The sequence below is a fragment of the Streptomyces venezuelae genome, from assembly GCF_008642375.1.
GTDB lineage: Bacteria > Actinomycetota > Actinomycetes > Streptomycetales > Streptomycetaceae > Streptomyces > Streptomyces venezuelae_G.
This window is the reverse complement of the sequence record NZ_CP029194.1, coordinates 5,666,061-5,781,403: the sequence shown is the minus strand read 5'-3', so window position 1 is coordinate 5,781,403 and position 115,343 is coordinate 5,666,061. Positions and strand designations below refer to the sequence as shown.

The following is a 115,343-nucleotide window of genomic DNA, read 5'->3' as shown; positions in this document are numbered from 1 at the left end:
CCCCGGGTGAAGACGCTGGCCCTCAGCGACATGCGGAAGCACTCCCACACGTACGACGGCGACGACCCGTCGATCGAGGTCTTCCCGCACATCTATCCGAACGAGCCCACGGACAAGAAGCCCTGGATCAGCCGGCTGGCCGAGAAGCGGCTGATGGAGTACCTGGCCACGACCGACGCCGACGTCGTGGTCAGCAACAACCCCAAGATCACCATCATGCTGGCCTACTCGGACCGCGACTTCCTCAAGGTCGCGATGGAGCACTCGCGGCCCGCGCGGTACGGCCCGCACATCCGGGACGCCCTCTTCCGGGACGCGTACCCGAAGATGGACGCGATCACCGCGCCGACGCCGGACGAGTGCAAGACCATCGCCGGGGTCGTCCCCGCCGTGAGCCACCTGCTCTCCCCGATGCCCAACTGCATCCCGGCCCACGAGGGCCAGATGTCCACCGGGGACAACAAGATCGTCGTCACCGCGGGCCTGCTGAAGACCCACAAGGGCTTCGGCGACCTCATCGAGGCGTTCTCCACCGTGGCACCGCGCCACCCGGACTGGAGCCTGCGGATCTACGGCTCCGGCCCCGAGCGTGCCAACCTGCGCAAGAAGATCGACGAGACGGACAGCAACAACCAGATCTTCCTGATGGGCCCCGCCACCCCGGTCACCCCGGAGTTCGCCAAGGCGTCCGTGTTCGTCCTCCCCTCCCACCTGGAGGCCTTCGGCAACGTCACCGTCGAGGCGATGGCGGCCGGACTGCCGGCGATCTGCTACGACGCGCCGCACGGCCCGCGCAACATCATCAAGCAGGGCGAGGACGGCTACGTCGTGCCGCTCGGCGACAAGCAGGCGCTCGCCGAGCACATCGAGAAGCTGATCTCCGACGAGGACCTGCGCCGGAAGATGGCCGCCGCCGCGGTGGCCAACGTGGTCCGCTTCCAGGAGGCCGAGACCGCCGCCCGCTTCGAGCAGCTCGTCGAGACCATGCGGGCCCGCCGGGCCATCCCCCGCTCGGCCGCCGCCGTGGTCACCCCGCAGGGCGACGTCCGGGTGCGGATCGCCGGCCTGCCCGCCGACAGCGACGCCCAGCTGGTCTGCAAGGACATCCGCAAGAAGGCCGACGAGGTCGTCGTCCCCTTCGTCGGCGACGAGGCACTGGTCCCCGCGCTCGGCAAGCTCGTCGAGGGCGACTGGCAGCTGGAGATCCGCGCCGCCGGCTTCGACCTGCCGCTGCGGTCGGCCGGCTGCGACACCCTGCAGATCCTGTCGCTGAAGCTGCCCCGCACCGAGGGCCCCGCCCTGTCCCTGCTGCTGCCGCACGCCCACACGGACGGCACCCTGCGGGTGCAGAGCCGGGTGCGCGCCCAGCACGTCGAGGTCGCCGCCCTGCACGCCGGCGCCACCGCGATCGTCATCGACGCGGCGGCCTGGGGCGTCGAGCCCGGCAAGGACAGCGTCATCGAGGCCGTCCACCGCAAGGAGGCCGACAGGAACTTCACCTTCCCGGTGAAGCCCGGCGCCGACGGACGCTTCACGGCCTCCCTGGACAACGCCGCCGCGGCCCGCCTCCACGAGGCCGGCGCCGAGGACGTCTGGGACCTCTGGCTGCTGCCGGACCAGGAGTCCGCCCGGATCCGCGTCTGCAAGCTGGCCACCGACGTGCTCGTCCCGATGGACGTCTTCACCTTCCCGTACCCGGTGGTGAAGCAGTCCGGCGCCCCGGCTCCGGCCGCGGTGGACACCAAGCCGAAGAGCGGCTGGCGCAACCGGCTGGCCGCCGTTCCCACCGCCGTCACCGGCGTCCGGAACGAGCTGCGCCCGTACTTCTCCAGCAACGGCCAGCTCTCGCTGAAGATCATCGACAAGAAGTGACCCGGTAGCCGGGCCCGGTCCGCACGACCGAGCCCGGCCCGGCCCGCACGACGGAGCCCCGGCCCGCAGGGAGACCTGCGGACCGGGGCTCTTGTCGTACGCCCGGGGGCACCGCCTACAGCGGCGCGCCCTCCTTGGCGATCTTGAACATCAGGTCGGCGACCCGGCCGGCCGCGTAGCCGTCGTCGAGGTCGCAGAACTGGTGGTGGAACTCGTCGTACTTCTCCTGGTACGCGACCGCCACCTCGTCGATCTCCCGGATGGCCTGGATCAGGTCGTCCGAGGTCTCCACCAGCGGGCCCGGGGCGTCCTGCTCGAAGTCGAAGTAGAACCCGCGCAGCCGGTCACGGTAGTGCTCGAGGTCGTACGTGAAGAAGAGCATCGGCCGGCGCAGGTGCGCGTAGTCGAACATGACCGACGAGTAGTCCGTGATCATGATGTCGGCGGCCAGGTAGAGGTCCGCGATGTCCGGGTACTCGGAGACGTCGAAGACGAAGCCGTTCCCGGCGCCCGGGATGCTGTCCACGATGTTCGAGTGGCGCCGGACGAGGAAGACGTGGTCGTCCCCGAGACGGCGGCGGGCGTCCTCCAGGTCGACCCGGAGGTCGAACTTGAACTGGCCACGGGCGTGGGAGAGGTCGTCGCGCCAGGTCGGCGCGTACAGCACGACCTTCTTGCCCTCGGGCAGTCCGAGGCGCGCCTTGACCTCCTTGGCCCGCTCGTCGCGGTCCTCGGCGTACAGGTAGTCGTTGCGCGGGTAGCCCGTCTCGGCGATCAGGCCGTTGTAGCCCATCGCCCGCTTGAGGATGGGCGTGCTGAAACGGTTCGACGAGACGAGGATGTTCCAGTTCGCCGCTTCCTGGACCAGGCGCTCGTGGTAGTTCGGGTCGAACTTCGGCGCCTCGATGTCGAGGCCGATCTTCTTGAGCATCGTGCCGTGCCAGGCCTGCACGATCACCTGTCCCGGCCGCCGCTTGATCCAGTGCGGGAGGTGGGCGTTGGTGATGATGTAGCGCGAGCGAGCCAGGGCGTCGTACCAGTCGGCGCCCTGGAAGCGGACCGCTTCGAGCGTGTCCGGGAGCTCGACCTGGCCGTCACGGACCAGCCAGCGGTGCTTCACGTCGGCACCGCGGCGCAGCAGCTCCTCGTGGACGGCGCGCGGGCTGTCCGAGAACTGCTTGCCGTTGTAGCTGATGTACAGGACCTCGTCGCGCAGCGGCAGCTCACGGCCGCGCTCGTAGACCTCGGTGCGCAGCTGGTACTGGCGGTTGGCGCCGCGCTCCATGTCGTTGAGGTCGGGCAGGCAGTTGAGCTGCGGGTGGTCCTGCCAGTGGACCTCCATGCGGTAGTCGCGGCCGCTGTGCGAGCCCTCCAGCGGGAACTGGGACACGGCGAGGCGGTCCACGACGAGCGGCAGGGACTGCTCCTCGTCGGAGGACTCCAGGCGGAGCACCCAGCGGCCGGCCTTGAGCGGCAGCCTGTTGTTGGTGCCCGTCATGGTGGCGGGGCGGAAGGAGGCCTCGAAGGAGCCGTCGGGCAGGACGTTGAGCGGGACCTTCCGCTCGTCGAAGCGGCCCTTGGCGCTGATGACCAGGTGGTGGTCGGACAGCTCGACGGGGGCGGCGCCGCGGATGAGGAACGTTCCGTCGGCGAAGGCGATGCCGGTGATCCGGGCGCGCAGCGGGCGGCCGGAGAACTTCAGGTAGCCGTTGGCTCCGGAGAGGACGGCCACCTCGTTCTGCATGGCCTCCTCGCCGAACTCGGCGGGCAGGCGGACCTGGAGGTCGGCCAGGCCGTCCTTGACGACGACCTTGACGGAGCGCTGCTTCTGGCCCGGCTCCGTGACCCGGATCTGGCTGCTCCAGTTGCGGCGCATCGTCTTCGCGGCGTCGGAACCGCCGCCGGCCGCGGCGTCGGCGCTGTCCTGGTGCTCGGGGAGCAGGGCTATGTCGCGCAGCGGGACGCTGATCCGCAGCCGGGTGTGCCCGCCGCTGACGCCGAGGACCTCGGCCGGGTAGGTGAGCACCTCGCCGCTGTTCTGGTTGGCGACCCGGAGGATGATCTCGGTGCCCATCGCGAAGGTCTCGCGGAAGACGGCCTCGACGACGATCTCGTCGCCGGAGGCCTTGAAGTCGGTGACGACGACCGGCACCTTCTCGATGCGCAGCTTGAGCGCGGCGCGCCGGATCTCCGGGACCATCCGGTAGTCGTCGTCGAGCCACTGGTACGGCGGGTAGGTCAGGCGGTCCGTGCCGTACGAGTGCACGGAGCGGGAGCGCACGAGGCCGCCGGACATGACACGCATGCCCACGTGCCAGAGGCCCTCCTGCCACTTGCCGCCCTTGCGGAACCGGGCGGGGTCGATGACGGTCTCCCAGCCGGCCCAGTCGAAGCTGTGGCCGCGGCCCTTGTGGCCGGAGGCGGTGGTGGCCTCGGGGGCGAAGATGTTGCCCAGCGGGACGAGGACGCGGCGCTGGGTGCCGTCCTTCTTCAGCTGGAGCAGCTTGACGACGCTGCGCTTGCCCGTCTGGTCGACGCGGTCGATCCAGGCGTGGCCGGACAGCTTCAGCTTGCCGTCCTCCCAGGTCAGCTCGTCCAGCGGGGAGCGGAGCTGGAGGTCCTTGTCGACGCGCAGGAGCTTCTTGGGCACGAGGTCGCCGCGGTCTTCCAGCGCGGAGTACTTGGCGTACTTGCGGACGACGCCGTCGAGTCCGACGGGCTCGCCGAGGCGCTCGGCCTCGATGAAGTCGACCAGCTCGTTCGCGGCGTGCTTGCGGACCAGCAGCCACTTGACGCGGAGCGCCGTGGGCAGCGTGTTGATCAGCTTGAAGTCGATCTGGTCGAGGAACTTGTTCGCCACGCGCAGGAACTCGGCGCGGTACTCCTCGTCACCGTCGGGCATCACGTTGAGGAAGATGCGCAGGTCGCCGGTGAGGACGGTCTTGTCGTACGCGAGCTTCAGCGCTTCGGCGTCGGGGTTGTTCTGCTCGGCGAGGAAGCGGCTGACGTGCTCGCAGCCGGTGGCCCGGTCACGGGCGGCCTTGGGCTCGTTGCGGCGCTGGGTGATCGAGGGGTTGGCCTCGCCCTCGCGCAGGCGCCAGTAGTAGCAGGGCTCGCTGATGATGTCGACGGACTCGGCGAGGAACTGGGCCGGCACGATGACCGGGGTGTCCTCGTACAGCACGCCCTCGGGGAAGCGCAGTCCGTGCTGCTCCCAGAAGTCACGGCGGAAGACCTTGTTGCAGGCGAGGCGGTCCGTCAGGAGGTTCTTGTTCTTCCGGACGTGCGTCTTCTTCACCGCGCCCCGGGACAGGAACCGGTGCATCGGGGACTGCCAGATCCTGGTGGAGTTGATGTGCTCCACGTTGCCCGTGGCGAAGGAGGAGCCGGTCTCGTCCAGGCTGCTGATCATGAGCCGGAAGGCGTCCGGCGGGATCATGTCGTCGCTGTCGACGTAGGTGACGAACTCGCTCTCCGGCGCCAGGCTGTCGAGTCCCGTGTTGCGGGCCGCACCCAGGCCGGCGTTCTCCTTGCGTATCAGCCTGAACCGGGCGTCCTGCTCCGCGAACTCCGCCGCGATGGCGTTGGAGTCGTCGGTGGAGCCGTCGTCGATCATGAGAACTTCCAGGTCCTGGAAGGTCTGCACGGCCAAGGAGTTGAGGCAGGCTGGGAGGTACTCCGCCACGTTGTAGATCGGGACGATGACGCTGAGCCGGGGTGCCATGAAGTTCTGCGTTCCTTTCTGGTTCAGACCCGCTCGACGAGCTCGAGCGCCTGAGGGGTGACGGGGCGTGCTAGGGGTTTTCCGGCGGATCGTCGGGAGGCGTCTCCACCCTCCGAGAAAGAGCCGCCGGGCGACGTGCTGGGCCGCACGCCCGCCGTCGAACTGCAGTACTTGTCCCGGTACCCGGTCCGCAGCTTAGCTGCCGGTCTCCGGCCCGCCCTGGAGAGAAGCGGACCTGGCCCCGCCCCGTGACGGGGGGATTCGTGACCAGAGACACAGAAGAGCGCAGGACCGTTTCCGCGCGTCCCTGCATGCGGGAGCGCGCGTGACGTACGTGGACCACCAGGGCCACTCGGGACATTCTTCACCGGTCCATCTGCCTGCATGACTGTGCGGCGGCCCCCGACCGCCGCAGCACTCCAGGGTAGACGATGCGCAATTCGGCCGTTCGCTCCTCGTTGACCCCCTCCTCACCCCTGGGGAAGGGTGCGTTAACCGCGTACGCGGGCGCCCGCGGCCTCCGGGGTGCGGAAAGCCTCCTGTCATACTGCGTTTGAGCGGTTCGACTGAGGAGACACAAGCCATGCCGGCTGCAGCCAATCCCCGATTCAGCGTGATCATCCCGGTGTACGGGGTCGAGGGCTACATCCGCGAGTGCCTCGAGTCGGTGACTACGCAGAGTTACCGAGATTTCGAGGTCATCGCGGTCGACGACTGCTCCCTCGACGGCAGCGGCGCCATCATCGACGAGATCGCCGCACGCGACCCCCGCGTGCGCGCCGTCCACCGCGCCGAGAACGGCGGCATAGGCGCCGCGCGCAACACCGGCGTCGAACACGCCCGCGGCGACTACCTGCTCTTCATCGACGGCGACGACTCGATCCGCCCCGGCTCCCTGCAGGCCATGGCGGACCGGCTCGCCGAGGCCCAGGACCCCGAGGTCCTCCTCTTCGACCACGTCCGCACCCACTTCGACGGCGCCGTCGAGCCCAGCAACTCCGGCCCGTACCTGGCCGGCATCCGCGGCCAGGTCGTCCGCCCCGCCGACCGCCTCGAACTGCTGCGGATGTTCGCCGTGGTCTGGAACCGACTCTACCGCCGCGACTTCTTCACCGGCGAGGGCTACGCCTTCACCGACGGCCTCTACGAGGACGCGCTCATGGTCTACACGTCCATGGCCGCGGCCCGGCGCGTCGCGGGCCTGGAGTACGTGGTCGTCGAGTACCGCCAGCGCCGGGTCGGCAGCTCGATGCGCAGCAGCACCCCGCGCAAGCACTTCGTGATCTTCGAGCAGTACCGCAGGGTCTTCGCGTACCTCGACGGCCGCCCCGGCCTCGACGAGTACCGCAGCACCGTCTTCACGCGGATGATCTCCCACTTCCTCTTCACCTTCGCCCGGGACTTCCGCATACCGAAGGGCCACCGTCGCGCGTACCTGAAGCAGGCCTCCAAGGTCTACCGCGACCTCGAACCGGCCGGCTACACGCCGCCGCCCGGCATCCTCGGCCTCAAGTTCAAGGTGCTGCGAAGCGGTTCGTACACCGGATTCGAAGGCCTCAAGGTCGTCAACGGCACCCGCGAGGCGAGCATCCGCTCCCTCGGCCGGTCCAAGCGCTGGGGCGGCCGCAAGGCCCTGCGCGCCTACTACGCCGTGCAGCGCCGCCTCCCCCTGGACGACAACCTCGCCGTGTACTCGGCCTATTGGGGCCGCACCCCCAGCTGCAACCCGCTCGCCGTGCACGAGGCGGCCAAGCGGGTCGCGCCCGGCATCCGCGCCGTGTGGGTCGTGAACCAGGAGTACGCCGGCAGCCTGCAGCCCGGCCTCAAGCGGATCGCCCCGGCCACCTTCGGCTACTGGAAGGCGCTGGCCCGGGCCAAGTACCTGGTCAACAACGTCAACTTCCCGGACGCCGTGATCAAGCGGCCCGGCCAGATCCACCTGCAGACGCACCACGGCACCCCGCTCAAGCGGATGGGCCTGGACCAGCAGTTCTACCCGGCCGTCTCCCGCAGCATGGACTTCGAGAAGCTGCTTGAGCGCGTCGACCGCTGGGACTGGAGCGTCTCCTCGAACCAGCACTCCACCGAGAACTGGGAGCGGGTCTACCCGGCCGCCTTCCGCACCCTGAACACCGGCTACCCCCGCAACGACGTCTACTACCGCGCCACCGCCGCGGACGTCCGCCGGATCCGCGCCGAACTCGGCATCGCGCACGACAAGACGGCGATCCTGTACGCCCCCACCGTGCGCGACCACCAGAAGGACGCCTTCGTCTCCCGGCTGGACCTGGCCCGCGTCGCCCGCGAACTCGGCCCGGACTTCGTGCTGTTGGTCCGCGCACACTACTTCTACGGCGGCGACAAGGAGTTGAGCTCGCTCGCCGACCGGGGCGCGCTCGTCGACGTGTCGCGGCACCCGTCCGTCGAGGACCTCTGCCTGGCGGCGGACGCGCTGGTCACGGACTACTCGTCGATCATGTTCGACTACGCCAACCTCGACCGGCCGATCGTCACGTACGCCGACGACTGGGAGGCCTACCGGACCTGCCGCGGCGTCACCTTCGACCTGCTCTCCGGCGAGCCCGGCGAGTCCCCCGGCGTGCTGACCACCAGCGAGGACGAGCTGATCGAGGCCTTCCGCAGCGGCGCCTGGGAGGGCGAGCAGGCGGCCACGCTGCGCCAGGCCTTCCGGGAGCGGTTCTGCACCTGGGACGACGGCTTCGCGGCCGAGCGGGTCGCCCGGCAGGTCTTCCTCGGCGAGGAGTCGCTGCGGCCGCCCGTCGTCCCGGTGGCCGAGCGCCGCCCGGCCCCGTCGCCGCGGGCGGCCGAGGGCCTCGCGACGCCCCGCCCCCGGGCCGCGGACCAGGACGAGCTCACCTCGGCGGGGTCCGACCACTAGGACCTGACCGACGTCACGGCGAGGCGCCCGGAGCAGGATGCTCCGGGCGCCTCTTCGTGTCGGGGGAGACCGGTGGGGGGAACGGGCGAGGGCCCGGCCGCGGGAATCCGCGACCGGGCCCTCGCCCGTTCTCGCTGTGCCTGCCGCGTGCTACTTCACGACCGACAGCGGCAGCAGCTTCTTGCCCGTCGGGCCGACCTGGATCTCGGTCTGCATCGCGGGGCAGACACCGCAGTCGAAGCACGGCGTCCAGCGGCAGTCCTCGACCTCGGTCTCGTCGAGCGCGTCCTGCCAGTCCTCCCAGAGCCAGTCCTTGTCGAGACCGGAGTCCAGGTGGTCCCAGGGCAGGACCTCCTCGTAGGTGCGCTCGCGGGTCGTGTACCAGGCGACGTCCACGCCGAAGCCGGGCAGCGTCTTCTCGGCGCACGCCATCCAGCGGTCGTACGAGAAGTGCTCGCGCCAGCCGTCGAAGCGGCCGCCGTCCTCGTACACGGCGCGGATGACCGAGCCGACGCGGCGGTCGCCGCGCGAGAGGAGGCCCTCGACGATGCCGGGCTTGCCGTCGTGGTAGCGGAAGCCGATCGAGCGGCCGTACTTCTTGTCGCCGCGGATCTTGTCGCGGAGCTTCGCGAGCCGCGCGTCCGTCTCCTCGGCCGACAGCTGCGGCGCCCACTGGAACGGGGTGTGCGGCTTCGGGACGAAACCGCCGATGGAGACGGTGCAGCGGATGTCGTTCTGCCCGGAGACCTGGCGGCCCTCGGCGATGACCTTGACGGCCATGTCGCCGATCTGGAGGACGTCCTCGTCGGTCTCCGTCGGCAGGCCGCACATGAAGTACAGCTTCACCTGGCGCCAGCCGTTGCCGTACGCCGTGGAGACGGTCCGGATCAGGTCCTCCTCCGAGACCATCTTGTTGATGACCTTGCGCATGCGCTCGGAGCCGCCCTCGGGGGCGAAGGTGAGGCCGGACCGGCGGCCGTTCCTCGTGAGCTCGTTGGCCAGGTCGACGTTGAAGGCGTCCACCCGGGTCGACGGGAGGGACAGGCCGACCTTGTCCTCCGTGTACCGGTCGGCGAGGCCCTTCGCGATGTCACCGATCTCGCTGTGGTCGGCGGAGGACAGCGAGAGGAGGCCGACCTCCTCGAAGCCGGTCGCCTTGAGACCCTTCTCGACCATCTCGCCGATGCCGGTGATGCTTCGCTCCCGCACGGGGCGCGTGATCATGCCGGCCTGGCAGAAACGGCAGCCGCGGGTACAGCCGCGGAAGATCTCGACGGACATGCGCTCGTGGACGGTCTCCGCGAGCGGGACGAGGGGCTGCTTGGGGTACGGCCACTCGTCGAGGTCCATGACGGTGTGCTTGGAGACACGCCACGGCACGCCGGACCTGTTGGGCACGACACGCCCGATACGGCCGTCCGGCAGGTACTCGACGTCGTAGAAGCCCGGGATGTAGACCGAGCCCGTCTTCGCGAGACGGAGGAGGACCTCCTCGCGGCCGCCCGGCCTGCCCTCAGCCTTCCAGGCGCGGATGATCTCGGTCATGTCGAGGACGGCCTGCTCGCCGTCGCCGATGATCGCCGCGTCGATGAAGTCCGCGATCGGCTCGGGGTTGAAGGCGGCGTGGCCGCCGGCGAGCACGATCGGGTGGTCGACGGTCCGGTCCTTCGACTCCAGCGGGATGCCGGCGAGGTCGAGGGCGGTCAGCATGTTCGTGTAGCCGAGCTCCGTGGAGAAGCTCAGGCCGAAGACGTCGAAGGCGCCGACGGGACGGTGGGAGTCGACCGTGAACTGCGGGACCTTGTGCTCACGCATGAGCTCTTCGAGGTCCGGCCACACGCTGTACGTGCGCTCGGCGAGGACGCCCTCGCGCTCGTTGAGCACCTCGTACAGGATCATGACGCCCTGGTTGGGCAGACCGACCTCGTACGCGTCCGGGTACATCAGCGCCCAGCGGACGTCGGCGGACTCCCACGGCTTCACCGTGGAGTTCAGCTCTCCACCGACGTACTGAATCGGCTTCTGCACGTGCGGGAGCAGAGCTTCGAGCTGCGGGAAGACAGACTCGGCAGCAGACATCTCGAACCTTCGTGAGCTGGCAGGGGGGCGACTCTCAAGCGTACCCCGGTGCTCAGCGACTCAGCGCCGCGCGGATTCCCGGGGCCGACGCCCGGGCCCAGGCAGCGGGGAGCTCGCCCTCCACGCCAGCCGCCGTGGCTTCCTCGCGGCCGTGGAGAAGTCCCCAGGTGAAAGCGGACTCGCCGGCCGCGTGGGCCTGGTCCGCGAGCTCGCGCAGGGCCTCCCGGGCGACCACGCCGTCCTGGTGTTCGCCCAGGAGGGACTGGACGGACTTCACACGCTTCGCGAACTTCCGTGCGGGCTTCCCGAGGGTGGGGGCGGCGGCGTCGGCCGCGTACCTCGCGCGTTTGGCGGCCTTGCGGGCCTCGTGGAGGGCCAGGTCGAGCTCCCGGCCGGAGTCGAGGGCGAGAGCCCGGTCGACACGGACGGTGAGGCGGTCGTGGTCCTTCAGGACGGCGCGCGCGAGCACCGCGCGGGCGTCACGGTCGGCCGCCGCGCGCAGGGGCGGGTCGGCGAGCAGCTCGTCGAGGGTGTCGAGCAGGGCGAGGCAGCGGGCCGAATCCAGTGCGGCGAGGGCACGGCGCCGGCCGCTCCGGGCGCGGGCCGCTGACCAGGTGCGCAGCCGGCCGCGGACCGGGCCGAGGCGCAGGGGCCGGGGCAGCGCGTCGATCCGGCCGCGCAGCCGCTCGGTCAGCACCTCCTGGTCCCGGGCGACGCCGAGCTCGCCGGCCAGCCACTTCAGCTCCGCGCCGACCGGGTCGGTGACGTCCCTGTCGAGGACCTTCCGGTACGTCTTGAAGGCGCTGCGCAGCCTGCGGCACGCGACCCGCAGCTGGTGCACGGCGTCGGGCAGGTCCCGCCGGACGGCCGGGTCGAGCGCGACGATCGCCTCGGCCTGCTCGCGCACATAGGCGAGGACGGCGTGCCCGGCGGTGCCGGGGGCGGGGGCGTCGCCGGGGGCGGGTGCCTCGCCGGGGGCGGGTGCCTCGGATCGTGGGGCCGTCTCCGCCAGGGCCCTCGACAGTTTGGAGGGCGCCGCCGAGGGGCGGATGTCCGCCTTGCGCAGCCGCTTCTCGATCGCGTCGAGGAGCGCTTCGTCCGCGCCTTCGGCGGCGTCGGCTTTGTCGGCGAGTTCGACCTCGATCTCCGTCCAGGTGGCCTCCGCTCCCCCGGGCAGCCGTTCCGCGTGGACGGTGTCGACGGAGAGTTCGGCCAGGAGGGTGCCGTCGGCGGCCTGGAGGTGGCGGACGTCACGGGCGGAGCGGAGGCGTACGACGGGGACGACCTCGCCGCCCCGGACCCGGGAGCGCAGGAGCCCCGCCAGCTCACCCGGGAGGGTGTCGGCCAGCGGGGCCCTGATCTCGTCGCGGATGCCGGAGGCGACGGGGAACTTGAGGTGCCAGCCCTCGTCGCTCCCGCCCGTGCGGCGCCGCAGGGTGACACCGCCGGCGGCGAGCCGCAGGTCGGGGGTGTCGTAGTAGACCGCGTCGAGCTCCATGACGCCCTCGGCCACCATCGCCGCGACCGCGGGGACCCGGGTGAGGTCCGGGACCCGGGTCCTGCTCGTGGCTTCGTACTTCCGCTCGATCTCGCGCTTCGTCTCCGCCATGAGACGAATCTAATACGCCTGGCCCCGCCGGGCGGGCCCTATGCCGTCATCGGGCGCTGCACCCGGATCGACTGCAGCAGCCCGATCGCCACCCACACGGCGAACATCGACGAGCCGCCGTACGAGACGAACGGCAGCGGCAGACCCGCGACCGGCATGATGCCGAGCGTCATGCCGATGTTCTCGAAGGACTGGAAGGCGAACCAGGCGATGATGCCGCCCGCGACGACCGTGCCGTAGAGCTCGGTGGTCTCGCGGGCGATCCGGCAGGCCCGCCAGAGGACGACGCCGAGGAGCAGCAGGATCAGGCCCGCGCCGACAAAGCCGAGCTCCTCCCCCGCGACCGTGAAGACGAAGTCCGTCTGCTGCTCGGGCACGAACTGGCCGGTGGTCTGGGAGCCCTTGAAGAGTCCGGCGCCGAGGAGGCCGCCGGAGCCGATCGCGATGCGGGCCTGGTTGGTGTTGTAGCCGACGCCCGCGGGGTCGAGGTCGGGGTTGGCGAAGGCGGCGAAGCGGTTGATCTGGTACTCGTCCAGCATGCCGAGCGCCGTGACGAGGACCGCGCCCCCGATGCCCGCGCCGATCAGGCCGAGGACCCAGCGGTTGGAGGCGCCGGAGGCGAGCAGCACGCCGAGCACGATGACGGCCATGACCATGACCGAGCCGAGGTCGGGCATCAGCATCACGATGCCCATGGGGAGGGCGGCCAGCGTGAGGGCCTTGGCGACGGTCCGGTGGTCGGGATAGAGCTGGTCGCCCGCGTCGACCTTGGCGGCCAGCAGCATCGCCATGACCAGGATGATCGTGATCTTCACGAACTCGCTGGGCTGGAGGGAGAAGCCGCCGCCGACGACGATCCACGCGTGGGCGCCGTTGATGGTGGCGCCGAGCGGGGTGAGGACGGCGAGGATCAGCACGATCGACAGCGTGTAGAGGATCGGGACCGCGCCGCGCAGGGTGCGGTGGCCGAGCCAGATCGTGCCGATCATCAGGGCGACCCCGATGCCGGTGTTGAGCACGTGCCGGAAGAGGAAGTAGTACGGGTCGCCCTGGTTCAGCTCGGTGCGGTTCCGGGTCGCGGACCAGACGAGCAGCGACCCGATGAAGGAGAGCGCGAGCGCCGAGAGCAGCATGGGCCAGTCGAGGCGCCGGAGCAGCGAGTCGCGGGCGGTGAGTTTCGCCAGCGGCCCGCGCTCGGGTGCGTAACGGGAGACGGAGAAGCTCGTACGTGTCGTCATCGGGTCAGTCCCTCAGGTGGGCGGGCGGGCCTGCGAGCGGCGGCGGTGCGCCGTTCTCGGCGGGGTCGACCAGCTGGGACTTCGGGTCGTACGGCTTGATGTCGGGGGCGTCGATGGTGCCGTCGGCGTTGACCTTCGGCAGGGCCTTCTGCGGCTCGGGGAGCAGGGCCCGCTTGAGGTCCTGGTTGCCCGCGTCGTCGAGGCCGTAGAGGGCGTCGTAGATGTTGCGCACGGCGGGGCCGGAGGCTCCGGAGCCGGTGCCGCCCTGGGAGATCGTCATGACGATGGTGAAGTCGTCGGAGTAGGTCGCCAGCCAGGAGGTGGTCTGCTTGCCGTAGACCTGGGCGGTGCCGGTCTTGGCCCGCAGCGGGATCTTGTCCTGGGGCCAGCCACCGAACCGCCAGGCGGCGGTGCCGCCGGGCTCGACGACCGAGCGCAGGCCCTTGTCGAGGTCGCGGACGGTCTCGGCGCTGATCGGCAGCTTGCCGTGGGCCTTCGGCTTGATCTCCCGGACGCTCTTGCCGTCGGGGCTGATGACGGCCTTGCCGACGGTGGGGTTGAAGAGGGTGCCGCCGTTGCTGATGGCGGAGTAGGCCGTGGCCATCTGGATGGGGGTGACGAGGACGTCGCCCTGGCCGATGGCGAAGTTGATGCTGTCGTAGGCCTTGAGCTGATTGCCTTCGAGGCAGCTCTCGTAGGCGATCTGCTCGACGTAGGTGCCGCCCTTCTTGCCCTGCTTGCACCAGGCGTCCTTGTTGGCCGCCCAGAAGTTCTGCTTCCACTGGCGGTCGGGGATGCGGCCCGTGACCTCGTTGGGCAGGTCGATGCCGGTCTCGGAGCCGAGTCCGAAGTCCCGGGCGGTGCGGTAGAACCAGTCGTTGGCGCCCTGCTTGGGCTTGATCCCGCCGTCGCGCTGCCACTCCTGGTGCCCCAGGGCGTAGAAGACGGTGTTGCAGGAGTACTTGAGTGCCTCGCCCAGGGTGATGGGGCCGTGGCCCTTGGACTCGAAGTTGGCGAAGCTGCGGTTGCCGAGGCTGTAGGAGGCGCTGCAGTTGTACTTGTCGTTGAAGTCGTGGCCGGCCCGTACGACGGCGCTCGCCGACACGACCTTGAAGATGGAGCCCGCCGGGGCCTGGCCCTGGATGGCCCGGTTGAGCAGCGGGTAGTTGGAGTTCTTGCTGGTGAGCGCGGCGTAGTCCTTGGCGGAGATGCCGCCGACCCAGGCGTTCGGGTCGTAGTCGGGCTGGGAGGCCATCGCGACGATGCGACCGGTCTTCGTCTCCATGACGACGACGGCGCCCGCGTCGGCCTCGTACTTGCGGTTGGTGATCTTGTCGGTCTCGCCGCGGACGGCCTTCATGGCCTGGTTGAGCTCGTACTCGGCGACGGCCTGGACCCGGGCGTCGATGCTGGTGACGAGGGTGGAGCCGGCGACCCCGGGGTCGGACTCGGTCTGGCCCATGACCCGGCCGAGGTTGTCGACCTCGTAGCGGGTCACGCCCGCCTTGCCGCGCAGCTCCTTGTCGTACGTGCGCTCGATGCCGGAGCGGCCGGCCTGGTCGGAGCGGAGGAACGGCGAGTCGCTGTCCTTGGCCTTCTCGATCTCGGCGTCGGTGACGGGCGAGAGGTAGCCGAGGACCTGCGCGGTGCGGGCCTTGCCGGGCGCGGGGTAGCGGCGTACGGCGGCGGGTTCGGCGGTGATGCCGGGGAAGTCCTCGGAGGCCTCGCGGATCGTCAGCGCCTGCTGGGTGGTGGCCTCGTCGGTGACGGGGATCGGCTGGTAGGGCGAACCGTTCCAGCAGGGCTTGGGGGTCTGGGAGTCGCAGAGGCGGATCTTGTTGATGACGTCCTCGGGCTTCATCTCCAGGACGCCGGCGAGCCGGGTGAGGACGTCCTTGCCCTTGTCCTTTATCTTCATCAGCTCGGTACGGGACGCCGAGACGACCAGGCGGGTCTCGTTGTCGGCGAGCGGGACGCCGCGGGCGTCCAGGATGGAGCCGCGGACGGCGGGCTGGACGACCTGCTGGACGTGGTTGTTCTTCGCCTCGTCCGTGTACTCCTTGCCGTTCCGGATCTGGAGGTACCAGAGGCGGCCTCCCAGGGTCAGGAGCAGCGAGAAGACGAGGATCTGGATGACGACGAGCCGGATCTGGACCCGCGGGGTCCGCCCGGTCTCGGGGATGTTGCTCATACTGCCGGGACCCCCTCGGTCACAGTCGCTTGACTCCCTTGATGCGTCCGGCCTTTGAGGCGCGGCCGCGGGCGGCCTTCACGCGCAGGCCGCCTCGCTGGTTGCCGATCCGCAGGCCCGTGCCGGAGGACAGCCAGCCGGAGGCGACGTCGGCGCCGTTCGCCCCGGTGGCGTCGGCGAGTGGATCGTTCTCGGCGCGCCGGGCCAGCGCCATGATGAGCGGCACGGTGAAGGGCGCGAGGAGCAGGTCGTAGACCGCCGCGGTGAAGAGCAGGTAGCCGAGGCCCACATGGCGGGCGGCGGTGTCGCCGACGAGGGCGCCCACGCCCGCGTAGAGCAGCGTGGAGCCGACGGCCGCGGCGACGACGACGGCCATGGGGCCGGTCGCGGAGGTGAGCCGGCCGTTCTCGGGCTTGGCGAGGCCGACGAGGTAGCCGATGACGCAGAGCACGAGGGCGTAGCGGCCGGCGGCGTGGTCGGCGGGCGGGGCGAGGTCGGCGAGGAGGCCGGCGGTGAAGCCGATGAGGGAGCCGCTGACGGGGCCGTACACCAGGGCGAGGGCGACCACGGTGAGGAGGACCAGGTCGGGGACGGCGCCGGGGAGTTGCAGGCGGGCGAGGACGGAGACCTGGACGACGAGGGCGACCACGATCAGGGTCGCGGAGAGGAGGATGCGGTTGAACTTCACGGTGTCGCGTCCCCCTGGTCCTGGCCCTGCTGGTTCTCGTTCGGCTTCTGTCCGTCGGCTGCCTGCTGTCCGTCCGGTGGCGGCGGCGTGACCGTGACGGTGACGGTCGGGGCGGGCTTGGGCTTCGGCGGCAGGACCGTGTCGCGCGGGTTGGAGCGGGGGGCCTGGACGACGACGCCGACGATGTCGAGCTTGGTGAAGCCGACGTACGGGCGGACGTAGACGTTCCGGGTCAGGCCGCCGCCCGCGGGGTCGATGCGGACGATCTCGCCGACCGGGACGCCGGGCACGAAGGGCTTGTCGCCGCTGGAGCCGAAGGTGACGAGACGGTCGCCCGGCTTCACCTTGGCCTTGCCGTTGAGGAGCTGGACGAGCAGGGGGCCGTCGCCCTGGCCGGTGGCGAAGCCGAGCTCGTTGCTCTTCTCCATGCGCGTGCCGACGGTGAAGTCGGGGTCGTTGGCGAGGAGGACCGTGGAGGTGGACGGGCCGACGGTGGTGACCCGGCCGACGAGTCCGGAGCCGTTGAGGACGGTCATGTCCCGCTTGACGCCGTCGCGGGCGCCGATGTCGACGGTGACGGTCCAGGAGAAGCCTTGGGCCGCTCCTATGGCGATGACCTGCGCGCCCTTGATGCCGTACTGCCCGGCGCCGGCCGTCCTGAGGATGGAGTCGAGCTCGCGCAGCCTGTTGCGGTTGCGGTCGTCGCTGCCGAGCTCGGCCTTCAGCTCGGCGTTCTCCTTCTCCAGGGCGGCGATCCGGGTGTGCCGCTCACCGGAGTCGCGTACCGCGCCTATGGCGTTCCCGATGGGGTCGACGGCCGCCGCCACACCGTTCTCGACGGGCCCGAAGACCGCGGCGGCGGCCTGCCGGGCACCGTCGACGGGTGACTCCTGGCCTCCGCGGATGTCCACCGTGATCAGTGCGAACGCGATGGCGATCAGCAGCACCAGGAGCAGCCGGCTCTCTCGTGTGTCCCTCACGTGCGGCGGCCGTGCCTTTCCTCGTGGTTCGTTGTTCGGCTGTGCTTGTTCTCTTGTGGGTACTGCTCGTGTGGTGCGGGTGCGGTACGCGCCTAGCGGCGCGGCTGGGCGTCCAGGACCTGCTGGAGGGCCTCGAACTCCTCCACACACTTGCCGGCGCCGAGCGCCACCGAGTCCAGCGGGTCCTCGGCGATGTGGATCGGCATGCCGGTCTCGCGGCGGAGCCGCTCGTCGAGGCCGCGGAGCAGGGCGCCTCCACCGGTGAGAACGATCCCGCGGTCCATGACGTCACCGGAGAGCTCCGGCGGGCACTTGTCGAGGGTCGTCTTCACGGCGTCGACGATCGAGTTGACCGGCTCCTCGATGGCCTTGCGGACCTCTGCGGCGGAGATGACCACCGTCTTGGGCAGACCGGAGACGAGGTCGCGGCCGCGGATCTCGGTGTGCTCGTCGTTGTCGAGGTCGTAGGCCGAACCGATGGTGATCTTGATCTGCTCGGCGGTCCGCTCACCGAGGAGGAGCGAGTACTCCTTCTTGATGTGCTGGATGATCGCGTTGTCCAGCTCGTCGCCGGCGACCCGGATCGACTGTGCCGTGACGATTCCGCCGAGCGAGATGACGGCGACCTCGGTGGTGCCGCCGCCGATGTCGACGACCATGTTGCCGGTGGCCTCGTGGACGGGGAGGCCCGAGCCGATGGCCGCCGCCATGGGCTCCTCGATGATGTGCACCTGGCGGGCACCGGCCTGCGTCGAGGCCTCGATGACGGCGCGGCGCTCCACGCCGGTGATGCCGGAGGGCACGCAGACGACGACCCGGGGGCGCGCGAGGTAGCGACGCTTGTGGATCTTGAGGATGAAGTAGCGGAGCATCCGCTCCGTGATCTCGAAGTCGGCGATCACGCCGTCCTTGAGCGGGCGGACGGCGACGATGTTGCCGGGCGTCCGGCCGATCATCTTCTTCGCTTCGGCGCCGACCGCCAGGATGCCGCCGGTGTTGGTGTTGATGGCGACGACGGACGGCTCGTTCAGAACGATGCCTCGGCCCCTGACGTACACCAGCGTGTTGGCGGTCCCGAGGTCGACAGCCATGTCACGGCCGATGAACGACATTGAGTTCCCCTTGATTTCCCATGGCTGAGAGTGGTGCGGCGTGGAGTTTTCCATCGTAGTGCCGCCCGCGCGGATGCCGCGCGTTGGTCCACCTCAGTACTGGTGACGGCAGGACGCGGCGATCCGTTCCCGGGATTGGCGTTCATATGCCTGGGGGCGACCGAAATTCCTTCGGTCGCCCCACAGGGTTGTGCCGATCGGCTGACGCCGGGTCAGCGACGGATCGGCACACCGGATCAGACGAGACCCGGGAAGAAGATCTTCAGCTCGCGGAGCGCCGACTCCTCGGAGTCCGAGGCGTGGATCAGGTTCTCACGGACGATGGTGCCGAAGTCGCCCCGGATGGAGCCGGGCGCGGCGGCGATCGGGTCGGTCGGGCCGGCGAGCTGGCGGACGCCCTCGATGACCCGCTCGCCCTCGACGACGAGCGCGACAACGGGACCGGAGGACATGAAGCCCATCAGCGGCTCGTAGAAGGGCTTGCCCTTGTGCTCGCCGTAGTGCTGCTCCAGCGTGTCCTGGTCCAGCTCGCGCAGCTCCAGGGCCGCCAGGGTCCAGCCGGCCTTGCGCTCGATACGGCCGATGATCTCGCCGATCAGGCCGCGGCGGACGGCGTCGGGCTTGAGCAGGACGAGCGTGCGCTGGCTCACGGGGGGACTCCTTCGGAAAAGCGGTGTGCGGGACCTCCGAGGCTACAGGTCCCGCACGGCCCTCGATTACGCAGCGTCAGGCCCTGCCGTGGCCTGCGCGCCCTGGCCGGCCTGCGACTCGGCCCAACGGGCCTTGATGTCGTCGACCTTCCGGCCGTAGTGCACCGAGGCCCACCACAGGACGGCGAAGGCGGCGCCGAGGACGAACATGACCGGCACGAAGAAACCGCTGGCGATCAGGCCGATCTGGAGCGCCCAGCCGAGCTGTACGCCGCCGGGGCGGGTGACCATCCCGCACAGCAGTACCGACAGGAGCATCGCGACGCCGCAGACGGTCCAGACGGTCGACATCTCCAGGCTGTCGTCCTTCATGGCGACGAGACCGGCGAAGCCGATGACGAAGAACTCGCCGATGAGCGTCGAGGAGCAGAGCATGCGCATCGGTTTCAGCCCCTTCGCAGCAGCAGCCGGGCGTCGCCGACCGTGAAGATCGAACCGGTCACGAGGACTCCCGCACCGCCGTACTCGGCTTCTTCCTCCGCGAGGGTGATCGCGGCCTCGATGGCGTCGTCGAGCCGCGGCTCGACGACGACCCGGTCCTCGCCGAAGACCTCGACCGCGATCGCGGCGAGCGCGTCGACGTCCGTGGCCCGCGGGTTGGAGTTCGTGGTGATCACGACCTCCGCGAAGATCGGCTCGAAGGCCTCCAGGAGACCCCGGGCATCCTTCTCCGCGCTCGTGGAGACGACGCCGACGAGCCGCGAGAAGCCGAAGGCCTCACTGACGCCCTCCGCCGTGGCCCGCGCGCCGTGCGGGTTGTGCGCGGCGTCGAGGATCACCGTCGGGGAGGAGCGGACGATCTCCAGGCGGCCGGGCGAGGCGACCTGGGCGAAGGCCCGGCGGACCGTGTCCGCGTCCAGGGTCCGCGCGTGGTCCGCGCCGATCCCGAAGAAGGCCTCGACCGCGGCGAGCGCCACGGCCGCGTTGTGCGCCTGGTAGGCGCCGTGCAGCGGCAGGAACACGCCGTCGTACTCGCCGCCGAGACCGCGCAGGGTGAGGAGCTGCCCGCCGACCGCGACCTCGCGGGAGACGATGCCGAACTCCATGCCCTCGCGGGCGACGGTGGCGTCCGCCTCGACGGCCTTCTTCAGCAGGACCTGGGCGGCGTCCACCGGCTGCTGGGCCAGGATGACGGTCGCGCCCTGCTTGATGATCCCGGACTTCTCGCCGGCGATCTCGCCGGTGGTCCCGCCGAGCCGGTCGGTGTGGTCGAGGTCGATCGGGGTGACGACGGCGACCGAGGCGTCGATCACGTTCGTCGCGTCCCAGGTGCCGCCCATGCCGACCTCGACGACGGCCACGTCGACCGGGGCGTCGGCGAAGGCCGCGTACGCCATTCCGGTGAGGACCTCGAAGAAGGAGAGGCGGTACTCCTCGCGGGCGTCGACCAGCTCCACGTACGGCTTGACGTCCTGGTACGTCTCGACGAACCGCTCGGCGGAGATCGGGGCGCCGTCCAGGCTGATCCGCTCGGTGATCGTCTGCACGTGCGGCGAGGTGTACCGCCCGGTGCGCAGCTCGAAGGCGCCGAGCAGCGCCTCGATCATGCGGGCCGTCGACGTCTTGCCGTTGGTGCCGGTGACGTGGATCGAGGGGTACGCGCGCTGCGGCTCGCCGAGCACGTCCATCAGGGCCGCGATCCGGGTCACCGAGGGCTCCAGCTTGGTCTCGCCCCAGCGGGTGGACAGCTCGGTCTCGACCTCGCGCAGCGCCTTGTCGAGCTCCGGGTCCTCGGGACGGCTCGGCACGGGGTCGCCCTGCGGCGGACCGCCCTGCGTGCGCAGGGTACGGCTGCCGGCCTCGATCACCGCCAGGTCGGGGTCGCGGTTCGTCTCGGTGTCGACGATGTCGTCGAACTGGTCATTCGGGTCGCTCGGCTCGCTCACGGGGCCAGTCTACGGAGGGGCACCGACAGGACCATGGACCCACCCCTTTCGGGACTTTCGGTCCACCGCCCGCCGTATCGGCCGGGCAAACTTGGCGATCATGGACATAGGGATCGACCTCGGCACGGCCAACACGCTCCTCTACGCCCGCGGCCAGGGCATCGTGCTCAACGAGCCGTCCGTGGTGGCGGTCCAGGAGGGCTCGCGACAGGCGCTCGCGGTCGGCACCGAGGCGAAGGAGACGATCGGCCGCACACCGGGGTCGATCAGCGCGATCCGCCCCCTCAAGGACGGGGTGATCAGCGACTACGAGGCGGCCGAGGAGATGATCCGGCACTTCGTGCGCAAGGCCGTCCCGGGCCGCCGCAGGCCCCGCACCCGGATGGTGGTCTGCGTGCCGAGCGGGGTGACGCCGGTCGAGCGGCGGGCGATCGTGCACGCCTCGCTCTCGGCGGGGGCGCGGGCGGTGCACCTCGTCGAGGAGCCGATGGCGGCGGCGATCGGGGCGGGACTCCCGGTCTCCGACCCGCGCGGCTCGATGGTCGTCGACATCGGCGGCGGGACGACGGAGGTCGCGGTCATCTCGCTGGGCGGGATCGTCACGGCCCGGTCCCTGCGGGTCGGCGGCGACCGCCTCGACGCGGCCGTCACCGACTTCGTCCGCAAGGAGCACTCGCTCCTGATCGGCGAGCGGACGGCCGAGGACGTCAAGGTCGCGATCGGCTCGGCGTGGCCGGTGCCGGGCGAGGAGGAGCGGGAGCGGGCCACCTTCACCGTGCGGGGGCGGGAGAAGGTCAGCGGGCTGCCCCGGACGGTGGAGCTGACGGTGCCGGAGGTGCGGGCGGCGCTCGACGAGCCGGTGGAGGCGATCATCGCGGCGGTGCGGGCGACCCTGGAGGAGTGCCCGCCGGAGCTGTCCGGCGACGTGATGGAGCACGGCATCGTCCTGACCGGCGGCGGGGCGCTGCTGCCGGGGCTCGACCTGCGGCTCTCCTCGGCGACCCTGATCCCGGTCTTCGTCGCGGACCGGCCGCTGGACTGCGTGGCCCTGGGCTCGGGGCGGTGCGTGGAGGACTTCGACAGCCTCCAGCGGGTCATGGGAAAGGCGGAGCGGGCCCGCTGAAGGTTCGGGGCGGGCCCTCCGGCCGCTATCGGTCCAGGCCCGCCGGGAGCAGCGCCGTCACCACGTAGGCGCCGTCCTCCGTGCGGGCCTTCAGCGTGCCGCCCATGCTGGCGACCCGCTCCTCCATGGAGAACAGCCCGGTGCCCGTCGAGACGGGCGAAGGGTCCGGCGGGGTCTTCGGCAGCGGGTTGCGCACCTCCGTCCGCAGATCGGGCCCCTCCACCGTGATCACGACCGTCACCGGCAGGCCCGGGGCGTGCTTGGCGGCGTTCGTCAGGCACTCGCGGACGACCCGGTGGACGGCCGCCTGCCGCAGCGGCGACAGCGCCTTGGCCGCGTCCGCGACCGTCAGGTCCACGGGGCTGCCCATCCGTTCGCTCTCCTCGGCGAGCGCGGCGAGCCCTTCGAGCCCGGGGGTGGCCGCGTCCCGGTCGGCGCGGCGCACGATCGTCTCGTTGAGCATGAGGTGGGCGCGGCGGGCGGTGTCCGCGAGCTCCTCGAAGTCCTTCTGGCGGGCCTCGCCCCGCGCCCGTACGGCGAGGACCTCGGCCCGTACCGCGAGGACGGTGAGCTCCCGGCCGACCAGGTCGTGGACGTCCCGCCCGACCGAGATCCGCTCCTCCTGCACGGCCTGCCGGGCGGCGGCCTCGCGGCGCTGGACCTCCAGGGCGCGCACGAGGTCCTGCCGGTACGCGGCGATGCCGACGCCCGCCGCGAGGACCCCGATCGGGACGACGATGCTCAGGAAGTCCATCAGGGTGGCGCCGTGCCGGGCGGGCCAGCCGGACGTCTGGAAGAGGGCGCACGCCACGCCGATGTAGAGCACGGTCGCGGCGACGGCGGCGCGCCGCCCCCGGAACCGGCCGATCGAGTACAGCGCGAACTGGATCATGGTGAGCTCGTGGAGCCACCCCATCAGGCCGAGTGCCACGAGGTACGGGACCCAGGGCAGCCGGCGCCTGAGCACCAGCGTGGCCGCCCCGGCCGCCAGGACGAGCGTCGCGGTGACCCCGGTCAGCGAGTTGTCGGCACGGGCGAGGCCCGGCACGTCGAGGACCATCAGGCCGAAGGCGCTCAGCGCGGTGACGACGTCGAGGGCGCGGGGCGAGACGGCCCACCGGTCCACGCAACGGCGGAGCGCGGTGACGGTGGGGAGGCGGAGCATGCCGTCCATCATCCAAGGTCTTTCGTCCCGAAGCGGTGGACCCGAAGTCCCTTCTGGTGTGAGATCGGGCACTTCGCCCACATTGCCGCTTCACTCAGAAATGTGCACGAAGCATCCCAGGAGCAGCTGTCCTTCGCCGCCGCGAGTCCGCCCCCGGCCGCTCCCGGCTCAAGGGCCTGCTGTGGGGGTCGCCACGGAGTCCTGACGGATACGCGGAAGGGGCCCGGAACCGAGTCGGTTCCGGGCCCCTTCCGTACGGGCTAAGCCTGCGGCAGCGTCGCCAGCTGTGCCTGGATACGGGCGATGTCCTCGTCCGCCTTGGCGAGGCGGCCACGGATCTTGTCGACCACGTTGTCCGGGGCCTTGGCGAGGAAGGCCTCGTTGCCGAGCTTCCCGTTCGCCTGGGCCTTCTCCTTCTCCGCCGCCGCGAGGTCCTTCGCGAGGCGCTTGCGCTCGGCCTCGACGTCGATCGTGCCCGACAGGTCGAGCGCGACCGTCGCCCCGGCGACCGGCAGGGAGGCGGTGGCGGAGAAGTCCTCGCCCTCCGGCTGGAGGCGCAGGATCTGGCGGATGGCCGCCTCGTGCGCGGCGAGCGGGGTGCCGTCGAGCGTGAGGCGGGCGGGGACCTTCTGCGCGTCCTGGAGGCCCTGCTCCTTGCGGAACCGGCGGACCTCGGTGATGACCCGCTGGACCAGGGCGATCTCCTGCTCGGCGGCCGCGTCGCGGAAGCCGCTGTCCTTCGGCCAGTCGGCGATGACGACGGACTCGCCGCCGGTCAGCGTGGTCCACAGCGTCTCGGTGACGAACGGGACCACCGGGTGCAGCAGGCGCAGCATGACGTCGAGGACCTCGCCGAGGACCCGGCCGGAGACCCGGGCGCCCTCGCCGCCGGCGAAGAACGTCGTCTTCGACAGCTCGACGTACCAGTCGAAGACCTCGTCCCACGCGAAGTGGTAGAGGGCGTCCGACAGCTTCGAGAACTGGTAGTCGTCGTAGAAGGCGTCGACCTCGGCGACCGTCTTGTTGAGGCGCGACAGGATCCAGCGGTCGGTCGCCGACATCTCCGAGGCGTCCGGCAGCGGGCCCTCGACCGTCGCGCCGTTCATCAGGGCGAAGCGGGTGGCGTTCCAGATCTTGTTGGCGAACTTGCTGGAGGCCTGGACCCAGTCCTCGCCGATCGGGACGTCGACGCCCGGGTTGGCGCCACGGGCCAGGGTGAAGCGGACGGCGTCGGAGCCGTACGTGTCCATCCAGTCCAGCGGGTTGACCACGTTGCCGAAGGACTTCGACATCTTCTTGCCGTTCTGGTCACGGACCATGCCGTGCAGGGCGATGGTGTGGAACGGCGGCGTGCCGTCCATCGCGTACAGACCGAACATCATCATCCGGGCGACCCAGAAGAAGAGGATGTCGTAGCCGGTGACCAGGACGGAGTTCGGATAGAACTTCTCGAGGCTCTCGGTCCGCTCGGGCCAGCCGAGCGTGGAGAACGGCCACAGGCCGGAGGAGAACCAGGTGTCCAGGACGTCCGTGTCCTGGTGCCAGCCCTCGCCCGTCGGCGGCTGCTCGTCCGGTCCGACGCAGACGACCTCGCCGTTCGGGCCGTACCAGACGGGGATGCGGTGGCCCCACCACAGCTGGCGCGAGATGCACCAGTCGTGCAGGTTGTCGACCCAGTCGAAGTACCGCTTCTCCATCTCCTGCGGGTGGATCTTGACCTTGCCGTCGCGGACCGCGTCACCGGCGGCCTGCGCGAGCGGGCCGACCTTGACCCACCACTGCATCGACAGACGCGGCTCGATGGTGGTCTTGCAGCGCGAGCAGTGGCCGACGGAGTGGGTGTACGGACGCTTCTCGGCGACGATCCGGCCCTCGGCGCGCAGCGCGGCGACGATGGCGGAGCGGGCCTCCAGGCGGTCCAGGCCCTGGAAGGGGCCGTGGGCCGTGATGACGGCGCGCTCGTCCATGACGGCGAGGTTCGGCAGGTTGTGGCGCTGGCCGATCTCGAAGTCGTTCGGGTCGTGCGCCGGGGTCACCTTGACGGCGCCGGTGCCGAACTCGGGGTCGACGTGGGTGTCGGCGACGACCGGGATCGAGCGGTCGGTCAGCGGCAGCTTGATCAGCTTGCCGACCAGGTGCTTGTACCGCTCGTCGTCCGGGTGGACGGCGACGGCCGTGTCACCGAGCATCGTCTCGGCACGCGTGGTGGCGACGACCAGGGAGTCGTCACCCTCGCCGTACCGGATCGAGACGAGCTCGCCGTCGTCGTCCTGGTACTCGACCTCGATGTCCGAGATCGCCGTCAGACAGCGCGGGCACCAGTTGATGATGCGCTCGGCGCGGTAGATCAGCTCGTCGTCGTAGAGCTTCTTGAAGATGGTCTGGACGGCCTGGGACAGACCCTCGTCCATGGTAAAGCGCTCACGGGACCAGGCGACGCCGTCACCCAGACGCTTCATCTGGCCGGAGATCTGACCGCCGGACTCGGCCTTCCACTGCCAGACACGCTCGACGAAGGCCTCGCGGCCCAGGTCGTGGCGGGACTTGCCCTCCTTGGCGAGCTCGCGCTCGACGACGTTCTGGGTGGCGATGCCGGCGTGGTCCATGCCGGGCTGCCACAGCGTCTCGAAGCCCTGCATGCGCTTGCGGCGGGTGAGGGCGTCGATCAGCGTGTGCTCGAAGGCGTGGCCCAGGTGCAGGGAACCGGTGACGTTCGGCGGCGGGATGACGATCGTGTACGGCGGCTTCTCGCTCTTCGCGTCCGCCTCGAAGTACCCGCGCTCTACCCAGCGCTGGTACAGCGGCCCCTCTACCTCGGCCGGCGCGTACTGGGTCGGCAGTTCGGTGGTGGGCGCTGTCTGCTGCTGAGTGTTCTCGGTCACGGGGTCAGTTTAGGGGTGTCCTCGCCTTGTCCTGAAACGCTTTGGTTCGGTAACGGTGTGGCCCCCGCCGCACTTCATGGTCATCGCTTCCGTCAGGATGTTCGGCAGACATAAACATCCTGTGAGGGGAACCTGTCGATGAGCTACAACCAGCCCGGCCCGTACGGCGGCCAGCCGCCCCAGCAGCCCGGCCCTTACGGCCAGCCGGGCCCGTACGGCCAGCAGCCGCAGCAGCCGGGCCCCTACGGCCAGCCGCAGGCTCCCCAGCCGGGCTACGGCTACCCCCAGCAGGCCCCGCAGGGCGTCCCGCCGCAGCAACCTCCGTACGGCTACCCGCAGCAGCAGCCGAACCCGTACGGCCAGCAGCCGCAGTACGGCGCCCCCCAGGGCCCCGGCGGCTACGTCCCGCACCCGCCGGCCCCGAAGAAGTCCAAGGCCGGCTGGATCATCGGCGCGGTCGCGGTGGTCACGGCGATCGGCGTCGGCGCGTACTTCCTGATCGGCGGTGGCAGTTCCTCGGTCGCGGACGACGGCGCGCACAAGCTGACCACCCCGGACACGGTGCTCACCGAGTACAAGAAGAAGCCCGGCAGCGGTCCCGACAAGGACTCCCTCAAGGACCCCGAGCAGAAGGGCGTCAAGAACGCCACGAACGTCGGTGCCACCTACGAGGTGAAGGACGCCGCCAACCCGCTCGGCGGCAAGATGATCTCCTTCAGCGGCCTCTACGGCGAGATCGACGACCCCGAGAAGACCATCGACAACATCTTCGCGGGCATCAAGGCGGAGGCAGAGAAGGACAAGGCCAAGGCCGACGAGCCGAAACTGGTCGGCAGCCCGCAGGAGTTCACCCCGTCGGAGCTGGACGGCGCCCTCCTCAAGTGCCAGCAGGCGAAGACCGAGGCCAACCCGGCCGAATCCACGCCGGCGTTCTCCATGACGTTCTGCGTGTGGGCGGACCACAGCACGGTCGGCTTCGTCGTTCCGATGAACATGGCCGACATGCTCGCGGGCAAGGAAGGCTCGATGGAGGACGCCGCCTCCGTCACCGCGAAGCTCCGCAAGGAAGTCCGCGTCAAGCTCTGAGCAGTTGACCGGTCACCTGTCCGGACATGAGTGAGGGGGTCCCACCTTCGGGTGGGACCCCCTCACTTCGTCACGCTCGTGGCGTCAGGCCGACTTCTCGTGCCTGCCGTCGTTCTTCACGATCCGGGGGACCAGCGTCGGGTTGACGTTGTTCCGGACGACGTCCGCCGTGATGACGACCCGGGCCACGTCCTTGCGGGACGGGACCTCGTACATCACCGACTGGAGGACCTCCTCCATGATGGCGCGCAGGCCGCGCGCGCCGGTGCCGCGCAGGATCGCCTGGTCGGCGATGGCCTCCAGGGCCGGGCGGTCGAAGTCCAGCTCCACGCCGTCGAGTTCGAAGAGACGCTGGTACTGCTTCACCAGGGCGTTCCGCGGCTCGACGAGGATCTGGAGGAGCGCCTCGCGGTCCAGGTTGTGGACCGAGGTGAGGACGGGGAGGCGGCCGATGAACTCCGGGATCATCCCGAACTTCACCAGGTCCTCCGGCATGACCTCCTGGAACTGGTCGCTCGCCTCGATCTCGCGCTTGGAGCGGATGGTCGCCCCGAAGCCGATGCCCTTGGCGCCCGCCCGCGACTCGATGATCTTCTCGAGGCCGGCGAAGGCGCCGCCGACGATGAAGAGCACGTTCGTCGTGTCGATCTGGATGAACTCCTGGTGCGGGTGCTTCCGGCCGCCCTGCGGCGGTACGGAGGCCGTGGTGCCCTCCAGGATCTTGAGGAGGGCCTGCTGGACGCCCTCACCGCTCACGTCACGCGTGATCGACGGGTTTTCGCTCTTACGGGCGACCTTGTCGATCTCGTCGATGTAGATGATCCCGGTCTCGGCCTTCTTGACGTCGTAGTCGGCCGCCTGGATCAGCTTGAGCAGGATGTTCTCGACGTCCTCGCCGACATAGCCGGCCTCCGTCAGCGCCGTCGCGTCGGCGATGGCGAACGGGACGTTGAGCATGCGGGCCAGGGTCTGCGCGAGCAGCGTCTTCCCGGAGCCCGTGGGGCCGAGCAGCAGAATGTTGGACTTCGCCAGCTCGATGGCGTCGTCCCGGCCCTGCGCGCCGCCGTTCTCGCCGGCCTGGACGCGCTTGTAGTGGTTGTACACCGCGACCGAGAGGGCCTTCTTCGCGGGCTCCTGCCCGACGACGTACCCCTCGAGGAACTCGTAGATCTCGCGGGGCTTGGGGAGTTCCTCCCAGCGCACCTCGCTCGTCTCCGCGAGTTCTTCCTCGATGATCTCGTTGCAGAGGTCGATGCACTCGTCGCAGATGTACACACCGGGTCCCGCGATGAGCTTCTTCACCTGCTTCTGGCTCTTTCCGCAGAACGAGCACTTGAGCAGATCGCCGCCATCACCGATGCGTGCCACGAGGTGCTTCCCCTTCGCCTGGGAGTGCTTGGTTCAGCGACTCCTGGTGCCTCATATTCGACGGTACCTTGCCGAGCCCTCTGTTCGGGCCCCCCTTGGCACGGTTCACATGGACGGGAATGCGTCATGTGCCCCGTGCCGAGGGAAGGTCGGACGTCAGCGCTCGGCGGAGGCCGTGCTCTTGCGGGTCGAGACGATCTGGTCGACCAGGCCGTACGCGAGGGCGTCCTCGGCGGTCAGGATCTTGTCACGCTCGATGTCCTCGCGGATCTTCTCGATCGGCGTCGAGGAGTGCTTGGCCAGCATCTCTTCCAGCTGGCTGCGCATCCGCAGGATCTCGCGGGCCGCGATCTCCAGGTCGGAGAGCTGCTCACGGCCGGTGCCGCCGGAGGGCTGGTGGATCAGCACGCGGGCGTTCGGCAGGGCCATCCGCTTACCGGGCGTACCGGCGGCGAGCAGCACGGCCGCGGCGGAGGCCGCCTGGCCCATGCAGACCGTCTGGATGTCCGGCTTCACGAACTGCATCGTGTCGTAGATGGCCGTGAGGGCGGTGAAGGAGCCGCCCGGGCTGTTGATGTAGATGGAGATGTCGCGGTCCGGGTCCATCGACTCCAGGCACAGGAGCTGCGCCATGACGTCGTTGGCGGAGGCGTCGTCGATCTGCACGCCGAGGAAGATCACGCGCTCCTCGAAGAGCTTCGCGTACGGGTCGTACTCGCGGACGCCCTGCGAGGTGCGCTCGACGAAGCGCGGAACGACGTAGCGGTTGTCCATCGGCGCGCCGGTGTAGAGGCCGCTCGCGGAGAGGTTGTTCTGCATCTGGGTGTTCACCGTCCTGGTGGCGTTCGGTGGGCTGGGGCTCTTGAGCGGACTGCCGGGGCTCAGGCGCCCGTGCCGCCGCCGCCGGGAACACCCGCGGCGTGCGTGATGATGGCGTCGATGAGGCCGTAGTCCTTGGCCTCGTCCGCGGTGAACCAGCGGTCGCGGTCACCGTCACGGATGATCGTCTCGACGGTCTGGCCGGAGTGGTGCGCGGTGATCTCGGCCATGCGCCTCTTCGTACGAAGGAGGTACTCGGCCTGGATCTTGATGTCCGAGGCGGTGCCGCCGATGCCGGCGGAGCCCTGGTGCATCAGGATGTCGGTGTTCGGCAGCGCGAAGCGCTTGCCGGCGGTGCCGCCGGTGAGCAGGAACTGCCCCATGGAGGCCGCCATGCCCATACCGATGGTGACGACGTCGTTGGGGATGTACTGCATGGTGTCGTAGACGGCCATGCCGGCCGTCACGGAGCCACCGGGGCTGTTGATGTACAGGAAGATGTCCTTCTCCGGGTCGGCGGCCAGGAGAAGCATCTGAGCGGTGATCTTGTTGGCGATGTCGTCGTCGACCTGCTGGCCGAGGAAGATGATCCGCTCGCCGAGCAGCCGGTTGTAGACATGGTCGCCGAGGCCGCCACCGATGGACGGCTCACCCGCGGCGTAAGGCTTCAGATTCGTCACGTATCCACCTGCTCGTCTCCGACGGCCAAGGCCGTCTCAGCGTCTTGTTCTGAGGGCAGTGCCCTCGTATTCATGGACCCTAACGCGCAGGTAGGACAACGCCATCCCGGTTCCCGAACTGTTCGCTGGGAGCGCAAGGTACGCGCGGACGCATAAGGGCTTCGGGTACGCCCACGGGCCCGGACGCACAGCAGTGCGTACGGGCCCGTGGAGCGGGGTTCGGCGCCGGGGCGCGGAGCCGCCTACTTGTCCTCGGAGACCTCGGCCTCGCCGGTGACGGCCTCGACGGCCTCGGCGGCGGTCTCGACCTCGTCCTCGTCGTCGGAGAGGTCGACGACCTCACCGTTGCTGTCCTTGACCGTGGCGGCCTCGACGACGACCGCGAGGGCCTTGCCGCGGGCGACCTCGCCGACGAGCATCGGCACCTGGCCACCCTGGGCCACGGCCTGGGCGAACTGGTCCGGGCTCATGCCGGAGGAGGCGGCACGACGGAAGAGGTGCTCGGTGAGCTCCTCGCGGGAGACGTCGAGCTTCTCCTTGTTGACGAGCTCATCGAGGATGAACTGCGTCTTGATGCCCTTCTCGGCCTGCTCCTTGGTCTCCGCCAGGAACTCTTCCTCGGTCTTGCCCTGGAGCTCCAGGTACTTCGCGAGGTCGATGCCCATCTGGCCGAGCTGGTGGTGCTCCAGGTTGTGCTTGCGGGTGTTGATCTCGTCCTCGAGAAGCTTCTCGGGCATCGGGACCTCGACCAGCTTGAGGAGCTCGTCGAGGACGCGCTCCTGGGCCTGGGTGGCCTGGTCGAACTGCTTCATGTTCTCGAGGCGCTTGCGGCTGTCGGCCTTGAGCTCGTCGAGGGTGTCGAACTCCGACGCCATCTGCGCGAACTCGTCGTCCAGCTCGGGGAGCTCACGGGCGGCGACGGTGGTGACCTTGACGGTGACCTCCGCGTCCTTGCCCTCGGCGGAGCCGCCCTTCAGCTGCGAGGTGAAGGTGGCCTCGCCACCGGCCTCCAGGCCCTTGACGGCCTCGTCGATGCCGTCGAGCAGCTCGCCGGAACCGATGGTGTACGAGACGTCCGAGGCGACGCCGTCGGGCAGCACCTCGCCGTCGACCTTGGCCTCGAGGTCGATGGTGACGACGTCGCCGTCCTGGGCGGCGCGCTCGACGGTGGAGGTCGAGGCGAAGCGCTCGCGGAGCTGCTCCACCGACTTCTCGATGTCCTCGTCGGTGACCTCGACCGCGTCGACGGTGACCTCGATGCCGGAGTAGTCCGGGATCTCGAGCGTCGGGCGGATGTCGACCTCGGCGGTGAAGGCCAGCAGCTCGCCGTCCTTCAGCTCGGTGATGTCGACCTCGGGCTGACCCAGCGGGTTGACCTCGGCCTCGTTGACGGCCTCGGTGTAGAACTTCGGGAGCGCGTCGTTGACGGCCTCTTCCAGCACGGCGCCGCGGCCGAACCGCTGGTCGATCACGCGAGCCGGGATCTTGCCCTTACGGAAGCCCTTGACCGTGACCTGCTGGTTGATCTTCTTGTACGCCGCGTCGAGGCTGTCCTTGAGCTCCTCGAAGGGCACCTCGACAGTGAGCCGAACCCGAGTCGGGTTCAGGGTCTCCACGGCGCTCTTCACGGTTAGGTCTCCTTGTGGCTGATTCCTGGAATCCACCGTCTCCGCGGTCAGCGGTTCCGGCGGGTCGGCCCGGTCAGAAAGACACACGGGCACGCAGCTTGCATAGTAACCGCAAGCGGGGAGGCAGCCATAACGTGATCAAGAACGCGACCGTGGGGCGCGTGATCGACATGGTCGGGGTGGCGGGATTTGAACCCACGGCCTTCCGCTCCCAAAGCGGACGCGCTACCAAGCTGCGCCACACCCCGTCGGTGCGACACGTAGGGTACATGGACGCGGACAGTGCGGCGCCCCCCGTTTTACGGGTGTGCGGAAAGGCCCTCCGACCCGCTAACATGCTGTCCGTGCCGCGGTCCTCGTGACCTGCGGCGCGATGCTGTGCGGGTGTAGCTCAATGGTAGAGCACTAGTCTTCCAAACTAGCTACGCGGGTTCGATTCCCGTCACCCGCTCCACGGTCTCGGGGCCGGTCCGGAGAAGTCTCTCCGGGCCGGCTCCGAGGCGTTTTCCGGCGGATCGCGAGATGCCGGGTCCGGCGGGCGAGCGCAGACTGGGCTCAGCCCGTCTCCCGTCGCACCGGAGGTAGCGATGAAGGACCTGAAGTTCGAGCGGAAGCGCTCGGTGTCCCGTCTTGAGGCAGCCGATCAGCTGACCGCCCTCGCCGCCGCCCTGCGGGAGGGCGGGGAGGCCGAACTGGAGCTGGGGGCCGGAACGCTGAGCCTGCGCGTCCCCGAGGAGTTCCGCAGCGAGGTGGAGCTGGAGATCGAGGACGGGGAGATCGAGCTGGAGATCGAGCTCAAGTGGTCCCTGCGCGACACCGCGGCTCCGGCGAAGCCGAGCACCGCCGTCACGGGCGGCGACATGGGCGCGAAGCGGTCCGCGCCGAAGCCTCCGCCGCCGGCCAAGCAGGCGGCCAGGACGGCCGCGGAGCCCGCCAAGCCGGCTGCGGAGCCCGCGAAGCCGCCCGCCGCGACCGCCAAGAAGTCCCCCGCACCGACCGCCAGGAAGTCCAAGGCCGCCAAGACGGCCAGGACCGCCAAGTCCCGCTAGATGGACGGCGGCTCAGAACTTGATGGAGCCGACCGTCTGCGTTATCGAGTCCAGGAAGCGCTGGATGTCGTCGGCCATGCCGGTGGAGGCGAGGAAGAAGCCGAAGAGCACCGCGACCACGGCCGGTCCGCCCTTGAGGTTCCCCCCGCGGATCAGCACCACCAGGATGATTGCCAACAGCAACACCACAGACAGTGAAATGGCCACAACTGATCACACCCTCGGTCGGTCCCGCCTTGCCCACCGGGGAGCGCACGCCTGACACCCCCCGGCTCCATGGTGCCATCAACCCCCCTGCCCCCGTTGCCGGGTGGCGAATCATCCCTGCGGGAACGGCGGTTCCTGCTCGCACGGAAGATCATGAAGCCGGTGACCGGGCCGGAGACGGCCTGGGCGTTCAGGCGCGGCGGGAGATGAGGAGGAGGGCCCGGTCGTCGTTGACGTCCTTGGCGACGGCCTCGATCAGGTGCCAGGTGACGCCCTCGAAGCCCTCGGCGACGCAGCGGTCGGCCTCGCCGGTGAGGCGGTCGATGCCCTCGGCGATGTCCCGGTCGGCGGCCTCGACGAGGCCGTCGGTGAAGAGCATGAGGACGTCGCCGGGCAGCAGCGAGCCCTTGACCGGGTGGAATTCCGCCCCGTCGTAGACGCCGAGGAGGGGGCCTTCCGCGGCCTTCTCCTCCCAGCGACCGCTGCCCGCGTGGAGCTGGAGCGCGGGGAGGTGGCCGGCGGAGAAGAGCTCGTAGTCGCCGGATTCCAGGTCGAGGACGAGGTGGATGGAGGTGGCGAAGCCCTCGTCCCAGTTCTGCCGGAGCAGGTAGCCGTTGGCGGCGGGCAGGAAGCCGTGCGGCGGGAGCGAGCCGAGGAGTCCGCCGAAGGCACCGGAGAGCAGCAGGGAGCGGGAGGCCGCGTCCATGCCCTTGCCGGAGACGTCGGTGAGGACGACCTCCAGGGTGCGGCCGCCGTGGGTGCGGGCGGCGACGACGAAGTCGCCGGAGAAGGACTGGCCGCCGGCCGGGCGGAGCGCCATCTCGCGGTGCCAGCCCTGCGGGAGCCGGGGCAGGGCGCTCTGCACGCGGATGCGTTCGCGCAGGTCGAAGAGCATGGTGCCGCCGCGCCGCCAGGGCACGCCGACGCGGGCGCGGAACTGGGCGATGAGGAGACCGAAGAGTCCGCAGGCGGCGACGGTGAGGACGGTGCCGGGGGTGACCCGGGCGGGCCCCTGGGTGTACGGGCCGAGGACGACGGACTCGACGATGAGGGCTCCGGCGGCGGCCGCGTACAGGCCGAGCAGGCTGGCGGGGCGGAGCAGCAGCCCGCCGGCCACGATGGGCAGGACGAGCGCCGAGGGCGCGCACCAGACCGGGTCGAGGAGTGTGCCGCAGGCGATGGCCGGGATCATCAGCAGGAGTCCGGCGAAGGCGAGCCAGTCGGAGCCGTCCCCGCGGAAGTAGTCGACGCCGGACTTGCGCAGCGCGATGCGGGCCCGGCGAGCGCGCCTGCGCGTCCGGGCCGCGTACGTGTTCACTCCCGCGCGGTGTCCCATTGGCCTGGACCCTATCCACCTCGTCCGACATCGCGCAGGGGTACCCCGGTGACAATGTGCGCGAAATCGGGTCGCCCCGGACGCGCGGCGCTGATATCGATGGCATATGACGACTGAACTGCGGGTTCTCGACCCGACCGAGTGGGACCGTTGGTTCGAGGTCCTGGAGCTGGCGTTCGGAGGTGTGCCGGAGGCGCCGGAGGAGCGGACACTGTGGCGCGACCTGACCGAGTTCGACCGCTTCATGGGGGTGTGGGACGGCGATCTGTGCGTGGGGACGGCGGGCGCGTTCTCCTTCCGGCTCACGGTGCCGGGCGGGGCGTCGGTGCGCGCGGGCGGGGTGACGATGGTGAGCGTGGCGGGGACGCACCGCCGGCGCGGGATCCTGACCTCGATGATGCGGCGCCAGCTTGACGACCTGCGGGCGGCGGGCGAGCCGCTCGCGGTGCTGACGGCCTCGGAGCCGGAGATCTACGGGCGGTTCGGCTACGGCGTCGGCGCCTACGCGACGCGGGCGACGATCGACACGACCCGGGTACGGCTCTCGGTGCCGGAGGGCACGGACGGGGTGACCCTGCGCCTGGCGGACCTGACGGAGTCGTCCGCCGTGTGCGAGGCGGTGTACGCGAAGCTGGTGCCGCGGCGGCCGGGGATGATCGCCCGGCTGCCCGAGTGGGAGCGGCAGCCGCTGATCGACCCGCCGGGCCGGCGGGATGGCTCCTCGCCGCGGTTGTGCGTGCTCGCCGAGCGGGCCGGGGAGGTCGTGGGGTTCGCGCACTACGCGATCAAGCCGGACTGGTCGTTCTCGGGTTCCGAGGGGTCCGTCGCGATCCATCAGCTGATGGGGCTCGACGCGGTGGCGGAGGCGGCGCTGTGGCGGTTCCTCTGCTCGGTGGACCTGACCAAGGAGGTCCGGCTCAACGGCCGTCCGGTGGACGACGCCTGGCAGCACCTGGTGAGCGATGTGCGGCGCTGCGCCCCGACACTGCGGGACTCGCTGCACGTGCGTCTGGTGGAGGTGGGCGCGGCGCTGGAGGCGCGGACGTACCAGGCGCCGGTGGACGTGGTGTTCGAGGTCGAGGACGCGTTCTGCCCCTGGAACGAGGGGCGTTGGCGGCTGACGGGTGACAGTAAGGGCGCGGTCTGCGTCCGGACCTCGGATCCGGCGGACCTCGGACTGTCCGTACGGGAGCTGGGCGCGGCGTATCTGGGCGGGACGTCGCTGGTGTCGCTGGCGGCGGCGGGGCGGGTGCGGGAGCTGCGCGAAGGGGCACTGGTGGAGGCGTCCGTGGGCTTCGGGTCGCCTGTGGCTCCTTGGCTGCCGCACGGGTTCTAGGGGCGGACCGCCCCTGGTGCCTCTAGCGGGTCTGGCAGCCCGGGCACCAGAAGAGGTTGCGGGCGGCGAGGTCGGCGGTGCGGATCTCGTCGCCGCAGACCAGGCAGGGCTGGTGGGTCCTGCGGTAGACGTACACCTCGCCGCCGTGGTCGTCGACGCGCGGCGGGCGGCCCATCGCCTCGGGGGTGTGCTCGGGACGGACGGTGTCGATGCGGTTGAGGCGGACGCCCTCGCGCATCAGCGCGGCGAGGTCCGACCAGATCGCGTCCCATTCCCTGCGGGTGAGGTCCCTGCCGGTGCGGTAGGGGTCGATGCCGTGCCGGAAGAGGACCTCGGCGCGGTAGACGTTGCCGACGCCCGCGATGACCTTCTGGTCCATGAGCAGGGCGGCGATCGTCGTGCGGGACTTCGAGATCCGGTGCCAGGCCTTGTCGGGATCGTCACCGGCTCGGAGCGGGTCGGGGCCGAGGCGGTCGTGTATCGCCCGCTTCTCCGCGTCCGTGACGAGCGCGCAGGTCGTGGGGCCGCGGAGGTCGACGTACCCCTCGGGGTTCACGAGGCGCAGGCGCACGGTGTCGGTGGGCGGCGGCGCCGGGGCGTCACCGAAGGCCACCTTGCCGAAGAGGCCGAGGTGGATGTGGATCCACTCCTCGCCCGGGAAGCCGAGGAAGAGGTGCTTGCCGTGGGCCTCGGTGGTCTCCAGGACGCTCCCGTCGAGCAGGGCCGCCGAGTCGGCGAACTTGCCCTGGGGGCTGGAGACGCGCACGGGCCGGCCGCCGAACCGCTCGCGGTGGTCGGCGGCCAGCCGGTGGATGGTGTGCCCTTCGGGCATCAGGCCGTGGGCTCCTGCGGGTGGTGGGCCGGGATCGCGGGGAGCTCGCCGGTGGTCTCGTACGCGGTGAGCATGTCGATCCGGCGGGTGTGGCGCTCGTCACCCGAGTAGGGGGTGCTGAGGAAGATCTCGACGAACTTCGTCGCCTCTTCCTGGGTGTGCATCCGACCGCCGACGGAGATCACGTTGGCGTTGTTGTGCTCGCGGCCGAGGGCGGCGGTCTGCTCGCTCCAGGCGAGGGCGGCGCGCACCCCCTTCACCTTGTTCGCGGCGATCTGCTCACCGTTGCCGGAGCCGCCGATGACGATGCCCAGGCTGTCCGGGTCCGCGGCCGTCTTCTCGGCGGCGCGCAGGCAGAACGGCGGGTAGTCATCGAGGGCGTCGTAGATGTGGGGACCGCAGTCGACGGGCTCGTGGCCGTGTGCCGTGAGCCACTCGACGAGGTGGTTCTTGAGTTCGTAGCCGGCGTGGTCGGAACCGAGGTAGACGCGCATGGTGCCGAGTGTGGCATGTCCGGGGCCGGGTAGCGGTCAGCGGGGTCGGGACGTTCACCCGGTCCGGTATGGACCTTCGACTCTCGCGAAGTGGTCCACACAACTATCCGGAATCAGGTCTTCCGATCACCCCCGTTCACGGTGTTCAATGCTCGGGCTCGCGACCCGAGCGTCCCCCACACGTTAGGAAGCGTTCATGAACACGCAGCCGACCCTGGAGAAGGAAGGCGGAAAGGCCGGTACGGCCGATGTTCCGCAGTCCTCCGAAGGTCTCAAGGCCGGGCTCAAGAACCGCCATCTGTCGATGATCGCCATCGGCGGAGTGATCGGTGCCGGCCTCTTCGTCGGCTCGGGATCCGGCATCGCCGCCGCCGGCCCCGCGATCCTCCTGTCCTACTTCCTCGTCGGCGCCATGGTCGTCTTCGTGATGCGGATGCTCGGAGAGATGGCCGCCGCCCGGCCGTCCTCCGGCTCGTTCTCCGCCTACGCGGACCGCGCCCTCGGCCGCTGGGCCGGCTTCAGCATCGGCTGGCTGTACTGGTTCTTCTGGGTCGTCGTCCTCGCCGTCGAGGCGACCGCCGGCGCCAAGATCCTGGAGAGCTGGGTCCCGGCCGTTCCGCAGTGGGGCTGGGCGCTCATCGTGATGGTCGTCCTCACCGCCACCAACCTCGGCTCGGTCGCCTCGTACGGCGAGTTCGAGTTCTGGTTCGCGGGCATCAAGGTCGTGGCCATCGGCGCCTTCGTCGTCATCGGCATGCTCGCGGTCTTCGGCGTGCTGCCGGGCTCGGACAACCCGGGCGAGGGATTCGCGCACCTCACCGACAGCGGGGGCTTCTTCCCGATGGGTGCGGGAGCGGTCCTCACCGGTGTGCTGATGGTCGTCTTCTCCTTCATGGGCAGCGAGATCGTCACCCTGGCCGCCGGCGAGTCCGAGGACCCGCAGAAGGCCGTCACCAAGGCCACCAACAGCGTGATCTGGCGCATCGGCGTCTTCTACCTGGGCTCGATCTTCGTCGTCCTCACCCTGCTGCCGTGGAACGACAAGTCGATCGTGGAGAAGGGCTCGTACGTCGCGGCCCTCGACTCCATCGGCATCGCGAACGCCGGCCAGATCATGAACGTGATCGTCCTGACGGCCGTCCTGTCCTGCCTGAACTCGGGCCTCTACACCGCCTCCCGCATGGCCTTCTCGCTCGGCCGGCGCGGTGACGCGCCCAAGTCCTTCGCCAAGGTCAACAAGCGGGGCGTGCCGGTGGCGGCGATCCTCGGCTCGGTCGTCTTCGGCTTCGTCGCGGTCTTCTTCAACTACAAGTGGCCGGACACCGTCTTCGCCTTCCTGCTGAACTCCTCCGGCGCGGTGGCGCTCTTCGTCTGGCTGGTCATCTGCGTGACCCAGCTGAAGATGCGCGGCATCATCCAGCGCGAGACGCCGGAGAAGCTCGTCGTGAAGATGTGGCTCTTCCCGTACCTGACCTGGGCGACGATCGCGATGATCGTCTTCGTCCTCGGCTACATGATCTACGACGGCGGCAGCGCCCGTGAGCAGGTCGTGCTCTCGCTGCTCGTGGCCGCGCTCGTGATCGCGGTCTCGCTGGTCCGGCAGAAGTTCGGAAAGGGCTCCGTCGAGTCCGCGTCCGAGCCCGAGCCCGACCGCCTGTGACCCCGTAGGTCCGTACGCGAAGAGGGCCCGTCGTTCCCCCGGGAACGACGGGCCCTCTCGTGTGTCAGCGGGGCTCAGCCCTTGCGGCCGACGAGCTTCCAGGCGGCCGGCAGGGCGCCCATGGCGAGGGCGGCCTTGAGGGCGTCGCCGATGAGGAAGGGGGTCAGGCCGGCGGCGACGGCCTGACCGAAGGTCATGCCGGTGGCGAGCGCCAGGTAGGGCACGCCGACCGCGTAGATGATCGCGGAGCCGAGGGCCATCGCGCCGGCCGTGCGGAGCACCGAGCGGTCGGCGCCGCGGCGGGCGAGGGCGCCGACGACGGTCGCGGCGAGGAGCATGCCGAGGATGTAGCCGAAGGACGGCATGCCGTAGCCGGAGGTGGCCTGCGCGAACCACGGCACGCCCGCCATGCCCGCCACGGCGTACGCGGCGAGGGCCAGGAAGCCGCGGCGGGCGCCGAGCGCGGTGCCGACGAGGAGGGCGGCGAAGGTCTGGCCGGAGACCGGGACCGGGGAGCCGGGGACCGGGACGGAGATCTGCGCGGCGAGGCCGGTGAGGGCGGCGCCGCCGAGGACCAGGGCGATGTCGCGGGCCCGGCTCGCCGGGAGCAGGTCGGCGAGGACGGTGCCCGCACGGAGGGAACGGGCGGGGGCGGCGGCGGTGCTCATCGGTACTCCGCTGGGGGTGAGGGTGGGAGGGACAGGTTGACGGTATGCCAGGAGTGAGCGGCTGATCACCGTCAGCCGCCCACAAAGCAGCGGTCGAGCGCTTCGTGGAGATCGAACAAAGCCCGTCGATCGCGCGTTTCGCCACGTGACGCTTGTCACTGGGATCTCGTCCATGGAGGTCCCTTTTGCGCCAGGGGGCGTTCGCTGGAGAGACTGTGGAGTCTCCATAAACGCCAGAGAAACCGCCAGAGAGCACGAGCCCCCACATGCACGACTCCCTCGCTCCCGAACCGGAGCCCCTCTCCCACGGCCTGAAGCAGCGTCACCTGACGATGCTGGGGCTCGGCGGGGTGATCGGCGCCGGGCTCTTCGTGGGTTCGGGCGCGGGCATCGCGGTCGCCGGTCCCGGCATCGTGGTCTCGTACCTGATCGCGGGAGCGCTCGCGATGCTCGTCATGCGGATGCTGGGCGAGATGTCGGCGGCGATGCCCGCGTCCGGGGCGTTCTCGGTCCACGCCGAGCGGGCGCTGGGCCGCTGGGCGGGCTTCTCGGTGGGCTGGCTGTACTGGTTCCTGCTGGTCGTCGTCCTCGCCGTGGAGGCGACGGGCGCGGCGCGGATCGCGAACGGCTGGGTGCCGGGGGTCCCGCAGTGGACCTGGGTGCTGATCTTCATGGTCGTCTTCACCCTGGCCAACCTGGCGGCCGTGAAGAACTTCGGCGAGTTCGAGTTCTGGTTCGCCGCACTGAAGGTCGGCGCGATCGTGCTGTTCCTGATCCTGGGCACGCTGGCGATCTTCGGTTGGCTGCCCGACACGGACCCCGTGGGGACGGCCAATCTGACCGGGCAGGGCGGCTTCCTGCCGAACGGCTGGGAGGGCGTGGTCTCCGGGGTCCTCGCCGTGATCTTCGCCTTCGGCGGCCTGGAGGTCGTCACCATCGCGGCGGCCGAGTCGGCCGACCCCGCGCGGAACGTGGCGCGGGCGGTGCGCAGCGCGGTGTGGCGGATCCTCCTCTTCTACGTGGGCTCGATGCTGGTCATCGTGACGCTGCTGCCGTGGACGTCGATGGTTCCGGGCCAGTCGCCGTACGTGGCGGTGCTCGACTCGATCGGGGTGCCGGCGGCGGGGCAGATCATGAACGTGGTGGTGTTCGTGGCGCTGCTCTCGGCGCTCAACGCCAACCTGTACGGGTCGTCCCGGATGGTCTTCTCGCTGGCGGAGCGCGGCGAGGCGCCGAAGGGGCTGCTCCGGGTCTCGGGCGGCGGGGTGCCGCGCCGGGCGGTGCTCGCCTCGGTGGCCTTCGGCTTCGTCTCCGTACTCCTCAATCTGAAGTGGCCGGACTCCGTCTTCCTCTACATGCTCAACGCGGTCGGCGCGGTGCTGCTCTTCGTCTGGGCGCTGATCGCGGTGTCGCAGCTGAGGCTGCGGCGGCGGATCGAGCGCGAGGCACCGGAGACGCTGACGCTGCGGATGTGGGGCTTCCCGTGGCTGACCTGGGTGGCGCTCGCGGCGATGGCGGCGGTGCTCGTCCTCATGCTCTCCGACGACGCGGCGCGCCCGCAGGTGCTGTGGTCGGGGGCGGCGACCGGGGCGGTGCTGCTGGTGGCGTGGGTGCGGGAGCTGCGCACGAAGCGGGCATGATTCTTCACTTTGTGTGAAAGTCGTGACCGTATAGCGGACACCGGTTCCTTCTGAGCGGTGCGGCCGCCCAGACTGTGGGCTTCCCTCCCCGTCTCGGCTAATGAACAGGGCTCGCCCATGTCTCGGACCACCGCGCCCGCGCCGGCCGACCGCAAGGACGGCGCGACCGCACCCGCAGAGGGCCTCTCGCACGGCCTGAAGCAGCGCCACCTCTCGATGATCGCCCTCGGCGGCGTCATCGGCGCCGGACTCTTCGTCGGCTCCGGCGCCGGCATCGCCGCCGCCGGACCCTCGATCGTGATCGCCTACGCCATATCGGGCATCCTCGTCATGCTCGTGATGCGCATGCTCGGCGAGATGTCGGCGGCGAACCCGGCCTCCGGCTCCTTCTCCGTCCACGCCGAGCGGGCCTTCGGCTCCTGGGCCGGCTTCACCTCGGGCTGGGCCTTCTGGTTCCTGCTCTGTGTCGCCGTCGGCCTGGAGGGCATCGGTGCGGCGAAGATCATGACCGGCTGGTTCCCCGGCAGCCCCGAGTGGGCCTGGGTCGCGCTCTTCATGCTGGTCTTCACCGTCACCAACCTGGCGGCCGTGAAGAACTTCGGCGAGTTCGAGTTCTGGTTCGCCGCGCTCAAGGTCGGCGCGATCGTCCTCTTCCTCGGCATCGGCGTGCTCGCCATCACCGGCCTCCTGCCCGGCACGGACGCCCCCGGCGCGGCGAACCTCACCGGTGACGGCGGCTTCTTCCCGCACGGCTCCGAGGGCCTGATCGTCGGCCTGCTCGCCTCCGTCTTCGCCTATGGAGGCCTGGAGACCGTCACCATCGCGGCCGCCGAGTCCGAGCACCCGGTGCAGGGCGTCGCCAAGGCCGTCCGCACGGCGATGTGGCGGATCGCGCTCTTCTACATCGGCTCGATGGCGGTCATCGTCACCCTCGTCCCCTGGGACGACAAGGCGGTCGTCGAGAAGGGCCCGTACGTCGCCACCCTCGACCACCTGGGCATCCCGGCCGCCGGCCAGATCATGAACGTGGTCGTGCTCGTCGCCCTGCTCTCCGCGATGAACGCCAACATCTACGGCGCCTCCCGCATGGCCGGTTCGCTCGTCGCGCGCGGCCAGGGCCCGAAGGCGCTCGGCAAGCTCTCCGGCGGCGTCCCGCGCCCGGCGGTCCTCGTCTCCTCCGTCTTCGGCTTCGGCTGTGTGCTGCTGAGCTACTGGCGGCCGGACGACATCTTCATCTGGCTGCTCAACACCATCGGCGCGATCATCCTCGTCGTCTGGTTCTTCATCGCCGCCTCGCAGTTGGTGCTGCGCCGCCGCACCGAGCGCGAGGCGCCCGAGAAGCTGGTCGTGCGGATGTGGGCCTTCCCGGTGCTGACCTGGGTGGCGCTGGCCGGCATGGCGGCGATCTTCTTCCTGATGGCCCGTGAGGAGGGCACGCGCGTGCAGCTGTACTGGACGGGCGGGCTGACCCTGCTGCTGGCCGCCGTCGGCTTCGTACGCCAGAAGTCCGCCCGGACGGCGGCAGCGGACCGTACCTCCTGATCCCTGACGGCTCCCGCGCGAAACCCCCGAACCACCGCCCGGTTCGGGGGTTTCGCCATGTCCGGCCCCCGGGACCTAGGGCGAAGGGCTGATCAACATCTGACGCACCTACTGTTAGCCTGCACTTGCATATAGGTTGCAATAAGAGGTCAGTCGAAGGGGCCGGGCACATGGCGATCTACACACTTCCGGAGCTGCCGTACGACTACGCGGCGCTGGAGCCGGTGATCAATCCGCAGATCATCGAGCTGCACCACGACAAGCACCACGCCGCATACGTCAAGGGAGCGAACGACACCCTGGAGCAGCTGGAGGAGGCGCGCGACAAGGACCAGTGGGGCGCGATCAACGGCCTGGAGAAGAACCTGGCCTTCCACCTCTCCGGCCACATCCTCCACTCCATCTACTGGAACAACATGAACAGCCCGAAGGACGGTGGCGGCGGCGAGCCGCTGGCCGCCGACGGCGTCGGTGAGCTCGCGGACGCGATCACCGAGTCCTTCGGCTCCTTCGCCAAGTTCAAGGCCCAGCTGACGAAGGCCTCCGCGACGACTCAGGGCTCCGGCTGGGGCGTCCTCGCGTACGAGCCGGTCAGCGGCCGCCTCGTCGTCGAGCAGGTCTACGACCACCAGGGCAACGTCGGCGTGGGTTCGGTCCCGGTCCTCGTCTTCGACGCCTGGGAGCACGCCTTCTACCTGCAGTACAAGAACCAGAAGGTCGACTTCATCGAGGCCATGTGGCAGGTCGTCAACTGGCAGGACGTGCACAAGCGCTACCAGGCGGCCAAGGCCTCCGTCCCGCTGATCTCCTTCTGATCCGCGCCCGAAAGGGCCCCCCGTCGTCCTGCTCGTGATCGTCTTCTCAACCTTCACCTGCGGACGTAAAGAGGAAGAACCCCCGTGATGACGTGAATCACGGGGGTTCTTCTGTGCCGGCTCATCTGTGCCTGCGGCGCCGCCTACTCGAAGCTGGGCCCCGCCGTCCGGGTGCGCTTGATCTCGTAGAAGCCCGGCGTCGACGCCACGAGCAGCGTGCCGTCCCAGAGCCGGGCCGCCGCGTCACCGCGCGGGGTCGGGGTGACGACGGGGCCGAAGAAGGCGACCTCGTCGCCCGTCGGGCCCGGCACCGCGATGACGGGGGTGCCGACGTCCTGGCCGACCTTGTTTATGCCCTCGTGGTGGGAGGCGCGCAGCTCGGTGTCGTACGTGTCCTTGTCGGCGTACTCCACCAGGTCCTCGGGCAGGCCGACGTCCGTCAGCGCGCCGACGATCGCCTCGCGGGTCGGGCCCTCGCCGTTGTTGTGGAAGCGGGTGCCGAGCGCCGTGTAGAGCTTGCCGACGACCTCGTCGCCGTGCAGCTGCTGGGCGGCGATGACGACCCGGACCGGGCCCCAGGCCTTGGTCTCCAGCATCTCGCGGTACTCGGCCGGGACCTCGTCGAGCCGGTTCTCGTTGAGCACGGCCAGGCTCATGACCTTCCAGCGCACGTCGACCGGGCGGACCTGCTCCACCTCCAGCATCCAGCGGGAGGTCATCCAGGCCCACGGGCACAGCGGGTCGAAGTAGAAGTCGGCGGTGGTCCTGCTCTCGGACATGTCACTCCTCGGTACGGCCGTGTTGACGGTGGTGCGCCGAAAGGAGCAAACACCACCGCCACTCACGGGCATTCCCGTGTGCCGGGCGACAGTGGCACATGGGAGGATCGGTGCTGTTTCGACGTGCCACGAAGGAGTGACCGTGCCCGGTGAGAATCTGTCCCGCGACGAGGCCCACGAGCGGGCCGCGCTGCTGTCCGTCGACGGGTACGAGGTCGTCCTCGACCTGCGCTCGGCGGTCGGCGACTCCGCCGAGGCGGTGCGCACCTTCCGCTCGGAGACGACGATCCGCTTCCGCCGCACCGGCGAGGGCACGAGCACGTTCGTCGACCTGATCGCCCCGTCCGTGAACGCGGTCACCCTCAACGGCCGCTCGCTGGACCCGGCCGTCGTCTTCGACGGCTCGCGGATCGCCGTCGACGGCCTCGCCGACGAGAACGTGCTGGTCGTGGACGCGCAGTGCGCCTACAGCCGGACCGGCGAGGGCATGCACCGCTTCGTCGACCCGGAGGACGGCGAGGTCTACCTCTACACGCAGTACGAGCCGGCCGACGCCCGCCGCGTGTACGCCAACTTCGAGCAGCCCGACCTCAAGGCCCCGTACCGCTTCGCGGTGACCGCGCCCGAGGGCTGGACGGTCTGGTCGAACGGCGCCGGGGAGCGGGACGCCGAGGGTGTCTGGCAGTTCGCCGAGACGGCGCCGATCTCCACGTACATCACGTGCGTCGTGGCGGGCCCCTACCACTACGTGACGGACAACTACACGCGCGCGCTCGCCGACGGAACCGAGCTGGAGATCCCGCTCGGCGCGATGTGCCGCAAGAGCCTCGCGAAGCACTTCGACGCGGACGACGTCTTCCTGATCACCAAGCAGGGCTTCGACTTCTTCCACGACAACTTCGACTACCCGTACCCCTTCGGGAAGTACGACCAGGCCTTCGTCCCCGAGTACAACCTCGGCGCGATGGAGAACCCGGGCATGGTGACCTTCCGCGAGGAGTACATCTACCGGGGCAAGGTCACCCAGGCCGCGTACGAGAGCCGGGCCAACGTCATCCTCCACGAGATGGCGCACATGTGGTTCGGCGACCTCGTCACCATGGTGTGGTGGGACGACCTGTGGCTGAAGGAGTCCTTCGCGGACTTCATGGGCTCCTTCGTGAACGCCGAGGCGACCCGCTTCACCAACAGCTGGGTCACCTTCGCCAACAACCGCAAGGCCTGGGCCTACCGCGCCGACCAGCTGCCGTCCACGCACCCGATCACGGCCGACATCCGTGACCTGGAGGACGCCAAGCTCAACTTCGACGGCATCACGTACGCCAAGGGCGCGTCGGTGCTGAAGCAGCTCGTGGCGTACGCGGGCCGGGACGCGTTCCTGGAGGGCGCGCGCCGCTACTTCAAGCGCCACGCCTACGGGAACACGCGCCTCGCCGACCTCCTGGCGATCCTGGAGGAGACCTCGGGCCGCGACATGACGTCCTGGGCGAAGTCCTGGCTCCAGACGTCCGGTGTGAACACGCTGACCCCGGCCGTCACCTACGACGCGGAGGGCCGGATCACCGAGCTCGCCGTCGTCCAGGAGGGCGGCGAGCCGCGTCCGCACCGGGCGGCGGTCGGCCTCTACCGGCTGTCGGCCGACGGCGACCTCGTGCGCTTCGCCCGCGCCGAGGCCGACATCACCGGCGCCCGGACCGTCGTCGCGGAGCTGGCGGGCGAGGAGAAGCCCGACCTCGTGCTCGTCAACGACGACGACCTGACCTACTGCAAGGTCCGCTTCGACGAGGGCTCGCTCGCCACCCTGCGCGCGCACCTCGGCGACATCACCGACCCGCTGGCCCGCGCCCTGTGCTGGTCGGCGCTGTGGAACCTGACGCGTGACGGGCTGATGCCCGCCCGCGACTTCGTCTCCGTCGCGCTCGCCTTCGCGGGCCGCGAGACGGACATCGGCGTGGTCCAGATGGTGCAGGCGTGGACGAAGTCGGCGGTCACCCTCTACGCGGCGCCCGAGTGGCGCGAGGAGGGCGGGCTGCTGCTCGCCGAGGGCGGGCTGCGCGAGCTGCGGCTGGCCGAGCCGGGCAGCGAGCACCAGCTGACCTGGGCGCGGTTCTTCGCGGCCACGGCCGGTTCGGACGCCGACTTCCAGCTCCTCGAGGGGCTGCTCGACGGCACGGCGAAGATCGACGGGCTCGATGTCGACCAGGAGCTGCGCTGGGCGCTGCTCTCCCCGCTGGCCGTGCACGGCCGCGCGGGCGAGGACCGGATCGGCGAGGAGCTCTCCCGGGACGACACGGCGACGGGCAAGCGCCACCAGGTGCGGCTGCTCGCCTCGCGGCCCTCGGCCGCGGTCAAGGCGCAGGCCTGGGCGCAGGTCGTCGAGTCGGACACCCTGTCGAACGCGCTGGTGGAGGCGACGATCGCGGGCTTCGTCCAGCCCTCGCAGCGCGAGCTGATCGCGCCGTACGCGGAGAAGTACTTCGCGGCGATCGAGGGGCTGTGGGCCGACCGTTCGATCCAGATCGCCATGGACGTCGTCAAGGGCCTCTTCCCGGGGCTCCAGGACAGTGACGGGACGCTGGCCGCGGCGGACGCCTGGCTGACGGCGCACGAGTCGGCCGCGCCGGCGCTGCGCCGCCTCGTCCTGGAGGCGCGGGACGACCTGGCGCGGGCGCTGCGCGCGCAGGCCTGCGACCGCCTGGCGGCATAGGGCCGACGCTCCGGCGGGGGCCGTGCGCTTCGGCGCGCGGCCCCCGTCGGCATGTGTGCCGCGATGCCGGCCGCCCTCATCGGCACTCGAACGCGCGTACTTTAGGGCGAGCTTGTCCCTGAATGTCGACGAGCGTGTAACAGAGGTTAGGGGAGCCTTCGGAGGCGGAAGACCCCCGGCATGAACCACAACACCCCCATCACCCCCCGCCCCCTCCCCTCTCCTCCCGCACCGGCCGCACCCAACGGCTCGCGTCCGCCCCCCAGTTGAGGTCCCAGGGCATTCCGGCCGGCGAGGTCGCCGCGCGCTGCCGGCCCGGCGGCGGCTGGCAGCAGCTGCTCCCCGGTGTCTTCCTCCTCCAGGCCGGCCCTCCGACCAGCGAGGACCGGCTCAACGCCGCGCTCCTGTACGCCCGTCGGGGCGGTTCCGTGCCCCCGCAGGGCCCCGAGGCGATGATCACCGGCCTCGCGGCGCTGACCCTGCACCGCTTCTCCTCCGCTCCCCCGCTCACCGCCCTGGACCGGATCGACGTGCTCGTCCCGCGCACCCGGCGGCTGCGCTCCACCGGCTGGGTGCGGGTGGTGCGCGCCGCCGAGCACCCGGAGCCCGTGGAGCTCACCGGCCTCCCCGTCGCCCCGGCCGCCCGCGCCGTCGCCGACGCGGTCGCGGGCCTCGACGACGCCGAGACCGTGCGCCGGCTGCTCACCGAGGCGGTCCGCGGCGGCCACTGCGAACCGGCTTCGATCGTCCGGGAGTTGAGCCGGGCGCGGCTGCTGACCCGGCCGCACGTGGTGGACGCGGTGGACACGCTCCTCGTGGAGGGGCGCTCGCTCTCCGAGGAGCGGCTGTACGAGATGGTGCGGGAGTTCGGGCTGCCGGACCCGCTGTGGAACGTGGATCTGCGGCTGCCGGGCGGCCCGCACCTCGGCGGGGTGGACGCCTACTGGCCGGACCAGGCGGTCGCCGTCGAGCTGGACACCCGGGCGCCGCGGCAGGACGACGACGCGCTGTGGTCGGAGTACACCCGCAAGCGCGAGCACCTGGAGCGGCTCGGCATCACGGTCGTCCACCTGACCCCGCGCAAGCTGCGCGAGGCCCTCGACCAGCAGGCCACCGTGGTCCGTACGGCCCTGATGGCCGCGCCGGACCGGCAGCCCAGCGCGTATGTCGTCGTCCTGCCCCGGTGAGGGCTACTTCTTCGGGACGGTGCCGCAGAACTCGGCCTCCAGGACGGGCTGGCTGTCACCCGTCCAGTCGGCGTTGAAGTTCAGGGCGATCGAGTGGCTGCCGTCACGGGTGACCTGGGCGTCGGAGGAGGAGCCGTGGATGCCGCCGCCGTGGCCCCAGACCTCCTTGCCGCAGCTCAGCTTCTGCTTCATGAGCCCGAGTCCGTAGCCCGCCCCGGGGAGTTCGGGGGAGATCGGGATGGTGGTGGTCATCTCCCGCAGCTCGGCCTTCGGGAGAAGCTTGCCCTTGAGCAGGGCGCGGTAGAAGGTCTGCAGGTCGTTGGAGTCGGAGATCATCTCGCCGGCCGCGTAGGCGAGGGTGGGGCTCAGCTTGCTGACGTCGTGGATCTGCGCGTTCGGGTCGCGGTAGAGCTTGGAATAGGCGGGGGAGCTCGGCTTCGGCATCCGCACGTCGGTGCCGGGGACGCTGGTGGCACGGAGCTTGAGCGGCTTGATGATGCGGTTCTCGACCGCCTTGCCGTACGGGCGGCCGGTGACCTTCTCGATCACCATGCCCGCGAGGACGTAGTTGGTGTTGGAGTAGTTCCAGTCGGTGCCGGGGGCGAAGTCCGGGGCGTGGGTCATCGCGATGTCGACGAGCTGGCGCGGGGTCCAGCGGTCGTAGCGGTGCTCCAGGAAGGCCGGACCGAAGACCTTCTCCTGGAATCCGGGGTCGGAGGTGACGCTGTAGACCCCGCTGGTGTGGTTGAGCAGCTGGCGGACGGTGATCTTCCGGCCGTCGTGGCCGTTGCCCTGGACGACTCCGGGAAGCCACTTCTCGACCGGGTCGTCGAGGTCGATGCGGCCCTCGGCCTGGAGCTGGAGGAGGACGGTGGCGACGAAGGTCTTGGTGATGGAACCGACGCGGTAGCGGTCGTCGCCCTTGCGCGCGCCGGCGGTGCCGGTCCAGGCGCCCTTCGCGTCGCGGGCCTGGGCGACGGCGCCGGGGACGCCCGCGGCGACCGCGGCGTCGAGGGCCTGCTGGGTGGCGGCGTGGTCCTGCTTCGCCTTCGCAGGAGCGGGCGCGGCGGCGAGGGCGGGGGTGGCGAGCGCCGTGGCGGTGAGCCCCGCGACCAGGGCGGCGGCGAGGACGGTGCGGGTCGTGCGGACGGCTGACATGCGGGCTCCCCTGAAGTTCTGCTGTGCGTGTACTGCGGTCGGCGGGGAGGACCACGGGGGTTGCGGGACGGTTGAGAGGGTCGGTGACGGTTGAGCGCTTTTCAGCCCTTCGGCGGAGAGGTGCCGTGGGGCGCGAGGAGGGGGTCAGCCGTTCGACGGATCGGCGAGGCGGGAGCGGCCCACGGGGGGTCGCTCGCGCCACAGGTCGAGGCCGATGTCGACGAGCTCGACGCGCGGCAGGCCGGGGACGTCGGCCAGCGGATGCCAGGCGGCGAGGTCCGTGGAGCCGCCGGTCTCGTTGCGCAGGACACCCCCGGTGACCTGCGCTTCGTAGATGATCCGCAGGCCCTGGAAGTCGCCGGGACCGGCGAGGCGGCGGAGCCGACCACGGCGGATCGAGTCGATCCCCAGGAGGGCGGTGGGTTCGGTGAGGTACCCGGTCTCTTCCTCGACCTCGCGGACGACGGTGTCGACCGGCTCCTCGCCGTGGTCCATGCCGCCGCCCGGCAGGGTCCACCGCTTCCTGCCGTCGCTCGACACCCAGCGGGCGAGGAGGACCTCGCCGTCGCGGACGCACACGGCGTAGGCCGCCACCCTCAACTCCTGCTTCATGCACAGAGGTTAGAACCAGTACGTGGGATAGGTCCGCCCCGCGGCACGGGCGCCGGCGAGGCCGACGGAGACCAGGAGGAGGGAGGCGGCGGCGAGAAGGCCGAGAAACGACCAGAACGGCGGGGCCTGGAGCGCGACGATCACGGCGGTCGCCGCGGCGGGCGAGTGCGGGGTGCGGGCGCACATCATCACGCCGAGGGCGAGGCCGCCCGCGACGGCGGCGCCCCAGAGGCCGGGTCCCGCCACGGCGAGGACCGCGAAACCGGTGAGGGCGGAGAGCAGTTGGCCGCCGACGACCGAGCGCGGCTGGGAGAGCGGCAGGTCGGGGGCGCCCGCGACCAGCGCCATGCTCGCGGCGAGCGGCGGGATGAGCAGGGGCTGGCGGAGGAGGGTGCCGACGGCGACCAGGAGGAGGAGCGCGGTGACGGCGGTCGCGGTCCCGACGAGGAGGACCCGGGGACGGGGGCGGGCGGGGGCCGGGGGCGGGCGGGGGGCCGGGGGCGGGCCGGGATCGGCGCCGGAGCCGGGGGAACGGTGGTCGACGTGGTGGCCGGGGTGGTGGCGGGCACGGGCGGTCCTCGGTCGGGGGCTCGGCGGGTCAGGGTGTCGGCGGGTTGGCCGGGGAGTACTCCGGTGCCGACCAGCGCAGGGGGCTGCCGCCCGGGGTCTCCACCGTGCGGTCGACACGGAAGCGGACGACACGCCCCTCGGGGCCGTACTCGGTGCGGGCGAGGCCGCTGAGCTGGAGCGTCGTCCCCGTCTCCCAGTCGAGGAAGAGCAGCCCGGCGCGGCCGTCCTCCGCCAGATTGCCCAGCGTCAGGAACATCGCGTTGCCGGGGTAGTCCCGCCAGCTCAGGTCCCTGGGCGTGTCGGCCCGGACGAAGCCCGGGTTGCCCCCGCGGTGGCTCGCGTCGAGGCCGTCGGGCGCGGTGGTGGCGACGAAGAAGGTGTCGGCGGCACGGACGCGGCGCACCTGGTCGGGGGTGAGCGCCTCGCCGTGCCGCACGGCACCGGCGTCGGGGCGGGCGGCCTCGGAGCCGTACAACTCCCGCTTCTGTAGGTACTTCGGGCAGTTGGAGAAGACCTGATCGGCCTCGATCGTGAACCCTCGGGCGCTGGGCCGCGCGATGCCGTTGAGGCGCATGCGGCGTCGGGTGCGGGGGTCGAGGGCGATCGTGCCGACGGGGGCGCTGTCGGGCGTGCCCTCGGGGAGGGCGGCGGCGACCGAGACCGTGTGCGGGCCGGTGGCCCGGACGAAGCCGGGCGGGCCGGTGAGCAGGGTCGACCAGACGCGGCCCGCCTCGTCCGCCGCGCCGATCACCAGCATCGGCCGGGCCTCCAGGAAGGCGGCGGCGACGGGGCGGATGCCGGCGGTGATGGACCGGCCGACGTGTTCCGCGAGGTCGCGGACGCCAAGGCGTTCCTGTACGGCGCGAGAGCCGGGGCTGTACGGGTCCATGGCGGGCCTCCCTATGGTGCGGGTTCGTCGTGGTGCGGGCCTCGGGCCCTGGCGCGGGTGGCGCGTTCGGGGTTGTGCCCGCCCTCCCCCGGAGGGGGGACCCCCAGCCCTGCGGAACGACTGCCCACAACGCGCCGTCGGCGGCTGGCTGACGACCAGGTCCGGCTAGAAGAAGCCGCAGGTCGGGGCCGAGTCGGACGGGGACGGAGCTTCCTCCGCACCCTTCGGGACCGAGATCTCCAGGCGGGTGCCGTCCGGGTCGTGGAAGAAGATGCCGCCGGAGGCCGCGCCCTCGTGGTGGGCGACGACGCCCTCGTACGCGAAGGAGGCGCCGCGCGCGGTGAGCGCGGCCTCGGCGGCGCGGACGTGCTCGATGGACTCGGCCTCGAAGGCGAGGTGGTGCAGGCCGGGCCGGCCGGAGTCGTACACGCCCTCGGACTGCTGCCAGAGGGTGAGGACCAGGCGGCCGTCCTGACCGAGGAAGGCGTAGCGGCTGCCGCTCCCCTCCTCCTTGCCCTCGCCGAGGACGTCAAAGCCGAGGACGTCTCCGTAGAAGGCCAGCGAGCGTGCCAGGTCGGTGACGTTGAGGCCGACATGGTGGGTGGCGAGTGTGCCGATCGCGGACATGGGTGCCCTTCCGTCGCAGTGGCCGACCCTCCCTCGGGCTAACCCTTTAATTCGAGATTAGAGGTTAGGTACGGGTGACGTCAACCGCTCACGTACTCTTGAGGGGTTAGCTCATCGAGGAGGGTGCCCGCCATGACCGCCACCGACCCGCGGCCGCTCACCGGCGAGCCCGTCTCCCTCGACCTGCTCAACACCCGCTGGAACGTGGAGGGCGTCCGTCAGGACCTGCTCACCGGCGTCGAGGGACTCGCCGTCTGGCTCGCCGTCAACGGTCTGGAGGACCGGTTCGCCGCCGACGCCGGCACCCTGCGCCACACGCTCGCCGCCCGGGACGCCCTCGGCGCGCTCGTCGACGCCCCCGGCGACCCCGCCGCCACCGCCCGCGTCGACGCGGTCCTCGGTCACGGCCGCATCCGGGCCACGCTCACCGCCGAAGGCCCCGGCGAGCAGGCCGAGTTCGCGGACCCCTCGTGGGGGCCCGGCTGGACCGCCGCTCGCGACTACCTCGACCTGCTGCGCACCGCGCCCGACCGCATCCGGGCCTGCGCCCACGAGGCGTGCATCCTGCACTTCTTCGACACCTCGCGGAACGGCACCCGCCGCTGGTGCTCGATGGCGGTCTGCGGCAACCGGGCCAAGGCCTCGCGCCATTACGCCCGCACGAAGGAGAGCTGACCCGGCGAGGCCACGAACCCGCCCCGTTTCGAACCGCTTTCTCCCCTGTGGCGGATCGAGAGCGCTGGCGGGTTTACGCCGCGGCGGCAAACCGGCCCGGGGTAACTCTCCACAAACCCCTGTCGTTTACGAAAGGCTGAGCGGTCATCCGGCACCGAAATCCGGACTCTCTCCTTTCACAAACAGGGATGTAAATGACCACCCCCGAAACTCGGAGCTCCATACCCGGAAGCTCGACGCCCGGGCACAGACGAGCGGCCCGTATCGCCGCCGCTGCCGGCCTGGTCGCCGCGCTCGTCGCGACCGGCGCCGCGCCCGTGCTCGCCACCGAGGCACCGGTGACCACTCCCCCGGTGAAGTCCTCGAACCCGGCCGACAAGCTCGGCGCCATCGACGCCCAGCGCCTCACCGAGGCCCAGGCGAGCGGCGAGAAGAACGTCACCGTCCTCGTCGCCACCGCCCCCGGCGCCACCGAGCAGGTCGCGGGCCAGCTCGACGCCGTCCCCGGCGCCTCCGTCGGCAAGCAGCAGGACGCCCTCGGCTACGTCCGCGCGACGCTGCCGACCGCGAAGGCCGAGGCCGCCATCAAGGCCGCCACGAAGCTCTCCTCCGTCCAGTCGATCGACCTCCAGGCCGAGATCGTCCTGGACGACCCGACCCCGGACGCGGGCGCTGCCACGGGTGGCGTCGACGGCACCACCGTCACCACGACGTACCCGGCCCCGGGCAAGAACACCCCGGCGAAGAACCCGTACAACCCCTCGCACGAGACGGGCGCGGTCGACTTCGTCAAGGACCACCCGAAGGCCGACGGCCGCGGCGTGACCATCGGCATCCTGGACTCCGGCGTCGACCTCGGTCACCCGGCCCTCCAGAAGACCACCACCGGCGAGCGCAAGATCGTCGACTGGGTCACCGCCACCGACCCGATCACCGAGGGCGACGCCACCTGGCGTCTGCAGAACCTCCCGGTCGCGGGCCCGGTCTTCACCGCCTCCACGCAGAGCTGGAAGGCGCCCGAGGGCTCCTACCAGTTCAGCCGCTTCCTGGAGTCGGTCACCGCGGGCGGCGACCCGGCCGGTGACATCAACCGCGACGGCGACACCACCGACGTCTTCGGCCTGCTGTACGACCCGGCCGCCGGCACCGTCCGCGTGGACAGCGACCAGAACAACGACTTCACGGACAACGAGCCGATGAAGCCGTACAAGAACGGGTACCAGATCGGCTACTTCGGTACCGACAACCCGGCCACCGAGGTCGTCGAGAAGACGCCGTTCGTCGTCGAGATCCGCAAGGACGTCGCGATGGACCCGCTCGGCGGCAGCTGGGTCGGCCAGAAGCGCGACTTCGTCAACGTCGGCCTCGTCGAGTCCTCGCACGGCACGCACGTCGCCGGCATCACCGCGGCCAACAGCCTCTTCGGCGGCCGGATGAACGGCGCGGCCCCCGGCGCGAAGATCGTCTCCTCGCGCGCCTGCACCTGGACCGGCGGCTGCACCAACACCGCCCTCACCGAGGGCATGACGGACCTCGTCGTCAACCGCGGCGTCGACATCGTCAACATGTCGATCGGCGGCCTGCCGCAGCAGAACGACGGCGACAACGTCCGCTCGCGCCTCTACACCCGCCTGATCGACACGTACGGCGTCCAGCTGGTCATCTCGGCCGGCAACTCGGGCCCCGGCATCAACACGATCGGCGACCCCTCGCTGGCCGACAAGGTCATCTCGGTCGGCGCGGCCGTCTCCAAGGAGACCTGGGCCGCCAACTACGGCTCGGCCGTCGAGAAGAAGTACGCCATGTTCCCCTTCTCCTCGCGCGGCCCGCGTGAGGACGGCGGCTTCACCCCGACGATCACCGCCCCCGGCTCGTCCGTGAACACCATCCCGACCTGGCAGGCCGGCGCCGGTGTCCCCGAGTCCGGCTACGCGCTGCCCGCCGGTTACGGCATGCTCAACGGCACCTCGATGTCCGCGCCGCAGGCGGCGGGCGCGAGCGCGCTGCTGCTCTCGGCCGCGAAGCAGAAGGGCATCGCCCTCTCGCCGCTGACCCTGCGCACCGCCCTCACCTCGACCGCGCAGCGCATCTCCGGTGTCGCCGCACACGAGCAGGGCTCGGGCCTCATCGACATCGAGGAGGCCTGGGACTCGATCAAGGACGGCGCCACGGCGCACGACTACAAGGTCGAGGCCCCGGTCGACACCGCGATCTTCCCGGCCCCGCACACCGGCACCGGTGTGTACGACCGTGAGGGCGACCTCAAGGTCGGCCAGAAGCGCGTCTACGACGTCACGATCACGCGCACGAGCGGCCCGGACCGGTCGATCGAGCACGAGCTCGACCTCAAGTACAACGACGGCACCTTCCGCATCCTCGGCGACGACGAGATCGACCTGCCGCTGAACAAGCCGGTCACCGTCAAGCTCCAGGCCCGTGCCGCCACCGCCGGCGCGCACAGCGTCATCCTGGAGGCCGACGACGAGCGCACCGAGGGCGTCGACAAGCAGATCCTCGCCACCTCGATCGTCGCGAGCGACCTGGTCGCCCCGGGCTACGGCTTCTCCGCCTCCGGCTCGGTGCAGCGCAACAGCACGAAGCACTACTTCGTCACCGTGCCCGAGGGCGCCAAGACGCTGGAGATCTCGCTGGCCGGTCTGAAGGCGAAGAGCCAGACCCGCTTCATCGCGATCCACCCGTACGGCGTGCCGGTCGACCCGACCGCCACCACGGGTTGCTACCCGCACTACAACCCGGCCAACACCTGCCGCCCGGACCTCCGGTCCTACGCGAACCCGACGCCCGGCGTCTGGGAGATCGAGGTCGAGTCCCGCCGTACGTCGCCGGACCTGGACAACCCGTACACCCTGGGTGTCTCCGTCCTCGGCGCCGACTTCGACCCGGCCGTCCAGACGGTCGCCGAGGCGAAGATCGGCACCCCGGCCCCGGTCCAGTGGACGGTCACGAACCGCTTCGCGGGCATCCAGGGCGCCCTGAAGGGCGGCTCCCTCGGCTCGCAGAAGAGCGAGACGCCGACCATCCAGCACCACGAGAAGCAGACGAAGACCGTCACCATCGGTGAGGGCGTCGAGCGTCTCGACATCGCCATCGGCAACACCTCCGACAAGGCCGCCGACCTCGACCTCACGGTCAGCCTGAACGGCAAGCAGGTCGCCCAGTCGGCCGACGGCGACTCGGAGGAGTCCGTCTCCCTCGTGAAGCCGGCCGCGGGCACGTACACCGTCGTCATCGACGGCTACGCGGTGCACGCCGAGGGCGGCACCACGTACGACTACAAGGACGTGTACTTCTCGTCCGCGCTCGGCACCGTCCAGGTCGACGCCTCGAAGACGTACCCCCTGGCCAACGGCGCGTCCGCCCAGGTGGCGGCCGAGGTCGTGGTCGCCGGTGCGGCTCCCGAGGGCCGTCAGTTCTTCGGCGAGGTCCAGCTGGTCAACGCCCGCGGCACCGTCGCGGGCTCCGGCAGCGTCCTGATCGGCGCCGTCACCCCGTAGTACCCGTGGTACCCCGTACGTGAAGGGGGCGGGCGCCGGAACCGGTGCCCGCCCCTTTCGCGTCCCGTCACCCGTCCCCTGATCGTCCCCGAGGACGTCCGGCAGCCGTCCCGACCTGTGGACAATGGATTGGACAAGGCGCCCCGGGACATACGCATCATGGACCGGCAGCACCCTGCACATACGTACGGAGGAGTCCCCGTGAAGGTCGGAATCGTCGGAGCCACCGGTCAGGTCGGCACAGTCATGCGCAGCATCCTGGCCGAGCGGAACTTCCCCCTCGACGAGCTGCGGCTCTTCGCCTCCGCGCGCTCCGCCGGCACCGTCGTCGACGGTGTCACGGTCGAGGACGCCTCCACCGCCGACTACACCGGCCTGGACATCGTCCTCTTCTCCGCCGGCGGCGCCACCTCCAAGGCCCTCGCCGAGAAGGTCGCCTCGCAGGGCGCCGTCGTGATCGACAACTCCTCCGCCTGGCGCCGTGACCCCGAGGTCCCGCTGGTCGTCTCCGAGGTCAACCCGCACGCGATCAAGGACCGTCCCAAGGGCATCATCGCCAACCCGAACTGCACCACGATGGCCGCCATGCCGGTCCTCAAGCCCCTCCACCAGGAGGCCGGCCTCACCGCGCTGATCGCCACCACCTACCAGGCCGTCTCCGGCTCGGGCGTGGCCGGTGTCGCCGAGCTGCGCACGCAGGCGTGTGCCGTCGCCGAGAACGCCGACCAGCTGGCCTTCGACGGCGAGGCCGTGGAGTTCCCCGAGCCGGCCGTCTACAAGCGCCCGATCGCCTTCAACGTGGTCCCGCTCGCCGGTTCGATCGTCGACGACGGCTCCTTCGAGACCGACGAGGAGCAGAAGCTCCGCAACGAGTCCCGCAAGATCCTGGAGATCCCGGAGCTCAAGGTCTCCGGCACCTGCGTGCGCGTCCCGGTCTTCTCGGGCCACTCCCTCCAGGTCAACGTCCGCTTCGAGCGCCCGATCGGCGTCGAGCGCGCCTACGAGCTGCTGAAGGACGCCGAGGGCGTCGTACTCTCCGAGATCCCGACCCCGCTCCAGGCCGCCGGCAAGGACGCCTCGTACGTCGGCCGCATCCGCGTGGACGAGACGGTCGAGAACGGCCTCGCGCTGTTCCTCTCCAACGACAACCTCCGCAAGGGCGCCGCGCTGAACGCGGTGCAGATCGCGGAGCTCGTCGCGGCCGAGCTCAAGGGCTGACGCGCACCGACCGACCCGCAGCACCCTCCGGAGGGGCGGCTTCCTGTTACCGGGAGCCGCCCCTCCGGCGTGCCCCCCGTGCCACAGTTCCCCCATGAACCGGATTCCGACGGGAGCCGACGTCCCGGTGCCCCCGCAGGCCCTCCACGTCGCGGTCAGCTGGCGGACCGGGCACGGGGTGCCCGACGTGGACGTCTCGGCGCTGCTCCTCGGGACCGGCGAGCGGGTCCGGGGCGACGCCGATCTGGTCTTCTACAACCGGACCGACCACCCCTCGGGCGCCGCGCGGCACCTGGGCAGGTCGGCCCCGGGCGTGCCCGGCAGCCCGGCCGCGGACTGGCTGTGGCTGGACCTCGCGCGGGTGGAGCCGGACGTGGGACGCGTGGTGATCGCCGCCTCCACGGACGGGGGCGCCTTCGGGCAGGTGCCGGGGCTCGACCTGCGGGTCACGGACGGGGCCGGGAACCCGGTGGCGTACCGCGCGATCGGGGGCGCGACGGCGGAGACGGCCTTCGTCCTCGGGGAGTTCCACCGGCGGGACGGCGGCTGGTGCTTCTGCTCGGCCGGCCGGGGATACGCCTCGGGGCTCGCCGGGCTCGCGACGGACTTCGGCATCGTGGTGGAGTCCCCGCCGCCTCCGATCCCGGGCCCCGGCTACGTCCCGCCGCCCGCTCCCCCGCCGCCCGCCGCCCCGCCGGTCCCGGTGTCCGACCCGTACGGCGGGGAGTTCCGGCCCGCCGTCTACCAGGGGCGCGGCAAGGAGACCGTGCGCTGCGACCCCGGACTGCCGCCGGGCCACTGGGTGCTCCTGGAGATCGAGTCGTACCACTCGCTCTCCACCACCATCGAGACCTGCGACGCCCACGGCCGCGCCGGGGAGTACCTGCTCGCGGCGTACGAGGACGACGTCCGCGCCCGTACGGTCGCCCTCGTCCCGCGCGCCCGGCCGCTGACCCTGCGGGTGGAGGCCGATGCCCCCTGGACGCTGCGGGTCCTGCCGCTCTCGCACGCGCGCCGGTTCGACAGCCACGTCGAGGGGCGCGCCCACGATCTGGTGGTCTACGAGGGGCCGCCCGGGGTACTCGATTTCCTGCACCACGGCGAGTCCCGCTTCACCGTGCACCGGCACACCCCGCCACACGATCCGCTCTACGACGACGAGGAGCGGGACCTGCTGGTCAACGGGGTCGGCGAGGTCCGGGCGAGCGCGGTGGTGCCCGGGCCCGGGCTGCTGCGGATCAGTGGTGACGGGCCGTGGAAATGTGCCGTGCGCCGCTGAGGCACCCCGTGGAAGGATGGGCCAAACGTCACGAAACCGAGGAGTTGACCGGGTGCCTGGCACAAACCTGACCCGTGAAGAGGCCAAGCAGCGGGCGTCGCTGCTGACCGTGGACGCGTACGAGGTCGAACTCGACCTCACCGGTGCGCAGGAGGGCGGCACCTACCGGTCCGTCACCACCGTCCGCTTCGATTCCGCCGAGGCCGGTGCCGAGACCTTCATCGATCTCGTCGCCCCCGCCGTCCACGAGGTCGTGCTCAACGGCCACGCGCTGGAGATCGGCGCCGTCTTCCGGGACTCCCGGATCGCCCTGCGCCATCTGCAGCAGGGCCGCAACGAGCTCAGGGTCGTCGCCGACTGCGCGTACACCAACACCGGTGAGGGCCTGCACCGCTTCGTCGACCCGGTCGACGACCAGGCCTATCTGTACACCCAGTTCGAGGTGCCGGACGCGCGGCGGGTCTTCGCCTCGTTCGAGCAGCCCGACCTGAAGGCGACCTTCCAGTTCACCGTGAAGGCCCCGACGGGCTGGACGGTGATCTCCAACTCGCCGACGCCGGAGACGCCGAAGGACGACGTCTGGGTCTTTGAGCCGACGCCCCGGATCTCCACGTACATCACGGCGCTGATCGTCGGCCCGTACCACTCGGTGCACTCCTCGTACGAGAAGGACGGGCAGAGCGTCCCGCTCGGCATCTACTGCCGTCCGTCGCTCGCCGAGTTCCTCGACGCCGACCACATCTTCGACGTCACGCGGCAGGGCTTCGACTGGTTCCAGGAGAAGTTCGCCTACGACTACCCCTTCGCCAAGTACGACCAGCTCTTCGTACCGGAGTTCAACGCCGGCGCGATGGAGAACGCGGGCGCGGTCACCATCCGTGACCAGTACGTCTTCCGCTCGAAGGTGACGGACGCGGCCTACGAGCGGCGCGCCGAGACGATCCTGCACGAGCTCGCCCACATGTGGTTCGGCGACCTCGTCACCATGGAGTGGTGGAACGACCTCTGGCTGAACGAGTCGTTCGCCACGTACACCTCGGTCGCCTGCCAGGCCTCCGTGCCGGGCACCCGCTGGCCGAACGCCTGGACGACCTTCGCCAACGCGGAGAAGACCTGGGCCTACCGCCAGGACCAGCTGCCGTCGACGCACCCGATCATGGCGGAGATCAACGACCTGGAGGACGTGCTCGTCAACTTCGACGGGATCACGTACGCCAAGGGCGCCAGCGTCCTGAAGCAGCTCGTCGCCTACGTCGGCCAGGACGAGTTCTTCAAGGGCGTGCAGGCCTACTTCCAGGCGCACGCCTTCGGGAACACCCGCCTGTCCGACCTGCTCGGCGCGCTGGAGGAGACCTCCGGCCGTGACCTGAAGACCTGGTCGAAGGCGTGGCTGGAGACGGCCGGCATCAACATCCTGCGCCCCGAGATCGAGACCGACGAGAACGGTGCCATCACCGCCTTCGCCGTCAAGCAGGAGGCCCCCGCGCTGCCCGCCGGCGCCAAGGGCCAGGCCGTCCTGCGTCCGCACCGGATCGCCATCGGCTTCTACGACCTCGACGCGAGCGGCAAGCTGGTCCGCACCGACCGCCTCGAACTCGACATCGAGGCCGCCGAGCTGACCGCCGTGCCGCAGCTGGTGGGCAAGGCCCGACCGGCCGTCGTCCTCCTCAACGACGACGACCTGTCGTACGCGAAGGTCCGCCTCGACGAGGTGTCCCTCACCAACGTCACCGCGCACCTCGGCGACTTCGCCGACTCGCTGCCGCGCGCCCTGTGCTGGGCGTCCGCCTGGGACATGACCCGCGACGGCGAGCTGGCCACCCGCGACTACCTGGAGCTCGTGCTCTCCGGGGTCGCCAAGGAGTCCGACATCGGCGTCGTCCAGTCCCTCCAGGGCCAGGTCAAGGCCGCCCTGGAGCTGTACGCGGCGCCGGAGTGGCGCGCCGAGGGCCTGTCCCGCTGGGGCACCTTCGCCCAGGAGCAGCTGCGCGCCGCCGAGGGCGGCAGCGACCACCAGCTGGCGTGGGCGCGGGCCTTCGCGGCGACCGCCCGTACGGACGCCGAGCTCGACGTGCTCGCCGGGCTGCTCGACGGCGGTGTGGTGATCGAGGGCCTGGCCGTCGACACCGAGCTGCGCTGGGCGTTCGTGCAGCGCCTCGCGGCCACCGGCCGCTTCGACGAGCCGGAGATCGCCGCCGAGCTGGAGCGCGACCGCACGGCGGCGGGCGAGCGGCACGCGGCGACCGCGCGCGCGGCCCGTCCGACGGAGGCCGCGAAGGCCGAGGCCTGGGCCTCGGTCGTCGAGGACGACAAGCTGGCGAACGCCGTGCAGGAGGCCGTCATCGGCGGCTTCGTCCAGTCCGACCAGCGCGAGCTGCTCGCCCCGTACACGGCGAAGTACTTCGCGTCGATCAAGCGCGTCTCGGAGACCCGCAGCCACGAGATCATCCAGCAGATCGTGGTCGGCCTCTACCCGACGCTCCAGGTCTCGCAGGAGACGCTGGACGCCACGGACGCGTGGATCGCGGAGCACGACCCGGCCCCGGCGCTGCGCCGTCTGGTGACGGAGTCCCGCGCGGGCGTCGAGCGCGCCCTGAAGGCGCAGGCGGCGGACGCGGCCGCCGGCGCGTGACGTCGTGACGTCGTGACGTGAGGAAGGGCCCCCGGACCGATGAGTCCGGGGGCCCTTCCGATGTACGGGGGGTCAGCCCAGGGAGTCGATCCGCTGCCGGCCGCCGGTGCCGACGGTCGCGGCGGGGGCGAGGGCGGCGGCCAGTTGGGCCGCGCCTCTTCTCGCCGTTGATCGGAATCGTTTCATCGGTCCCCCGGATGGCCGACGGTCGCGCCCAGCCGGATGATCTCCGCAGGCGTCGACCGGACGGCGAAGGGGCACCCTCCCCCACGGAGGTGCCCCTTCGCCGCGTCTGGAGTCCGCCCGGCGGGCGGGCGTCGGCGCGCGGCCGCGCCGCCGGGCGGAAGTGCGGGATCCCGCGGGTCAGCCGCCGAGGGCCGCGTACCGGGCGCGCAGGTCGGACGCGCCCTGCTCCGTCAGCGTGCCGTGGAGCCGCATCCGGGCGACGCCGCCGTCGGGGAAGGCGTCGAGGCGGACGTGGGTGACGACTGCCTGGGCGGCGAGCTTGAAGCGGTGCAGGGTGTCGGGCTGGAGGCGGGTCCGGGGGATGATCTCGAACCACTCGCCCGTCTCGCCGTTGCGTCCCTGGAGCGCGATCCAGCCGGCCGAGTTGCCCTTGAGGTAGGCGGTGTCGATCTCGACGGCGCGGACGGCGCCCTGGGCTGCGAGCCGGAAGCGGACCCAGTCGTTGGTGCCGCGTACCCGGCGGCGGCGGTTCTCCCAGCCGTCGTCCATCTTGCGCGAGGTGCCCGGCAGGATGATCTGCGTCGGCGAGGAGTAGAACCTGTCCGAGGCGTCCTCGTACGAGCCGCCGTTGAGTACGGAGATCAGGTCGAGGGTGCCGAGGAGCTCCAGCCACTCGGGGTCGGGCACGACCTCGCCGTGGACGCGGAGGCGGGCGATGCCGCCGTCGGGGTGCTGGCAGAGGCGCAGGTGGGTGTAGCGGCGCTCGGCGTCGATCGTGAAGCCGTTCGCCGCGTGGCCGCGCACGGGGGTCGGCGGGACGAGCTCCTCCCACTTCGCGTCGAGCAGCTCGGCGGGGCTGGGCGAGCCCTCCACCGCGGTGGCCTGGATGCTCACGCGCTGCGGGTAGTTGCCGCGGAAGTGGGCGGTGTCGACGACGATGCCGCGGATCACGCCGGGGGCGCCGAGGCGGACGATCGCCCAGTCGTGGTCCTCGGGGGCGGGGAAGACGTTCTCGGCGTCGGCGCCGCGGCGGCGGCGGGTCTCCCAGCCGTCCATGATCTTGCCCTTGTGGCCGAAGTGCTCCGGGTCGAAGACGGCCCGCTCGCGGACGAGGAGGTTCTCGCGCTCCGAGAAGAACTCGTCGTTGGCGGCGACGACACCGGCGCCGAGGCGGCGGTCGGCGAGGTCGACGAGCTCGGTGAAGGGGAAGTCACCGGACCGGTAGTCGGCGTACGGGTCGCCGCCGGAGTAGGGGGCGGCGTCGTTGGCGTGCGGGTCCTGGGTCTCGTCGAAGTCGCTCATGACTCGACTTTCCCGCGCTCGTCCTCTCCGGTCCATCGAATGTTTTCGATGACGCCGTTCAGTTCTGCTGAACGGTTTCGCGGGCCGCGGCCGCCTGCCGGAGCGCGGCCAGCACCCGGGCCACCGCCGGGCCCTCCTCCGCCCCGCGCCGTACCGCCGCGACGACATGGCGGCGCGGCTGGTCTGCGGAGAGGACGCGCATGACGACCCCGGCGCCGTTCCGGCGGTCGGCGGAGGCCATCCGGGGCACGAGCGCGATCCCCATCCCGGCCTCGACCATGGCGAGGATCGCGGTCCAGCCGGAGGCGCTGTGGGCCTGCTCGGGCACGAAGCCGGCGGCCTCGCAGGCGGCGGTGGTGATCTCCGACCAGGGGCCGGAGCCGCCGAAGATCCACGGCTCGGCGGCGAGGTCGGCGAGGCGGAGGCCGGGCGCTTCGGCGAGCGCGTGCCCGGCGGGCAGGGCGACGTCGAGGGGGTCGGCGAGTAGGGGCACCCGGCTGAACTTGGGGTCGCGCACCGAGGGCGCGTGGGCGGCGAGCGAGAGCGCCAGGTCGACCTCGCCGGCCGTGAGCAGCTCGTACGCCTCCGCCGCCTCGGCCTCCCGGACGCGGATGTCGAGCCCGGGGTGGGCGGTCCCCAGCTGCCGTACGGCGGGGACGACGAGGGCGGGCACGGCCGTCGAGAAGGCCGCCACCCGCAGCTGCCCGGCCTCGCCCCGGAGGTATCCGTCGAGTTCGGCGTCGGCGCGCTCCAGCTGGGCGAAGACCACCTCCGCGTGCCGCAGCACCAGATGGGCGGCGTCGGTGAGGCGGACCCGGCGGCCCTGGGCCTCGAGGAGCCGTACCCCGAGCTGCTTGGCGAGGTTGGTGAGCTGCTGGGACACGGCCGAGGGGGTCATGAGCAGGGCCTCCGCGGTCGCGGTGACGGTGCCGCGGTCACGGAGGGTGCGGAGGATCTGGAGCTTCTTGATGTCCCACTCGGTCATGGGGCGCAACCTACCGGGCGGGGCGGGCGGCACTCAGCGGCCTCGCGCCGAGGCCAGCGCCACTCCGCCGAGGATGAGGGCCATGCTCGCACCGCCGACGAGGCCGAGCCGCTCGCCGAGGAGGGCGTACGAGAGCAGGGCGACGCAGACGGGCTGGAGGTAGTAGACGACACCCGCGCGGGCCGCGCCGACGAGGGCGATCGCCTTGTTCCAGGCGAAGAAGGCGACGGCGGAGGAGAAGACGCCGACGTACAGCAGGGGGCCGACGGTCGCGGGGCCGACGGTGAACCCGCCCTGGACGGTGAGGGACACGGCGTACGCGGGGGCGAGCATCAGGGAGCCGAGCAGGAAGGTGGTGAAGAGGAAGGCGAGTCCGTCGATCTCGGCGGGCTTGCGCTTGAGCAGCGCGCTGTACGAGGCGAAGGACAGGGCCGCGGCGAACATCCACAGGTCGCCGGCGGCGAAGTCGACTGCGAGCGAGCCCTTTCCGACGAGCAGGAGCACGCCCAGCGCGGCGGTCAGCATCCCGAGGATCCGGCGGGCGCCGAGGCGTTCGCCGCCGAGCCGGGCGTACACCGCCATGATCACCGGGGAGGCGGCCATGATCATGCCCATGTTGGAGGCGGAGGTGGTCAGCCCGGCCTGGTGCACGAGGGTGTTGTAGAGGGCGACGCCGAACAGCGAGGCGAGGGCGACGAATCCGAGGTGGCGGCGGATCGTCCGCCACTGCCGCAGGAACGGGCGGGCGGCGAACGGTGCGACGGCGAGCAGCGCGATGATCCAGCGCCAGAAGACGGCCTGGACCGGCGGGACGGTGTCGGCCATGTCGCGGGTGGCGACGAAGCTGCCGGACCAGACGACGGTGGCGAGGAGGGCGAGGAGAACGCCGAGGCCGGCGCCCCGTGCGAGCTTTCTCGCGGGCGCCGGCTTCTCGGTCGTGGTGGTGCCGGTGGCGGTCGAAGGAGTGCCGGTCGTCGGGGTGGTGGTCGTCGGGGTGGTGGTCGGGTGGCGTGCGGTGATCGGGCTCATGCCGCCTACCGTCCCACCCCCGAACCCTCCAGGTCCATCGAAACTTCCTGACCGTTCTGTTCAGTTGAGCTGAACAATTCGACCGGTACGACCGGGACCTTCGGGGTACGAGGCCCCAGCTGGCCGACCAGGGTCGCGCCGAAGGCGATCACCATGCCGAGCACCTGCACCGGACCGAGGGCCTGGCCGAGGGCCGCCCAGCCGATGACGGCCGCGGTGATCGGCGAGAGCGGGCCGAGGAGGGTGGCCGAGGAGGCGCTCAGCCGCTCGATGCCGCGGAACCAGAGGAAGTACGAGATCGCGGTGTTGCCGAGGGCGAGGTAGGCGTAGCCGGCCAGGTTGGTGCCGGTCAGGACCGGCGGAGCGCCCTCGATCAGGAAGGCGATCGGCAGGATGACCAGGCCGCCCGCGGTGAGCTGCCAGCCGGTGAGCGCGAGGGCGCCGACACCCTCGGGGCGGCCCCAGCGCTTGGTGAAGACGATGCCCGCGGACATCGAGAGCGAGGAGAGCAGTCCGGCGACCACGCCGACCATGTCGAAGGCCGCACCGGCCTTGAGGACCACGAGGCTGACGCCGAAGGCGGCGGCCACGGCGGTGAGCAGGGTCTTCACGGTGGGCCTCTCGCCGAGGAAGAGGGCGGCGAGACCCACGACGAAGAGCGGGCCGACGGAGCCGACGACGGCGGCGACCCCGCCGGGCAGCCGGTAGGCGGCGAGGAAGAGCAGCGGGAAGAAGGCGCCGATGTTGAGGGCCCCGAGGACCGCCGACTTCCACCACCAGGCGCCCTGCGGGAGCTTGCGGGTGAGGGCGAGGAGCAGGAGGCCGGCGGGCAGGGCGCGCATCAGGCCGGTGAAGAGGGGCCGGTCGGGCGGCAGGAACTCCGTGGTGACGAAGTAGGTGGAGCCCCAGGAGATCGGGGCGAGCGCGGTGAGTGCGACGACTGCGGCCTTGCGGGACATGACGGTTCCCCCTGCTGTGGAGTGCCCGACCGGTGTGCGCCGGACTGGCTTGGCGGTAATTAACTTAGCACTAAGCTACTTACTTGCAAGTGGCTTTCTTGCCATCGAGTCGCGCGGAAGAGGAGACTGGCCCCATGGAGACGAACACCCCGGCCCCGGCGCCCGCCCATGACGCCGTCGACGCCATCGCCGACCAGTGGGCGGTCGTCCGACCCGACCTGGACACCCTGCCGATGGCCGTCTTCGGGCGGATCTACCGGCTCGCCAACGCGATGCGCGGCCGGGTGGACAAGGCGTACGCGCCCTACGGCATGGCACTCGGGGAGTTCGACGTGCTCGCGACGCTGCGCAGGTCCGGAGAGCCGTACACGCTCTCACCGCGCGAGCTGACCGCCACGCTGATGATCACCACCGGCGGGATGACCGGCCGGCTGGACAAGCTGGAGAAGTCGGGGCTGCTGACCCGCAGCCCCGACCCGCACGACCGGCGCGGGCTGCGGGTGACGCTCACCGAGCACGGCAAGGAGCTCGTGGACCAGGCCGTGGGGGCCGGGCTCGGGCAGCAGCGGGCGGCGCTGGAGGCGGCGCTCACCGACGAGGAGGCGGAGCAGCTGGCGGGACTGCTGCGAAAGCTGCTCGCGACGACCGCCTGAGGGGTGTCCTGCCCTAGGGGACGCCCTGCCCTAGGGGGTTTGTCCTGCTCCAGGGGTGTCTTGCGCGTGAACGCACGCGAGGGCGCCGCACGGTACGTCGGTACCGTGCGGCGCCCTCGGAGAGGCGGAGAGGAGGCGGTCAGGCCTTCTTGGACTTGTCGAGCACCATCACCAGGCCGATGATGACCAGGAACAGCGCCAGCGGGGCGGCCACGAACAGGCCGAGGGTCTCGACGACCTCCAGCTTGGGAGCCGGGTCGTCACCGTCGTCGCGGGTGAGCGCGAGCGCGGGGGACGACATGAGCAGCATCATCAGCGTCGTACCGGCCGCGACGGCGCCGGCGCGCAGGGCGTTCTTCTTGTCCACAGCCCCAAAGTAGCGAACACCTAAACGGGCCGCGCGCCCGGGGGTACCGTACGGGCGTTCCCGGGGTCGGTACGGGCGCTCTCCGGGTCCGTGCGGGCGTGCAGCTCGCGGAGCAGGGCGTGGGCGCGGGGCGAGGCCGTGAGGCGCTCCAGGGTGAGGGGCTGACCGCCCGGGTCCGCGATCGGCAGCCGCCAGTTGGGGTACTCGTCCCAGGTGCCCGGCAGGTTCTGCGGCCTGCGGTCCCCCACCGCGTCCGGCAGCCACACCCCCACCATCCGGGCCGGGGTGCTCAGCAGGAAGCGGTGGACCGCCAGGATCTCGGCCCGCTCGTCCCCCGCTCCCTCCGGGAGCAGCCCGAGCCGCTGGAAGAGCCCCAGCCACTCGGTGGTCTCGGCCGCGTCCGCCGCCCGGTCGCGCTCCGGGTCGCCGTCGAGGAGCCCGAGCCGGTGCCGCAGGGCGACGTGGTCGCCGGAGAGCCGGGCGGCCGTCGGGGGCAGGTCATGGGTGGTGGCCGTGGCCACGCACTCCGCGCGCCACCGCTCCGGGGGCACCGGGCGGCCGGAGCCCGCCCAGTCCCGCTCGAACCAGAGCACGGAGGTCCCGAACACCCCGCGCCGGGACAGCTCCTCCCGTACGCCCGGCTCGACCGTGCCGAGGTCCTCGCCGATGACGAGGGCGCCCGCGCGGTGCGCCTCCAGGACGAGGACGGCGAGCATCGCCTCGGCGTCGTACCGGACGTACGTCCCCGCGGTGGGCTCGCTGCCCTCGGGCACCCACCACAGCCGGAACAAGCCCATCACGTGGTCGATGCGCAGGGCGCCCGCGTGGCGCAGGAGTTCGCGCAGGAGTCCGCGGTACGGGGCGTAGCCGGCGGCGGCGAGGGCGTCGGGCCGCCACGGCGGCAGGCCCCAGTCCTGGCCCCGGGCGTTGAAGGCGTCGGGCGGGGCGCCGACCGACATGCCCGCCGCGAAGGCGTCCTGCTGCGCCCAGGCGTCCGAGCCCTCCGGGTGGACGCCGACGGCCAGGTCGTGGACGATCCCGACCGCCATCCCGGCCTCGCGGGCGGCCTCGGCGACCTCGGCCAGCTGCCGGTCCGTCAGCCAGGCCAGCCGGCAGTGGAAGTCGACCCGGGCCGCGAGGGCGGGGTCGGCGCGCACGGCGCGCTCCGCCGAGCGCGGCTCGCGCAGCTCCTCGGGCCAGTCCCGCCAGTGCGGGCCGTGCCGCTCGGCGAGGGCCTGGTAGGTGGCGTGGTCCTCCAGGGCACGGCCCCGCTCGGCGAGGAAGTCGTGGTACTCGGCGCGCCGCCCGGGCCCGAGCTCCACGCTCCCGACCACGAGCTCCAGGGCCCGTCGCTTGACGTCCCACACCGCGTCACGGTCGATCAGGGCGCCTTTGCCGAGCACCCGTTCGCGCAGTTCGGCCGCCTCGGCGAGGATGCGGTCGAGCGCGTCGCGGTGGCCGGGGTCCACGTGCGCGTACTCGGGGACGGACTCGATCCGCAGGTGGACCGGGTCCGGGAAGCGGCGCGAGGAGGGGCGGTACGGCGAGGGGTCGCTCGGCGCCCCGGGCACGCCCGCGTGCAGGGGGTTGACCTGGACGAAGCCGGCGCCGTGCGTGCGGCCCGCCCAGGTGGCGAGCTCCCGCAGGTCCCCGAGGTCGCCCATGCCCCAGGAGCGGGTGGACAGCAGCGAGTAGAGCTGGACGAGCAGCCCGTACGCGCGACGGTCGGGCCCGGGCACGCGCGCGGGGCTCACGATGAGGGTGCTCGTGGCGGCGCGCCCGTCGGGGGCCGTCGCCTCCACCGTGTGGACGCCGAGGGGCAGCCGCTCCCAGTCGCCGCCGGTGAGGACCGCGCCCTCCTCCGTGGTGACCCGCAGTCGGGTACCGGGCGGCAGGTCCGCCGGAGGGCAGAGGGCGTCCTCCCCCCGCCGCCGGACCAGGGTGGGGGGCAGCAGCCGCTCCCGCTCGGCCCGTTCCGCCGCGGCGAGGGCCGCGTCGACCGCCTCGGGGGTGGTCGCGTCCACGCCCAGGGCGCCGAGGACGGCCACCACGGCGGCGTCCGGCACGGAGACGGTGACGCCCGCGGAGGGGCTGTACTCGGTGGCGACGCCGTGACGGGCGGCGAGACGGGCCAGGGTCACATCACACTCCGGGGGACTCCGAACCGCCCGCGCTGCCGCGGACGGTGGGTTCGCTGGTGAGGGGTGCCGCCTCGGTCAGGGGCGGCTCGCTGGTGAGGGGCGTCGTGTCGGGCAGCGGCGGTTCGCTGGTCAGCGGGGAGTCGGGGCCTGCCGACTGCTGAGGAATCCGTATCCGTCCGGGGTGGCGGGCGGTCGTGGTCACGGGGGTCTCCCGGTTTCGTCTCGACAGATGGGCTCGGGGGTAACAGCTGAGCCCTACCCACCGCACCTCGTTTTACCGGCGGAAAGTGGCGAAGTGACGTCATCTCCGTGACGGCTCGCCGGGCAAAGCCGACACATCGGCCACACGCATTGACACCCCAGTGCGACGGGTGGTGGGCTCGTGACCCACTCGTTACCGAACGGCAGAGCGGCCGGCGGCGCGGCCGACCCGGCTGCCCACCGGGCCGCCCACCGGGCCGAAGGGAGTTCCCGTGCACCTCGGGCGCAGGAAGCGCACGGCGACGGCGGTCGCCGCCGCCGTCATCGGCGGACTCCTCGGCGGCGCCGCTCCGGGCGCGGTGCAGGCTGCCCCCGTACCGCCTCCGGCCGGCGCGCCCGCCTCGTCCCCGACCGCCTCCTCCACGACCGCCCCCGCCACGACGGCCGGCTCCTCCAAGGCCGGGTCTTCCACGGCCGGGAGTTCGGCGGCCACGCGCGCGCCCACGTCCCCGACCGCGACCGCGACCGCGACCGCGACAGATGACGCCGCCCCGGCTGCCGGGGCGGCGCCCGCCGTCTGGCCCCGGCCCCAGTCGCTGACCGGCCGCGGACCCGCCGTACGCCTCGGGGACGAGGTCACGCTGCTCGCGGACGCCGACGCCGATCCGTACGCCCTCGCCGCCCTGCGGGAGGTGCTGACGGCCGCCGGGGTGCGTGCCGTCCACACCGGACTGCCCGGCCGCGGGCCGGTGTTCCGGGTCTCGGGGAAATCCGGCGAGGCCACCGAGGAGGCGCTGAAGGCCCTGCGCCTGCCCGAGCGGCTCGATCTGCCGCGCGGCGGCTACCAGCTCGCGACGGGCCGCTTCCAGGGGCGGGACACGGTCGTCCTGGACGGCGTCGGCGAGGACGGCGTCTTCCACGCCGTCCAGACGCTGCGTCAGCTCGTCGGCACCGGCGGGGAGGTCCCCGGGGTCGCCGTGCGCGACTGGCCGGGCACGGCCGAGCGCGGCATCACCGAGGGCTTCTACGGCCGCCCCTGGAGCCTTGAGCAGCGCCTCGCCCAGGTCGACTTCCTGGGCCGCACCAAGCAGAACCGCTATCTGTACGCGCCCGGCGGCGACCCGTACCGCCAGGCGCAGTGGCGCGAGGCCTATCCGGCCGCGCAGCAGGAGGAGTTCCGCGCGCTCGCCGAGCGGGCCCGGGCCAACCATGTGACGCTCGGCTGGGCCGTGGCGCCCGCCCAGTCCATGTGCCTGGCCTCCGACGCCGACGTGGCCGCCCTGACCCGGAAGATCGACGCGATGTGGGCGCTCGGGGTGCGCTCCTTCCAGCTCCAGTTCCCCGACGCCGGCTACGGCGAGTGGCACTGCTCGAAGGACGCGGACGCCTTCGGGCGCGACGCGAAGGGCGCGGCCGCCGCCCACGCGCGCGTGGCCAACGCCGTCGCCCGTCACCTCGCCGAGCGGCACCCGGACGGCGAACCCCTGACGGTGCTGCCGACGGAGTACTACCAGGACGGTACGAGCGAGTACCGCGCGGAGCTCGCCGGGGCGCTGGACACGGACGTACGGGTCGCGTGGACGGGCGTCGGCGTCGTCCCGCGCACGATCACCGGCGGCGAACTGGCCGGGGCCCGTGAGGCGCTGGGCCATCCGCTGGTCACCATGGACAACTACCCGGTCAACGACTACGCGCAGGACCGGCTGTTCCTCGGCCCGTCCACGGGCCGGGACCCGGCCGTGGCGGCCGGTTCCGCCGCCTTCCTCGCCCACGCCATGGAGCAGCCCGCCGCCTCACGCGTCCCGCTCTTCACCGCCGCCGACTACGCCTGGAACCCCAAGGGCTACCGGCCGCAGGAGTCCTGGCACGCCGCCGTCGACGACCTCGCGGGCCCGGACCCGGCCGCCCGTGAGGCCCTGCTGGCGCTCGCCGCGAACGACGCCTCCTCCATCCTGGACCCGAAGGGCGAATCGGCCTACCTGAAGCCGCTCATGGCCGCCTTCTGGGACTCGCGCACGAGCCCCGGCGGCGCCGCCGGCACGGCGGCGGAGGAGAAGGCGGCACGCGAACTGAAGGCCGCCTTCACCGTGATGCGCCAGGCCCCCGAGCGGCTCGCCGCCACCGCCGGCGGCACGCTGGACGACGAGACGGGACCCTGGCTCGACCAGCTCTCCCGGTACGGCCTGGCGGGCGAGACCGCGGTCGACATGCTGCTCGCCCAGGCGCGCGGCGACGGCGCGGCGGCCTGGCAGGCGCAGCTGCGCCTCGAACCACTGCGGGAGGCCATCGAGGCGAGCCGGGTGACGGTCGGCGCGGGAGTCCTCGACCCGTTCCTCACGCGCGCGGTGACGGAGTCGACGGCCTGGACGGGTGCCGACCGCACCCCGGCCGGCCGGACCGACCGCGCCCCCGACTCGTACACCGTGCGGCTCGACCGGGCGCGGCCCGTGGAGACCCTGACGGTGATGACCGCCCGTACGGACACGGGTTCGGGTACGGGCACGGGCGGCGCGCCCGGCACGGACGCGCGCGTGGAGGCGTACGTCCCCGGGGAGGGCTGGCGGGCGCTCGGCGCGCTGTCCGCCTCCGGCTGGACGCAGGCCGATCTGAAGGGCCTGCGCGCGGACGCTCTGCGGGTCGTCTGGAGCGGCGGAGGACCGGCGCCCGACGTGCGCTCGCTGGTGCCGTGGTTCGCGGACGGGCCGCGGGCCGGGCTCGAACTGGCCCGCACGGAGACGGACGCGGAGATCGGCGGCCCCGCGCAGCGGGTGGACGTGGAGCTGACGGGGCTGCGCGCGGGCGAGGTGCGCGGGCCGATCACGGCGAAGGCTCCGAAGGGGATCGTGGTCCGGCTCCCGAAGCAGGCCGCGGTGGAGCGGGGCGCGCGGACGACCGTCCCCCTGGAGGTGTCGGTGGGCGCGGCCGTGCCGTCCGGCTCGTACCGGGTGCCGGTGTCCTTCGCGGGCGAGGAGCGGGTCCTGACCGTGCGGGCCTTCCCGCGCACGGCGGGCCCGGACCTGGCGCAGGCCGCTTCGGCGTCCTCGTCGGGCGACGAGACCCCTGACTTCCCCGCCTCCTCGGCGCTGGACGGCGACGCGAAGACCCGCTGGTCCTCCCCGGCGGAGGACGGCGCCTGGTGGCAGATGGAGCTGGCCGAGCCCGCGCGGATAGGCCAGGTGGTACTGCACTGGCAGGACGCCTACGCCTCCCGCTACCGCGTCCAGGTCTCGGCCGACGGCCGCGTCTGGCGCACGGCGGCGACCGTCTCCGACGGGCGGGGCGGCCGGGAGTCGGTCCGGATGGACGCGGCGGACACGCGCTTCCTGCGGGTGCAGGGCGAGACCCGCGCGACGCCCTACGGCTACTCGCTCTGGTCGGTGGAGACGTACGCGGTGGCCCCGCAGGACCCGCCGAAGAAGCCGGCGGAACCGACGGAACCGACGGAGACGCCGACGAAGCCCGGGACGGAGACGCCCGAGCAGCCCGAGGGCGCTCCGGAGGAGCGGGACACCCCCTGAGGGGTGCCCCCGTCCCCGTACGCGAAAGGCCTCCGTACGCGAAGGCCGGGCACGCGAAGGCCGGGCACGCGAAGGCCCGGGTACGCGAAAGGCCCGGCTCAACCCGTCGTCAGCGCCCCCACAGGGGCGTCCGCGACGGAGTCGATCCGGGCCATCACGTCCTCGGCACCGTACGGCTGGAGGTAGGGCAGCCAGCGGGGGTCCCGGTGTCCGGTCCCGATGATCCGCCAGGCCAGGCCGGTGGGCGGGGCCGGTTGGTGGCGCAGTCTCCAGCCGATCTCGCGCAGGTGCCGGTCGGCCTTGACGTGGTTGCAGCGGCGGCAGGCCGCCACCACGTTCTCCCAGGCGTGCGTGCCGCCCCGGCTGCGCGGGATGACGTGGTCGACGCTGGTGGCGACGCCCCCGCAGTACATGCAGCGCCCGCCGTCGCGGGCGAAGAGGGCTCTACGGGTCAAGGGAACGGGCCCCCGGTAGGGGACCCGCACGAAGCGCTTCAGTCGCACCACGCTCGGCGCGGGGAGGACTTGGGTCTCGCTGTGCAGGAAGGCGCCGGACTCCTCGAGGCAGAGAGCCTTGTTCTCCAGCACGAGGACGAGTGCGCGGCGGAGCGGTACGACGCCGAGGGGCTCGTACGACGCGTTGAGGACCAGGACATGCGGCACGGATGCCTCCAATGGCGCCGGCGGCGCGTGGCTCGCGCCGGGACGAACTGCTCTCAGTCTCTCCTCAGGCCTGGTCGGAGCGCCACCACGTACCGGGATCGGGGTGACGGGCCCGGAGTGTTCTCGACCACATCGGCATCTCCTCCTCTTACCTGCTCCTTACTTGCCCAGGTGAGGTCCGTCTCTCCCTCGAACAGGGCAACAGGACCACGGCCGATGCCCCGTTAGTGTGGATGGTCTGCGTACGCGACACCTGGAGGTTGCCCCGTGTCCTGGTCCGCCCTAGCGGCTGCCACCGAACCCGAGCCCATTCCGGTGACCCTGGACGAGGCGGCGGAGAAGGCCACGAACGCGGCGAGCTGGGTGGAGGAGAACTGGTCCACCTGGCTGAACACCGGGCTCCGCATCCTGCTCATCCTGATCGTCGCGCTCCTGCTGCGGATGGCCGTCCGCCGTGCCCTGACGAAGCTGATCGAGCGGATGAACCGTTCGGCGACGGCGGTGGAGGGGACGGCCCTCGGCGGCCTGCTCGTCAACACGGAGCGGCGCCGGCAGCGCTCGGAGGCGATCGGCTCGGTGCTGCGCTCGGTCGCGTCGTTCCTGATCCTGGGCACGGCGGGGCTGATGATCCTCGGCGCCTTCAAGATCGACCTGGCGCCGCTGCTCGCCTCGGCCGGTGTGGCCGGTGTGGCGATCGGCTTCGGCGCGCGGAACCTCGTGACGGACTTCCTCTCCGGCGTCTTCATGATCCTGGAGGACCAGTACGGGGTCGGTGACTCCGTCGACGCGGGCGTGGCCTCCGGCGAGGTCGTCGAGGTGGGCCTGCGGGTGACCAAGCTCCGCGGCGTGGACGGCGAGATCTGGTACGTGCGCAACGGCGAGATCAAGCGGATAGGAAACCTCAGCCAGGGCTGGGCGACGGCGGGCGTGGACGTGACCGTCCGGCCGACGGAGGACCTGGAGCGGGTGAAGTCCGTGATCACCGAGGCGGCGGACTCCATGGCCAAGGACGAGCCGTGGAACGAGCGCCTGTGGGGTCCGGTCGAGGTCCTCGGTCTGAGCGAGGTGCTGCTCGACTCGATGACCGTCCGGGTCTCGGCGAAGACGATGCCGGGCAAGGCGCTGGGTGTGGAGCGTGAACTGCGCTGGCGCATCAAGCAGGGCCTGGACGAGGCCGGCATCCGGATCGTGGGCGGGGTCCCGGCCCAGGCCGAGGAGGCCGCGGCCGATCCGACGGCGGGCATGGCGGCCCCGTCGGCCTTCGCCTCGGCGACCTCGCCGCAGTCGGCGGCGGCGACCCCGCTGCCGAGGACGGACCTCACCAAGTAGAAGAAGCAGGGCAGGACGCCCCCGCGGGTAACGCTTCGGTTGCCTTCGGGGGCGTCTCGCGTTCCCGGGTATTGACGTCCCGGTGACGGTCGCCTTATTTTCCTCCCACCGAATAGGAAACTTTCCTAACAGTGTGCGAAGGCAGGTGCGACCGTCATGACCGGTACGACCCCGGGCACGCCCGGCACACCGCGTGTGCTGCGCGCCATGAACGACCGCGCCGCCCTGGACCTGCTCCTCGAACACGGACCGCTCTCCCGGACCCGGATCGGCAAGCTCACCGGCCTGTCCAAGCCGACCGCCTCCCAGCTGCTCGCCCGGCTCGAGGCCGCCGGCCTCGTCGTCGCCACCGGCACCACCGAAGGCCGGCCAGGACCCAACGCCCAGCTGTACGCGGTGAACGCGCGCGCCGCGTACGCCGCCGGGCTCGACGTCAACGGCGACCGCATCCACGCCGCCGTCGCCGACGTCACCGGCGAGATCGTCGGCGAGTACGAGCTCCGCACCCCCGGCCGCAGCGCCTCCGGCGTCGTCCGCCAGGTCACCGACGCCCTCGACGGGGCCGTCAAGGCGGCCGGGATCGCCCTCGACGAGGTCCGGCGCCTGGTCATCGGCACGCCCGGCGCCTTCGACCCGGCGACCGGACGGCTGCGGTACGCCTCCCACCTGCCCGGCTGGCACTCCCCCACCCTCCTGGAGGAGCTGGCCGCCGCTCTGCCCATGCCCTTCGAGTACGAGAACGACGTCAACCTCGTCGCCATCGCCGAGCAGCGCGTGGGCGCCGCCCGTGGTCACGCCGACTTCGCCCTGCTGTGGAACGAGGAGGGCATGGGAGCCGCCCTCGTCCTCGGCGGCCGGCTGCACCGCGGCTTCACCGGCGGCGCCGGCGAGGTCGGCTTCCTGCCCGTCCCCGGCACCCCGCTGGTCCGGCAGGTCACCAAGGCCAATTCCGGCGGCTACCAGGAGCTCGCGGGCGTCCAGGCCGTGCCCAGGATCGCCCGCGCCATCGGGATCGACACCCCCGAGCAGCCGTACGTACCGGTCGCGAGCGGCCTGCTGTCCCGGGCCGCCGAGACCCATGAGGACGACCCGCTGTACGCGGAGCTGCTCGACCGGTACGCCGAGCGCGTCGCCACCGGCCTCGCCTCGATCGTCGCCGTCCTCGACCCCGAGCTGATCGTGCTCTCCGGTGACGTCCTCGTCGCCGGCGGCGAACCGCTGCGCGCCCGCGTCCAGTCCGAGCTCGCCGAGCTCGCGGCCTCCCGTCCGCGGCTCGTCCTCGCCGCCGTACCCCGGCGCCCGGTGCTGCGCGGCGCCCTCGAAAGCGCCCTCGCGACCACGCGCGACGAGGTCTTCGACACCTCGCGCTGACCCACCGCCCGCCCCACGCCCCGCCCCTTCCGTCGTAAGCCCCTCGCCACAGGGAGACACCGTCATGCCCGTACGTCCGCGCAGAGCAGCCGCCGCGCTCGCCACCGCCTCGATCGCCCTCTTCGCCTCCGCCTGTACCGGATCCACCGAGAACAAGGCGAGCGACGACCCGAACGCGAAGACCACGATCACCTTCTGGCACGGCTGGTCGGCGCCCGCCGAGGTCAAGGCGATCCAGGCCAACGTCGCCCGCTTCGAGGCGGCCCACCCGAACATCAAGGTGAAGGTCGTCGGCGACATCAACGACGACAAGCTGGGCCAGGCGCTGCGCGCGGGCGGCTCGAAGGGCCCCGATGTCGTCTCCTCCTTCACCACCTCCAACGTCGGCAAGTTCTGCTCCTCGGGCGCGCTCGCGGACCTCAAGCCCTTCATCGAGAAGGACAAGCTGGACCTCGACAAGCTCTTCCCGGAGGTCCTCCAGAACTACACCCAGTTCGAGGGCAAGCGCTGCGCGATGCCGCTGCTCTCCGACGCGTACGGCCTCTACTACAACAAGGACGCGTTCAAGGCGGCCGGTCTCGACCCCGAGGCCCCGCCGAAGACCTGGTCCCAGTTCACCCAGGTCGCCAAGCAGCTCACCAAGGCCAAGGGCGACTCCTACGAGCAGCTCGGCTTCATGCCGAACTACCTCGGCTACGAGACCGTCGTCGAGCACTACATGTCGCAGTGGAAGCACAACGGGTACTTCGACGCCGAGGGGAAGTCGACGGTCGCGAAGGACCCGGCGTTCGCCGAGATGATGACGTACCAGAAGTCCCTGGTGGACGCGCTGGGCGGGTTCCAGAAGCTGGACAAGTACCGCACCACCTTCGGTGCCGAGTGGGGCGCCAAGCACCCCTTCCACACCGGGCAGGTCGCCATGCAGCTGGACGGCGAGTGGCGGCTGAACTTCGTCAAGGACGCCAAGGTGACCTTCGACGTCGGCGTCGCGCCGATGCCCGTCGCCGACGACGAGCTCGCCGAGTACGGCAAGGGCTACCTCTCCGGCACGATCATGGGCATCGCGCCGCAGAGCCAGAAGCAGAACGCGGCCTGGGAACTGATCAAGTACATGACCACGGATACCGAGGCCGTGGTGAACTTCGCCAACGACATCGGCAACGTCCCCTCCACGCTGGAGGCCCTGAAGTCCCCGAACCTCAAGTTCGACGCCCGCTTCAAGACCTTCCTGGACATCGCCCAGCACCCCGGGTCCACCACCATGGACGGCGCCGTGAACGGTGCCAGCTACCAGGAGACCCTCTCCGCCCTCGCCCACAAGTACGAGAAGGGCCAGGTCCCCGACCTGAAGAAGGCCCTCGCGGACACCGCCGCGCAGATCGACCGCGACATCGCCGCGACGAAGTGACGGCCGGAACCCACCCATGAGCACGGACACCCTGCCCGCGAGGAAGGAGGCGGCCGCCCCGGCCGCCTCCTCCCCCGGAGGACACAACACGCTGCGGCGCAAGCGCCGGCGCAACGCCCTGCGCACCCTGGCCTTCATGTCCCCCTGGCTGATCGGATTCGGCTTCTCCTTCGGCTATCCGATCGTCTCCACGCTGTACTTCTCGTTCATGCGGTACGACGGTCTCAACCCGCCGACCTGGCGGGGCCTGGAGAACTGGACGTACGTCTTCGCCGACCTGCCGAAGTTCTGGCCGGCGATGCAGAACACCCTCTGGCTGGCGGTCGTGATGGTCTCCTGCCGGGTCGTCTTCGGCCTCGGCGTCGGCCTCCTGATCACCAGGATCAAGACGGGCGCCGGAGTCTTCCGCACCCTCTTCTACCTGCCCTACCTGGCCCCGCCTGTGGCGGCGACGCTCGCCTTCGTCTTCCTGCTCAACCCCGGCACCGGACCGGTCAACTCGCTCCTGGAGGCGGTCGGCATCCCCGCCCCCTCCTGGTTCAACGACGCGGACTGGGCCAAGCCGGCCCTGACCGTCCTCGCCGTGTGGGGCGTCGGGGACCTCATGGTCATCTTCATGGCCGCGCTGCTCGACGTACCGAAGGAGCAGTACGAGGCCGCCGAGCTGGACGGCGCGTCACCGTGGCAGCGCTTCCGCTACATCACCCTGCCGAACATCTCCCCGATCGTCCTCTTCGCGGTCGTCACCGGGATCATCGGCGCGATGCAGTACTACACGCAGCCGATCGTGGCCGCGAAGGTCGCCTCGGGCGTGATGGGCGGCTCCGGCCAGAGCTTCCAGCCGGGATATCCGGACGACTCCACGCTGACCCTCCCGCAGCTGGTCTACAGCCTCGGCTTCAGCCAGTTCAACTACGGCGCGGCCTGTGTGGTGGCGCTCGTGCTCTTCGCCTTCTCCATGGCCTTCACCGCGCTCCTCATGCGACGGCGCGGCGGCCTGATCGGCTCGGGTGACTGAACCATGACGACCGCGACCCTCCCCGACCGCACCGACCCCTCCGGCCTCCCCGGCCGTCCCGGCCGTCCCGGGACGGCGAGTCCCGCCCTGCGGCGGGCCCGCCGCAGGGCGCTGCTGCACTGGATCGCCGTGCACTCGCTCGGCATCGCCGCCGCCCTGTTCTTCGTGCTCCCGTTCGTCTTCGTGTTCCTCACCTCCCTGATGAGCGACGACCAGGCGCTCACCAGGGACCTGACGCCGAACTCCTGGCACTGGGACAACTACCTCAAGGTCCTCGACACACCGGGCTTCCTCACCTGGTGGAAGAACTCCCTGCTCTACGCGGGGCTCGGCACCGTGCTCGTCGTGGTGTCCTCGATACCCGTGGCGTACGCGCTCGCCAAGTTCCGCTTCCGCGGCCGGCACCTGTCGCTGCTGCTCGTCATCTCGATGATGATGCTGCCGCCTCAGGTCGTGATCATCCCCATGTACCTGTTCTGGGCCAAGCAGATGGACCTCTCCGGCACACTGTGGCCGCTGATCATCCCGATGGCCTTCGGTGACGCGTTCGCCATCTTCCTGCTGCGCCAGTTCCTGCTGACCATCCCGGACGAGTACGTCGAGGCCGCCAGGATCGACGGGTGCGGAGAGTTCCGCACGCTGATCAGGATCGTGCTCCCGATGGCGAAGCCCGGCATCGCCGCCGTGGCCCTCTTCCAGTTCTTCTACAGCTGGAACGACTACTTCGGGCCGCAGATCTACGCCTCCGAGAACCCGGGCGCCTGGACGCTGAGCTACGGCCTGGAGTCCTTCAAGGGCGCGCACCACACCGACTGGAATCTGACCATGGCCGCGACCGTCCTGGTCATGGCCCCTGTGATCCTCGTCTTCTTCTTCGCCCAGAAGGCGTTCGTCGAGGGAGTCACACTGACCGGAGTGAAGGGCTGAATCACACCATGAAGCTCGCTGTCGTGGGGGGCGGTTCCACCTACACCCCCGAACTGATCGACGGATTCGCGCGGCTGCGCGACACCCTGCCCATCACCGAACTCGTCCTCGTCGACCCGGCCGCCGAGCGGCTCGAACTCGTCGGCGGGCTCGCCCGCCGCATCTTCGCCAAGCAGGGCCACGAGGGGAGGATCGTCACCACCTCCGACCTGGACGCCGGGGTCGAGGGCGCGGACGCCGTCCTGCTCCAGCTCCGCGTCGGCGGCCAGGCCGCCCGGAACCAGGACGAGACCTGGCCGCTGGAGTGCGGCTGCGTCGGCCAGGAGACCACCGGCGCCGGCGGCCTCGCCAAGGCGCTGCGGACCGTCCCGGTGGTCCTGGACATCGCCGAGCGGGTCCGGCGCACCAACCCGGACGCCTGGATCATCGACTTCACCAACCCCGTCGGCATCGTCACGCGCGCGCTGCTCCAGGCCGGGCACAAGGCCGTCGGCCTGTGCAACGTGGCGATCGGCTTCCAGCGGAAGTTCGCGAAGCTCCTCGACGTCGCCCCGTCCGCGGTCCACCTCGACCACGTCGGGCTCAACCACCTGACGTGGGAGACGGGTGTGCGGCTGGGCGGTCCTGACGGCGAGAACGTGCTGCCGCGGCTGCTCGCCGAGCACGGCGACACCATCGCCGAGGACCTGCGCCTGGAGCGGCCGGTCATGGACCGCCTCGGCGTCGTCCCCTCGTACTACCTGCGGTACTTCTACGCGCACGACGAAGTCGTGCGGGAGCTCGGCACCAAGCCCTCGCGGGCCGCCGAGGTCGCCGCGATGGAGAAGGAACTCCTGGAGATGTACGGGGACCCGGCGCTCGACGAGAAGCCGGCGCTGCTCGGCAAGCGCGGCGGCGCCTTCTACTCGGAGGCGGCGGTGGACCTGGCCGCCTCCCTCCTGGGCGGCGGGGGTTCGCCGTACCAGGTGGTGAACACGTACAACAACGGCACGCTGCCGTTCCTGCCGGACGACGCCGTCATCGAGACGCAGGCGGCGGTGGGGGCGGACGGCGCGGTGCCGCTGCCGGTCGCGCCGGTGGACCCGCTGTACGCCGGGTTGATCGCGAACGTCACGGCCTACGAGGACCTGGCCCTGGAGGCGGCGCTGCGCGGTGGCCGCGACCGGGTGTTCAAGGCGCTGCTCGCGCACCCGCTGGTCGGTCAGTACGCCTACGCCGACGGCCTCACGGACCGGCTGATCGCGCACAACCGGGAGCACCTCGCGTGGGCCTGACCGGAAGTCTGCTGGCCGTCGACGCCGGCAACAGCAAGACCGACGTCGCCGTCGTCGCCGAGGACGGCACCGTCCTCGGCGCGGCGCGCGGCGGCGGATTCCAGCCTCCGCTGGTGGGGGTGGAGACGGCGGTCGACGCGCTCACGGAGATCGTCGGCAGGGCGTGGGAGGCGGCCGGCGGCGCCGGGCTCCCGCCCTCCTTCGCGCACGTCACGGCCTGTCTCGCCAACGCCGATCTGCCCGTCGAGGAGGAGGGGCTGCGGGCCGCGCTGGTGGCGCGTGACTGGAGCCGGTCCGTGCGGGTGCACAACGACACCTTCGCCATCCTGCGGGCCGGGCTCGACGAGCCGCGGGGCGTGGCGGTGGTGTGCGGCGCCGGGATCAACTGCGTCGGGATGACTCCGGACGGCAGGACCGCGCGGTTCCCCGCGCTCGGGAAGATCTCCGGGGACTGGGGCGGCGGCGCCGGTATGGCCGAGGAGGCGCTCTGGTACGCGGCGCGGGGCGAGGACGGGCGCGGTGAGCCGACCGAGCTCGCCAGCGCGCTGCCCGCGCACTTCGGTCTGGAGTCGATGTACGCGCTGATCGAGGCGGTGCATCTGGGCCGGATCGCGTTCGCGCGGCGGCACGAGCTGACGCCGGTGCTGTTCCGGGTGAGCGCGGCGGGCGACCCGGTCGCGCTGGCGCTCGTGCACCGGCTCGCCGAGGAGGTCGCCGCGATGTCCGCGGTGGCGCTCGGGCGGCTCGGGCTGCTCGACGAGGAGGCTCCGGTGATGCTGGGCGGCAGCGTGCTCGCCGCGCGCCACCCGCAGTTGGAGGACCGGCTGGTCGAGGCCCTCGGTGCCCGGGCGCCCAAGGCGACGATCGGCTTCGTCACCGCGCCGCCGGTCCTCGGGGCGGGGCTCCTCGCCCTGGACGAGGTGGCGGCCGGCCCGGTGGCTGCGGCCCGGCTGCGGGAGCACTACGAGGCCTGAGCCGGGGGCCGGTAGGCCCGAGCGGGGCCGGTACGAGGCCTGAGCGAGGGCCTGGTTCGGCGTGGTTGCGGGGCGCTTCTTCGGTGGGGAGAGGCGCCCCGCACGCATGTTCACCTGTTCGAGCGACAGTCGGAACGGAACCGATCCACGCCGGGGGACGTATTCAACGTGAGGGGGTTCGCCCGCGGATGTGCCGGGGGCATGAGGCACGATAAGAACAAGATCGCGTCATTCCCGGTGTGCGGGCAGGCCCCTGAGGCCATACTGCTGGCCGGACGGACCGACGTCAGCGACCCAGGGGGAGGTCAAGTGACATACCCGCCGAACGCGCCCGCCGCGCAGGCGACGGCGCAGGGCACGGCGCCCGCACCGGCGCGCCCGGGCACGGTGCCGGCGCAGCCCTCGGCCGCGCCCGCCGGCGGTCCGCCCGCGGGACGCGGAGCCTGGTCCGTCGGGCGCGAGCGGCTCCGCGAGGCCGCGACGACCGAGCCCGGCCGGCTCCAGATCCTCGGGGCCGTACTGGCTCTGCTCGTCGTCGCGTTCGGTGCCGTCACCGCCCTCGAGGTCACCGACCGCGGCTCCGCCGCCGACGACGTGGTCAGCCGCAGCCAGCCGCTGAGCGCCGACGCCGCCGCCGTCTACCGCTCCCTCGCCGACGCGGACACGACCGCCGCCAGCGGCTTCCTCGCGGGCACCCTGGAGCCCGCGGACTCCCGCGAGCGGTACGCGGCGGACATCGCCACCGCGGCCCGCCTCCTCGTGAAGGCCGCGGCGAACACCGAGGGTTCGAGCGAGTCGGCCCGCGAGATCACCACGCTCAACGAACAGCTGCCGCGCTACACGGGCCTGATCGAGCGCGCCCGGGCCGCCAACCGGCAGGGCCTGCCGCTCGGCGGCGCCTATCTGCGGTACGCGAACCAGCAGATGACCGGTGAGCTGCTGCCGGCCGCCGAGCGGCTGTACGCGGCGGAGACCCGGCGGCTCCACGAGGACGACGACTCCGCCCGCACCTGGCCCTTCCTGTCGCTCGGGCTCGGGCTGCTCGCCCTCGCCGTGCTGGCCTGGGCGCAGCGCCGCAACTACGTCCGCACCCACCGGGTGTTCAACCAGGGCCTCCTCGCCGCGACCGCCGCCTCGCTGGTCGTGCTGGTCTGGCTCCTCGCCGCGCACACCGTCGCGCGGGCCGAGCTGAACAACGCCCGGGCGCACGGGCAGGAGTCCCTCCAGCTTCTCAACCAGGCCCGGATCAGCTCGCTCACGGCCCGCGCCAACGAGAACCTCGCCGTGGTCTCCCGGGGCTCCGTCCTCACGGAGGACGGCAAGAGCGACAAGTACGAGGCGGACTACACGGCGAGCATGACCGTCCTGACGACCGCGCTCGCCTCGGCGCGGGAGCTCGCCGACGACGACGCCGGGCGCAGCCCCGTGGACGAGGCGGCCTCGCGTACGGGCGAGTGGCAGAAGCGCCACAAGGCGGCCCGCGCCGAGGACGAGGCCGGCAACTTCGAGGGCGCGCTCAGCCGGATCGTCGGCGCCAAGGAGACGACGGGCCAGTCCTTCGACCAGGTCGACGCGGCCCTGGAGCGGGCCCTCGCCCACGAGCAGGCCGAGTTCACCCGCTCCGCCGCCGACGCCAGGGACGCGCTGGCGGCCCTGCCGCTGGGCGCGGCGGCGCTCGGGATCCTGGGCGCGGCGGGCGCCGTGCTCGGCATCAACCGCAGACTGTCGGAGTACCGGTGAGGGCGAGAGGGGGCGGCATGCCGAACGGCACGGACCCGCTGGTGCGGCGGGCCGCACAGCGGCTGCGTGGCTGGGGCGGGGTTTCCGCCATGGCCGTGGCCTGTGGGCTCACCGCCTCGCTGACGCTGCTGCCGCTGGCGCACGACGGAAGCGGCGCGGCCGCGACGCCCCGGACGACCGGTCCCGGCCACGGTGTGGGCACCGGGGTGCAGGTCGTCGACCGGGCCGCGGCGGACACCTGCGAGAACCCGGAGGCCTCGCTCCGGCCCGACTCGGCGGACGGCCCCTCGATCCAGGCGATCAAGGCGCGCGGGAAGCTCGTCGTCGGCGTCGACCAGTCCAGCTACCGCTGGGGCTACCGGAACCCGGAGAGCCGCACTCTGGAGGGGTTCGACATCGATCTGGCCCGGGCCATCGCGCGGGACGTCCTCGGCGACGAGAACGCGGTGATCTTCCGGGCGATCCCGACGAACCAGCGGATCGCCGCGCTGGACAGCGGCAAGGTCGACCTCGTCGTGCGCACGATGACGATCAACTGCAAGCGGATCCAGCAGGTCGCCTTCTCCACCGCCTACTTCCGGGCCGGGCAGCAGGTCCTGGCGCCCAAGCTCGCCAAGGACATCACCGGCTACGACTCCTCGCTGCGCGGCAAGCGGATCTGCACCGCCGAGGGGTCCACGGCCTACGAGGAGCTGGAGAAGAACTCCTTCGGCGCGGTCTTCAAGGACGACGCCGACGGCACCAAGGACGACAAGGACCTGCTGACCGTCCCGAACCAGCTGGACTGTCTGGCCCGGCTCCAGCTCGGCGAGGTCGACGCGGTCGTCACGGACAACGCGCTCGCGGCCGGTCAGGCCGCCCAGGACCCGGCGGTCGAGCTCAAGGGCCGGCCGTTCACCACGGAGTACTACGGGGTGGCCGCCAAGCTCGGGAACGACGACCTGGTCCGCCGGGTCAACAAGGTCCTCGTCGACTACCGGAACGGCCCCTGGCAGAAGGCCTACGAGCGCTGGCTGAAGGCGGACCTGCCCGGGATAACCGGGCCGCCCGAGCCCCTCTACAAGTGACCCGGCCGGCAGCCCCGGCAAGCAGCCCCTGTACCCGCGGCGGAAGAGGTGATCGATGGGCGTCACGGGACCTCCTGGGCCGGTGATGGACCGGGACGAGGTGGACCGTGCGCTGGCACGGCTCGGCGCCGAGCACAAGGCGATCGAGGACTCTCTCCTCGCCCTCCAGGACCACGCGGGCCGCAGGCTGCTCGAAGGCGCCGAGCTGACCGGCACGACCCGGGACCGCTGGGCGTCCGCCGAGCGGACCATCACCCTGCTCTGGACCTGCTTCGACGTGTACGCGGGCGCCCTGCGGGATGCCCATGAGGTGCGGGCGCGGCGCCGCTGGCCCGGGCGGGACGAGCTCGTGGAGCTGACCGACCGGCTGCGCGGCGAGAGCGTCCTCGTCGCGGGCGGGGCGGGGGAACAGGGCCTGCTCTCCGAGCGGTTCACGCTCGAAGGGCTCGTCCGCCGGATGAACGAGCTGTACGCCTCCTCGCTCGACGTGGTCGTCACCTCCGACGCCGTCTGGTCGGCGCTGCCCGCCCGGATAGACCTGCTCGCGGCGGAGCTGGGCCGGACGCGCTCGCTCGCCCACTCGGTGGGCGTGCGGCCCGGGGAGCACCCGGCCGGCGACGAGCTGGAGGACATCACCGCCGAGCTGACCTTGCTGCGCGCGCAGGTCGTGACCGATCCGCTCGCCTTCTGGCGGCCCGCCGTGGGCAGTTCGGCGCCGGGCGGAGGACGGCCGGACACCGAGCGGTACGACCGGGCGGCCCTGGCGCTCGAGGACATCCGGCGCGAGATCGAGGCGGTCCTCGCGGTCCGGCAGGACTCCGAGGACCGGTTGCTGCGGCTGCGGGACGTGCTGTCCCGGGCGGACCGGACGCTCACCGAGGCGCGGTCCGCGCGCGGCGAGGTCCTCGCGAAGATCGCCGCCTCCGAGGTGCCGGCCGTCAGCGGGCCGCCGACGGCGCTCCAGGAGCGGCTCGTGGCGGCCGCCGAGTACCGCAGACACCAGCAGTGGCACCGGCTCTCCCCGCTCCTGGACTCCCTGGAGCGGGAGGCGGAGGACGAGTTGATGCGGGCCCGCGAGTCGCTGACCGCGGTCACGGCACCGCTCGCGGTCCGGGCCGAGCTGCGTGGCAGGCTCGACGCGTACAAGGCGAAGGTGGCACGGCTGGGGGCGGCGGAGGACCCGCTGCTCATCGAGCGGTACGACACGGCACGCCGGATGCTGTGGAGCGCGCCCTGCGACCTGCGGGTCGCGGAGCAGGCCGTGCTGCGCTACCAGCAGGCCGCGGCGGACGTACTGTCCGGCCCGAGAGATGCCGGAGGACGACAGTGGTGAGCGGGGAGACGGGCGTGGGGAGCTGTCAGCGTCCTTCGTGCGAGGGTTCGTACGAGGACATGGGAGGCGGCGAGCTGTACTGCGACACCTGCGGGCTCGCCCCGGTCGTCGCGCCCGGAGGTCTCATCGGTTCGACGCCGACCGGCATCGCCGTGCCCGGCAAGGGTGCGGGCGGTGTCGGAGGGCCGGACTCGAGCTCCTCGCGGAGCAGTTCGCGGGCGTCCTCGCGCGCCTCCTCGCGCTCGTCGACCTCCCGCCGTTCGGTCTCGGGCCGTCTCTCGCGCTCGCTCTCCGGGACCTCCGGTGGCCGCTCGGTGTCGGTGCGCAGCTCGGGCACGTCGACCGGGCAGTCCGCCCGGAACCGGCTGGGCGCGGGTCTGGTGACGATCCCGGAGGTGCCGCGTCCGGACCCGCGGGGCGCGGTGATGGAGAACCCGGAGGTCCCCGAGCGGAAGCGTTTCTGCTCCCGCTCCGACTGCGGGGCGCCGGTGGGCCGTTCGCGCGGTGACCGGCCGGGCCGTACGGAGGGCTTCTGCACCAAGTGCGGACACCCGTACTCCTTCGTGCCGAAGCTGCGCGGCGGGGACATCGTCCACGGCCAGTACGAGGTCGCGGGCTGCCTCGCCCACGGCGGTCTGGGCTGGGTCTATCTCGCCGTCGACCGGGCGGTCTCCGACCGGTGGGTGGTGCTCAAGGGCCTGCTGGACACCGGCGACCAGGACGCGATGGCCGCCGCCATCTCGGAGCGCCGCTTCCTCGCCGAGATCGAGCACTCCAACATCGTCCGGATCTACAACTTCGTCGAGCACCTCGACCAGCGCACCGGCTCCCTGGACGGCTACATCGTCATGGAGTACGTCGGCGGCAAGTCGCTCAAGGAGATCGCCAACGACCGTCGGAGCGCGGACGGCCGTCGGGACCCGCTGCCGGTGGAGCAGGCCTGCGCCTACGGCATCGAGGCCCTGGAGGCGCTCGGCCATCTGCACAGCCGGAACCTGCTGTACTGCGACTTCAAGGTCGACAACGCCATCCAGACCGAGGACCAGCTGAAGCTCATCGACATGGGCGCGGTCCGGAGGATGGACGACGACGAGTCGGCCATCTACGGCACGGTCGGCTACCAGGCGCCGGAGGTGGCCGAGGTCGGCCCGTCGGTGGCCAGCGACCTGTACACGGTGGCGCGGACGCTGGCCGTGATGACCTTCGACTTCCAGGGCTACACGAACGTGTTCGTGGACTCCCTGCCGGACCCGGAGCACATCGCGGTCTTCCGGACGTACGAGTCGTTCTACCGCTTCCTGATCCGGGCCACGGATCCGGACCCGGCGCGGCGGTTCTCCTCCGCGCAGGAGATGGCGGAGCAGCTGACGGGCGTCCTGCGGGAGGTGGTGGCGCTCCAGTCGGGGCGTCCGCGTCCGGCGCTGTCGACGCTGTTCGGCACGGAGATCCGGGTGACGGACACCACGCTGTTCGCCGAGCTGACGGAGGACGTGTCGCTGCTCGGGGCCAGGAACCGGAAGGGCTCGGCTCCCGGATCGGCTCCGGGCTCGGCTCCCGGATCGGCTCCGGCCGCGGCCGGGCCCGGGCTCGGGTGGCTGCTCGGGGCGCTCGACGCGCCCGCCACCGCGCTCGCGCTGCCCGTGCCGCGCGTCGACACGAGCGACCCGAACGCCGGGTTCCTCGCCGGTCTGGCGGCCGCCGCCGCCGGCGAGCTGCTCGGCGCGCTCCAGGCCGCGCCCGCGCCCTCCACCGAACTGCGGCTGCGCACCCTCCGGGCCCACCTGGAGCTGGGCGACGCGCCCACCGCCGTACGGACCCTCGGTGCGCTGGAGGAGCGGGACCCGGACGACTGGCGGGTCGTCTGGTACCGGGGCGTGACCTCGCTGGTGACCGGCGACCACGAGCACGCGGCGCTGGCCTTCGACGCGGTCTACGACGCCTTCCCCGGGGAGCCGGCGCCGAAGCTGGCCCTCGGGATCTGCGCCGAGGTCCTCGGCCAGCTGGACAACGCCGCCGAGTACTACCGGCTCGTGTGGGCCACCGATCCGAGCTTCGTCAGCGCGGCCTTCGGGCTCGCCCGGGTGCAGCTCGCGGCGGGCGACCGCGCCGGCGCCGTACGGACCCTGGAGTCCGTGCCGGAGGCCTCGATCCACTACACGGCCGCCCGGGTCGCGGCCGTGCGGGCGCGGCTGCGGCGGCGCCCGGCGCACGAGCCGCTCGGCGGCGAGCTGACGGCCGCCGCGGCGCAGGTCTCCGCGCTCCAGGGCTTCGGTCTCGACGCGGTCCGCCGGGAGCAGTTGGCCACGGAGGTCCTCGGGACGGCCCTCGACTGGGTACTCTCCGGTAGTCCCGGTGCGGCACCGGGCGGCGGCGCGCTGCTGCTCGGAAGTGAACTGGACGAGCGCGGACTGCGCTTCGGCCTCGAACGCTCGTACCGGGTGCTGGCCCGGCTCGCCCAGCGGGGCGAGGAGAGGATCGAACTGGTGGAGCGGGCCAACCGCTTCCGCCCCCGGACGTGGGTGTGAGGATGTCCCAGAAGCCGATGCCGAAGCCGAATCCGGAGCCGAAGCCCTCGCACGGACTCGCCGCCTGCCCGGGCTGCGCGGAGCCGCTGGACTCGGGCGACCGGTTCTGCGGGGCGTGCGGCCACGACCTGTCGGCCGCCGCGGAGCCGGACCGCCCGACGGTGGCGATCGGCACCCCCGTGGTCTGGCCGGCCGCCCCGCCCCGGGAGGCCGGTTCGCTCTCGACGATGACCCAGCACCCCGGCGACCTGCCGGGCACCGACTCCGGCGGCAACGACCTGCCCACGATGGCGGTCCGCACGGACGGCCCGGTGCCGGCGCCTCCGGGCCCGGGCGCGTCCCCGTCCGGCGGGGACTTCGAGCTCGCCGCCCCCGACCCCCGTACCGCGGTACAGGTGGATCCGCCCCAGGCCCCGCCGGCGTCCCAGGCCCCTGCCCCGGCCCCGGCCCCGGCCCCACCGTCGGCGCCCGCCCATCCCCCCGCGCCGGCTCAGCCCCCCGCGCCCTCTCAGCCCCCCGCTCCTGTTTCCGGCGCCCCCGCTTCCGGTGCGGCCTCGCTCTGCGTGGCCTGCCGGGCCGGGCGGGTGGACACCGACGGCTACTGCGAGAACTGCGGGCACGCCCAGCCGCGCGAGCGGGACCACATGGAGCAGGAGCTCGGCACCGTCGCCGCGGTCAGCGACCGGGGACTGCGCCACCACCGCAACGAGGACTCGTTCGCCGTCTCGGCGACCACCCTCCCCGACGGCTCCCCCGCCGCCCTCGCGATCGTCTGCGACGGTGTCTCCTCGGCGACCCGTCCCGACGAGGCCTCCGCCGCCGCCGCGCAGGCGGCCGGCGCCTCACTGCTCGCCGCGCTGCCCCGCGGCATCCACCCGCAGCAGGCGATGCACGAGGCGATCGTCGCCGCCTCCGAGGCCGTCAACTCCCTCGCGGAGGAGCCCGGCCAGGACGGCGCCGAGCACGACCCGCACCGGAACTCGCCGGCCTGCACCATCGTCGGCTCGGTCGTCGCCGACGGCCTGCTCGTCGTCGGCTGGGTCGGCGACAGCCGCGTCTACTGGGTGCCGGACGACCGCAGCACCCCGTCCGCCCGGCTCACCGAGGACGACTCGTGGGCCGCCCAGATGGTCGCGGCGGGCCTGATGAGCGAGGCCGAGGCGTACGCGGACGAGCGCGCCCACGCGATCACCGGCTGGCTGGGCGCCGACGCGTACGAACTGGACCCGCACACCGCCGCGTTCAAACCGGACCGCTCCGGGGTGGTCGTGGTCTGCACGGACGGGCTCTGGAACTACGCGGAGGGCCCCGAGGACATGGCGAGGGTCGTCCCGCCGGACGCGGCGGGCCGCCCGCTGCACGGCGCGCAGGTCCTCGTCGGGCACGCGCTCGACGGCGGAGGCCACGACAACATCACGGTCGCGCTGCTGCCGTTCACCGTCTCGCCGCAAGGGGCAGGATCCGCCTGAGCGGCCGCCGGTCCCCCTGCCCCTTCACCTTTCCCCGTCGCCACCCGAGGAGCCGAAACAGATGGCGAACTTCTCCAAGCCGACCGTGCCGCAGTTCTCCGTGGACGTGTACCAGAACGAGTTCCTGCCGGAGGGCGGCCGCGAGGTCAACGCCATCGTGACGGTCACCTCGACCGGGGGTGGCACCAGCGGCGCGGGCGGCGTCGCCGGTTACGCGGACGGCAGCGCGGCCGGCGTGGTGATCATGGTCGACTGTTCCGGCTCGATGGACTACCCCGCCACCAAGATGCGCGGCGCCCGCGAGGCGACCGCCGCCGCCGTCGACACCCTGCGCGACGGCACCTCCTTCGCCGTCGTCGCCGGCACGCACGTGGCGAAGGAGATCTACCCGGGCAACGGCCGGCTGGCCGTGGCGGACGACCGGACCCGGGCCGAGGCCAAGCAGGCGCTGCGGAGCCTGTCGGCGGGCGGCGGTACGGCGATCGGCACCTGGCTGCGCCTCGCGGACCGGCTGCTCTCCTCCACCGACGTCACCATCCGGCACGGCATCCTCCTCACCGACGGCCGCAACGAGCACGAGTCGCCCGAGGAGCTGCGCTCCGCGCTCGACGCCTGCGCGGGCCGGTTCACCTGTGACGCGCGCGGGGTCGGCACCGATTGGGAGGTCAAGGAGGTCACCGGGATCGCCTCGGCGCTCCTCGGCACGGCCGACATCGTCGCCGACCCGGCCGGTCTCACCGCCGACTTCACGGTGATGATGGAGCAGGCGATGGGCAAGGGCGTGGCGGACGTCGTCCTGCGCCTGTGGACTCCGGTCGGGGTGGAGATCGGGTACGTGAAGCAGGTCGCGCCGACGGTCGAGGACCTGACCGGCCGGCGCACCGAGGCCGGGCCGCGCGCCGGGGACTACCCGACGGGCTCGTGGGGCGACGAGTCCCGCGACTACCACGTGAGCGTGCGCGTCCCGCAGGCCGCGATCGGCCAGGAGATGCTCGCCGCCCGGGTCTCCCTGATCGCCCCGGACCCGGCGGGCGGCGACCCCCGGCCGCTGTCTCAGGGACTGGTACGGGCCGTGTGGACGGACGACCTGGCGATGTCCACGTCGATCAATCCGCAGGTCGCGCACTACACGGGCCAGGCGGAGCTCGCGAACGTCATCCAGCAGGGTCTCGATGCCCGCAAATCGGGCGATCGCGACGGCGCGACGGCCAAACTGGGCCGTGCCGTCCAGCTCGCGGCGGCCTCCGGCAACGCCGATACGGCGAAACTCCTTTCGAAGGTGGTCGACGTCGTCGACGCGGCGACGGGTACTGTGCGTTTGAAGGCGAAGGTCGCGGAAGCGGACGAGATGACACTCGAGACCCGCTCCACCAAGACCGTTCGCGTCAAGAGGTAGCCCGGCCCGCCGGGCCGGACGACGAGAGGGGGAAGCACCGACATGCCGACCTGCCCGAACGGACACCAGTCGGTCTCCGACGACTGGTGCGAGGTCTGCGGCCACCGCATGGCCGGGGCGGGCGCGCCTGCGGGTGCCGTGCCGCCGCCTCCCCCGCCGCCGCCGCCCGCGTACGGATACCCGGGCCCCGGCGGCCCCGGCCAGCCCCCGATGGGCCCGCCGCCCGGCGCGCCCGGCGGCCACGGTGCTCCTGGTGGCCCCGGTGCTCCCGGCGGCTTCGGTCCCGGGGGCGACCCGAACGCGACCGCGCAGGCCGAGCTCTGCCCGCAGTGCCGTACCCCGCGTGAGCACATGGCACCGTTCTGCGAGGAGTGCCGCTGGAACTTCCTCACGAACACGGCGACCTCGTACACGCCGCTGGCTCCGCAGCAGTCCGGGCCGCCGCCCGGTCTGAACCTGCCGCCCGGCTTCCAGTCCCCGCCGCCGCCCCCGCAGCAGCAGCCACCGCAGCCGGATCCCTTCGGGTACCAGGGCTCGCGGCCCTCCCAGGTGAACCGTCCGGCCGAGCCGCTGGGCGCCGAGCCCACGCACCACCAGGCCCCGCCGCAGCGCCCGCCGGTGCAGCAACCGCCCGTACAGCAGCCCATGCAGCCGCCCGTACAGCAGGCGCCGCCCGCATACCTCCAGGCCCCGCCGCCGCAGGCACCGGTCCAGACCCCGGCCCCGCCCGCGCCGCCGCAACCGCGCGCGGACGACGACTGGGTCCTGTCGCCGCCGTCGCAGCCGCAGCCGCCGCAGCACCAGGCCCCGCCGCCGCCCCCGCAGCAGCACCAGGCCCCGCCGCCCCAGCAGCAGTTCCAGGCCTCGCCTCCGCAGCAGCAGCAGCAGCAGTTCCAGCAGCAGCCTCCGCGGCAGCAGTTCGAGCCGCCGCGGCCGCCGATGGGCTGGACCGCGGTCATCGGCCCGGACCGCGAGTACTTCATGGCGATGATGCACCGCAGCGGCCCGGAGGCCTCGGGCCTGAACCTGCCCGCGTACTCGCCGGACAAGCACCTGCCGCTCCAGGGCAACCAGATCTCCATCGGCCGTCGCCGGCACTCCACCGGCGAGTCCCCGGACATCGACCTGTCGGTGCCGCCGGAGGACCCGGGCGTCTCGCACCAGCACGCCGTGCTCGTGCAGCAGCCGGACGGGTCGTGGGCGGTGGTGGACCAGAACTCCACCAACGGCACCACGATCAACGGCGGCGAGGAGCCGATCCAGCCCTACGTGCCGGTCCAGCTCCAGGAGGGCGACCGGGTGCACGTCGGCGCCTGGACGACGATCACGATCCGCCGCGGCTAGCCGGCGGACGGCAGGGGCCAGGCGTACGGCCCTCCGGGCTCGTCCAGCCAGGCCCACTGCCGGTCGCCGCTGACCGTCACCCCGAAGCGCTCCCGCTCCGGCCGCCCCTCGCGCAGCCAGAGCGAGAGCGCTTCGCGTCTGTCCAGGGCCTCGGCGACGAGGCCCCACAGGAAGCGGAAGCGTTCGTCCCCGGCGGGGCCGTGGCGCGGGCCGGGCCGTCCCGGGACGTGGGCGCCGACGCCCCGCAACGCCACGAAGTACGCCGAGGTCTCCAGGAACCGTCCCTCCGCGTGCGTGCCGTCGCGCACCCGCAGCAGGATCAGCCCGGTGGAGAGCGGGGCGAGGACCAGGGCGCCGGGTCTGCACTGGGCGAGCCAGGGGTACGGGACGGCGGGCACCGCGCAGGTCGCGACGATCCGGTCGTAGGGGGCGCGCTCGGGACAGCCCCGGGCACCGTCGGCGGCGAGCACGGCGGGCCGGTACCCGGCGGCGGCGAGATGGGTCCGGGCGGACTCGGCGATCTCCTCGTCGAGGTCGACGGTGGTGACGTGCTCCTCGCCGAGCCGGTGGGAGAGCAGGGCCGCGTGGTAGCCGGTCCCGGCGCCGATCTCCAGGACGTCGTCGCCGTCGCGCACGTCCAGGGCCTGGAGCATGAGCGCCATCAGGGAGGGCTGGCTGGCGGAGGAGACCAGCTCCCCGTCGCGTACGCGCGTGGCGACCGCCGTGTCCGCGTAGGCCCCGCGCAGCCAGCGCGCCCGCCGCGCGGGGTCGGGGTCGCCGGCCCAGAGCCGCTCGTAGCCGCCGGTCCCGGAGACGTAGAAGTACGGGACGAAGAGATGGCGCGGGACCTCCGCGAAGGCGGCCCGCCAGGCGGGGTCGGCCAGCACGCCTTCCGCCTCGATCCGCCGCACGAGCGCCCGCCGCTCCCGCGCACCGTCCCCGGCGAACTCACCCCACGGCTCACCACCCATGCCTCCACTCTCCCGCCGCCGCGGCCCCGGGGCGAGCGCCCGTACGGGTACCGGTCCGCTGCCCCGGCCCCGACCCCGACCCCGACCCCGACCCCGACCCCGACCCCGACCCCGACCCCGACCCCGACCATGATCCCGACCCCGACCATGATCCGCCGGACTGGTCCTAAGCCCCCGGTCCTCGGCCGGGGCATCTGAGACGATGGAACGGTGAACGAGATTCCCGGGGAAACGACGCAGGAGCAGACCTTCTACGAGCAGGTCGGCGGCGAGGAGACCTTCCGCCGCCTGGTCCACCGCTTCTACAAGGGCGTCGCGGCGGACCCGCTGCTGCGCCCGATGTACCCCGAGGAGGATCTCGGCCCGGCGGAGGAGCGCCTCGCGCTCTTCCTGATGCAGTACTGGGGCGGCCCCCGCACGTACAGCGACGACCGCGGCCACCCCCGCCTCCGCATGCGCCACGCCCCCTTCACCGTGGACCAGGCGGCGCACGACGCCTGGCTCCGCCACATGCGCGCCGCCCTGGACGACCTCCGGCTCGCCCCCGCACACGAGGCGGAGCTGTGGCGCTACCTCACCTACGCGGCGGCCTCCATGGTGAACACGGCGGGCTGACAGCCTTCTTGCCGCCGCCCGATGCGGGTCGGGCGGATATGACCGGGAGATGACCGAGAGCAACCGCACCACCCCTGGACGGACATATTCCGGAGACGGAACGCCGATTAACGGTCACGATCGCATCAAGGTCGGACCGTAAGCGGTTTCCAGCGACACGTGCACTCTGAAAGCATCCAGGGAAGTCCGGGGGGACGCAGAGGACTTTCGGCGTTGTTCCAGGGGGATGGGTGACGGGGTTCGTATTCCTGCGCGTCAGGGCTCACCGGCTGCTGCTGGCCGCGGCGCTCCTCGCCGTGCTTCTGACCACGACCGTGCTGGCCACGCTCGCCGCCTTCTCCGCCTCCATCGGGGACGCGGCGCTCCAGGCCCGGCTCCAGGGGCGGTCGGCGCCCGCCGCCTCGCTGCTCGTGACCGGGCAGGTGCCCGCCGGGAAGCGGGCCGACGCCGAGGAGGCCGTGCGGGACGGGGCGCGGAAGACCTTCGACGGGCTGCCCGTGACGGTACGGCGGCTCGAACGCTCCGGGCCGTACGCGCTGCCCCGCGCGCTCCAGGCGCCCACCGCGCGCGGCGGCGACCCCGACCTCGCCCACTTCGCCGCACTCGACCGCTCGCGGCTCTCCCTCGTCCGGGGCGCCTGGCCCTCGGCCGCCCGCACCGGCGGCGTGGTCGAGACGGCGCTCCCCGAGGAGGCGGCCCGCCGGCTCCGGGTCACGCCCGGGACCGTGCTCACCCTCGCCGACCGGCTCGACGGCACGCTGGTGAAGGCCCGGATCACCGGCGTCTACCGGCCCGTCGACACCGGCGACCTGTACTGGCGGCTCGACCCGGCCGACGGCCGCGGGGTGCGGACGGTCACTTTCACGACGTACGGCCCGCTGCTCGTCGACCCGACCCTCATGACCTCCCGGGCGCTGAGCTCCGGCGAGACGTCCTGGCTCGGCTCCGCCGACTTCACCGGCTTCACCACCGGCCGCATCGACGCGCTGCGCGCCACCGCGACCGAGGGCCCCAAGGCGATGGCCACCGACACCGCGCGCTTCGGCACGACGGTCTCGGCGTCCACCGCACTCCCCGGAGTCCTGGAGCAGACCCAGCGGGCCCTGCTCGTCTCCCGCTCCACCCTCCTGATCGTGGCCGTGCAGCTGGCGCTCCTCGCCGCGTACGCACTGCTGCTCGTCGCCCGGCTGCTCAGCACCGAGCGCTCCGGGGAGACCGCGCTGCTCCGGGCCCGTGGCGGTTCCCGGCGCCGGATCACCGGCCTCGCCGCCGCCGAGGCCCTGCTCCTCGCCCTGCCGGCGGCGCTCGCCGCACCGCTCCTCTCGGGACCGCTGACCCGGCTCTTCGCCGAGCGGTCCGCGTTCTCGTCCCTCGGCGTACGCCTCGACACGACACCCTCCCTCCAGGTGTGGCTGGTCGGCGCCACCGTGGCCCTGTGCTGCGCCGCGGCCGTGGTCGCGCCCGCGCTCACCGCCGGGGACGGTTCCGTCGTCCCGCTGCGCAAGGGCCGCTCGGCCGCCCTGCCCGGTCCCGTACGGGCCGGCGCGGACCTCGGTCTGCTGGCCGTCGCCGCCGTCGCCTACTGGCAGTTGCAGCGGCCGACAGCCGCAGGCGGCACCCTCGACGCGGGCGGGTCCGGCGGCGGTTCCGTGGACCCGGTGCTCGTCGCCGCGCCCGCCCTCGCGCTGCTGGCCGGCACCGTCCTGACGCTGCGTCTGCTGCCGGTCGCCGCCAAGCTGGCCGAGCGGCGCGCGGCGCGCGGGCGGGGTCTCTCCGCGGCCCTCGCCGGCTGGCAGTTCAGCCGCCGGCCGCTGCGCGGCGCGGGTCCCGTCCTCCTCCTCGTCCTCTCCATGGCGATGGGCATGCTGGCCATCGGCCAGAACGCCTCGTGGGAGCGTTCTCAGCGCGACCAGGCCGACTTCCGTGCCGGATCGGCCGTACGCGTCCTCAGCTCCGGCCCCGGCCAGCCCACCCGGACCGAGCAGCTGGGCAACGTACCCGGTGTCCGCGCGGTGGCTCCGGTGCACCGCGTCACCATGGACGTCGCCGGGAAGAGCGCGACCGTCCTCGCCGTGGACACCCGCAGCGCCGGCGCCGGCCTGCTCTTCCGCTCCGACCTCGCCGACGCCCCCGCCCGCGAGCTCCTCGCCCCGCTCGCCCCCCGGGCCGTGAACCGCCCCGGCCTCGCGCTGCCGGCCGGCACCCGCGCGCTCACCGCCGACCTGCGGCTCGCCGAACCGGTCGGCGACGGCCAGGTCACCGCCGTCCTGGAGGACCCGAACGGCGTCCTCTACCAGCACACCATGGGGCCGCTCGAAGCCGACGGCCGGACGCACCGGCTCAGCCTCGGCCTCGGCGCCCTGACCGCCGCTCCCGGCGCCGAGGCGAGCGGCGGCTCCGGCGGCCGGCTCACCCTCGTCGGACTGGAGCTGTCCGGTCAGATCGGCTACGGCGTGGACGCCGCACAGACCCTCCACGTCGAACGCCTCGGCGTCGTCCGGGCCGACGGACACGACGAGACCCACGCACCGGCCCGGGTCCTCGCACCCTGGAAGCACTCCTACGAGCAGGCCCGGGGCGACGGCACCCTGGACGCGAAGCCCGTGCCCGGCACCGCGGGACCCGCCGGCCGCCCCGCCGCACTCTCCCTCCCGTTCACCCTCACCAGCGCACCGGACCAGGAGATTTACGGGGAGAAGACGGAGTTCGCGCTCCGGACGAGCGCGCCCGCGCCCAAGGCACCCGCCAGGCTGTCCGCCGTCGCCACCCGGAGCTTCATGACGGCCACCGGCGCCGAGCCGGGCGACCTGATCGAGGTCTCCATCGGCGGCCACGTCAAGGTCACCGTCGACCGCGTCGTCGAGGAGCTGCCCACCACCGGCCCCGGCACCCGTACGGCCTCGGCGACCGCCGCGGCCACCACCCCCGACGACGGCGGCACGATCCTCCTCGACCTGGCCTCGGTCAACCACTACCTGTCCACCGGCGCCGCCTCGACCGTGGCGCCCACCGAATGGTGGCTGAACGTCGGCCCCGGACGGTCGGACGAGGTCGCCGCGGCCCTGCGCGCCCGCCCCGACGCCGACCCCGCCCAGATCCTGGTGCGCGACGAGATCGCCACCGAACTGCTCGGCGACCCGCTCGGCGCGGGCCCCAACGCCGCCCTGACGGCGGTCGCCGCCGCCGGTGCCGCGCTCGCCGCCGTCGGCTTCGGGGTCGGCTCGGCCGGCGCCATGCGGGAACGTTCCGCCGAGTTCGGGGTGCTCCGGGCGCTCGGCACACCACGCCGCCGCCTCGCCCGGCTGATCGCCGCCGAACAGGGGCTGCTCATCGCCATCGGCCTGCTCATCGGCGCCGGACTCGGCGCCGTCCTCGCGCGGGCCGTCGTCCCGCTCGTCGTCCTCACCGGCCACGCCACCCGGCCCGTCCCCCCGGTCCTCGTCGAACTGCCCCTCGGCCAGGTCGTCCTGCTGCTCGCCGGCGTCGCCGTACTGCCCCTCGCGATGGTCGCCGTGATCGCCCTGCGCCGCACCGACCCGGTCGTCACCCTGCGCCACCAGGGGGACCACTGATGTCCGCGCCCGCAGGGAAGGGCCCGGGCGCGGGCGAGGCGACCCCCGAGACACCCGCCGCACGCAGGAAGGCCCCCGACATGTCCCGGTCCCGGACCGACAGACCCGCCCGCGCCGTGGCGCCCTGGGTACGGACCCGGCTGCGGACCACACCCTGGGCGGCGGCCTCCCTCGCCCTCCTCGTCCTGGTCACCGCCTACCTCGCGGCCGCGCTGCCGCGCGCCGTGGCCTCGTACGAGTCCGAGGGGCTCCGGCACGACATCGGGAGCGCGGCGGCCCGCAACATCGTGCTCCAGGTGACCGCCGGCCCGCCCGGCCTCGAACAGCCCGCGGCCGTACGCGAGGCGGGGCTGGCCCCCGCCGTCCTCGACCGGCAGCACGAGCGGGTGCGCGACCTGCTGCCCCGGCCGCTGCGGATCGACCCGCGGCAGTCCGTCCACGGAGTGCGTACGGTCAGATGGGTAGCGGGGACCGACCCGTGGCTGCCCCGGCCGGACGGACTCCCCCCTGAGTTCGTGCTCTCCTCCCCCTCCGGCCTGACCTCCCACGCCACCCTGCGGCAGGGCCGGCTCGCCGCGGGCACGGCCGCCCGGCCGGAGGCGGTGGTGACCACGAAGACCGCCGGGACGCTGCGCCTGAAGGCCGGCTCCGTCGTCCACGTGCCCAGCCGGTTCGGCCTGGAGCCGATCGCCGTCACGGTCACCGGGATCGTGGAGCCGCGCGGCCCCGAGGACGCGTACTGGGCCGCGGAACCGATCCTCCGCACCCCGGCGCTCGCCACGGTCGGCATCCTCGACGTCAAGCGCTACTGGCAGGCGGCGCTGCTGGTCTCGCCCGCCTCGGCGCCCGCGCTGCTCTCCACCGCCGGCGAGCCGGAGGTCTTCTTCCGGTTCCTGCCCACGTCCGGGCACCTCACCGGCGACGACGCGGAACGGCTCGACGCCGCGCTCTCCTCGGCGGCGGCCGGCCCCGACCTGGCCAGGATGCGCGAGGTCGTCGGCCCCACCGGCACGTTCGGCACCGACCTCGACGGGATCGTCGAGGCGTTCGTCTCGACCCGCGAGGCGATCAACCCGGTCGTGGCCGTCGCCGTCTTCGGCATCGGCACGGTCGCCGCGGTCGTCCTCGCCATGACCGGCGGCCTCTTCCTCGCCCGCCGGGACAGCGAGCTGGCCCTGCTCCGCTCCCGCGGCGGCTCGCTCACCGGCATCGGCCTGCGCCTCCTCGGCGAGACCTCCGCGGTCGCCGTACCGGCCGCGGCGCTCGCCGTCGCCCTGGCCGTGGCGACCGTCCCCGGGGCGGGCGACGCGTCGGCATCCGCCGCCGGCTCCGACGGCATCCCGCTGCTCCCCTCCCTGCTCGCCGCCTCCGCCGTCACCCTCCTCGCGATGCTCGTCCTGCCCGTACGCGCCGTCGTCCTGCACCGGCGCCCGCGCCTGCACGGCGGTCGCGACGACCTGCTGACCGCCCGGCCCTCCCGGCGCCGCACGGTCGCCGAACTCACCTTCCTCGTCCTCGCCGTGGGCGCCGTCGCCTCCCTGCGCCTGCGGGGCACCGGTGACGGCGGGGACCATCTGGTGAGCGCCGCCCCGGTGCTCGTCGGCCTGATCGCCGCCCTGGTTCTCGTACGGATCTATCCGCTGCCGCTGCGCTGGCTGGGCCGCCCGGCCCGCCGGCTGCGCGGGGTGGTCGGCCCGCTCGCCCTCGCCCGCGCCGGGCGCGTCTCCTCGACGGGAGCGCTCCTCGCGCTCGTCCTCGCGCTGGCCACGGCCGCCTTCGGCGGCTCCGTCCTGGCCGGCATCGCCGACGCCCGCGACCGCGCGGCGCTCCTGGCGACCGGCGCGGACGCCCGTATCGACGGATCGGTGGAGGGGACACCCCTGCCGTCCGGACTCACCGAGGCGGTGCGCGGTACTGCGGGGGTACGGGACGTGGCCCCGCTGCAGATCGAGTACGGCATCGATCTGCCGTCCCGGCTGGGCGCCTCCGCGCCGAAGATGACCTCGCCGCTCGTCGGCGTCGAACCGGACTCGTACACCCGGCTGGCGAAGCGGACCGGTTTGGGGCCGTTCCCGCCGGGGCTGCTCGCCTCGACGGGGAAGGGCGGCAAGGAGGTCGCCGCGGACCGGGAGCGGGTGCTGCCCGCCATCGCCTCGCCGTCGGTCGCCGAGCGGCTCGGCGCCGAACCGCAGGAGCTCGTCACCGCGGCGGGGGTGTTCCGGGTGAAGGTCGTCGCGGTCCGCCCGACCACCCCGGCCCTGCAGGACGCCGACTTCCTCCTCGTCAACGCCGCCGACCTCACCCACCGGACGTCCACGGCGCTGCTCGTCACCGGACCGGCGGACGGCGCCGCGCTGCGGGCCGCCGCGAAGGCGGAGTCGGGCAGCCTCCTGGTGACCATGCGGACCGAGCAACGGGCCGGCTACGTGGACTCGCCGCTCCAGACGGGCGCCGAGCAGATCTACACGGCGGCCATCGGCGCGGGCGCCGGCTATGCGGTCGTGGCGGTGCTGCTCTCCCTGCTGCAGAGCGCTCCGGAGCGGACCACCCTCCTCGCGCGGCTGCGGACGATGGGCCTGACCCGGAAGCAGGGGCGCAGGCTCCTCGGCCTCGAAGCGCTGCCGCAGGCGGTCCTCGCCGCGCTCGGCGGCACGCTGGTCGGCTGGGCGACGGTGCCGCTGGTCGCCCCCGGGATCGACCTGTTCCGCCTCGCGCTGGCCACGACACCGGCGTACGCCCCGCTGGACAGCGCACCGCTGCGGGCCGACCCGTGGTCGCTCGCGGTGCCCGCCGTCGCGATCGTCCTGATCACGGCGGTGGCGGCGGCCGGGCAGGCCTGGTGGGCGGGGCGCAAGGGCTCGATCAAGGAACTGAGGGCAGGAGACGCACGATGACGAACCCCGGTACGACCCTCCCCGCCGACTCCTCGGGCACCACCCTGGAGGAGCTGGAGCAGCGGGCGACCGCGCGGCGCGACCGGCCCTCGTACGGGCACGACGCGCTCATCGCCTGCGACCGGCTGGTGCGGATCTTCACCACGGACGGGGTGGAGGTGCAGGCGCTGCAGGGCCTCGATCTCCTGGTGAAGGAGGGCGAGTTGATGGCCCTCGTCGGCGCCTCCGGCTCCGGCAAGTCGACGCTGATGAACATCCTGGCGGGCCTCGACGTGCCGACGGCCGGCGCGGCCCGGGTCGCGGGGAGCGACCTGCTGGCGATGGACGGCAAGGCGCGGCTCCGGTACCGCCGCGAGGTCGTCGGCTTCGTCTGGCAGCAGACCGCCCGCAACCTCCTCCCGTACCTGACGGCGGCTCAGAACGTGGCCCTGCCGATGCAGTTGCGGGGCCGCACGAAGCGGAAGGCCGAACGGGCGGAGGAGCTCCTCGCCATGCTGGGCATCGCGGACGCCCGTGACCGGCGGCCGCACCAGCTCTCCGGCGGCCAGCAGCAGCGGGTGGCCATCGCGGTCGCCCTCGCCAACAACCCGGCCCTGCTCCTCGCCGACGAACCGACCGGCGAGCTGGACTCGGCCACCGGGGAGCAGGTCTTCGCCGCCTTCCGCCGCGCCAACGAGGAGCTGGGCACGACGATCGTCATCGTCACCCACGACCAGGCGGTCGCCTCCGAGGTCCGCCGCACGGTCGCCATCCGCGACGGCCGCACCTCCTCGGAGGTCCTGCGCCGCACCGAGGTCGACGAGCTGGGCCAGGAGTCGACGGTGGCACGGGAGTACGCGATGCTCGACCGCGCCGGCCGGCTCCAGCTCCCGGCGGACTACACGCGGGCGCTCGGGATGGAGCACCGGGTGGCGCTGGAGCTGGAGCAGGACCACATCGGGGTCTGGCCGGACGACGAGGAGCGCTGACGCGGGCGGGCCGTCGCCGGGCGGACCGAGGGCAGACCGCCGGGCAAACCCCTAGGGGGTGTCCAGCGCCATGAGTCCGGCGGCCGTGGGCCGGAAGCCGCAGCGCTCGTGGAAGCCGGCGAGGTGGGGCTCGTAGTCCACATGCAGCCAGTGCGCGCCGCGCTCGCGGGCCGCCGCGGCGGCCGCCCGGACGAGGGCGACGCCGAGCCCGGCCCGGCGCTCGTCCGGGTGGACGGTGGTGTCGAGGAGGAAGGCGTGCACACCACCGTCCCCGACGACGTTCACGTACCCGACGAGCCGCCCGGCGCGGCGGGCGGTGACGCGGAGGAGGCTGCGGGCGAGGACCGGTCCGAAGTCGGTGTCCCGGTGCCCGGGCCAGGAGGCGTGGAAGAGACTGTTGAGCTCGTCCCCGGCAAGGGCCCCGTCGACCTCGACGCCCGGGGGCGGGAGCGGGGTCATCCCGGGGTGACGGAGATGAGGCCCATCGGCGCCGTACGGACGGCGATCGAGCCGTACGGGGTGCGCAGCCGGAGCCACGGGCCGGAGGCGAAGAGCGCGACCGGCGCGTCCTCCTGTCCCGGCGGCAGGAAGCCGAGCGACTGCGCGGCGTGCACGGCCCGCAGGGGCAGGCCGGTGGCGCCGAGGGTCCGGGACCAGATGTCGCGGCCGAGGCGGTCGCGCTCGGCCCTGGTCCGCCGCTCCTCGGGCAGCTCCTCGTCGCGCGCCCGGAACTCGGCGACGGCCGCGGCGACCGCGCCGCGCATCTGCGCGGCGCCCGGCAGTCCGGCGACCGGCCGCCAGCCGGCCCGGGGCGGCAGCATGCCCGCCCAGGGCGGGCCGGTGACGGATTCCGGAACGACCGCCTTGCCGGCCGACTCCTCGATGCCTTCGAGGAGTTCGCCTGCGGAGACGGTGACGTCCAGGTCCACGGCGTCGACGAGCCGGGCCGTACGGATCGCGAGCACCTCGAAGGACGGCGGCCGGCCGAAGACGGCCAGCGCCCCGCCGCCCGCCTGGAGGCGGACGGCCGCGGCCCGGTCGTAGTGGACCAGCCGGCCCAGGAAGGCGGCGAGGGCCGCCGCCTCCCGGGGGTCGGCGAAGTGCAGCGGAGCGAGCACGGTCATGCGGCGGACGTCATCCCGTCGTCGACGTACACCTGGAGGAACTCGCGCTCCTCGGAGGTGATCCGGCGCGGACGCTGGGCCTCCAGGTCGAAGGGCACGACGACCGTGGACGCCCGGACGTACACGACGTCGGCGTCCTTGACCTCGTACGCGATCGTCAGCGACGCCGCGCCTATCTTCGTGACCCAGGACTCGATGGTCACCGGCTCGTGCCGGTGGACCAGCGGCCGCTTGTAGTCGATCTCGTGCCGGGCCACGACGGACCCGCCGGAGAACGAGGGGGAACCGTCCCCCGGCGCCAGCCGGAACATGAAGTCGATGCGCGCCTCTTCCAGGTACCGCAGGAAGACGACGTTGTTGACGTGCCCGAAGGCGTCCATGTCCGACCAGCGCAGGGGACAGCTGTAGATGTGGCGCACGCTCAGCCTCGGGTCAGCTTCTTGTACGTGGCGCGGTGCGGGCGGGCCGCCTCGGCGCCGAGGCGCTCGATCTTGTTCTTCTCGTACGACTCGAAGTTGCCCTCGAACCAGTACCACTTCGACTCACCCTCGTACGCGAGGATGTGCGTCGCGACGCGGTCCAGGAACCACCGGTCGTGGGAGATCACGACCGCGGCGCCGGGGAACTCCAGGAGGGCGTTCTCCAGCGACGACAGGGTCTCGACGTCGAGGTCGTTGGTGGGCTCGTCGAGGAGCAGCAGGTTGCCGCCCTCCTTGAGCGTCAGCGCCAGGTTGAGGCGGTTGCGCTCACCGCCGGACAGCACGCCCGCGGGCTTCTGCTGGTCCGGGCCCTTGAAGCCGAAGGCGCTGACGTACGCGCGGGACGGCATCTCGACGTGGCCGACGTTGATGTAGTCCAGCTCGTCGGAGACGACGGCCCACAGCGTCTTCTTGGGGTCGATGTTGGCGCGGCTCTGGTCGACGTACGAGATCTTGACGGTCTCGCCGACCTTGATCGAGCCGGAATCCGGGGTCTCCAGACCCTGGATCATCTTGAAGAGCGTGGTCTTGCCGGCGCCGTTCGGGCCGATGACGCCGACGATGCCGTTACGCGGCAGGGTGAAGCTCAGGTCGTCGATGAGGACCTTGTCGCCGAAGGCCTTGGAGAGGTTCTCGACCTCGACGACGATGGAGCCCAGGCGCGGACCCGGCGGGATCTGGATCTCCTCGAAGTCCAGCTTCCGCATCTTGTCGGCCTCGGCCGCCATCTCCTCGTAGCGGGCGAGACGGGCCTTGGACTTGGTCTGACGCCCCTTGGCGTTGGACCGCACCCACTCCAGCTCTTCCTTGAGGCGCTTGGCGCGCTTCTCGTCCTTCTTGCCCTCGACCTTGAGGCGAGTGGCCTTCTTGTCGAGGTAGGTGGAGTAGTTGCCCTCGTAGGGGATCGCGCGACCGCGGTCGAGCTCCAGGATCCACTCGGCGACGTTGTTCAGGAAGTAACGGTCGTGGGTGACGGCCACCACGGCGCCCGAGTACTTCGAGAGGTGCTGCTCCAGCCAGTTCACCGACTCGGCGTCGAGGTGGTTGGTGGGCTCGTCGAGGAGGAGCAGGTCCGGGGCCTCGATGAGCAGCTTGCAGAGCGCGACACGGCGCTTCTCGCCACCGGAGAGGTTGGTGACGGGCCAGTCGCCGGGCGGGCAGCCCAGGGCGTCCATGGCCTGCTCCAGCTGGGCGTCGAGGTCCCAGGCGTTGGAGTGGTCAAGGTCCTCCTGGAGCTTGCCCATCTCCTCCATGAGCTCGTCGCTGTAGTCGGTGGCCATGAGCTCGGCCACCTCGTTGAAGCGCTTGAGCTTGCTCATCTGCTCGGCGGCGCCGTCCTGCACGTTCTCCAGGACGGTCTTCGACTCGTCGAGCTTCGGCTCCTGCATGAGAATGCCGACGCTGTAGCCGGGCGAGAGGAACGCGTCACCGTTGGACGGCTGCTCGATCCCGGCCATGATCTTCAGAACGGTGGACTTACCGGCACCGTTCGGACCCACCACACCGATCTTGGCGCCGGGCAGGAAGTTCAGGAAGACGTCGTCGAGAATCACCTTGTCGCCGTGCGCTTTACGCGCCTTGCGCATGGTGTAGATGAACTCAGCCAAGAGAAACCGTCCGGCGAAGAGTGAGTGGGCAGATACACCCCATCTTGCCTGACCGCCACCCTCAGGCGGAAACCGGTAAGACCGGCGCGGGGGCGGAGCGGGGGCGGAGACGGGGCCGGGGCGGGCGCCGGGCGGCGCGGGCGCAGGCGGGCCCGGAGGGGCTTCGCGGGGGCTCTGGAGGGGCGGAAGAGGCCCCGGACGTGCGACGGCCCCCGCACGGCCCCGGGCGCTGACGCGCATCAGGGTCGTACGAGGGCCGTGCGATGGCCGTGCGGTCATCGGGCGGGGCTTCACGGAGTGACCCGCGTGTGACGCGGATCACTCCATGGAGTCGGTCGCCGTCAGTGACCGGCGGTCTTCTTCTTGCGGAGGATGAACACCGCGGCTCCACCGATCACGACGAGCGCGGCGGCGATGCCGGCGATCATCGGGGTCGCGTTGGAGCTGCCGGTCTCGGCGAGGTCGCCGCCACCGGTGGTGCCGGTGGTGCCGGTCGTGCCGGTGGTGTCACCGGTCGGGGCCGAGGTCGACGGCGAGGCCGACGGGGTCTCCGTCGCGGGCTGCGTGGAGGGGGTCTCCGACGGCTCGGTCGAGGGCTCCGTGGTGGGGGTCTCGGAGGGCTTCGGGCCGGGGGTGGCCGTCTTGCAGTCCAGGACGCCCTCGAAGGTCTCCTCGAAGCCGTTCGGGCCGGTGATCGTGAACTTGTACGCCTCGTCCTCGGCGACCGGGACCGGGATGGTCTTCGTCTCACCGGCGGCGATCGTGTGCGAGGTGCCCTTCAGGTCGAAGGTCCAGGCCTCGTCGCCCTCGTTGGAGGCGATGATCTCCAGGCCGCCCTTGGCGCAGTCCTTCGCGACCGTGACGGCCGGGACGGCACCCTTCTTCGCCCAGGTCGCGGAGGCCTTGGCGTTGACGGTGGAGGCGGTGGAGCCCGCGAGGATCAGCGTCTGGGACGGGCCGTCGACGGAGACGAAGGCACGGCCCAGGGAGACCTCGGCGGTGGCCTCGGCGGTCAGCTCGGCGCTGCCGTCGGCGGTGCCGGCGGGGACGTCGAAGAAGATCTCGTCGCCGTTCTTCGCCTCGGTGACCGGCTGGCCGGCCTTGTCGACGATCTTGACGCCGGCCGGGGCACCCGGGGCGACCGCGATGGTCGGCTTGGAGTTGGTGGTGACGGTGATCGGGCCGAGCTTCTCGCCGGCCTTGCCCGCGACGGAGGACGGGGAGAGGGCCAGGGAGGCCTTCGGCTCCTCCAGCGTGACGGCGTCCTTGAGGAGCTGCTCCGTCAGCTTCTTCGCGTCGTCACTCTTCGGCGTGGCCGTGACGTCGTCGGAGAGCGTCCAGATCGCGGCCTGGGTGCCGGCGGCGGCCTCGCCCTTGGAGAGCTCCACGCCGAGCTTCGAGCCGAGCCGGTCGGCGGAGAGCTCCGGGTAGCCGTTCTTCAGGATCCAGAGGATCTTGCCCGCGTTCTCGTTGTTGTGCAGGGAGGACTCGTCCCAGCCGACTTCCTTGTAGTTGAAGTCGGCCCGCGCCGGGGTGCGGAGGTCGATGCAGTAGGTGAAGAGCGTGCCTCCACCTCCGACCTCCATCTTGAAGAGACCACCCTGGACCGGCCACTTGTCGCCGTTCTTCTCGGTGATCTCGACGCCGCCGACGTCATCCGTCAGACCGCCGAGCTTCGCCGTGACACCGCCCGTACCCGGGGCGGGCTCATCGGCGAACGCCGGAGCGGCGGTCGCTATCGCACCAGCCGCGACGAGGCCGGAGACCAGGGTCGCGGCGGCCAGACGGGCAGCACCCCGCCCACGAACTGAAAACATTGCATTCCCCTCCGGGCGCACCGCTCCGCGAACTTGGTCGATTCGCATGGGGGGAGCGCACGCCAGCAGACTCACAGACTCGATGGGCTCATGTGCCACATGAGTACCCGGGAATCCTATGGATGCGGAACCCCCCGGTGCCCTGCCATACGTTCAGATAACCATTCCGAATCAGAATCGTTATCCCCCCGGCGAGTTGGTCGACAAATCCCCACCACACATGGTCAAGGGGCGGTCACCAACCGCTGCGCGGCCTCCGTCCACGGGTCCTGCCCCGACGCCTGGACGAGGGTCGGTCCGGGCTCCGGCAGGGGCACTTGCTCCGCTTTCGCCACCCTTCGGAAGGCCGCCGTACCCCGCGTCAGATCGTGCCCCACGGCCAGTGCGTCCACGTCCACGAACGTCTTGCGCTGCCCGTCGCGTTCGTCCTCCCTGACCTTCAACCGGCCGTGCACCACGAGCGGTTCCCCGACGGAGACCGAGGCCGCGAGGTTCGCCCCGAGCGACCGCCAGGCCGACACCGTGTAGAAGCTCGTGTTCCCGTCGGACCAGAGCCCCGTATCCCTGTCCCGGCGCCGCGCGGTCACCGCGAAGCGGAACCGCGCCACCCCGCCTCCGGCCGTCTCCCGGTACTCCACCGCCGTCGCCACGTTGCCGACGAGCGTCACGGTCGTGTCGTTCATGGTTCCGCCCCCACCTCTGCGTCCACCTGCGTGTTTCTCTCGGTCGACACCATGATGGGGGCGGTGGGGGCGTTCCCGCCGAGACCTGTGGACAAGCTGACCATTGGGGACAACTCCCTCACCCGGAAGGGGAGAAGGGAAACAGGAACGGGAGGTGGGGAAGGCCGGCAGGACGCCCTCCCCCACCTCCCGTTCCCCCGTTACCTCCCCCGGACGCCCGTCCGCGTCGCTCCCAGCCGCGCCGAGAAGCCGGACCGGAGTCCGCCGACCACCCGCGCCGAGGGACGGACACCGACCACCGTCGCGTACTGCTCGCGCACCTCCCGGTAGCGCATCAGCTCCGCCGCCACCGGGTCGAGCACCCGGGCCCGGCCGCAGGCCGCGGCGGCCTCCCGCAGCCGGCGCTCGGCCTCCTGCCCGTACCGCCGGGCGGGGCCCTTCACCGCGCCCTCGCAGGCCCATTCGACGAGCGGCCCGCCGACGATGCCACCGAGCATCACCAGGACCGGCGGAAGGAGCCCCGGCTCCACGACGCCGACGATCTGGCCCACCAGCCAGAGCGCGCCGAAGATCTGCAGGAGCGTCATCACGGCCTGCGCGAGGACGGCGGCGGGCCACCAGGCGGGCCGGGGCGGCCGGGCCGCCGGGTCGCCCAGGCCGGCCGTCAGCTCGTCGAGGGCCTCCGGGAGCCCCTCGGCCCCGCGCGCCGCCGCTTCCCGAACGGCCTGCGCCCAAGGGGCGGGGAGTCCGCGCGAGGCCTCGTCGGCGACGATCCGTACCGCCTGCTCGACGCGCTGCCGCGCCGTCAGTTCGTCCTCGGCGGGCGAGTCGAGGCGCGGGTCGGTGGAGCCGTGGGCACGCAGACGCTCGTACCAGCGGTAGAGCCGCAGCCAGGGCGTACCGCAGGCACGGATGGCACCCCGGCGCCAGACCCGCTCGGCGGCCTCCCCGGCGGCCTGGGCGCCGACGGCGAGGGCGAGCCGGTCCGTGAAGTCCCCCCGGGCGCGCTCGTCGAGGCCGGCGCGGCCGTCGGCGAGGTACGCGGGGCGCAGCCGGGCCGCGGCGGCGTCGACGTCGGCGGCGAGGCGGCGCTCGGGCGCGGTCCGTTCCTGGACGAAACTGCCGACGAGCTCACGCAGTTCGGGGATGCCTTCGCCGGTGAGAGCGGAGACGGCGAGGACGGTGGCGCCGGGTTCGCCGTGCTCGCCGAGGGCCACTCCGTCCTCGTCGAGGAGGCGCCGCAGGTCGTCGAGGACGAGGTCGGCGGCCTCGGTGCCGAGCCGGTCGATCTGGTTGAGGACGACGAAGGTGACCTCGGCATGCCCGGCGAGGGGGCGGAGGTAGCGCTCGTGGAGGGCGGCGTCGGCGTACTTCTCGGGGTCGACGACCCAGATGACGGCGTCGACGAGGCCGAGGACCCGGTCGACCTGGTCGCGGTGGGCGGTGACGGCCGAGTCGTGGTCGGGGAGGTCGACGAGGACGAGGCCCTGGAGGTCGGCGTCGGCCGCGCCGCCCGCGAGGGGGCGGCGGCGGAGCCGGCTGGGGACGGCGAGGCGGTCGAGGAGGCCGGCGGCTCCTTCGGACCAGCTGAGCGCGATGGGCGCGGAGGTGGTGGGGCGGCGCAGGCCGGTCTCGGAGACGGGGACGCCGGCGAGGGCGTTGAAGAGGGTGGACTTGCCGCTGCCGGTGGCGCCGGCGATGGCGATCACGGTGTGCCGGGAGGAGAGCCGCTGGCGGGCGGCGGCCTCGTCGAGGACGCGCCCGGCCTCGGCGAGGGCCTCGCTCTCGACCCGGGTGCGGGAGAGCCCGACGAGCTCGTGGAGGGCGTCGAGGCGGGTACGGAGGGGACCTCCGTAGTTCCCGCCGAGGGCGGGGAGCATGTCCTCCTCGGGCGCCTCCCGCTCCTTCTCCCCCGCCGCGACGGCGGCCCGCTCGCTCGCTCGCCGGGCGATCAGCCCGTCGTCCCAACTCCCGGCCCCTGCCGCGCCCCTTGCCCCGGCCCCGTTCCCGTTCCCGGATCCGGATCCGCGCACACGGCCTCGCTCGCCGTCCACATCCACCACGTCACTTCTCCTTCTGCAGTACGGAGAGCGCGGCGATGAGCTCCGCCTGCGGCTCGGGGGTCACGTCGAGTCCGTCGAGGGGCGCGAGGCGCCGGTCGCGCTCTGCGTGCAGGACGCGGTCGACGTACGAGAGGACCAGTTCGCCGCCCTTGTCGCGCAGGCGCAGGGCGGCCTGGGCGCCGAGGAGTTCGGCGAGGCGGTCGCCGGCCGCCCGGGCGCGCCGGCCGCCGAGGAGGGAGGCGGCGAGGAGGGCGGCGACGGTGTCGGCCTCGGGGACGGCGGTGCGGGCCGCGCGCGAACCGGAGGGCCGCTCGACGTTCCGTACCTCCTCCTCGGCCAGTTCTTCGAGTACGCGGCGCCAGCGGCGCACCTCCACTCCGGTCCGCTCCCCCGCGTCCCGGTCACCGCCGGTCCGCGGCGGGCCGAGGGCGTCGGCGGCGGGGTCGCGCTGCCAGGCGTCGCGTACGCGTTCCTCCGCTGCGGCGACCGCGCAGTGCAGGAGGGCGGCGAGGGACTCGGTGAGGGCGTCGAGGAGTTCGTCGGCGGTGCTGTCGCGGGGGTAGGCGCGCCAGCGGGCGCGGGCGTCGCCGGCGAGGACGGCGCCGCGGCCCAGTTGCTGCCGCACGCGCTTGCCCTGCTCGCGGTAGGCGGCGTCGACGACGCCGCCTAGACGGACGGCGGAGGCGTACTGGGCGGCGACGGCGCCGGCCAGTTCGGGGAGCCGGGTGTCGAGGGAGTCGATGACGCCGGTGGCGGTCCGGTCGAGGGCCTGCTGGCGGGCGGCGGGGTCCTCGGCGCGGTGGGCGAGCCAGCCGCGCAGCGGGGCGACGGCGCTGTCGGGCAGGAGCCCGCTGCCGCCGTCGGTGGACTCGGGCAGCTCGGGGATGGTGAAGCGGGGCACGTCGCCGAGGCCCGCCTTGTCGAGGAGGGCCTCGTACTGACGGGAGACCTCGCCGATGACCTGGTGCGGGACGCGGTCGAGGACGGTGACGAGGGTGGCGTCGTACTCCTTCGCGGTACGGAGCAGGTGCCAGGGAACGGCGTCGGCGTACCGCGAGGCGGTGGTGACCATCACCCAGATGTCGGCGGCGCAGATCAACTCGGCGGCGAGGAGGCGGTTCTCGACGACGAGGGAGTCGATGTCGGGCGCGTCGAGCAGGGCGAGCCCGCGCGGCAGGGAGGCGGCGGTCTCGACCCGCAGGGCGTTCTCCTCGGGCGGCTCCTCGCAAGGGTGTTCCTCGTCTGCCTGGGGCAGCCAGACGCGGGTGAGCTGCGGGAGGACGCGCATACCGGCGAACCAGTGGTGGTCCTCGGGGTGACAGACGAGGACGGGGGTGCGGGTGGTGGGTCTGAGCACCCCCGACTCGCTGACGCGCCGTCCGACAAGGGAGTTGACGAGCGTGGACTTCCCGGCCCCGGTGGAGCCGCCGACGACGGCGAGGAGGGGAGCGTCGGGATCCTTCAGGCGGGGCACCAGATAGTCGTCGAGCTGAGCGAGGAGCTCGGCCCGGGTCTGCCGGGCGCGTGATGCGCCGGGGAGAGGGAGTGGGAGACGCACGGCGGCGACACGGTCGCGCAGGGCGGAGAGTGCGTCGATCAGCTGAGGCCGTTCGTCCAAGGTCACCACATGCGAAGAATGCCCAATTTATGAGTGTTTTTGAAGCGTATAGGCGCCCTGCGCGCCGAGAGAAGAGAAGGGCGACCGGGACCGCAGGCATAACGAGTGCACAACACCCGCCCCGAGTGGCGTGAAAACCGCTGCGCGAATCGCACCTGCCTGCGATTATCGTTCCGCTTCACCGAACCTCCACATCGTGCCACGCAGGTGAAGCACCCGGGCCAAGGCGATCGGAGCCCTATCCTTGTCCCGGCAGGCCACACCCCACCCACCAGGGCCTCCAGGCCACACGGCCACCACCCGGCCCCCGTAGCTCAGTGGATAGAGCAGGTGCCTTCTAAGCACTTGGCCGCAGGTTCGAGTCCTGCCGGGGGCGCAGTACCAGGACCCTCCTTCGGGAGGGTCCTTTGTTGTTCAGGGGTGGTGCTTGAGGGGGTGGGACGAGCCGAGGGCGACCAGTGCCGCCGTTCCGGCCAGGGCCGCGAGTGCGGCGAAGAGTTCCGGGTAGCCGCCCAGCGGGGAGGCGAGGAGGGCTGCGGTGAAGGGGGCGAGGGCCGATGCCGTCATGGCGGGGGCGCTGAGGATTCCCGAGAGTTTGCCGTAGTGCTGCGTGCCCCAGCGGTCGGTGACGGCGGTGGCCTGGAGGAGCGTGAGGTTGCCACGGACCATGCCGGCGGCGACGGAGACCGCGATCAACAGCCCATAGGGGCCGGGGGTGATGGCGAGTGCCGCCGTGGTCAGCCCGCCGAGGGCGACGAGGACCACCGTGCGGGTCGTTGTGCCGCTGTGGCGGGTGAGCGGGGCGTAGAGCGTACGGCCGAGGGTCTGGCCGGCGCCGCCGAGGCCGAGGGCCCAGGCCGCCTGGCCGGTGGTGTAGCCGCGTTCGATCAGGAGCGGGACGAGGGTGACGACGACGGCGTACATCGCGAACGCCGAGAGGGTGAAGGCGACCGCGAGCAGGACGAACGGCCTGCTGCGGACGACCTCCTGGGGTGTCGAGTCCGTGTCGGCGGGCGTGGGCGGGGCCTGCGGCCACGGGGCCCGTAGAGCCAGGGCATGGGCGGGGATCGTGACGGCGGCGAGGATCGCCGCGAGCACGAGGTAGGTGGTGCGCCACGTCAGATGGTCCGCGAGGACGGCGGTGAGCGGGGCGAAGAGGGTGGAGGCGAGGCCGCCTGCGAGGGTCACGACGGTGAGGGCGCGGACGTGGTCGGGGGCGAACCATCGGGTGAGGGCGGCGAAGGCGGGCTGGTAGAAGGTGGCGGCCATGGCGAAGCCGGCCAGGAGCCAGCCGGCGAAGAACACCGGCAGGTTCGGGGCCAGGCCCACGATCACCAGGCTCAGGGCGCCCGCCGCGGAGCCCGCGGTCATGACCGTGCGGGGGCCGCGGTGGTCGATGATCCTGCCGACGCGGATTCCGGCGATGCCGGAGACCACCAGGGCGAGCGAGAACGCCGCCATCGTGGCGCCGGCGGGCCAGCCGGTGGCGGCGGTGATCTGGGGGTTCAGGACGGGGAAGGCGTAATAGACGATTCCCCAGCCGGTGATCTGCGTGGCGCAGAGCGCGGGCAGGACGGCGCGGGGCCGCGACCGGTCCCCTGTTCCGGTCGCGGCCCCGTCCGTGCGGGTGTCGAGGTCGGTCACGAGCCGCAGGAAGGCGCCGAGGTCGTGGTGCCGAGCTGGACGAGCGCCGGGGTGGGGGCGCAGCAGCCTCCACCGTCCGCCGGCTGCTGCTCCGTGTCCGGCTGGTCGAAGAGGCCGGCGCCGCCGCACACTCCGGTCTCCGGGAGGACGAGCTCGACGCGTTCGGCGGACTCGCGGTCGCCCGCGATGGCGGCGACGACGGAGCGGACCTGCTCGTATCCGGTGAGGGCGAGGAAGGTCGGGGCGCGGCCGTAGGACTTCATGCCGACGAGGTAGACGCCCTGTTCGGGGTGGGACAGCTCGTTCACGCCGTGGGGGTAGACGGTGCCGCAGGAGTGCTGGTTGGGGTCGATCAGCGGGGCGAGCTCCACCGGCGCCTGGAGGCGCTCGTCGAGACCGAGACGGAGCTCGGAGAGGAAGGAGAGGTCGGGGCGGAAGCCCGTGAGGACGATGACCTCGTCGACCGGGTCGAGCCTGCGGCCGTCCTCGGCCACGAGGACCAGTCGGTCGCCGTCGCGCTCGATCGCGTCCGTACGGAAGCCGGTGACGGCGTCGGCGTGGCCCGCGTCGACCGCCGCCTTCGCGGCGAGCCCCAGTGCGCCGCGGGCGGGGAGCTGGTCGGCCGTACCGCCGCCGAAGGTGGAGCCGGAGATGCCCCGGCGCAGGATCCACACGGCCTTCGCACCCGCGCCGTCCTCCGTCTCGGCCAGTTCGGCGAGGGAGGCGAGGGCGGTGAAGGCGGAGGCGCCCGAGCCGATGACGGCGGTGCGCCTGCCCGCGTACCGGGCCCGGGCGGACGGGTCCTTGAGGTCGGGGACGCGGTAGGTGACGCGGTCGGCTGCGGCCTGCTCCCCGAGGGCGGCGAGGCCGGACGCTCCTGCCGGGCTCGGGGTGGACCACGTGCCGGAGGCGTCGATCACCGCGCGGGCGAACAGCCGCTCCTCGCGGCCGTCGGCGTGGGCGACGTGGACGACGAACGGCTGCGACTCGCGGTCGGCGTCCACGATGCGGTCGCGGCCGGAGCGCGAGACGCCGGTGACGGTGGCGCCGGTGCGGACGCGGTCGCCCAGGACGTCGGCCAGCGGCTGGAGGTAGTCGGCCGCCCAGTCGCCGCCCGTCGGGTACGTCTTCGCGTCGGGCTTCACCCATCCGGTGGGGGCCAGGAGCTTCTCGGCGGCCGGGTCGGTGATCTCGCCCCACGTGGAGAAGAGACGGACGTGCGCCCACTCGCGTACCGCCGCACCGGCCGCCGCACCGGCCTCCAGGACCAGCGGTTCGAGGCCGCGCTCGACAAGGTGGGCGGCAGCGGCCAGGCCGGCGGGCCCGGCTCCGATGACCACGACGGGCAGCTGGTCGGTGGCGGTGGCGGTCACGGCGATTCCCCTTTGTTTCGACATCCATCGATCTCTTCTGCCGTCAGCATGGCACTTGAATCGACAGTCGTCAACATAGACATTTATCGAAGCAAGGCCCCGAGGTCCCCCTGGGCGACTGCTTCGACATGTGTCAACATAGATGCATGTCGAATGTCACCGTGCTGCCGCTCCTTGAGCCCGAGGTCGCCCCCTGCTGCCCGCCGCTCACCGAGCGCCCGCTGAACGCCGAGGAGGCCGAGCGGACCGCAAAGATGTTCAAGGCCCTCGGCGATCCGGTCCGGCTGCGCCTGTTCTCGGCGGTCGCCTCGCACGAGGGCGGCGAGGCGTGCGTCTGCGACATCTCCGACGTCGGCGTCTCGCAGCCGACCGTCTCCCATCACCTGAAGAAGCTGAAGGAGGCCGGTCTGCTTTCCTCCGAGAGGCGCGGGACCTGGGTCTACTACCGCGTCGAGCCGGCCGTCCTCGCCGCCATGGGCGCGCTCCTCACCAAGGCGGCCGCCGCGTGACCGTCGCGACCGCCGTCGTCGTGCCCCTGACCGCCGCACACGCCGACGAGGTCGTCGCGATCTACCAGGCGGGCATCGACGAGGGCAACGCCACCTTCGAGACGACCGCCCCCACCTGGGAGCAGTTCGACGCCGCCAAGCTGCCCGAGCACCGCTTCGCCGCCGTCGACGGGACCGGGCGCGTGCTGGGCTGGGTCGCCGCGACCAAGGTCTCCGACCGGTGCGCGTACGCCGGCGTCGTCGAGCACTCCGTGTACGTCCACCCCGACGCCCGGGGCAGGGGCGTCGCTTCCGTACTGCTGAAGGCGCTCGTCGAGTCCACCGAGGCCGCCGGGATCTGGACCGTCCAGTCCGGCATCTTTCCCGAGAACACCGCGAGCCTGGCCGTGCACGAGCGGGCCGGCTTCCGGGTGATCGGCACTCGCGAGCGCGTCGGCCGCCATCACGGCCGCTGGCGCGACACCGTCCTCGTCGAACGCCGCAGCCCTCACATCGACTGACGGGCCTCGGCCGGTCGGCCCGCTCGCGGGCTCAGACCGCTCCGAGTCGTCCCGCGACGGCGCGCACGGCTTCCCGGGCGGGGCGGCCGACGCCGATGAGGGTGGCGGAAGCGGGGCCGGTCCAGTCGCCGTAGCCGAGGAGGTGGAGGCGGGGCTCGCCGATCGCCTGGGTGCCGGCCGTGGGGATGCGGCCCCGGGGCCCGCGCAGGCCGAGCGGGGCGAGATGGGCGAGGGCGGGGCGGAAGCCGGTGCACCAGATGATCGCGTCCGCCTCCGCGGTCGCCCCGTCGGCCCACGCGACCCCGGTCGGCGTGATCCGGTCGAACATCGGCTGGGCCTTGAGCAGGCCGGCGTCACGGGCTTCGCGTACGGGCGGGACGGCGACGATGTCACCGAGGGAGGCGACGCCACCGGTGTCCGTGCGGCCTTCGTCGAGGGCGCGGCGGCGGGCGGTGGCGTGGTCGAAGAGGGCGCGGCCGTCGATGTCGTCGGCGAGATAGCGCGGTTCGCGCAGGGTGACCCAGGTCAGCTCCGTCTCGTACGCGAGGTCGGCGGCGATCTG

Annotated in this window: 87 protein-coding genes and 3 tRNA genes (2 of these 90 cut by a window edge); 41 read left to right on the top strand and 49 right to left on the bottom strand. The window is 72.0% G+C overall.

The features are described from left to right. Positions 1-1,872, top strand: partial view of a glycosyltransferase gene (locus DEJ46_RS26500; RefSeq protein WP_190622893.1) — the 3' portion only. Its footprint begins 105 nt before the window's first position; only the last 1,872 of its 1,977 coding nucleotides appear in the window; its start codon lies beyond the left edge, outside the window; it ends in the stop codon at positions 1,870-1,872. 115 nt (positions 1,873-1,987) lie between these two features. On the opposite strand, the gene DEJ46_RS26495 is transcribed toward DEJ46_RS26500, so the two are convergent. Next, entirely contained in the window at positions 1,988-5,596 is a 3,609-nt protein-coding gene (locus DEJ46_RS26495) for a bifunctional glycosyltransferase/CDP-glycerol:glycerophosphate glycerophosphotransferase (RefSeq protein ID WP_150270270.1), read from the bottom strand. A gap of 583 nt (positions 5,597-6,179) precedes the next feature. Here DEJ46_RS26495 and DEJ46_RS26490 point away from each other — a divergent pair. Continuing rightward, positions 6,180-8,495, top strand: coding sequence for a bifunctional glycosyltransferase family 2 protein/CDP-glycerol:glycerophosphate glycerophosphotransferase (locus DEJ46_RS26490; protein WP_150270269.1), 2,316 nt, complete (start codon positions 6,180-6,182; stop codon positions 8,493-8,495). Between the two features lie 150 nt (positions 8,496-8,645). On the opposite strand, the gene DEJ46_RS26485 is transcribed toward DEJ46_RS26490, so the two are convergent. From DEJ46_RS26485 to folC, 10 genes are all read right to left on the bottom strand, one after another. After that, positions 8,646-10,574 carry a TIGR03960 family B12-binding radical SAM protein gene (locus tag DEJ46_RS26485; RefSeq protein ID WP_150270267.1) on the bottom strand — a complete coding sequence of 643 codons (1,929 nt, stop codon included), beginning with the start codon at positions 10,572-10,574 and terminating at the stop codon, positions 8,646-8,648. A 52-nt stretch (positions 10,575-10,626) separates the two neighbouring features. Next, the gene (locus tag DEJ46_RS26480; protein WP_150270265.1) at positions 10,627-12,183 is read right to left on the bottom strand and encodes a CYTH and CHAD domain-containing protein; all 1,557 of its coding nucleotides are present in this window, start codon (positions 12,181-12,183) and stop codon (positions 10,627-10,629) included. Between the two features lie 38 nt (positions 12,184-12,221). Then, entirely contained in the window at positions 12,222-13,421 is a 1,200-nt protein-coding gene (gene rodA, locus DEJ46_RS26475) for a rod shape-determining protein RodA (RefSeq protein ID WP_150270263.1), read from the bottom strand. Between the two features lie 4 nt (positions 13,422-13,425). After that, on the bottom strand, positions 13,426-15,612 hold the full coding sequence (mrdA, locus tag DEJ46_RS26470) for a penicillin-binding protein 2 (protein WP_150270261.1): 2,187 nt from the start codon (positions 15,610-15,612) through the stop codon (positions 13,426-13,428). A 19-nt stretch (positions 15,613-15,631) separates the two neighbouring features. Next, positions 15,632-16,300 (bottom strand): rod shape-determining protein MreD, encoded by a 669-nt coding sequence (gene mreD, locus DEJ46_RS26465; protein WP_150270259.1) that lies wholly within the window; start codon positions 16,298-16,300, stop codon positions 15,632-15,634. Beyond that, on the bottom strand, positions 16,297-17,280 hold the full coding sequence (gene mreC / locus DEJ46_RS26460) for a rod shape-determining protein MreC (protein ID WP_150270257.1): 984 nt from the start codon (positions 17,278-17,280) through the stop codon (positions 16,297-16,299). Before mreC ends, mreD begins: the two co-directional genes overlap by 4 nt. Positions 17,281-17,372: 92 nt before the next feature. Continuing rightward, complete coding sequence (locus DEJ46_RS26455; RefSeq protein WP_024755513.1) at positions 17,373-18,392, bottom strand: rod shape-determining protein; 1,020 nt, start codon at positions 18,390-18,392, stop codon at positions 17,373-17,375. A 236-nt stretch (positions 18,393-18,628) separates the two neighbouring features. Continuing rightward, positions 18,629-19,042, bottom strand: a complete 414-nt coding sequence (gene ndk, locus DEJ46_RS26450; RefSeq protein WP_141301954.1) for a nucleoside-diphosphate kinase — start codon at positions 19,040-19,042, stop codon at positions 18,629-18,631. A gap of 66 nt (positions 19,043-19,108) precedes the next feature. Further along, positions 19,109-19,483 carry a DUF4233 domain-containing protein gene (locus tag DEJ46_RS26445; protein WP_150270256.1) on the bottom strand — a complete coding sequence of 125 codons (375 nt, stop codon included), beginning with the start codon at positions 19,481-19,483 and terminating at the stop codon, positions 19,109-19,111. A 5-nt stretch (positions 19,484-19,488) separates the two neighbouring features. Then, positions 19,489-20,988 carry a bifunctional tetrahydrofolate synthase/dihydrofolate synthase gene (gene folC, locus DEJ46_RS26440; protein ID WP_150270254.1) on the bottom strand — a complete coding sequence of 500 codons (1,500 nt, stop codon included), beginning with the start codon at positions 20,986-20,988 and terminating at the stop codon, positions 19,489-19,491. A 100-nt stretch (positions 20,989-21,088) separates the two neighbouring features. Between folC and DEJ46_RS26435 the strand changes: the two genes are divergently transcribed. Continuing rightward, a complete protein-coding gene (locus tag DEJ46_RS26435; RefSeq protein ID WP_190622891.1) occupies positions 21,089-22,111 on the top strand; it encodes a rod shape-determining protein in 1,023 nt (340 codons plus the stop codon). A 25-nt stretch (positions 22,112-22,136) separates the two neighbouring features. Here the strand turns inward: DEJ46_RS26435 and DEJ46_RS26430 are convergent, their stop codons facing one another. Further along, positions 22,137-23,276 (bottom strand): sensor histidine kinase, encoded by a 1,140-nt coding sequence (locus DEJ46_RS26430; RefSeq protein WP_223835100.1) that lies wholly within the window; start codon positions 23,274-23,276, stop codon positions 22,137-22,139. Between the two features lie 260 nt (positions 23,277-23,536). Next, positions 23,537-26,158, bottom strand: a complete 2,622-nt coding sequence (locus DEJ46_RS26425; protein ID WP_150270248.1) for a valine--tRNA ligase — start codon at positions 26,156-26,158, stop codon at positions 23,537-23,539. Positions 26,159-26,296: 138 nt separating this feature from the next. Between DEJ46_RS26425 and DEJ46_RS26420 the strand changes: the two genes are divergently transcribed. After that, positions 26,297-27,244: a hypothetical protein gene (locus DEJ46_RS26420; RefSeq protein ID WP_150270246.1), complete on the top strand. Its 948-nt coding sequence runs from the start codon at positions 26,297-26,299 to the stop codon at positions 27,242-27,244. Between the two features lie 84 nt (positions 27,245-27,328). Here the strand turns inward: DEJ46_RS26420 and clpX are convergent, their stop codons facing one another. The 5 genes from clpX to DEJ46_RS26395 form a co-directional block, all read right to left on the bottom strand. Continuing rightward, positions 27,329-28,612 carry an ATP-dependent Clp protease ATP-binding subunit ClpX gene (gene clpX / locus DEJ46_RS26415; RefSeq protein ID WP_015033605.1) on the bottom strand — a complete coding sequence of 428 codons (1,284 nt, stop codon included), beginning with the start codon at positions 28,610-28,612 and terminating at the stop codon, positions 27,329-27,331. A gap of 156 nt (positions 28,613-28,768) precedes the next feature. Beyond that, positions 28,769-29,431, bottom strand: coding sequence for an ATP-dependent Clp protease proteolytic subunit (locus DEJ46_RS26410; RefSeq protein ID WP_037641831.1), 663 nt, complete (start codon positions 29,429-29,431; stop codon positions 28,769-28,771). A gap of 62 nt (positions 29,432-29,493) precedes the next feature. Then, positions 29,494-30,111 carry an ATP-dependent Clp protease proteolytic subunit gene (locus DEJ46_RS26405; RefSeq protein WP_141301940.1) on the bottom strand — a complete coding sequence of 206 codons (618 nt, stop codon included), beginning with the start codon at positions 30,109-30,111 and terminating at the stop codon, positions 29,494-29,496. Between the two features lie 242 nt (positions 30,112-30,353). Next, positions 30,354-31,739 carry a trigger factor gene (gene tig, locus DEJ46_RS26400; RefSeq protein WP_150270244.1) on the bottom strand — a complete coding sequence of 462 codons (1,386 nt, stop codon included), beginning with the start codon at positions 31,737-31,739 and terminating at the stop codon, positions 30,354-30,356. Between the two features lie 171 nt (positions 31,740-31,910). Beyond that, a tRNA-Pro gene (locus DEJ46_RS26395) sits at positions 31,911-31,987 on the bottom strand. A 132-nt stretch (positions 31,988-32,119) separates the two neighbouring features. On the opposite strand from DEJ46_RS26395, the gene DEJ46_RS26390 reads away from it, so the two are divergent. Then, positions 32,120-32,193 (top strand) — tRNA-Gly (locus DEJ46_RS26390). A gap of 133 nt (positions 32,194-32,326) precedes the next feature. Next, positions 32,327-32,788 carry an amphi-Trp domain-containing protein gene (locus tag DEJ46_RS40100; RefSeq protein ID WP_150270242.1) on the top strand — a complete coding sequence of 154 codons (462 nt, stop codon included), beginning with the start codon at positions 32,327-32,329 and terminating at the stop codon, positions 32,786-32,788. A 12-nt stretch (positions 32,789-32,800) separates the two neighbouring features. Here the strand turns inward: DEJ46_RS40100 and DEJ46_RS26380 are convergent, their stop codons facing one another. Both DEJ46_RS26380 and DEJ46_RS26375 read right to left on the bottom strand, forming a co-directional pair. Next, positions 32,801-32,995 carry a hypothetical protein gene (locus tag DEJ46_RS26380; RefSeq protein ID WP_030684996.1) on the bottom strand — a complete coding sequence of 65 codons (195 nt, stop codon included), beginning with the start codon at positions 32,993-32,995 and terminating at the stop codon, positions 32,801-32,803. Between the two features lie 190 nt (positions 32,996-33,185). Continuing rightward, the gene (locus tag DEJ46_RS26375) at positions 33,186-34,331 is read right to left on the bottom strand and encodes a PP2C family protein-serine/threonine phosphatase (protein ID WP_150270240.1); all 1,146 of its coding nucleotides are present in this window, start codon (positions 34,329-34,331) and stop codon (positions 33,186-33,188) included. Between the two features lie 106 nt (positions 34,332-34,437). Here DEJ46_RS26375 and DEJ46_RS26370 point away from each other — a divergent pair, with 106 nt between their 5' ends. Beyond that, positions 34,438-35,667: a GNAT family N-acetyltransferase gene (locus DEJ46_RS26370; protein WP_150270238.1), complete on the top strand. Its 1,230-nt coding sequence runs from the start codon at positions 34,438-34,440 to the stop codon at positions 35,665-35,667. 22 nt (positions 35,668-35,689) lie between these two features. Here DEJ46_RS26370 and DEJ46_RS26365 read toward each other — a convergent pair whose 3' ends face one another. Together DEJ46_RS26365 and DEJ46_RS26360 are read right to left on the bottom strand one after the other, a co-directional pair. Next, positions 35,690-36,499, bottom strand: coding sequence for an Fpg/Nei family DNA glycosylase (locus tag DEJ46_RS26365; protein WP_150270236.1), 810 nt, complete (start codon positions 36,497-36,499; stop codon positions 35,690-35,692). After that, positions 36,499-36,993: a ribose-5-phosphate isomerase gene (locus DEJ46_RS26360; protein WP_150270235.1), complete on the bottom strand. Its 495-nt coding sequence runs from the start codon at positions 36,991-36,993 to the stop codon at positions 36,499-36,501. The genes DEJ46_RS26365 and DEJ46_RS26360 overlap by 1 nt, the downstream gene beginning before the upstream one ends. A 196-nt stretch (positions 36,994-37,189) precedes the next feature. Here DEJ46_RS26360 and DEJ46_RS26355 point away from each other — a divergent pair, with 196 nt between their 5' ends. Then, positions 37,190-38,653 carry an amino acid permease gene (locus tag DEJ46_RS26355; protein ID WP_150270233.1) on the top strand — a complete coding sequence of 488 codons (1,464 nt, stop codon included), beginning with the start codon at positions 37,190-37,192 and terminating at the stop codon, positions 38,651-38,653. 74 nt (positions 38,654-38,727) lie between these two features. On the opposite strand, the gene DEJ46_RS26350 is transcribed toward DEJ46_RS26355, so the two are convergent. Further along, positions 38,728-39,321, bottom strand: coding sequence for a biotin transporter BioY (locus DEJ46_RS26350; RefSeq protein WP_150270231.1), 594 nt, complete (start codon positions 39,319-39,321; stop codon positions 38,728-38,730). 266 nt (positions 39,322-39,587) lie between these two features. On the opposite strand from DEJ46_RS26350, the gene DEJ46_RS26345 reads away from it, so the two are divergent. From DEJ46_RS26345 to DEJ46_RS26335, 3 genes are all read left to right on the top strand, one after another. Then, positions 39,588-40,961, top strand: coding sequence for an amino acid permease (locus tag DEJ46_RS26345; protein ID WP_150270229.1), 1,374 nt, complete (start codon positions 39,588-39,590; stop codon positions 40,959-40,961). 117 nt (positions 40,962-41,078) lie between these two features. After that, positions 41,079-42,503: an amino acid permease gene (locus DEJ46_RS26340; protein WP_150270227.1), complete on the top strand. Its 1,425-nt coding sequence runs from the start codon at positions 41,079-41,081 to the stop codon at positions 42,501-42,503. 170 nt (positions 42,504-42,673) lie between these two features. After that, the gene (locus DEJ46_RS26335) at positions 42,674-43,318 is read left to right on the top strand and encodes a superoxide dismutase (RefSeq protein WP_150270226.1); all 645 of its coding nucleotides are present in this window, start codon (positions 42,674-42,676) and stop codon (positions 43,316-43,318) included. A gap of 143 nt (positions 43,319-43,461) precedes the next feature. Here DEJ46_RS26335 and DEJ46_RS26330 read toward each other — a convergent pair whose 3' ends face one another. Beyond that, on the bottom strand, positions 43,462-44,097 hold the full coding sequence (locus DEJ46_RS26330; protein ID WP_150270224.1) for a DsbA family protein: 636 nt from the start codon (positions 44,095-44,097) through the stop codon (positions 43,462-43,464). Between the two features lie 142 nt (positions 44,098-44,239). Between DEJ46_RS26330 and pepN (DEJ46_RS26325) the strand changes: the two genes are divergently transcribed. Together pepN (DEJ46_RS26325) and DEJ46_RS26320 are read left to right on the top strand one after the other, a co-directional pair. Continuing rightward, positions 44,240-46,804 (top strand): aminopeptidase N, encoded by a 2,565-nt coding sequence (gene pepN, locus DEJ46_RS26325; RefSeq protein ID WP_150270222.1) that lies wholly within the window; start codon positions 44,240-44,242, stop codon positions 46,802-46,804. A gap of 266 nt (positions 46,805-47,070) precedes the next feature. Next, the gene (locus tag DEJ46_RS26320; protein WP_223835098.1) at positions 47,071-47,991 is read left to right on the top strand and encodes a hypothetical protein; all 921 of its coding nucleotides are present in this window, start codon (positions 47,071-47,073) and stop codon (positions 47,989-47,991) included. Between the two features lie 3 nt (positions 47,992-47,994). Here the strand turns inward: DEJ46_RS26320 and DEJ46_RS26315 are convergent, their stop codons facing one another. The 5 genes from DEJ46_RS26315 to DEJ46_RS26295 all read right to left on the bottom strand — a co-directional run bounded on the left by DEJ46_RS26315 (position 47,995) and on the right by DEJ46_RS26295 (position 51,847). Continuing rightward, positions 47,995-49,149, bottom strand: coding sequence for a serine hydrolase domain-containing protein (locus tag DEJ46_RS26315; protein WP_150270220.1), 1,155 nt, complete (start codon positions 49,147-49,149; stop codon positions 47,995-47,997). A 144-nt stretch (positions 49,150-49,293) separates the two neighbouring features. Continuing rightward, the gene (locus tag DEJ46_RS26310) at positions 49,294-49,761 is read right to left on the bottom strand and encodes an NUDIX hydrolase (protein ID WP_150270219.1); all 468 of its coding nucleotides are present in this window, start codon (positions 49,759-49,761) and stop codon (positions 49,294-49,296) included. A 9-nt stretch (positions 49,762-49,770) separates the two neighbouring features. Continuing rightward, positions 49,771-50,109 carry an HPP family protein gene (locus tag DEJ46_RS26305; RefSeq protein ID WP_317852195.1) on the bottom strand — a complete coding sequence of 113 codons (339 nt, stop codon included), beginning with the start codon at positions 50,107-50,109 and terminating at the stop codon, positions 49,771-49,773. 250 nt (positions 50,110-50,359) lie between these two features. Continuing rightward, positions 50,360-51,220 (bottom strand): pyridoxamine 5'-phosphate oxidase family protein, encoded by an 861-nt coding sequence (locus tag DEJ46_RS26300; protein ID WP_150270217.1) that lies wholly within the window; start codon positions 51,218-51,220, stop codon positions 50,360-50,362. Positions 51,221-51,385: 165 nt separating this feature from the next. Continuing rightward, positions 51,386-51,847 carry a VOC family protein gene (locus DEJ46_RS26295; RefSeq protein WP_150270215.1) on the bottom strand — a complete coding sequence of 154 codons (462 nt, stop codon included), beginning with the start codon at positions 51,845-51,847 and terminating at the stop codon, positions 51,386-51,388. A gap of 132 nt (positions 51,848-51,979) precedes the next feature. Here DEJ46_RS26295 and DEJ46_RS26290 point away from each other — a divergent pair, with 132 nt between their 5' ends. The 5 genes from DEJ46_RS26290 to pepN (DEJ46_RS26270) all read left to right on the top strand — a co-directional run bounded on the left by DEJ46_RS26290 (position 51,980) and on the right by pepN (DEJ46_RS26270) (position 61,166). After that, a complete protein-coding gene (locus tag DEJ46_RS26290) occupies positions 51,980-52,522 on the top strand; it encodes a CGNR zinc finger domain-containing protein (RefSeq protein WP_150270214.1) in 543 nt (180 codons plus the stop codon). A 194-nt stretch (positions 52,523-52,716) separates the two neighbouring features. Then, positions 52,717-56,037 carry a S8 family serine peptidase gene (locus DEJ46_RS26285; RefSeq protein WP_150270212.1) on the top strand — a complete coding sequence of 1,107 codons (3,321 nt, stop codon included), beginning with the start codon at positions 52,717-52,719 and terminating at the stop codon, positions 56,035-56,037. Positions 56,038-56,238: 201 nt separating this feature from the next. Beyond that, entirely contained in the window at positions 56,239-57,255 is a 1,017-nt protein-coding gene (locus tag DEJ46_RS26280) for an aspartate-semialdehyde dehydrogenase (protein ID WP_150270210.1), read from the top strand. A 94-nt stretch (positions 57,256-57,349) separates the two neighbouring features. After that, entirely contained in the window at positions 57,350-58,534 is a 1,185-nt protein-coding gene (locus DEJ46_RS26275; RefSeq protein WP_190622889.1) for a TerD family protein, read from the top strand. A 52-nt stretch (positions 58,535-58,586) separates the two neighbouring features. Next, the gene (pepN, locus tag DEJ46_RS26270; protein ID WP_150270209.1) at positions 58,587-61,166 is read left to right on the top strand and encodes an aminopeptidase N; all 2,580 of its coding nucleotides are present in this window, start codon (positions 58,587-58,589) and stop codon (positions 61,164-61,166) included. A 363-nt stretch (positions 61,167-61,529) separates the two neighbouring features. On the opposite strand, the gene alc is transcribed toward pepN (DEJ46_RS26270), so the two are convergent. Genes alc through DEJ46_RS26250 form a run of 4 tightly spaced genes read right to left on the bottom strand, consistent with a single transcriptional unit; the run spans position 61,530 to position 65,627 of the window. Beyond that, positions 61,530-62,654, bottom strand: coding sequence for an allantoicase (gene alc, locus DEJ46_RS26265; protein ID WP_150270207.1), 1,125 nt, complete (start codon positions 62,652-62,654; stop codon positions 61,530-61,532). A 58-nt stretch (positions 62,655-62,712) separates the two neighbouring features. Continuing rightward, the gene (locus DEJ46_RS26260; RefSeq protein ID WP_150270205.1) at positions 62,713-63,639 is read right to left on the bottom strand and encodes a LysR family transcriptional regulator; all 927 of its coding nucleotides are present in this window, start codon (positions 63,637-63,639) and stop codon (positions 62,713-62,715) included. Between the two features lie 33 nt (positions 63,640-63,672). Next, complete coding sequence (locus DEJ46_RS26255; protein ID WP_150270203.1) at positions 63,673-64,668, bottom strand: DMT family transporter; 996 nt, start codon at positions 64,666-64,668, stop codon at positions 63,673-63,675. 5 nt (positions 64,669-64,673) lie between these two features. Then, complete coding sequence (locus tag DEJ46_RS26250) at positions 64,674-65,627, bottom strand: EamA family transporter (RefSeq protein ID WP_150270201.1); 954 nt, start codon at positions 65,625-65,627, stop codon at positions 64,674-64,676. Positions 65,628-65,761: 134 nt separating this feature from the next. On the opposite strand from DEJ46_RS26250, the gene DEJ46_RS26245 reads away from it, so the two are divergent. Further along, positions 65,762-66,280, top strand: coding sequence for a MarR family winged helix-turn-helix transcriptional regulator (locus tag DEJ46_RS26245; protein ID WP_150270199.1), 519 nt, complete (start codon positions 65,762-65,764; stop codon positions 66,278-66,280). 139 nt (positions 66,281-66,419) lie between these two features. On the opposite strand, the gene DEJ46_RS26240 is transcribed toward DEJ46_RS26245, so the two are convergent. From DEJ46_RS26240 to DEJ46_RS26230, 3 genes are read right to left on the bottom strand one after another with little or no spacing between them, the layout of a single operon-like run. Then, positions 66,420-66,647, bottom strand: coding sequence for a hypothetical protein (locus DEJ46_RS26240; protein WP_024755554.1), 228 nt, complete (start codon positions 66,645-66,647; stop codon positions 66,420-66,422). Between the two features lie 20 nt (positions 66,648-66,667). Further along, positions 66,668-68,788 carry a 4-alpha-glucanotransferase gene (malQ, locus tag DEJ46_RS26235; RefSeq protein ID WP_150270197.1) on the bottom strand — a complete coding sequence of 707 codons (2,121 nt, stop codon included), beginning with the start codon at positions 68,786-68,788 and terminating at the stop codon, positions 66,668-66,670. Between the two features lies 1 nt (position 68,789). After that, positions 68,790-68,990, bottom strand: a complete 201-nt coding sequence (locus tag DEJ46_RS26230; RefSeq protein ID WP_150270196.1) for a hypothetical protein — start codon at positions 68,988-68,990, stop codon at positions 68,790-68,792. 271 nt (positions 68,991-69,261) lie between these two features. Here DEJ46_RS26230 and DEJ46_RS26225 point away from each other — a divergent pair, with 271 nt between their 5' ends. After that, the gene (locus DEJ46_RS26225) at positions 69,262-72,507 is read left to right on the top strand and encodes a beta-N-acetylglucosaminidase domain-containing protein (RefSeq protein WP_223835096.1); all 3,246 of its coding nucleotides are present in this window, start codon (positions 69,262-69,264) and stop codon (positions 72,505-72,507) included. Positions 72,508-72,605: 98 nt separating this feature from the next. Here DEJ46_RS26225 and DEJ46_RS26220 read toward each other — a convergent pair whose 3' ends face one another. After that, positions 72,606-73,169 carry an HNH endonuclease gene (locus DEJ46_RS26220; protein WP_150270194.1) on the bottom strand — a complete coding sequence of 188 codons (564 nt, stop codon included), beginning with the start codon at positions 73,167-73,169 and terminating at the stop codon, positions 72,606-72,608. A gap of 267 nt (positions 73,170-73,436) precedes the next feature. Between DEJ46_RS26220 and DEJ46_RS26215 the strand changes: the two genes are divergently transcribed. The 14 genes from DEJ46_RS26215 (at position 73,437) to DEJ46_RS26150 (ending at position 92,344) form a co-directional block, all read left to right on the top strand. Beyond that, positions 73,437-74,498, top strand: a complete 1,062-nt coding sequence (locus DEJ46_RS26215; RefSeq protein WP_150270193.1) for a mechanosensitive ion channel family protein — start codon at positions 73,437-73,439, stop codon at positions 74,496-74,498. Between the two features lie 156 nt (positions 74,499-74,654). After that, on the top strand, positions 74,655-75,869 hold the full coding sequence (locus tag DEJ46_RS26210) for an ROK family transcriptional regulator (protein WP_150270191.1): 1,215 nt from the start codon (positions 74,655-74,657) through the stop codon (positions 75,867-75,869). 64 nt (positions 75,870-75,933) lie between these two features. Beyond that, positions 75,934-77,277: an ABC transporter substrate-binding protein gene (locus DEJ46_RS26205; RefSeq protein WP_150270188.1), complete on the top strand. Its 1,344-nt coding sequence runs from the start codon at positions 75,934-75,936 to the stop codon at positions 77,275-77,277. Positions 77,278-77,413: 136 nt separating this feature from the next. Then, the gene (locus DEJ46_RS26200) at positions 77,414-78,295 is read left to right on the top strand and encodes a carbohydrate ABC transporter permease (RefSeq protein ID WP_223835499.1); all 882 of its coding nucleotides are present in this window, start codon (positions 77,414-77,416) and stop codon (positions 78,293-78,295) included. A 3-nt stretch (positions 78,296-78,298) separates the two neighbouring features. Further along, positions 78,299-79,222 (top strand): carbohydrate ABC transporter permease, encoded by a 924-nt coding sequence (locus tag DEJ46_RS26195; protein ID WP_223835094.1) that lies wholly within the window; start codon positions 78,299-78,301, stop codon positions 79,220-79,222. Between the two features lie 8 nt (positions 79,223-79,230). Then, entirely contained in the window at positions 79,231-80,496 is a 1,266-nt protein-coding gene (locus tag DEJ46_RS26190; protein WP_150270184.1) for a 6-phospho-beta-glucosidase, read from the top strand. Beyond that, entirely contained in the window at positions 80,487-81,470 is a 984-nt protein-coding gene (locus tag DEJ46_RS26185; protein WP_150270182.1) for an N-acetylglucosamine kinase, read from the top strand. Before DEJ46_RS26190 ends, DEJ46_RS26185 begins: the two co-directional genes overlap by 10 nt. A 309-nt stretch (positions 81,471-81,779) precedes the next feature. Beyond that, positions 81,780-83,210: a hypothetical protein gene (locus DEJ46_RS26180; RefSeq protein ID WP_150270180.1), complete on the top strand. Its 1,431-nt coding sequence runs from the start codon at positions 81,780-81,782 to the stop codon at positions 83,208-83,210. Between the two features lie 17 nt (positions 83,211-83,227). Then, complete coding sequence (locus DEJ46_RS26175; protein WP_150270178.1) at positions 83,228-84,277, top strand: transporter substrate-binding domain-containing protein; 1,050 nt, start codon at positions 83,228-83,230, stop codon at positions 84,275-84,277. Between the two features lie 55 nt (positions 84,278-84,332). Next, positions 84,333-85,610: a hypothetical protein gene (locus DEJ46_RS26170; RefSeq protein WP_190622888.1), complete on the top strand. Its 1,278-nt coding sequence runs from the start codon at positions 84,333-84,335 to the stop codon at positions 85,608-85,610. Between the two features lie 59 nt (positions 85,611-85,669). Then, positions 85,670-88,135, top strand: a complete 2,466-nt coding sequence (locus DEJ46_RS26165; protein ID WP_150274779.1) for a tetratricopeptide repeat protein — start codon at positions 85,670-85,672, stop codon at positions 88,133-88,135. A 2-nt stretch (positions 88,136-88,137) separates the two neighbouring features. Continuing rightward, positions 88,138-89,604, top strand: a complete 1,467-nt coding sequence (locus tag DEJ46_RS26160) for a PP2C family serine/threonine-protein phosphatase (RefSeq protein WP_411757784.1) — start codon at positions 88,138-88,140, stop codon at positions 89,602-89,604. Between the two features lie 61 nt (positions 89,605-89,665). After that, positions 89,666-91,000 carry a vWA domain-containing protein gene (locus tag DEJ46_RS26155; RefSeq protein WP_150270174.1) on the top strand — a complete coding sequence of 445 codons (1,335 nt, stop codon included), beginning with the start codon at positions 89,666-89,668 and terminating at the stop codon, positions 90,998-91,000. Positions 91,001-91,042: 42 nt separating this feature from the next. Further along, positions 91,043-92,344 (top strand): FHA domain-containing protein, encoded by a 1,302-nt coding sequence (locus DEJ46_RS26150; RefSeq protein ID WP_150270172.1) that lies wholly within the window; start codon positions 91,043-91,045, stop codon positions 92,342-92,344. Here the strand turns inward: DEJ46_RS26150 and DEJ46_RS26145 are convergent. Beyond that, positions 92,341-93,315: a methyltransferase domain-containing protein gene (locus DEJ46_RS26145; protein WP_150270171.1), complete on the bottom strand. Its 975-nt coding sequence runs from the start codon at positions 93,313-93,315 to the stop codon at positions 92,341-92,343. The two genes, DEJ46_RS26150 and DEJ46_RS26145, sit on opposite strands and share 4 nt — an antisense overlap. Before the next feature lie 210 nt (positions 93,316-93,525). Here DEJ46_RS26145 and DEJ46_RS26135 point away from each other — a divergent pair, with 210 nt between their 5' ends. From DEJ46_RS26135 to DEJ46_RS26120, 4 genes are all read left to right on the top strand, one after another. Continuing rightward, a complete protein-coding gene (locus DEJ46_RS26135) occupies positions 93,526-93,930 on the top strand; it encodes a globin (RefSeq protein WP_150270169.1) in 405 nt (134 codons plus the stop codon). A gap of 230 nt (positions 93,931-94,160) precedes the next feature. Beyond that, positions 94,161-97,502 (top strand): ABC transporter permease, encoded by a 3,342-nt coding sequence (locus tag DEJ46_RS26130; protein WP_150270167.1) that lies wholly within the window; start codon positions 94,161-94,163, stop codon positions 97,500-97,502. An 80-nt stretch (positions 97,503-97,582) separates the two neighbouring features. Continuing rightward, positions 97,583-100,396, top strand: a complete 2,814-nt coding sequence (locus DEJ46_RS26125; protein ID WP_150274777.1) for an ABC transporter permease — start codon at positions 97,583-97,585, stop codon at positions 100,394-100,396. Next, positions 100,393-101,364 carry an ABC transporter ATP-binding protein gene (locus DEJ46_RS26120; RefSeq protein ID WP_150270165.1) on the top strand — a complete coding sequence of 324 codons (972 nt, stop codon included), beginning with the start codon at positions 100,393-100,395 and terminating at the stop codon, positions 101,362-101,364. The genes DEJ46_RS26125 and DEJ46_RS26120 overlap by 4 nt, the downstream gene beginning before the upstream one ends. Positions 101,365-101,415: 51 nt before the next feature. On the opposite strand, the gene DEJ46_RS26115 is transcribed toward DEJ46_RS26120, so the two are convergent. The 8 genes from DEJ46_RS26115 to DEJ46_RS26080 form a co-directional block, all read right to left on the bottom strand. Then, positions 101,416-101,823 (bottom strand): GNAT family N-acetyltransferase, encoded by a 408-nt coding sequence (locus DEJ46_RS26115; RefSeq protein WP_150270163.1) that lies wholly within the window; start codon positions 101,821-101,823, stop codon positions 101,416-101,418. Continuing rightward, positions 101,820-102,488, bottom strand: coding sequence for a hypothetical protein (locus DEJ46_RS26110; protein WP_150270161.1), 669 nt, complete (start codon positions 102,486-102,488; stop codon positions 101,820-101,822). The genes DEJ46_RS26115 and DEJ46_RS26110 overlap by 4 nt, the downstream gene beginning before the upstream one ends. Beyond that, positions 102,485-102,907 carry an acyl-CoA thioesterase gene (locus DEJ46_RS26105; protein ID WP_150270159.1) on the bottom strand — a complete coding sequence of 141 codons (423 nt, stop codon included), beginning with the start codon at positions 102,905-102,907 and terminating at the stop codon, positions 102,485-102,487. The genes DEJ46_RS26110 and DEJ46_RS26105 overlap by 4 nt, the downstream gene beginning before the upstream one ends. A 2-nt stretch (positions 102,908-102,909) precedes the next feature. Further along, positions 102,910-104,574: an energy-dependent translational throttle protein EttA gene (gene ettA, locus DEJ46_RS26100; protein ID WP_150270157.1), complete on the bottom strand. Its 1,665-nt coding sequence runs from the start codon at positions 104,572-104,574 to the stop codon at positions 102,910-102,912. Between the two features lie 341 nt (positions 104,575-104,915). Beyond that, positions 104,916-106,391, bottom strand: coding sequence for an LAETG motif-containing sortase-dependent surface protein (locus DEJ46_RS26095; protein WP_150270155.1), 1,476 nt, complete (start codon positions 106,389-106,391; stop codon positions 104,916-104,918). A gap of 224 nt (positions 106,392-106,615) precedes the next feature. Beyond that, entirely contained in the window at positions 106,616-107,074 is a 459-nt protein-coding gene (locus DEJ46_RS26090) for a single-stranded DNA-binding protein (protein ID WP_150270154.1), read from the bottom strand. Positions 107,075-107,274: 200 nt separating this feature from the next. Further along, positions 107,275-109,107, bottom strand: coding sequence for a GTPase (locus DEJ46_RS26085; RefSeq protein WP_411757837.1), 1,833 nt, complete (start codon positions 109,105-109,107; stop codon positions 107,275-107,277). Between the two features lie 31 nt (positions 109,108-109,138). Beyond that, positions 109,139-110,755 (bottom strand): dynamin family protein, encoded by a 1,617-nt coding sequence (locus DEJ46_RS26080; protein ID WP_150270150.1) that lies wholly within the window; start codon positions 110,753-110,755, stop codon positions 109,139-109,141. A 303-nt stretch (positions 110,756-111,058) separates the two neighbouring features. On the opposite strand from DEJ46_RS26080, the gene DEJ46_RS26075 reads away from it, so the two are divergent. Further along, positions 111,059-111,131 (top strand) — tRNA-Arg (locus tag DEJ46_RS26075). Positions 111,132-111,169: 38 nt separating this feature from the next. On the opposite strand, the gene DEJ46_RS26070 is transcribed toward DEJ46_RS26075, so the two are convergent. After that, a complete protein-coding gene (locus DEJ46_RS26070; RefSeq protein WP_150270148.1) occupies positions 111,170-112,399 on the bottom strand; it encodes an MFS transporter in 1,230 nt (409 codons plus the stop codon). Continuing rightward, complete coding sequence (locus DEJ46_RS26065; protein WP_150270146.1) at positions 112,396-113,796, bottom strand: NAD(P)-binding domain-containing protein; 1,401 nt, start codon at positions 113,794-113,796, stop codon at positions 112,396-112,398. The genes DEJ46_RS26070 and DEJ46_RS26065 overlap by 4 nt, the downstream gene beginning before the upstream one ends. Positions 113,797-113,918: 122 nt before the next feature. Between DEJ46_RS26065 and DEJ46_RS26060 the strand changes: the two genes are divergently transcribed. Then, complete coding sequence (locus tag DEJ46_RS26060; protein ID WP_150270144.1) at positions 113,919-114,281, top strand: ArsR/SmtB family transcription factor; 363 nt, start codon at positions 113,919-113,921, stop codon at positions 114,279-114,281. Continuing rightward, positions 114,278-114,781 (top strand): GNAT family N-acetyltransferase, encoded by a 504-nt coding sequence (locus tag DEJ46_RS26055; protein WP_150270142.1) that lies wholly within the window; start codon positions 114,278-114,280, stop codon positions 114,779-114,781. The genes DEJ46_RS26060 and DEJ46_RS26055 overlap by 4 nt, the downstream gene beginning before the upstream one ends. A gap of 31 nt (positions 114,782-114,812) precedes the next feature. Here DEJ46_RS26055 and DEJ46_RS26050 read toward each other — a convergent pair whose 3' ends face one another. Continuing rightward, positions 114,813-115,343 carry the 3' portion of an ArsO family NAD(P)H-dependent flavin-containing monooxygenase gene (locus DEJ46_RS26050; protein ID WP_150270140.1) on the bottom strand. The gene runs 531 nt beyond the window's last position, so 531 of the gene's 1,062 nt are visible here — the last part of the coding sequence; its start codon lies off the right edge, out of view; it ends in the stop codon at positions 114,813-114,815.

What these genes read in the sequence shown, in the direction of transcription:
- DEJ46_RS26495 (WP_150270270.1), bottom strand. Translation starts at nt 5,596, where the DNA reads ATGGCACCCCGGCTCAGCGTCATCGTCCCGATCTACAACGTGGCGGAG.
- DEJ46_RS26490 (WP_150270269.1), top strand. Translation starts at nt 6,180, where the DNA reads ATGCCGGCTGCAGCCAATCCCCGATTCAGCGTGATCATCCCGGTGTAC.
- DEJ46_RS26485 (WP_150270267.1), bottom strand. Translation starts at nt 10,574, where the DNA reads ATGTCTGCTGCCGAGTCTGTCTTCCCGCAGCTCGAAGCTCTGCTCCCG.
- DEJ46_RS26480 (WP_150270265.1), bottom strand. Translation starts at nt 12,183, where the DNA reads ATGGCGGAGACGAAGCGCGAGATCGAGCGGAAGTACGAAGCCACGAGC.
- rodA (WP_150270263.1), bottom strand. Translation starts at nt 13,421, where the DNA reads ATGACGACACGTACGAGCTTCTCCGTCTCCCGTTACGCACCCGAGCGC.
- mrdA (WP_150270261.1), bottom strand. Translation starts at nt 15,612, where the DNA reads ATGAGCAACATCCCCGAGACCGGGCGGACCCCGCGGGTCCAGATCCGG.
- DEJ46_RS26455 (WP_024755513.1), bottom strand. Translation starts at nt 18,392, where the DNA reads ATGTCGTTCATCGGCCGTGACATGGCTGTCGACCTCGGGACCGCCAAC.
- DEJ46_RS26445 (WP_150270256.1), bottom strand. Translation starts at nt 19,483, where the DNA reads ATGCGCATGCTCTGCTCCTCGACGCTCATCGGCGAGTTCTTCGTCATC.
- DEJ46_RS26435 (WP_190622891.1), top strand. Translation starts at nt 21,089, where the DNA reads ATGGACATAGGGATCGACCTCGGCACGGCCAACACGCTCCTCTACGCC.
- DEJ46_RS26430 (WP_223835100.1), bottom strand. Translation starts at nt 23,276, where the DNA reads ATGCTCCGCCTCCCCACCGTCACCGCGCTCCGCCGTTGCGTGGACCGG.
- DEJ46_RS26420 (WP_150270246.1), top strand. Translation starts at nt 26,297, where the DNA reads ATGAGCTACAACCAGCCCGGCCCGTACGGCGGCCAGCCGCCCCAGCAG.
- DEJ46_RS26410 (WP_037641831.1), bottom strand. Translation starts at nt 29,431, where the DNA reads ATGCAGAACAACCTCTCCGCGAGCGGCCTCTACACCGGCGCGCCGATG.
- DEJ46_RS40100 (WP_150270242.1), top strand. Translation starts at nt 32,327, where the DNA reads ATGAAGGACCTGAAGTTCGAGCGGAAGCGCTCGGTGTCCCGTCTTGAG.
- DEJ46_RS26375 (WP_150270240.1), bottom strand. Translation starts at nt 34,331, where the DNA reads ATGGGACACCGCGCGGGAGTGAACACGTACGCGGCCCGGACGCGCAGG.
- DEJ46_RS26370 (WP_150270238.1), top strand. Translation starts at nt 34,438, where the DNA reads ATGACGACTGAACTGCGGGTTCTCGACCCGACCGAGTGGGACCGTTGG.
- DEJ46_RS26365 (WP_150270236.1), bottom strand. Translation starts at nt 36,499, where the DNA reads ATGCCCGAAGGGCACACCATCCACCGGCTGGCCGCCGACCACCGCGAG.
- DEJ46_RS26360 (WP_150270235.1), bottom strand. Translation starts at nt 36,993, where the DNA reads ATGCGCGTCTACCTCGGTTCCGACCACGCCGGCTACGAACTCAAGAAC.
- DEJ46_RS26355 (WP_150270233.1), top strand. Translation starts at nt 37,190, where the DNA reads ATGAACACGCAGCCGACCCTGGAGAAGGAAGGCGGAAAGGCCGGTACG.
- DEJ46_RS26350 (WP_150270231.1), bottom strand. Translation starts at nt 39,321, where the DNA reads ATGAGCACCGCCGCCGCCCCCGCCCGTTCCCTCCGTGCGGGCACCGTC.
- DEJ46_RS26345 (WP_150270229.1), top strand. Translation starts at nt 39,588, where the DNA reads ATGCACGACTCCCTCGCTCCCGAACCGGAGCCCCTCTCCCACGGCCTG.
- DEJ46_RS26340 (WP_150270227.1), top strand. Translation starts at nt 41,079, where the DNA reads ATGTCTCGGACCACCGCGCCCGCGCCGGCCGACCGCAAGGACGGCGCG.
- DEJ46_RS26335 (WP_150270226.1), top strand. Translation starts at nt 42,674, where the DNA reads ATGGCGATCTACACACTTCCGGAGCTGCCGTACGACTACGCGGCGCTG.
- DEJ46_RS26330 (WP_150270224.1), bottom strand. Translation starts at nt 44,097, where the DNA reads ATGTCCGAGAGCAGGACCACCGCCGACTTCTACTTCGACCCGCTGTGC.
- DEJ46_RS26315 (WP_150270220.1), bottom strand. Translation starts at nt 49,149, where the DNA reads ATGTCAGCCGTCCGCACGACCCGCACCGTCCTCGCCGCCGCCCTGGTC.
- DEJ46_RS26310 (WP_150270219.1), bottom strand. Translation starts at nt 49,761, where the DNA reads ATGAAGCAGGAGTTGAGGGTGGCGGCCTACGCCGTGTGCGTCCGCGAC.
- DEJ46_RS26305 (WP_317852195.1), bottom strand. Translation starts at nt 50,109, where the DNA reads ATGGCGCTGGTCGCGGGCGCCCCCGACCTGCCGCTCTCCCAGCCGCGC.
- DEJ46_RS26300 (WP_150270217.1), bottom strand. Translation starts at nt 51,220, where the DNA reads ATGGACCCGTACAGCCCCGGCTCTCGCGCCGTACAGGAACGCCTTGGC.
- DEJ46_RS26295 (WP_150270215.1), bottom strand. Translation starts at nt 51,847, where the DNA reads ATGTCCGCGATCGGCACACTCGCCACCCACCATGTCGGCCTCAACGTC.
- DEJ46_RS26290 (WP_150270214.1), top strand. Translation starts at nt 51,980, where the DNA reads ATGACCGCCACCGACCCGCGGCCGCTCACCGGCGAGCCCGTCTCCCTC.
- DEJ46_RS26285 (WP_150270212.1), top strand. Translation starts at nt 52,717, where the DNA reads ATGACCACCCCCGAAACTCGGAGCTCCATACCCGGAAGCTCGACGCCC.
- DEJ46_RS26275 (WP_190622889.1), top strand. Translation starts at nt 57,350, where the DNA reads ATGAACCGGATTCCGACGGGAGCCGACGTCCCGGTGCCCCCGCAGGCC.
- alc (WP_150270207.1), bottom strand. Translation starts at nt 62,654, where the DNA reads ATGAGCGACTTCGACGAGACCCAGGACCCGCACGCCAACGACGCCGCC.
- DEJ46_RS26260 (WP_150270205.1), bottom strand. Translation starts at nt 63,639, where the DNA reads ATGACCGAGTGGGACATCAAGAAGCTCCAGATCCTCCGCACCCTCCGT.
- DEJ46_RS26255 (WP_150270203.1), bottom strand. Translation starts at nt 64,668, where the DNA reads ATGAGCCCGATCACCGCACGCCACCCGACCACCACCCCGACGACCACC.
- DEJ46_RS26250 (WP_150270201.1), bottom strand. Translation starts at nt 65,627, where the DNA reads ATGTCCCGCAAGGCCGCAGTCGTCGCACTCACCGCGCTCGCCCCGATC.
- DEJ46_RS26245 (WP_150270199.1), top strand. Translation starts at nt 65,762, where the DNA reads ATGGAGACGAACACCCCGGCCCCGGCGCCCGCCCATGACGCCGTCGAC.
- DEJ46_RS26210 (WP_150270191.1), top strand. Translation starts at nt 74,655, where the DNA reads ATGACCGGTACGACCCCGGGCACGCCCGGCACACCGCGTGTGCTGCGC.
- DEJ46_RS26205 (WP_150270188.1), top strand. Translation starts at nt 75,934, where the DNA reads ATGCCCGTACGTCCGCGCAGAGCAGCCGCCGCGCTCGCCACCGCCTCG.
- DEJ46_RS26200 (WP_223835499.1), top strand. Translation starts at nt 77,414, where the DNA reads ATGTCCCCCTGGCTGATCGGATTCGGCTTCTCCTTCGGCTATCCGATC.
- DEJ46_RS26195 (WP_223835094.1), top strand. Translation starts at nt 78,299, where the DNA reads ATGACGACCGCGACCCTCCCCGACCGCACCGACCCCTCCGGCCTCCCC.
- DEJ46_RS26190 (WP_150270184.1), top strand. Translation starts at nt 79,231, where the DNA reads ATGAAGCTCGCTGTCGTGGGGGGCGGTTCCACCTACACCCCCGAACTG.
- DEJ46_RS26175 (WP_150270178.1), top strand. Translation starts at nt 83,228, where the DNA reads ATGCCGAACGGCACGGACCCGCTGGTGCGGCGGGCCGCACAGCGGCTG.
- DEJ46_RS26170 (WP_190622888.1), top strand. Translation starts at nt 84,333, where the DNA reads ATGGGCGTCACGGGACCTCCTGGGCCGGTGATGGACCGGGACGAGGTG.
- DEJ46_RS26165 (WP_150274779.1), top strand. Translation starts at nt 85,670, where the DNA reads ATGGGAGGCGGCGAGCTGTACTGCGACACCTGCGGGCTCGCCCCGGTC.
- DEJ46_RS26160 (WP_411757784.1), top strand. Translation starts at nt 88,138, where the DNA reads ATGTCCCAGAAGCCGATGCCGAAGCCGAATCCGGAGCCGAAGCCCTCG.
- DEJ46_RS26155 (WP_150270174.1), top strand. Translation starts at nt 89,666, where the DNA reads ATGGCGAACTTCTCCAAGCCGACCGTGCCGCAGTTCTCCGTGGACGTG.
- DEJ46_RS26150 (WP_150270172.1), top strand. Translation starts at nt 91,043, where the DNA reads ATGCCGACCTGCCCGAACGGACACCAGTCGGTCTCCGACGACTGGTGC.
- DEJ46_RS26145 (WP_150270171.1), bottom strand. Translation starts at nt 93,315, where the DNA reads ATGGGTGGTGAGCCGTGGGGTGAGTTCGCCGGGGACGGTGCGCGGGAG.
- DEJ46_RS26125 (WP_150274777.1), top strand. Translation starts at nt 97,583, where the DNA reads ATGTCCCGGTCCCGGACCGACAGACCCGCCCGCGCCGTGGCGCCCTGG.
- DEJ46_RS26120 (WP_150270165.1), top strand. Translation starts at nt 100,393, where the DNA reads ATGACGAACCCCGGTACGACCCTCCCCGCCGACTCCTCGGGCACCACC.
- DEJ46_RS26115 (WP_150270163.1), bottom strand. Translation starts at nt 101,823, where the DNA reads ATGACCCCGCTCCCGCCCCCGGGCGTCGAGGTCGACGGGGCCCTTGCC.
- DEJ46_RS26110 (WP_150270161.1), bottom strand. Translation starts at nt 102,488, where the DNA reads ATGACCGTGCTCGCTCCGCTGCACTTCGCCGACCCCCGGGAGGCGGCG.
- DEJ46_RS26095 (WP_150270155.1), bottom strand. Translation starts at nt 106,391, where the DNA reads ATGTTTTCAGTTCGTGGGCGGGGTGCTGCCCGTCTGGCCGCCGCGACC.
- DEJ46_RS26090 (WP_150270154.1), bottom strand. Translation starts at nt 107,074, where the DNA reads ATGAACGACACGACCGTGACGCTCGTCGGCAACGTGGCGACGGCGGTG.
- DEJ46_RS26065 (WP_150270146.1), bottom strand. Translation starts at nt 113,796, where the DNA reads ATGTCGAAACAAAGGGGAATCGCCGTGACCGCCACCGCCACCGACCAG.
- DEJ46_RS26060 (WP_150270144.1), top strand. Translation starts at nt 113,919, where the DNA reads ATGTCGAATGTCACCGTGCTGCCGCTCCTTGAGCCCGAGGTCGCCCCC.